Below are 114,103 nucleotides of genomic sequence, written 5' to 3'. Positions count from 1 at the left end.
GACCAAGGTGGTGCTGGTGCCGTGGATCATGCTGCGCACGCTCGCCACGCTGCCGGAGAAGGAAGACCTGCCCGGCGTGCTGAGCCCGGCCGTGCTGATCGTCGTGGCGGCCCTGATCGTCGGGCTGTCGTGCTACGCGGTCTCATCGGTACATCTCGCGGTGGTGGACCCGCTCAAGCCCGCGCTGGGCGTGTCGCTCGGCCACTTCCTGCTCGGCCTGGTGTGCATCGTCAGCCAGCGCAATCTCCTCAAGCAGGTGTTCGGCTTCTGCCTGATGGAAAACGGCTCGCACCTGACGCTTGCGCTGCTGGCCTGGCGGGCGCCCGAACTGGTCGAGATCGGCATTGCGACCGACGCGGTTTTCGCGGTGCTGATCATGGTGGTGCTGGTGCGCCGCATCCAGCGCTCGATGAACACGCTCGACGTGCGACAACTCACGGCCTTGAAGGGCTGACGACATGACTTCGATGGAACTGCTCCCCGCCCTGCTGCTGGTCCCGCTGGTCGCCTCGGCCCTCGCGTTCGCATCGCGCTGGGCCGGCGCCGCCGCGAAGCCGCTGGTGACGCTGATCCACGCTGCGAGCATGACGGTGCTGCTGCTCGGCACGCTCAGGCTCGCCGGCGAGTTGCTGCAGGTCGACCAGATCACCGCGCTGCACGGCTGGATGCAGGTGGATAGCCTCGGCGCTATCTTCCTCGGCCTGATCGGCGTCGTGGGGTTCCTGATCGGCCTCTACGCGATCGGTTACATGAACTACGAGCTGGCGCATGGCGCCATCGACGTCGGGCGCCTGTGCAACTTCTACGGCATCTTCAACCTGTTCGTGTTCACGATGCTGCTGGCGGTGACCGCCAACAACGTGATCATGATGTGGGTGGCGGTCGAGGCGACGACGCTGGGTTCGGCCTTCCTGGTCGGCTTCTACGGCAAACGCTCCTCGCTTGAGGCGGCCTGGAAGTACGTGATCATCTGCACCGTCGGCGTAGCCTTCGGCCTGTACGGCGTAGTGCTGGTGTACTCCAACGGCGTCGCGGTGCTGCCGGTCGTGGGCGATACCTCCAGCTGGACGGCGCTGCTCGCGCAAGCGCAGCTGCTGGACCCGACGCTGGTGAAGCTGGCCTTCGTGTTCGTGCTGATCGGCTTCGGCACCAAGGCCGGCCTGTTCCCGATGCACGCTTGGCTGCCCGATGCGCACTCCGAAGCGCCCAGCCCGATCAGCGCCCTGCTCTCCGCCGTGCTGCTCAACTGCGCAATGCTGATCGTGCTGCGCTTCGGCATGGTCGCCGCAAAAGCCGTCGGCCCCGCATTCCCGCAGACGCTGCTGCTGATCTTCGGCCTGCTGTCGGTGGGCGTCGCCGCGTTCTTCATTGTCGTGCAGCGCGACATCAAGCGTCTGCTGGCCTACTCCAGCGTCGAGAACATGGGCCTGATCGCCTTCGCGTTCGGCCTCGGCGGCCCGCTGGGCATCCTCGCCGGGCTGCTGCACACGATCAACCACAGCCTCGTGAAGGCGCTGATGTTCTGCGGCTCCGGCAACATCCTGATCAAGTACGGCACGCCGTCGATGGATTCGGTGAAGGGTGTGCTGAAGGTGGCGCCGGTCACCGGCGCGCTGTTCATCGCTGGCGCGCTTGCGCTGGGCGGCGTGCCGCCCTTCAACATCTTCATCAGCGAGTTCATGGTCGTGACCGCCGGCCTCGCAGCCGGCCACCCGTGGCTGATCGGCTTGTGCCTGCTGCTGCTGACCATCGTGCTGGCGGGCCTGGTGCGCATGCTCGCCGCCACCGTATTCGGCGCCGCGCCTGACAACGTGCCGCGCGGCGACACCGGCGCGCTGACGCTGCTGCCGATGGGCGTGCTGCTGGTCGCGATGCTGGTAATGGGTATTCGTGCTCCGGCGCCGGTCAGCCAGTTGCTGGCCCGTGCCGCCGCACAGGTTCAGACAGGCAGCCAGCCGCAGATTGCACAGGCGCCGGCACCCGACGCGGCGGCCACGCCGTCGCCCGACGCTGCGCCAGCGGCCCAATAAGAAGCGCCCCGGGAAAGGAGACCCAGAGCATGTCCGTAGCAGAAGAATCCCGCGTGGGCCGCAACTACATCGCCGGGCTGGCGGAGAAGTTCCCCGCCGCGATGCTAGAGGTTGAATGGCAGACCGCCGACCAGGTCACCGTCACGGTGAAGCCTGACGCCCTGCCGGACGTCGTCGCCTGGCTGTACTACGACCAGGGCGGTTGGCTGTCGGTGCTGTTCGGCAACGACGAGCGCACGCTGAACGGCAACTTTGCGGTCTATTACGTGCTGTCGATGGAACAGGGCGTGAAGTGCTGGGTGGTGGTGCGTGTGCTGGTGGACCCGGTGGAGCAGGAGTTCCCCTCGGTGACGCCCAAAGTGCCGGCCGCCGTGTGGGGCGAACGCGAAGTGCGCGACATGTACGGCCTGCGCCCGGTCGGCCTGCCCGACCAGCGCCGCCTGGTGCTGCCGGACGACTGGCCCGAAGACCTGCACCCGCTGCGCAAGGACACGATGGGCTACAACCAGCGTCCGGCGCCGACCTCCGACACCGAGACCTACGAGTTCGTCAATGAGGGTGGCGAGAGCCGCGTGGTACCGCTGGGCCCGCTGCACATCACCTCGGACGAGCCGGGCCACTTCCGCCTCTTCGTCGACGGTGAGGACATCGTCGACGCCGACTACCGCATGTTCTACGTGCATCGCGGCATGGAGAAGGTCGCCGAAACCCGCATGGGCTACGACGAGGTGACCTTCCTCGCCGATCGCGTCTGCGGCATCTGCGGTTTCACGCACAGCGTGGCCTACGCCAGCTCGGTGGAGAACGCGCTGGGCATCGAGGTGCCGGCCCGCGCCAAGGCGATCCGCAGCATCTTCCTCGAAGTCGAACGCCTGCACAGCCACCTGCTGAACGTTGGTCTCGCGAGCCACTTCGTCGGCTTCGACACCGGCTTCATGCAGTTCTTCCGTGTACGCGAGAAGGCCATGACGATGGCCGAGTTGCTCACCGGTGCGCGCAAGACCTACGGCATGAACCTGATCGGCGGCGTGCGGCGCGACATCCACAAGGACGAGCGCAACAAGACGCTGAAGCTGATCGCCGAGCTGCGCAGCGAGATCACGCCGCTGGTCGACATGCTGATGGCCACGCCCAACCTGACCCAGCGTACCCAGGGCGTCGGCCGGCTGGATCCAAAGGTGGCGCGCGACTTCAGCCCGGTCGGCCCGGTGGTGCGCGCCAGCGGCTACGCGCGCGATATCCGCATCGATCACCCCTACGCCGCTTACCCCGACCTGCCCTTCGGCCTGCATGTGCTCGACGGCTGCGACGTGCTCTCGCGCGTGCTGATCCGCGTGAAGGAGTTCTACGACTCACTGGCAATCATCGAACACGCGCTGGCCAACATGCCGGAAGGGCCGATCCTCAACGAAGGGTTCAGCTACCAGCCGCACCGCTTCGCGCTCGGCTACGCCGAGGCGCCGCGCGGCGAGGATATCCACTGGAGCATGATCGGCGACAACCAGAAACTGTTCCGCTGGCGCTGCCGCGCGCCGACCTACGCGAACTGGCCGCCGCTGCGCTACATGCTGCGCGGGAACACCGTGTCCGACGCGCCGCTGATCGTCGCCAGCATCGACCCCTGTTACTCCTGCACCGACCGCGTCACGCTGGTCGATGTGAACAAGGGCAAATCCACGACCGTGCCGTACAAGGAAATCGAGCGCTACGGTCGCGAACGCAAGAACTCGCCGCTCAAGTAAGGGGCTGATGGATGTTCAAGCTGCTCAAAATCATCCGCAAGGCGGGCGAGGCGACTGAAAAGTACCCGTTCGCACCGATGCCGGTCAGTCCGGGCTTTCGCGGAAAGCCCGAGTTCACCGCCGAGCAGTGCATCGCCTGCGCGGCCTGCGTGGTGGCCTGCCCGCCCAATGCGCTGACGATGCACACCAACACCGAGCGCGGCGAGCGCACCTGGCAGCTCAACCTGGGGCGCTGCATCTTCTGCGGCCGCTGCGAGGAAGTCTGCCCGACCCGCGCGATCGCGCTGTCGCCCGACTTCGAGCTGGCGGTGGGCCGCAAGGAAGACCTGATGCAACGGGCAACGTTTTCGCTGACCCGCTGCGTCGCCTGCGACACGCCCTTCGCGCCGAGCAAGGAGATCGAGTTCACGATGGCGCTGATGGTGCACAGCGGGCTCTCCGAGGCCGAAGCCGAAGCGATGCGCCCGCAGTTCGAGACCTGCCCCGACTGCAAGCGCAAACAGGCGCTGTGCAGCGTCGAGCCGGAAACCTTCGTGAAGCGAGGCTGAGATGAACAAGCCCATCGAATTCGCGCCCCGCAACGCCCAGGGCATGCCGACTCCGATCAGCGAGAGCGAGCACATCGCGCAGTTGAAGCAGACGCTGCTCGGCGACATCAAGCGTTCCGCCTACGTCTATCGCGTCGACTGCGGCGGTTGCAACGGCTGCGAGATCGAGATCTTCTCGGCGATCACGCCGGTCTTCGATGCCGAGCGCTTCGGCATCAAGGTCGTCGCCTCGCCGCGCCATGCCGACATCCTGCTGTTCACCGGCGCCGTGACACGCTCAATGCGGATGCCGGCGATCCGCGCCTACCGGGCCGCGCCAGATCCCAAGATCGTCGTCTCCTACGGCGCCTGCGGCTGCAGCGGCGGCATCTTCCACGACCTGTACTGCGTCTGGGGCGGCACTGACCAGATCGTGCCGGTCGACGTCTTCATCCCTGGCTGCCCGCCGACCCCGGCTGCGACGATCTACGGCTTCGCGGTCGCGCTCGGGCTGCTCAACCAGAAGCTCAAGGGCAGCCACCATCAGGAAGCCGAGGGCGAAGTCGCGCAGGTGCGGCACCCGGACGTACCGCTGGATCTGCGGGTGCTGATCGAACGCGAGGCGCGCCGCATGGCGGGCTACCTGCACGGCGGACGCATCGCGGATGACTTCATGGGCCTGATGGTCGCCGCGCCGACGCCGGAAGGTTTCGTCGCCCGTGCGCGTGAACACCTCGCTGCGAAAGACGACCCGCGTCTGTCGGAAATCTTTGCCCACCTGCAAAGCACCTGCCTCGGAATCGGCGGAGCAACCGCGTGAGCGGCAAGGTCATCTTCTACCAGCTCGGCCAGAAGTTCCTCGACCGCAAGGAGGACATGCCGGCCGAGGCGAAGCAGGTGGTCTACTACTCGCTCGCGATCGGCCACCATATCGGCGTGATCGACTGCCTCAAGCCGATCCTCGAATGCCCGGCCGACGACTACGCCGCCTGGCTCGAGAAGCTGCCGGAGGGCGCCGCCCGCAGCAAGCTCGAAGGCTTGCTCAAATGGGGCGAGATCAACATCGACAGCACGGCGACGCACTTGCTCGCTAGGGCGCTGGACGGCGCCCGCCCGGGCTACAGCGAAACCGAGAACCAGTGGGCGACGCGGCTGATCCAGTCGCTTGCCGATATCGAAGCCGAACCTGCGATCTACCTGATCGCCAAGCACCGCGATGCCTGACCTGATCCTCACCGTCGGCAACAGCATGATGGGCGACGACGGCGCCGGCCCACTGCTGGCCGAACTGCTGACGAACGCACCCGCCAGCGGCTGGGCGGTGATCGACGGCGGCTCCGCGCCGGAGAACGTCGCACATCAGGTGCAGGCGCTCGCGCCGCAGACCGTGGTGATCGTGGACGCGGCGGACATGGCGCTCGCCCCCGGCGAAGCGCGCCTGGTCGACGATGCGAACATCGCCGACATGTTCATCATGACCACGCACAACCTGCCGCTCAGCTTCCTGATCGAGCGGCTGCGCGAAACGGTGCCGCAGGTGCTCTTCGTTGGCATCCAGCCCGACATCGTCGCCTTCGGCTTCCCGATGACCGACCCGGTGCGCAACGCCGTCACCACGCTGCACGCGCAGCTTGTCGCCGGCGCAGACCTCACCGCCCTGCCCTGGCTCTGAGCCTCCTCCGGCCCGTCGACTGACCGCCCGCGCGCGCGCCACGCGGCGCGCCAGCGGCCACCTGCCCTCGCGCTTACCGCCAAGCACAGTGGCGGATTGCAGATTTGCGCGCTAAACCTCAACGTGGGCCCAAGCGGAACACAGCGCCGCTTATCGACCCATAGAGCGATTTTTAGATCCGCGCCCTACGCCTGATGGATGTCAAAAACGCTGAACTCAGCGCAAACGCGAGCAAGTCGGACACATAAAGTGCAAGGAAACTGCTTGCGATGACAACGCACGCGGTGTCATTCCCCTGACGACAAAACCAAGGAATCAAGCGAAATGGAACGTCCGATCGTCGAGAAGTCCGCAGCCAGCGGATTGCGCAAGTTCTCGCTGCTGAAGGAAGACCCGGGCCGCTACCTGATGCGCGCGGTGCTGGCAGGCATGTACCTGTCCATCGTCGTACTGGTGTATTGGTCGCTGCTCAACAACCTGCACGACACGCCGTTCGGCAAGGTGCTGGCGAGCCTCTTCTTCGGCGTCGGCCTGTCGGTGATCGTGTTCACCAACTCCGAGCTGTTCACCAGCAACAACATGTACCTCGCGGTGTCGTCAGCCGAAGGGAAGACGAGCTGGCCGCAGACGGTCGCCCTGTGGGTGGTCTGCTACCTGGGCAACCTGATCGGGGCCGTGGTGCTCACGGCGCTGCTCTATTTCGCAGGCGTGCTCGACTCGCTGCCACCGGAACATGCGCTGAACCAGGGCGCGGTGCACAAGGCCGAGCAGGCTGCGCAAGTGATCTTCTTCAAGGGCATCCTCGCGAACTGGGTGGTCTGCCTCGCGGTGTGGGTCGCACTGCAGTTGAAGGAAGACCTCGCGAAGATCGTGGCGATGATCCTCGTCGTGTTCATCTTCCTCTACCTCGGCTTCGAGCACTCGATCGCCAACATGGGCACTTTCTCGATGGCGCTGCTGAGCCACGGCGGGCTGACCTTCGGGCAAGCGGTGTACAACCTGATCTTCAGCACACTCGGCAACGTGGTGGGTGGCGCGGTGTTCGTCGGCCTGGCCTACCGCTACCTCAGCCCTGAAGCGATGGATCAGGCGGAAGCCGCCGAAGCCGCACGCGAACTGCCCCCGCCGCGCAAGGCCCCGAAGGCCGCCGCACACTGAGGCATCAGGCCTGTGGCGTCGCCAGCCGGCGCCGCAGGAGACGCATCAAAGCGCCCAGCACCGGCAGCTGGGCGTACAACTCCTCAGCCGCATCCCAGTAGTCGCGGTGCATCGTGACCAGCCCCTGCGCATCGAAGCACAGGTGGCTCGCACCGCGAATCACGCGTTCCGCGGACTCGCCGCGGAAGCGCAGGCGGAACTCCCAAGTCAGCATCGCCGCGCCCTCCGCCGCGAATCTTCCCGTCACGATGAACCGCGGCACATCCACCTGCTCGAACATGTGCCGGAACACGCGGGCAATTGCCGCGCGTCCGACCACCTCGTTGAACGGATCCTTGAAGCTCGCATCCGTGGCATAGCGCGCGGCGAGCGCGTCCACGCTATCCAGCGTCAGCCGCTCGTAGGCGTCAACCAGCGCGTCGAGCGCTGACTGGGTGCTCATGCGCCAGTTGCGCGCCGCACCGCACGCAGGTAGAGCCATTCAGGAAGCAAGCGCAGGAACTTGAGCAGCAGGGTGAACCTGCGCGGGAAGTGAATCTCGAAGCGGCCGCGGGCGATGCCGCGAAGGATCGCATCGGCCGCCTCGGCCGCGGTGATCAGTGCCGGCATGCGGAACTTATTCTGCGCGGTGAGCGGTGTTTCGACGAATCCCGGGTTCACCAGAAAGACGCTCACGCCGCGCGGCGCGAGGTCCATGTACAGCGACTCGGCGAAGTTGATCACGCCGGCCTTCGATGCCCCGTAGGCCAGCGCCTTGGGCAAGCCGCGGTAGCCGGCGACACTGCCAACAATGACGATGGCGCCTTCGCCCTGTTGCAGCAGTTGCGGCGCGATGGCCGCAACGCCGTTGATGACGCCCATCAGGTTGATCTCGATCGTCGTGCGTGCGCCTTCGACGGTGAGATCCCACGCATGCATCGGCGTGTAGGTGCCGGCATTGAAGACGACCACGTCGATGCCACCCCACAGGTCGAGCAGTTGCAGCACCGCAGGCAGCAAGGTGGCATGTTCGGCCACATCGAGTGGTATCGCGATGCTGCCAGGAAAGCGTGCGGCGAAGACGCGCAAGCGCTCCGCGCGCCGGGCCGACAGCGCAAGATGAGCGCCCTGCTCCGCAAGCGATTCCGCAAGGGCTGCGCCGATTCCCGTCGAAGCACCGACGATCCACACACGCTTGCCGCGCCAGTCACGAATCGGCTGATTCATCGCCATGGGTACCTGCTAACGCTTGCGAAAGCTCAGCGTCACCTGCCCGAGCTCGACACCGAACTTGGTCATGAAGGACCGGTTCAGCATCGTCTTGTCATCCATCAGGAACATCCAGTCGTCGAAGGCGACGTGATAGACGCTGCCATCCACCGGCAAGGCCATCGTATAGCGCCAGCGAAGGGCGTTGCCCTGCGCCTCACCGATCGCCTCACCCACCACATCGTCAGCACGGCCAGTGTATCGGCCGTCCGCCAGCTTTGTCACGGTCCACACGCGGCGTTGCGTGCTGCCATCCGAGTATTCGAAGTGCTCGTCGAGCGTACCGACGTCGCCGCGCCACTGCGCGGCTATCGTCACCTTAAAGCGCTTCACCACCTTGCCGGAGCGGTCCTGGAACACACCCCACGCGTCGACGGTACCGTCGAAGTAGTGCGCCAGATCGAGCTGCGGTTTCTCGTTGCGGTAGTCCGCGATATCGACGCTGGAACAGCCGCCAAGCACCAGCGCCGTCATGGCCGCGATCAGCCAAGTCTTCATCAGGAAACTCCTTCAGGTTCCACATGCTTTCGAAGCCGCCACAACAGCGCAGCGGCAGCGCATTTCAGCGCGATCGGCAACACGGCATACACCGCGGCCAGCGCGAGCAAGGCACCCGCGTCGCGTGCGCCCGGGCGGTAGCCAAGCCAATCGAGCAAGGGCAGCGCGACGCCCGCGGCGAGCGCGAGATTGAGCTTGGTGACGAGGTTCCACCAGCCGAAGTAGATGCCACCTGCGGCGGCGCGCGCCGGGCGTGCCAGCAGATCAGCCAGCAGCGCGGGCGGAAACGTGATGTCCGCACCCAGCGCGATGCCGGACATCACGCAGATCACGAGGAAGGCGATCACATCGCCCTCACCCAGCGTCACCGCCCAGCCGAACGCCAGTACCGCGAGCAACATTGACGCAAACCAGGCTGGCACCTTGCCGATGCGCGCAGCGAGGCGGACCCAGAACGGCAGGATCAGCGCGCCGCTGACAAAGTAGGTGGCGAGGAACAGCCCCGACAAGCGCTCGCGCGCCAGCACATCCGCCACAAAGAACAGGAACAGCGTTGCCGGAATCGCCGCCGCGATACCGTTGAGGGCGAAGATCGCCATCAGAGCGCGCACCGGTCGGTCCCGCAACGGCGCAATCGCCTGCTCAAAGCGGCCGACCGTGCTGGGCGCATGCAGTTGCGCGCGCGGCAAGGGGGCGAAGCGTGCGCTGAGCAACGCGGCCAGGCCAAGCAGCGGAATGAACACCCACAGCAGCCGCACGAGCCCCTGCGCCTGATCTGGCGCAAGCAGTTCGGGCAGCGCCGACGCGAGCACCACGCCCAGCAGCGCACAGCCTTCGCGCGCAGCAGTCAAGCGCGTGCGCTCGCCGGCATCGCCGCCAGCCTCTGCCCCCCAGGCCGCGTAATTCACGCTGGCCAGTGAGTAGCCGGCATACGCCACCACGAGCATCGCGGCGAGCCAGGTCAGCCCTGCCCCTGAAGGCGGTCGCAGCAAGCCGACCATGCCCAGCGCCAGCACCGGCAGCGCCAGCAAGGTGAGCCTGCGCCGCGCCTGCAGGCGATCACTCCAAAGGCCCAGCAGCGGATCTGCCACCGCATCGCCCAGCCGCGCCGCCAGCAGCACCGCCCCGACCGCACCGAGCGACAGGCCAAGCGTGTCCGCGTAGAGCTTCGGCACATGCACATACATCGGCAATGCCGCGAAGGCGAGTGGCACCGCCAGTGCGCCGTACGCCAACAGACGTGCGAGCGACGCCGGCGCGCCTGCCGCAACGCGCGCGATGCCAAGCGTCATGACGCGCTGCCAAGCAAGCGGGCGCGCAACTCCGGCGCGCGGGTGCGCGGGTCAAGCCAGATGCCGAAGAACGCCCGCGCAAAGGCCGGATCGCGCACCTCGCCGGTGAGCTGGCCGCGGTGGTAGAAGGCCGCGCCGCGATCGGGCCAGTGCACGCCCACGATCACATCGCCCTTGCGCACATCGGGAAACACGCGCGCCAGTTCGGCACGCCAGCGCTCCAACGTCGCTTCGTCACGCATGCCCAGTCGGCGCATTTCTTCCACGCTGGTATCAACCAGGCGTTCGGCCGAGAAGTCGCGCGCGTAGGTCAGCGCCAGCGCGTAAGGCGAGGCGCCTCGGAAGCTGGGCCCCGCAGCCCATAGCTGCGCGTCGTACAGGTGCAGGCCGAACCAGGTCATCTCTCCAGCGCCAAGCGGCCGCCACTCGCTCGTCTGGCTGCGCAGCGCGTCAGGCAAGGCGCGCGCGCCTTCGTTGGCCGCGAGCGGCAAGCACACGGTGACAGCCAGCAGGATCAGGAAGCAGCGGATGGCGCGCATGATCCGCTCAGGCCGGTGCGGCGGCGAAGGTGTAGTGGTGCACATCGGTGGAGCCCGCGCGGAAGCCCGCCTCGCAGTAGGCGAGGTAGAACTGCCACAGGCGCATGAAGCGCTCGTCGAAGCCCTGCGCCGCAACCTGTTCGCGCACCGCGTTGAAACGCTCATGCCAGATTGCCAGCGTGCGCGCGTAGTCAAGCCCGAACGCGAAGTCGTCCACCACCTCGAGCCCCGCCTTGGCCGCCTGCTTGCGGATGCGCTCCGGCGACGCGAGCATTCCGCCCGGGAAGATGTAGCGCTGAATGAAGTCCGGGTTCTTGCGGTAGAAGCCGAACAACGAATCCTCGATCGTGATCGCCTGGATCACGACCCGCCCGCCGGGCGCAACCCGGTCGCGCAGTTGCTGGAAGTAAGACGGCCAGAAGCGCTCACCGACCGCCTCATACATCTCGATCGATACGATATGGTCGTAGTGGCCGCGCACGTCGCGGTAGTCGCACAACTCAAACGCAGCGAGTTCGCCAAAGCCGCCGCGTTCGGCCCGTTCGCGCGCGAACTTGAGCTGGGCCGGTGACAGCGTGAGTCCCAATACCTCGCAGCCATATTCGAGCGTCGCGATCTCGGCAAAGCCACCCCAGCCACAGCCCACTTCGAGGATGCGCTGGCCGGGCTTGGCGCCGAGCTGTTCGAGAATCCGGCGGTACTTGGCGCGCTGAGCTTCGGCCAACGGCTGGTGCGGCTCGGCGAATAGCGCGCTGGAGTAGGTCATCGTTTCGTCCAGCCAGAGCTGGTAGAAATCGTTACCCAGATCGTAGTGCGCCTCGATGTTGCGGCGCGCGCCCTTGCGGGTGTTTGCGCGCAGCGAATGCCAGATCTTGTAGCCGAGCAAACGCAGCGCGTTGCCGTGAATCGCACGGCTCATCGCATCGCGGTTCTGCGCCGAGAGCGTGAGCAGCGCGGCGAGGTTGTCGGTGCGCCAGAGGCCGTTGACGAAGTCTTCCGCAAAGCCGATCGAGCCCTTGCTGATCAGCGTCTCGAACACGCCCCAATCACGAATCTCGAGGCTCGCAACGCGGTGGCCTTCGCCCACGTTCACCCGCTCGGAGTTCGGCAGGGTGATGTCCAGGCTGCCGCCACGCATCGCACCGAGCATCTTCAGCACCGCGTTCGCGGCGCCCGGCAACAGGTCGATGCGGGAAGCGAGCGTATTTTCGATCGCGCTCATGATGTCGTCTCCTTGAGAGGCGGAACGGGTTTGCGGTGAAAGGGCACGCGCTTGAGGAACAGCTTCAGCGCCTGCCAATGGATACGGGCGACCACGCCCAGCGTCATGAACGGAAAACGCAGGGCCACGCGCATCAGCCCCGGCGCCGACAACGCCTCGGCGCGGCCTGACATGCGGGTCGTCAGCTGGTGGCGGCCAGCGTCGAAAAGATCGATCGCCACACTCGCGACGCTACCGCGCTCGGCGAAGCGGAATCGATACTCCCCACGCACCGGGAAGAACGGCGACACATGAAAGACCTTGCTCGAGCGGAAGCTGTCGCCACTCACGATCGGGCGCGCGTCCGGATGCGCGACCAGGTAGTTGTGACGCTCGCCGAAGGTGTTGTTCACCTCGCACAGCACCGCGCGCAACACCCCCGCCCGGTCATGGCAGAACCAGAAGCTGACCGGGTTGAAGACAAAGCCCATCAGGCGCGGAAAGGTCTGCAGCACGACTTCGCCGTTACAGGCCTCGGCCAACCCATGCTGAGCCAGCAGCGCGCGAATCCAGGGCAGCAGCGGGCTGCCGTCGCGCGCACCATGATCACGATTACGGAACGAGAACAGGCGAGCACGCTCGACGCCAAATAGCACATTGCCCGCCTCGTGCAGACGCGAAAGCGGCAGGCGCACCCAGGCCAGCGGATAGGCAAAGCGGTGCATGACCGGCCAATGGCGAGCGTGCATCACGCCCCCCAGGCACAGCCGCGGAGCGATGTCCGCTCTCATGCACGCGCCTCGACGCGCACTGGCTCGGCCTTCCACGGCGCGACCGCACCCAGCACGCTGCACACGTCCACCGCCGACTTCAGGCCGTCCTCATGGAAGCCATAACCGGTCCAGGCACCGCAGAACCACGTGTGATTGCGCCCCTGCAGCATCGGCAGATGCGCTTGCGCAGCAACGGCGGCCGCATCGAACACCGGATGCGCATAGTCGATTTCTGCAATCAGATGCGACGGCGACGGCTCGCGGAAGGGGTTCAGCGACACCACCACCGGCGTCTTCCATGGCAAGGGCTGGAGCTGGTTGATCAGGTAGGACACCGCGACCGAACGGTCGGCGGACGCGCCCGCGCTGGCGGCGTAGTTCCACGCGCTCCAGGTTGAACGCCGGCGCGGCAGCAGCGCCGGGTCGGTGTGCAGCAGGGCGCGATTGGGCTGGTAACGCACCGCCCCGAGCACCGCGCGCTCCAGCGGCGTGGCCGCACTGCCAAGGATGGCCAGGGTCTGATCGGAATGACAGGCAAAGATCACCTGATCGAAGACTTCCGCGCCGCCCGCGGTGAGCAGCTCCACCTTGCCGGCCTCGCGCCGCACACCGCCCACCGGGCAGCCCAGGCGGATCTCCGGCAACTGCGCGGCGATGCGGCGTACGTACTCGCGTGCGCCGCCCTTCACCGTCATCCATTGCGGCCGATCGCTCACCTGCAGCAGCCCGTGGTTGTGGCAGAACTGCAGGAAGGTTGCGACCGGGTATTCAAGCATCGTACGCGGCGGGCAGGACCAGATAGCCGCCGCCATCGGCACCAGATACCAGTCGCGAAACTCGACGCCATAGCCGTTGCGATCGAGGTAGTCGCCCAGCGATATCGGCGGCAGTGCGTGCTCGCGCGCCTCGCGGGTCGTTTCGCGATTGAAGCGCACGATGTCCTGCAACATGCGCCAGAAGGCCGGCCGGGCGAGGTTGCGCTTCTGCGCGAAAACCGTGGCGAGGCTGCTGCCCGCCCACTCGATATCGGGCTCGGCAACGCTCACGGCGAAGCTCATGTCGCTGTTGACCACCGGTACATCAAGCGCCGCGAACAGCGCGCAGAGGTTCGGGTAGGTGCGGCGGTTGAATACCAGGAAGCCGGTATCCACCCCATGCGTAACACCCTCCAGCGTGACATCCACCGTGTTGGTGTGCCCGCCCAGCCGCTGGGCCGCCTCAAACACCACCACATCGTGCTGCTCGCGCAGCAGCCACGCCGCACCCAAGCCAGCGATCCCCGAGCCGACAACGGCAATGCGCTGCCGCGGCCCTTGCGCCAATGAGCGCGCGTTGAATTCATGCATGTGCATCGCGAGTCCCTCTCGTCTCAAATGTCGCGCCCACTCAGGGCGCAGCGAGCAGCGATTCGATCTTCGCCACGATCGCCGGGCTTTCCGGCTGCATGCCGCTGTCAAAACTCACAACGCGATTGCCGCTGCGATCAATCAGGTACTTGTGAAAGTTCCAAGAGGGCGCTGCGCCCGTCGACTTGGCGAGCTGGCGGTAAAACGGATGCGCCGCGGCACCGACCACTGAGGTCTTCGCCGCCATCGGGAACTTCACACCGTAGGTCATCTTGCAAAACTCGGCGATCTCCTTCTCGCTGCCCGGCTCCTGCTGGCCGAAGTCGTTCGACGGGAAGCCGACTACGACCAACCCGCGGCCGGAGTACTTCTGGTAGAGCCGCTCGAGGCCTTCGTACTGCGGCGTGTTGCCGCAGAAGCTGGCGGTGTTCACCACCAACACCACTTTGCCAGCGTAGTCGCACATCGAAAACGTCTCGCTACCGGACAAGCGCTTGAAGCGGTGATCGAGCAGCGCGGAACACGTCGCTGCCGCACTCGCGATGCCCGGCAACATCAACAGCAGCGCAAGCACTTGGAAGCGAAAGCGATTCATCAGCAGCCCCATCGCTCAGCGCGCCCCGTCAATCGCCGGCAGACGCGGAACCGCCAGCTCAGCACCATTGTTGTGTAGGACAATAAGCAAGCGGTCATGCTCAATCTCGGCCGCAACCGGACATGCCTCGTCGGCGGCGTGGGCCATTGTCCACCCCAAAGCGCCGAGCAACACCAAGGCCGATGCCATGAACAGCAAGACTTTGCGGTTTGTTGAAGCAATCGCTGCGGGTTTCATGGTGAGCTCCTTTTGTCCTGGACAAATCAGGTTTGTGTTCGTACGATAGACACATGCATTCTCGCAGTCAAGCTTTTGTCCAGGACAAAACACCAATGTCGAAGGACCCAACCAAACTTGCGATCGCCGCCGTCGAGCGCGAAACCGGGCTACCGAAAGACACGCTCCGCATGTGGGAGCGGCGTTACGGCTTTCCGCAGCCCGAGCGCGACGAGCACGACGAGCGTCTGTACCCGGCCGAGCAGGTAGAGAAACTCCGGCTGCTCAAACGTCTGGTGGACCAAGGCATGCGGCCGGGCAAACTGATCGAGGCTTCGATCGAAACCCTCGGCGAGATGCTGCAAGCCAGGCAAGCGCAGACGATTGACTGCCCCAATGCAGCGAGCCGCTGCAACAGCATCGTCGAGTTGCTGCGCCTGCATCGCAGTGAGGAGCTGCGGCGCACCCTGCAGCAGACCCTGCTCAAGCAGGGCTTGCAGGCCTTTGTGGTGGAAACCGTCGCACCGCTCAACACGCTGATCGGCAATGCCTGGCTACGCGGCGAGATCCAGGTGCCGGAGGAGCACCTGTACACCGAGCAGGTGCAGAACCTGCTACGCAGCGCAATCAATGCTCAAGGCGGCGGCCAGCGCCCACGTGTGTTGCTGACCACCTTCCCGGACGAACTCCATGTGCTGGGCCTGCTGATGGCCGAGGCCCTGCTCGTCAGCGAAGGCGCGAGTTGCGTATCGCTCGGGACACAGATGCCGATCGCGAACATCGACAGCGCCGCCCGCGCCGGCGACTTCGACATTGTGGCCTTGTCGTTCTCCGCAGCCTTTCCGGGACGTCAGGCGGTGGAGGGATTGACGCAGCTGCGCGCGGCGCTGCCCGACGGCGTCGCGCTATGGGCCGGCGGCAGGGCGATCGCCGGACGCCGCGACGCAATTCCCGGCGTCAGCATCATCACGGACATTCGCGAAACCCTCAGCGCGCTCGAAGCGTGGCGTACCGCCAACGCTGCGTAGGCACCCGAAACCGGCAAGTCACGAACACGATCTAGAATGAAACCCGCAGATTGACGTTGCGGGAGGTATCCGATGCTCTACCCCGACCTCTACCAGTCGCTTGAAGCGGCCCGCTGGAACATGGCGAAAGACGTGCCGTGGGAGCGCTTCGACAGCAGCCTACTCTCGGACGAACAAGCGCTCACGGTGAAGATGAATGCGATCACCGAATGGTCCGCGCTGCCCGCCACCGAAATGTTCCTGCGTGACAACCGCGACGATTCCGACTTCTCGGCCTTCATGTCGATCTGGTTCTACGAGGAACAGAAGCACGCGCTGGTCTTGATGGAATACCTGCGACGCTTTCGCCCTGAGCTTGCCCCCAGCGAGCCGGAACTGCACGCGGTGCGCTTCGAGTTCGACCCCGCTCCGCCGCTGGAGACGCTGATGCTGCATTTCTGCGGTGAGCTGCGCCTGACGCAGTGGTATCGCCGCGCATCGGAATGGCACACCGAGCCGGTGATCAAGAAGATCTACGACCTGCTCTCGCGCGATGAGGCGCGGCACGGTGGCGCCTACCTGAAGTACATGAAGCAGGCGATCGATCGCGTTGGCGACAGCGCTCGCGCCGCCTTTGCGAAGATCGGCGTGCTGATGGCCAGTTCTGCGCGCAGCGGCAAACCGCTGCATCCGACCAATCTGCATGTGAACGAAGCGCTCTTCCCGCGCGACACGATCCAGTCCCGACTACCGGATCCGGACTGGCTCGAACACTGGCTGTCCGAACAGATCCGCTTCGATAAGGACTGCGAGCAACGCGTCATCGGCGGCATCCTGCGCAACCTCTCGAGCCTGTTTGGCCAGGCCTTCGAGACCGCGCAGGACCTCAACCGCTTCCGCAAGTCACTCAGCCCGGCGCCAGGCTGAGCCAAGGGCGCGATATGCCTTCAGAATCCCGCGGCCGCATCCGATAAAGCAGGATGAAGGGCGCTTTCGGGCGCCTGCGGGAGGGTCTCAATGCGGCGCGCCCTGCTTCGCATCGGATTACTGCTCTGCTGCCTGCAACTGCTCGCGCCCGGGCCATGTCTGGCGGCGCAGGACCTCCACGGGCGCCGGGTTCTGCTGCTCTACTCGTATCACCCAGGCTTCCCCACCACCAGCAAGATCCACGACGGCGTGTTCGCGGTGCTGGCGCCGCAAGGCATCCAGATCGACGAAGAGTTCATGGATGCGCGCCACCTCACCGACGCCGAAAGCGCCGTGCGCTATCGCGAGTGGCTCGCCTACCGCCTTGCCCGCAAACCGCGCTACGACCTGGTCATCGCCGCGGACGACGCCGCCTTCAACCTCGCAACGGATTACGGCGCCGGCCTGTTCGGCAATGCTCCGGTGGTCTTTCTCGGCGTTAACAATGTCGAACGCGCCATCGCGCAGCGTGGTTCGCCGCGGGAAACGGGTGTTGTGGAGCATGTCTCGATCCCGGAGACGTTCGCGCTCGCCCGCCGACTGATGCCCGGATTGCAGCGGGTTGTCGTGATTGCAGACGACAGCCCAGGCGGCCGCGCCGACCTGCAAACCCTGCGCGCCAAACAGAAGTTCGGCTTCCCGGACATCGCGATCGAGGTCGCAGATCTCACGCAGATCAGCTGGGATCAGCTCGCCAGCCGCCTCGAGCGCCTCAACCCGGACGAGGCCGCCCTGCTTCTGGCGGCCTATCACGACGCCAGCGGCCAACCGCGCAGCTTTGAAGACGGGGTCGATTGGATCGTCAAGCATGCGAGCGGGCCAGTGCTCCACCTCTGGGAGCACGGCGTCGGTCGTGGCCTGCTTGGCGGCTACGTCATGAGCCACCGCGAGCATGGCCTGGTGGCGGCTGACATGGCCTTGCGCATCCTGCGCGGCGCTGCACCGAACACCATCCCGATCCGCGAGACCAGCCCGAACCGCCCGATCTTCGACCACCGCGCACTCGTCCGCTGGCGGCTCCCGGAAGACCAGTTGCCGCCTGACACGCTGATCCTCAACCAGCCAGTGCCGGTCTGGCGCGCGCACCCCGCGGCCAGCGCCGCCGCCGCCACGCTGGTGGCTGGCCTCACCCTGCTCGCGGCAGCCCTCGCGCTACGTACTGCGCAGCGCCGCCGCGTGCTCGACCGGACGCTGCGCGAACGGGCACTGCTGCGCACCCTGCTCGACTCGATCGCCGACCCGGTTTTCGCGAAGGACCAGGACGGCCGCTTCATCGCCTGCAACCCCGCCTTCGAGCGGCTTAGCGGCAACGCCGAGGCGCAACTGATCGGCCGCTGCGATCACGACTTCTGGGAGCGCGGCCTGGCAGACTTCTACCGCGCCCACGACCGCGCCGTCATGGCAACCGGCGAGGCCCGACGCAACGAGGAATGGGTCGTTTACCCGGACGGCCACCGTGTCAGGGTCGATACCTTGAAGAGCCCGATCATTGGCAGCGACGGGCAAGCGATCGGAATCGTCGGCATCTGCCACGACATCTCGGCGGCATACGAGGCAGCGCTACGCCTCAGGCAAGCCGACGCGGTATTCCGCAACACGGCCGAGGGGATTCTCGTCACCGACGCCAACCATAAGATCCGTGCGGTGAACCCGGCACTGAGCGAGATCAGCGGCTATCCAGAAGACGAGTTGCTCGGCCAGCACCCGCGCATTCTCGACGCCGAACGTCCCGCAAGTGAAGCACGTCAGGCGATGAGCGAAGTCTTGCAGCGCGATCACCGCTGGATCGGGGAGTTGTGGCTGCGCCGCAAGAGCGGCGAGCCGATTCCGGTCTGGGCGACCGTCATTGCAGTGCAAACCGAGGATAACCAGATCGCTGAATACATCGCCGTGCTGGCGGACATCACGCCCTTGAAGAACCGCCAGCAACAACTGGAACTACTGGCCCACCACGATCCGCTGACGGGCCTGCCGAACCGGGTACTGCTGCAAGACCGCCTTCAGGGCGCGCTGAACCGCGCACGGCGCGACCGGCGGGAATTCGCGCTGCTCTTCATTGACCTCGACCGGTTCAAGGAAATCAACGACCAGTTCGGCCACGCCACGGGGGATGACGTGCTGTGCGAGGCGGCGCGTCGGATCGCCGGCAGCCTGCGCCTCGGCGACACGGTTGCACGGCTCGGCGGCGATGAATTCGTCGTGATCCTCGACGGGCTTGAGCACGAGAACACCATTGAACAGGCAATCGACCGGATCCAGACCGCGCTTCGCGAGCCCCTTCCGGCCATGGGGCGCAGGAGCTTCAACCTGCGCGCCAGCATCGGCGTCGCGCGCTATCCCGACGATGGCGAAGACGCCGACGCCCTGCTCAGCCACGCCGACGCCGCGATGTATCAGATCAAGAGCGCCCACCGCCGCTGAGCAGCGCGCGTGAGCGGCTGCGCCCAGCTAGGCTAGACTCTCGGCTTGTCATCAAATCCGACCACCATGAGCAATCGCTATCCCCGCCCGCGCTTCGAACAGCGCATCTGCCCGCCAGAGCAACTGGCCGCCCGCATCGCGACGCTGCCGCGGCCACTGGTGTTCACGAACGGCTGCTTCGACATCCTGCACCGCGGACACGTTACCTACCTGGCCCAAGCCCGCGAGCTCGGCGCGGCGATGGTGGTCGCGCTGAATACCGATGCGTCGGTCAAGCGCCAAGGCAAAGGCGACGACCGACCGATCAACTGCCTTGAAGACCGGCTCGCCGTGATGGCCGCGCTGGACAGCGTCGACCTGGTGACCTGGTTCGACGAAGACACCCCGATTGCCCGAATTCTGGATTGCCGCCCCGGCATCCTGGTCAAGGGAGGCGACTGGGCGCCGGACCGCATCGTTGGCGCGCCCGAAGTGATCGGCTGGGGCGGCACGGTGCACTCGATCCCGTTTGAGCACGAACGCTCGACCACAGCCCTGCTCGGGCGGATTCGCGGCGCGAGCTGACATGAAAAAGGCCCGCGACAGCGGGCCTTTCTTTCAAACGGCGCCGGCTCAGCTGGCCGCGCGCCCACGCCGCTGGAACTGAGCCAGCCGCGCCTGGATGTAACCCTTGAGCTCTTTGAACGGCACCGGCTTGCCATAGATCGTCACGTCGTCCGGCAATCCGCCACGCTCGGCGATATCCTCCTGCGACAGGCCGGTCACTACGATGATGTCCATGTCTTCAAGCTTGGGGTCCGAGCGCAGCTTGGAAATCATCGCGAACCCGTCGAGGCCAGGCATCACAAGGTCGGAAATCAGCAAGTCGGGCTGCTGACGACCGATTTCCAAGAGACCATCGAAGCCAGACTCGACGAGGCGTACCTCGATCGGCAGGTTCCTGGTCTCAAAGGTGTGGGCATACAAGCGCTGGAGGATACGATCATCCTCCGCCACGAGAATGCGCAACACGCCCACCGGATGGGGTGCCGCGACGCCTGAAGATCGACGCCGCAGATAGTCTTCAACCGAACCGATGCGGATGCGACGGTGACCGCCCGCCGTCTTCCATGCCTCCAGCAGGCCGTTTTCGACCATTTGCTGAACGGTACCCAAGGAGACGCCGAGCATCTGTGCAGCTTCGCTTGTGCTGCAATACTCGCGCTCCGGCTTCGAAGGAAGTGCGTGAAGGTCGCTCATGACCACGGGATGATACCGAAATCATCCCGGCGGCGCAGCGTCGAGCCGCACTGGGCGTGACCGGTGTCGCGTTTCAGAGACTGTTGCGCCCCGAAGCCTGTTGCGTCCAGACCAGTCCGCCCAGAATCGCCGCCAGCCCGACGTAGTGGTAGAGCGCCAGCGCTTCACCAAGAAATGCCGCCGCCATCAAGGTGCCGAACGCGGGAATCAAGTGAAGGAAAGCCGCCGCACGCGAAGCGCCAATCTCGGCCACTGCGCGCATGTACGCAAACAGCGCAAGGACCGACGGGAACACCCCCAGGTAGAGAATGCCGGCAAAGGCCCGCCCGCTCGGGTGCGGCAAGCCCTGCAACCAGAGCTCTCCGGCCCAGGCCGGCAGGAGCATCAGTAGTCCGAGCACCACAGACACCCAGAGCAGGACCAGTTTGTCGATCTGCGGCGCCACGTTACGCAACAGCAGCGTGTAGCCGGCCCAGCAGGCCATCCCCGCGACCACCCACAGATCGCCGGCGCCGGAATCCATCGAGAACACCTGAGTCGGCTGGCCTCGCGTGACAATGAACAACACACCGATCACCGACACGCCCATGCCGAGCCAGGCGCCGGGCTGCAAAGGCTTGCGCCAAACGGCTGCCGCGAGCAGAGCCACCATGATCGGCATCAGCGCGTTGAGCAACACGCCATGTGTTGCCGGTGTAGTTTGTAGCCCAACATAGACGAGCGTGTTCGAACAGGCGATGCCGAGAAAGGCCAAACCGAGCAGGCGCCCACGCATCCTCAACAAAGGCGCGAGTCCGGCTTGCAAGCGAGGCAGGGCCAAAGGTGCGAGCAAGACGGCGGCAACGAACCAGCGGCCCATCGCGAGTGAGATCGGCGGCACTTGTGCGCTGACACCGCGGGCAAGCACGAAGTTACCGGCCCAGCAAAGCGCGGCAAAGATCAGCAAAAGCTGGGGGCGAAGTGGCGCGAGAACACGCGCCGACGCAGCAACAGGGGTGGCGAACATCCGTAAAACCTCGGGTAGAGGTGACCAAACGCCTGGCAGGGGTGGCGCCAGACAACTCGATCGAACGGATTGATTGCCCGCCGACCGCAACTAAGGCTGAAATTCTAGTTGCGATCGAAATTGCAGCAGGAGATTGTTGCCGTACCAGCCAAAAATTCGCAACAAACCAAAAACCGATCCTAATTAAGAAACTGTGTATTGCCGAAAAAACCTGGCCCACACACCAATCATTGCTGCACCACAGCAATGCATTGCTGTCCAAGCAGGTGCATGACGCTATGCCGACTCTGCATGCCGCGTCAGATCCAGCAGAGAAACAACACGAAGCACGGATTCGTGGGTTGCCTCGAGCACGACCGGCGGCGCGACGCCCGCATCCAGCGCCTCCTTCCACCGCAACGCGCAAAGGCACCACCGATCACCCGGTTTGAGCCCCCGAAAGCGCAGCTCGGGGCGTGGCTGCGAAAGGTTATTGCCGCGCTCGGCCGAAAACGCCAGGAATTCAGCGGTGACGCGTGCGCACACCACATGGCGCCCGAGATCGTCGGGCCCGGTTTCACAGCATCCAGTGCGGAAAAATCCGGTCAACGGGTCGTAGCTGCATGCTTGCAGTGGCCCACCCAGCACGTTGCGCTCTATCGTCACGACTCCCCCTGTCCTTCCAGATCGCCGCGCCCCCGCGCGGCGCCCGGCTCAAACCGCAAACACGTGTTTGACTCGCAGCGCTGCAAGCTTCCCTTCGGCGATCGAGATCAGCCGATCGATATTCGGATGCTTGCCCGGATTCGCGCGCGCATCTTCCGTATGTTCAGCGTAGAGCTCGACGCCCTTCTTCGCTGCTTCGATGTTGATCGAGCCGTGCAATTGCGCAAGGTGGTTGTACACCGCCAACGAACCGGCCTGGCCCGGCTTGTTTTCGATCGTCGCAACGACGGCGCCTTCCGCGTCGATCAGCTGAATGGCTTCGAGGTGGGAAACCTTGGGAAGTTGCTTGAGGGTGTCGGCAAAACTCATATCGAAATCCTGGTGCGGAAATGAAAAACCACGCCGCAGCGCGCGGCGCCGGGGCGTGGTCAGAATCAAAGAAACCTCAGATCTTCTTGGCCAGCGCAGCCGCTTCACCGATGTAGCTGCCCGGCGTCATGTCGAGCAGGCGCTGCTTGTCGGCCTCGGGAATCGCCAGCGTCTTGACGAAATCCTGCAGCGCGGCCTTGGTGATGCCGGTGCCACGCGTGAGCGCCTTGAGCTGCTCGTACGGATTCGGCACGGCGTAGCGGCGCATCACGGTCTGGATCGGCTCGGCCAGCACTTCCCAAGCGGCGTCCAGATCGGCGGCGAGCTTGGCCGGGTCGGCTTCGAGCTTGTTCAGCCCGCGCAGGCAGGATTCCAGGCCCAGCACGGTGTGGCCGATGCCGATGCCCATGTTGCGCAGCACGGTCGAGTCGGTGAGGTCGCGCTGCATGCGCGAGATCGGCAGCTTTTCGCTGAAGTGGCGTAGCACCGCGTTGGCGACGCCGAAGTTGCCTTCGGCGTTCTCGAAGTCGATCGGGTTGACCTTGTGCGGCATGGTCGAGCTGCCCACTTCGCCGGCCTTGAGCTTCTGCTTGAAGTAGCCGAGCGAGATGTACATCCAGATGTCGCGGCAGGCGTCGATCAGCATGGTGTTGCCGCGGCCGATGGCGTCGAAGAGCTCGGCCATCGAGTCATGCGGCTCGATCTGGATAGTGTAGGGGTTGAACACCAGGCCCAGCGACTCGATGAAGCGCTGGTTGAAGGCGGCCCAGTCGAAGTCCGGGTAGGCGGAGAGGTGGGCGTTGTAGTTGCCGACCGCGCCGTTGAACTTGGCGGTCATCTCCACCGCCGCGAAGGCCTTGCGCGCGCGACGCAGGCGGTAGGCGATGTTGGCCATCTCCTTGCCCAGCGTGGTCGGGCTGGCGGTCTGGCCGTGCGTGCGCGAGAGCATCGGCAGCTCGGCGTGCTGGTGCGCCAGCGCGACGAAGCGATCCACGACCTTGTCGAAGGCCGGCAACAGCACCGCTTCGCGGGCCTCAGCCAGCATCAGCGCGTGCGAGACGTTGTTGATGTCTTCCGAGGTGCAGCCGAAGTGGATGAACTCGGTGACCTTCATGACTTCCGCGTTGGCGGCGAAGCGCTTCTTCAGCCAGTACTCCATCGCCTTGACGTCGTGGTTCGTCGTCGCCTCGATCTCCTTCACGGCTTCGGCATCTGCGACCGAGAAGTTGGCGATCACTGCGTCGAGCTCGGCGATGGTAGCCGGCGAGAAGGCGGCGGCTTCAGCGATGTGCGGCTCGGCGGCCAGCGCCTTGAGCCACTCGATCTCCACCCGCACGCGGTTACGGATCAGCCCGAATTCGGAGAAGTGCGGGCGCAGCCCGTCGACTTTGGCGGCATAGCGGCCGTCGAGCGGCGAAAGCGCGGTAAGCGGCGTGGTGGTCATGATCGATCAGCCAGAAGTGAGCAAAGCCTTGAATTATAACGAATCGCTTGCCATTCCCGAAGCTGATAATTGTGCAAGGCCTCGCCTAGGTGGAGGCCCGGAGCAGGGCCTCGTATTGCGCGGCCAAACGCTCAGCCACGTTCTCGATCGCGTAGCGCTCGACAATACGGCGGCGGGCGGCATCAGCTGCCGCGGCATACTCGGGGCCGGACATCAGTGCTGAGAAGGCTTCGGCAAAAGCCCCCGCCGTGGCCGCAACGATACGCCCGCCCTCGCCAACGATCTCCACTGCATCGCCGACATCGGTGCTTACCACCGGCACCCCACAGGCCATGGCCTCGGCGAGAACGTTCGGGAAGCCCTCACTTTTCGACGTGAGGGCCAGCAGATCGAATGCGGGGTAGATGCACTCCAGGTCGTGTCGAGCCCCCAGAAGATGCACCGCATCGCGCAGCGCATACTCATCCAGCCATGCCGCAAGTTCGGCATTCTCGGCGTCAAGCCCCTTGCCAACCAGGACAAAGCGCGCGTCGGGGCGCACTTGTCGCCACACGGCAGCCGCTTCAATGAACAACCGGTGGTTCTTTACCGGGCTCCAGCGTGCAACCATGCCGACAACCGGAGCGTTTTCGCCCATATCGAGCTCAAGGCGAAGACGTCGGCGCGCATCGTCGTCAGGACGGAAGCGCCGCACGTCGAGCCCGTTCGGCAGAACCTCGGTACTGGCAGCAGGCCAGCCGAGTCGCTCGCAACAGTATGCAGCGCTGCGCGCGGACACATTGAAGATCTTCGCCACTCGACCGACATACCACCGGGACAGCGCAATGGTCATTCGAGTAAAGCGGCTGTGACCATGCGCCGGGTCTGGTGTGTCACGCACGCTCCAACAAACGGGTAGCCCAAGGCGAGCACCCAAGAAACTTGCCGCGAGATTGCCGTGGTACATCCAACCCTGCAGCAGATGCGGCCTCAGATCACGTACGGTGCGGATGAAACGGCCGATTTCGGTGAACGGCCACCGCCCGGCTTGAAAACCGATGAATATCGGTTCGATACCGATTGCGCGATACTGCGGCGCTAACGTATCCAAGCGACCGAGCACGATCAGGGACACTTCGATACGGCGCCGATCAAGCGCCGTCAGAAGCTTGAGCAGCGCGTGCTCGGCGCCGCCAATGCCCAAACCGGTGATGACGATGCATACGCGAACGGTCGTCATGAGTCAGGCCTCGCGCCGTTCATCAGCGGCTTCGGGCGCGTCCACCTCTTCCCAAACGCGCATCCACAGCATCTTGCCGACGAGAATGCCGATCCACCCGAGCAGCAAGACGCCTTGGGACGCCCCCATCCGCCAGAGCATCAGACCACACAGGGCAATCAGCGCATTTAGGGCCCATAGCAAAGGAACCGACAGCTCTACCGACAAACCCTTCAGGCAAAGAATGTGATGCAGATGGGTGCGGTCCGGCCGCATGGGTGAGGCCCCCTGCAAGACGCGGCGTACAGACACGGTGGCCATGTCTAGGAGGGGAAGCGCCACGGCGTACAACAGCAGAACCGGCGGCATCGCCGGCTTCGCGCCACGCGACAAATGAATCGCGAACCAGCACAGCAAGACGCCCAGCGCCAAAGCACCCGCGTCGCCCAGAAAAACATGAGCACGCGCCAACATCGGATGGCGCGCGTTCACCACGAGAAAGCCCACGACACAGGACATCAGGCCCACGATCAACAGCACTTCGGTCTCGCGCCCGGCCGCCTGCGCAACAAACAGGAAGACCGAAAGCGCAATCAAAACGTGGCCGCCGGCCAGCCCGTCAGCGCCATCAGAGAGGTTGAGCGCGTTCACGACACCCACTATGACGAACACCGTTACCGCGGTATCGAGCGCGCCGAGCGGCAACCCACCCTCCACGCCGGGAACGGGAAGCTCGCCGAGAGAAAAGCCGGTGGCACGCAGCAAAAGCCATGCGGCAACGCATTGCGCGATGAGCTTCGCCCGCGCAGAAACCGGCCTTGCATCATCGACCACGCCAACGGCAAGCACGAGGCCGACCGGCAGCATGGCCTCGTACAGATTGCCACCGATCCCTCGCAACTTCAGCGCGAGGATGTAGGCCGCCATGATCGCCAGACCGCCGACGACCGGCACCGCACGGCCGTGGCGCTTTCGCTCGTCCGGCTTGTCCATCAGGGCAAGCCAAGGAGCGAGTCGCGCCAACACGAGGCAGAAGATCAGCGAGAGCGCGAAGGGATAAAAGACGTAGTTGAAGCTCATGCGCCGCCCGCTCCCGCCCCGCCTGCGAGGGGAAAGTACACATCGAGCGTGCGCGCGATTATTCGGTCGTCAGACAACTCCGCAAGCACTTTGCGCCGCGCCGCGGCACCCATAGCGCATGCCCGCTCGGGGGCTTCCAGCAGCGCGAGAACCGCCTGCGCCAGCGCCTTGGCGTCGCCCGCCGGCACCAGCAGTCCGTTGACGCCATCCTCCACCAGTTCGCGTGATCCCGGTACGTCCGTCGCAACCATTGGGCGCCCACAGGCAGCGGCTTCGAGCAAGGCTCGCGGCATTCCTTCACCCTGCGTGCTCGCCAGCACCGCGATATCGGCCTGCTGCTGCAGTTCCCGCACGTCGCTGCGATGGCCAAGAAACTCGACTACCCCCTCGGCTCGCCATTGCTCAAGCACGGCGTCGGGCACGCTCTCTGGATTGCCGGAATCGGGCGCGCCCGCCAACAAGAATCGCGCATTGGGTCGGGCGGCGCGCACGATACGCGCTGCCTCAACAAAGACACCGACGCCTTTCGACCAGAGCAGACGCCCCATCATCAAGACGTTTGCGCCTGCCACGCGCGGCTGCGGCGGGCAGAACGCTTCAACGTCAACACCATCCCCGGGAATCACATGTACCGACGCATGAGTCAGCGCCCCAAACGCGGCCAGCGTGTCCCGGTTGTCATGGTTCTGGAAGATCACCTGGGTGCCGATCAGCGACCTCCGATAAAAACCGACAACAACCGGGCGGATCAGACGCGCCTTCAAGCTCGTACCCAGCAGCGCAAAACCGAGGCCGGTAATCGAGTTCACCACTCTGGCGACATTCGCCCTGCGCGCCGCCCAGGAGCCGTACAGCACACACTTGATCGTAAAGTGATGAACGAGATCGGGCCGTACCTCGCGATAAAGCGCCAGTAGGCGACGCATCGCACGCGCCTCCTCCAGCGGATGAATGCCTGAGCGCGATAGCGCGAAGGCGCGCCAATCAAAGCCCTCGTTGCGCAAACGCGCCCCGAACTCGCCCGCCGGGCTCAGGAGAATGACCTCGTGGCCCGCTGCCCGCAGCGCACGCGCGAGCGGCAACTTGAAGTTCCAGAGGAACCAATCGGTATTGGCGAACAGCAGCACCCGCATCGTTCAAGACACCTGCGAGCGGTAACGCTGATACCACGCTTGGAACATGAGGATGTCCCACAGATAGTAGTGCCATGCAGCCTGGCCTCGCAGGTGCTCCTCCCACTTGCGGCGAATCGGCGCCGGATCGAACAGCCCGCTCTCCGCCAACGCAGAGGGAGACAGCAGGCACTCCGCCCATTCACGCAACGGCCCCCTCAGCCATGGGCCAAGCGGAATGCCGAAGCCTTGCTTCGGACGCTCGAAGAGCGATCGCGGAACGTGCCGTGCAAGGAGTTCGCGCATCAGCCATTTGCCGTTGCCCTGCCGTACCTTTAGAGACTCCGGCACCGTCCAAGCGAATTCGACAACGCGACGGTCCAGAAAGGGCGCGCGCGTTTCCAGACTCACTGCCATCGCGGCACGATCAACCTTGACCAGGATATCGTTGGGCAAATAGGCAAGCGTGTCGTGCGCCTGCATGAATTCGATGTCGCTGCGTCCGGCGCGCGCAGCCAATTCGGCCGCATCCAGAGCAGGCAAGCGTGCACCCGGCACAAGCAGTGCCGGGTCCTTCCAGTGCGAGATCAACTCGTCATAGAAACCAGCGGGCGACCGTTCACGCAACATTCGCGCGATACGACTGAACTTGTCCCCGGGTGAGTTGCGCAGCAAGCGTGGGCACAGGGGCCCGAGCCCATGCCCGAGGGCGTCCCACGCTTTGCTTGGCACAAGGCCTAACCCCGCCGCCGTCGCCCGCCGCAGCGGATACGGCACGCGCGAAGCAGCACGCCAGAACCCATCGCCGACAAAGTAACGCGTGTATCCCGCAAACAATTCGTCACCCGCATCGCCGGAAAGGGCGACGGTGACGTGCTGCCTGGCAAAATGAGACACGAGCCAAGTCGGCAACTGCGACGAGTCCGAGAACGGCTCGTCGTAAAGATCGGCCACGCGTGGCACGACATCCAGTGCGTCGCTACCGCTGAAGTAGAACTCGCGGTGGTCCGTGCCAAGGTGTGCTGCTACTTCGCGTGCATAGCGGGCCTCATCGAAAGCATCTTCGCGAAAACCGATCGTGAAGGTCTTCACCGGCCGCGCGGTGCGCTTCTGCATCATCGCGACCACGAGCGACGAGTCAATGCCGCCGGACAGGAACGCCCCGAGCGGCACGTCGGAAAGCATCTCCTGCTCAACGACCTCGCCCAGCACCGCTTCCAGCCGATCAACCCAGGGCTCGTCTGCCCCCGGAGGCGCCATGCGACTCGATTCACCGGCCAACATCACATCACGAAGCGACCAGTATGGTTGCGGCGTGCTGGCTCGGCGATCACGCACTTCAAGCCAATGGGCGGGAGGTAACTTGTGAACGTTCTGCCAAATCGACCAGGGCGCCGGGATGCTGTTGTAATGCATCAGCAGCCCCACCGAGTCACGGTCAATCTGCCCACGCCACGACGGATGGACATACAGCGCGCGAAGTTCGGAACCGAACAGAAACGCCCCATCGGGCATGCTGCCGTAGTAGAGCGGCTTCTCGCCAAGGCGGTCGCGGGCGAGAATCAAACGGCCAACCGCGTGGTCCCAAGCGGCGAAAGCGAACATGCCGTCGCATCGAGAGAGCGTTTCTTCAACGCCCCAGTAATCCAGCGCCTCGATCAGAAGTTCCGTATCCGAGTGTCCGCGCCAAGCCCCCCCTCCCCGAGCACGCTCAAGCTCAGCTCGTACGACAAGGTAGTTGTATATCTCGCCGTTGAACACGATGGTCCAGCGGCCAGATGCTGCGTGCATCGGCTGAAACCCGGCCTCGGTCAGATCAATGATCGCGAGACGGCGATGCGAGAGCGCCAGCCCGATGTCCGGCTGAGCCCATTCGCCACGCCCGTCGGGGCCCCGGTGAGCGATCGCCTCCCCCATCGAGCGGGCCATCGCGCCAAGCACCTCAGACGGCGCCGAGACGCTCCAAAAGCCCGCTATGCCGCACATACCGTTCCATCCCGCAATGCAAAGTTCTGGAGATTAAATGCAGCACCCGGTGTCATCAAGCAGAGGCCTCTCGCAAGAAGGCCGCCAACTTGTGACCCAACTTCGCCGTAGCGTATCCGTTTACCACTTGTTCTCGCCCCGCAACACCAGCAGCGGTCCCCACTTCAGGCTCACGCATCAGCATCACCAGCGCATCTGTCCAGTCATCGCTCGTGACTGCGCCCCAAGCGCCACCGCCGTCGATCACCTTGCGATTCATGCCCCACGGCGACGCCACGGCTGGCACGCCGCACGCAAGGTAGGTGAGCATTTTGAAACTGCACTTGCCACGGGTCCAAGGCGTATCCGGCATCGGCATCAACCCGACCCATGCCGACTGCACCGCGGCGACCTCGCGCTGGGGGGACCAAGGAATGAACTCAATCCGATCGGGGTCGAGCGATGCAAACACAGGGGGCGTGTTGCACACCACGCGCAACCGCGCTTGCGGAACGGCAGCCAATGCGCCAGCCAGAGCCTCCTCGATCTCATAGAGATACGGCAACCCGGCCGAACTGCCGGACCACACGATCACCGGCCGCGCATCCCGATCACCAGGCCGCCAGACGTCCGTATCAACGCCCGTCGGCAATATCTCCACGCGGGTCTGTCGCGCGAAATGGTCGGCAATGTACTCGTTGCCGCACAGCACCAGCCGAGCGCGTGCAGCAAGGCAATCGACCAGCCCCGCGCGCTGCGTGAGCCAGATTGCATCGTCCACATCAAGCACAGTTGGCGCGCGACACAAGTATTCCGGCAAAGAGAGTGTCGACACCATCTCGCGCTGGAACATCACCACATCCGCAGCATTCGCGGTCGCAGCGGCGTACGCCCGCTCGGCCAGCGTCATGGCCAGCCAAGGCAGGCGTTGTATACGAGACTCTGGTGGATAGCTACCAAAGCGCGCTGGACGCTCCTGTAACGAAACGCCAGCTTCAGCAAGTTGCGGCAGATACTGACGAACGCGGAATCGCGCAGAGGGAACATTGACCCCCTGCGTGAATGCCACGGCGCGGAGCGGCTGAATCATGGGAGCCGCCTGAAAAGACGCAGGCGACCAGCAATCAAGCGGCGCAGGCCGGCAAGATCCGTCGCAAGCACGACTACGCAATACATGGCTGCACCAAGCAAGACCTTGATACACAACCCCAAAGCACCGCTGATCGGCACCATGAAAACCGCGAGCGCCATCGCTGATGCCGCACCCGCCACCACCAGCAAGTCCCTGGTCGCCCACTGCGGGCTCAGGGTATGCCGACCAACCAAGTAACTTGCTACGCAGCCGCTAGCTTGCGCGAGCACCGCCACAACCGCGGCCGCGCCAATCCCGTAACGTGGGACCAGCAGCAAGTTCAGCGAAACGCCCAACACCGCACAACCGCCCGCAATCAGACTCTGCGTACCCATACGCTGCGCAAGGTGCAGCGGCAAGTCGAACAGATAGGAGCGCATGCCTCCTAGCAACGCGGCCAGCGCAAGCCAAGGCATTACCTTTGATGCATCGGCACGGAACGCCGACCCTAGCAGCACGTCAGCCAAATCGTGCGCAACCAGCGCGAATCCGAGCGCTGCAGGAACCATCACAAGCAATGACAGTTGCGCATAGCGGTTCACCTGCGCCTTCAACTCGTGGCTACCCGCCTCCCACTGGGCGATCAGCCGCGGAAACCACGCGAGATGAAATGCGCTGAAGAGCAGCCCGAACCCTTGTTGAGCAAGATCCCCCCCCGCGCTATACGCGCCCAGTTGCGCCGGCGCGACATTCGCGGCGAGCACGAGTCGGTCACCCCATTGCAGCAGCGCGCCAGTAAGTAGAGCAAACATCACTGGCAAGGCATAAGCGCGCACTTCAGGGAGTGTTGCGGCATCGAAACGCCCTCGCGCCACCTCCAGCCAGGCCAAGCGCCCAAAGAGCGCAGTGGCACACAGGAAACCCAAGCATGTGCCCGCAACCGCGCCTGCAGCCCCCCAACCCAGCAGCAAGGCAATGCCCCCTGCGATCAGCGCGATGATCGCTTTGCAGAGATAAAGGCGCCCGTAGCGACGGGCCTGCAGTGTGCTGGAACAGTGTTGTGCCGAGAAATCAAAGCCGGCCTGAGACAAACCCAGTGCAAGCGCCAGCCCCACCACGCCAGTCGGCAACCAGTGTGGCGAAGCAATCCCGAGCGCAAGCGCGAGCAGGACGACGACGCCCGCCGCGATAAGCAGCAGACGGCCCAAGGTCCCTACAAACGCCGCCCCCCCGGGGCGCGGCAGGAAACGGGCGAGCGCCGAATGAATCGGCTGTACCAACACGCCGGCAATGAATCCACTGACAACGACCGCCAGCGTCCAGCGCGCGTAACCCTCGGGGCCGAGCAAGCGTGCAAATACGGAAACGGTCAGAACCGCGAGCGCACCCGATGCCCCCCGAAAGACGAAGTACGCGAGACTCGAACGCAGCGACATCGCCAGCTCAAATGCGACGCAGTCGATACTCGACTTCGTAGCACGGCAGCAAATAGCAGAGATTTTCCTCGTGGAACTCCTGCAACCACGTGGCCAGATTGAAGAACGGGCCGATCAATCGCTTGAGCAAGCCACGGAACGGGAACGGAGAATCGAAACCAAGCCGCACGGCCTCAAGCTCAAACACTGCGGTGCGGCCGTAATTAGGCACCTTGCGCTTCAGCAAGCTGTCGCGCGCAAAGTAGGACATCGTGTAGAGCCCGAAGTGGCGGCTATGCGTCGGATCAGAATAGAAGTACGGATTGGAGAAGTGCGGCACCTTCACCGTGAGCACCGCTCCGGGCGCAAGCGTCCGCCCCAGCTCGTCAATCAGCCGAGACAAATCGCCGATATGCTCGAAAAAGTGCGCGGAATAGCACGCGGCGACACTATCGCCCGGCAAAGCGGCCAGCACCTCGAACACATCACCGACGACGTCTACACCGTCAAAATCCAGAGCATCGATACCAACCGCAGCCGGATCCGTCTTGCTCGGGCCGCAGCCAAGTTCAATCTTCAGCCGCTCTCCGGCCTGAAAGCGGGGCAACACCCCGCGCTTGTCGTGAAAAGCCATGACCGCAGTACGCTCGTCGTTTCAGGGCAACGCGCCAGTATACCGGCCCCGGCACGCGTCACTGCTTGCGTAGACAATTTTCGGATTGCACCGAAACGATCGGCCGATAACCGTCCGCCACCTCTGCCCACTCGCGCAACATTTGGTGGTGGCGCGGAAAGCCCTCACACAGCACAAGCGACATCCGTTCGACGCCCGGGCGATCGCCTGCCATGGCTTTGGCGAGCAAGCATTGCGTGCCTAACCCCCATGACGGGCGCGCCTTGAAAGCAGCGTCACACTGCTGCGCGACTCCGGCCGCCGTGATCGGTTCTGGCCTCCAGGTCTGCAGTTCGAGCGCGCGCGCGTGGTCTGCCACAATCGACCAGTCAGGAATCCGGGATAGCGCGGCGCGAATGCGCACACGTCCGGCATCTGTGGTTTGGCTGCGCTGGCCCGACCAGTCCGCGTAAGCGTGCTCGACGATAACGTAATCGCGCGCCACCCACACCAGTCCTACGACGAAGAGTGCACTCAGCACTCGCATCGCCCACGCGGGAACTTCGACGGTTCTAGCCGTCGGATCCGTCTTCGATAGAATCCCGCAGAATAGGCCCGCCGGAATGATGAAGTAGGTGTACCAAAGCGGGTACTCCACCATGCTATGCAAGCCGATAACCGACAGCCCGCTCAGCGCAAAGAGCCGATCAGGCGTCATCGGCACACGTAACTGGCGGAATAACCACCACCCCGCCACACCCAAAGACAGCACCGCAAACGGCAACCCCATCGTCGCTGCCAAATGTAGCGGCAGGTTGTGAGCATGCTCCGCAAATTTGGAGAACGGCACATGCGGAGTCAACGGCATCTGCTCGACCGCCCAGCCGTGAAAGCCCCCGACGCCGACGCCAAACCATGGATGCGCCTTGATGGCGGACAGCGCCAGCGACCAGTCATAGAGACGCTGGCCGTTCGAACCACTATCGGCTGCGCGAGCAATCGAAGACGTCACACCCACTTCGTCAAATACGCCGGAATAGTTCAGTGCAAGTTGGACCGCAACCGCCAGCACCGACACAACTATCAGCTCTTTTGCAGCCGACCTCGCTCCAGCAGAGCGCGCACGCACCCCCATCCCACCAACAACAAGAAATGCCACGAAATAGAGCCACGCAGCCCTTGACGCTGAAGACGCGATTGCCGCCGCAAGCCAGACAGTGACACCCCTGCGCCACAGCGGTGTCCGAAATACTGGCAAAGCTGCCACGAGAGCGATACTCAACAACGCTGCATAGTGGTTTGCTTGACCAACGTTTCCGAACGCTTGATTGTATATTTTGGCGAGCACGAAGCCGCCACCCGCCACTCCCGCCAATTGCAGTGCGCCAAGCAAGGACTGAAAGAGGCCGCACATGAGCATGGCGAGACACACGGTGGCGACCAACGGCCCGCCAGAACGCCCAACCAGCCTCGCAGCAAGAAACAAGGCCAAGTAAGCAGAAAACCCCACTCCCGCGGACCGCCCCTCGGCGTTCAACGCCGCTCCTAAAACCAGCAAGGCGACGACAACGAAGAGTTCGTCGCATTGAACCGGCCCACAATCGTGCTCAGCAAGCAGGGTCAACCCGAGAAGCGCTGCGCACAACCATTCAACCCAAAACACTATCTGCGGCTGCGTCCGAATCAACATGAGCGTCGGAAGAGTCAGTGCAGTGATTAACGCCGCACGAGGCAACACCGGAAAGCGTTCCAAAATCCACACCCACCATTCAAAAACGCGAAGCATTCCGGACATCGAACGCTATCTGCACGCAGCATCCGGCCAATACCGCGGACCACAACTACAAGGCATAGAGGCCATACCAGGAGCGTTCAACCGATCGTGCGAAAAGCCTCAAGCATCGCCGGCCACCGAGAAAAGCATGAGCGACTCGCAGCACCGAGAACGAACCCGCCTCAAGCTGCGCGACTGCGAAATGGGATCACACGCGGCGGCCATCTAAAAACCGCCGGATAGCCATCGCAATTAGTCGCCGCGAACGCGAAACGCCATTCGCCGCAATCAATAACACCCGCCTAGCGAGCAACGACGGAGACGATCCAATGTCATCAGAATAGGACGGGCAGCGGCGCCCGCCCATACGCTCGCCCACTCGATCACAACACGCTAGCGCGATATGCTCTCGATGTTTCCTACATCCATTTCGGACTTTGAATACGCAACCAGCGCCGTTACCGGAATGCTGTTGTATTTCATTTTCCCCAACTTCCGGAACCCGGCAGTTACCTCTTCAGCAAACTGGGTCTTTCGCCCCAACTCACGCAGAGCCTTCGCTCTGACCAGTATCAGAAGTTCAATCCGTTCCGGTGATGCAAGTCGACCAGCCCCGTCTGCAGCACTCAACGCATCCGAAAGCGCCAGAACTCGCTCGGATTGGTCTCTCAGTGCCGCATCCAATAACGCCCACCACTGCTGTAAGGCCGGATCTTGTGTAATGCACGCGTTCTTCGCCAAAGTGCGCCAGAATACGGGCCGCTCGCTTGTATTGAGCGAGAAAAATGCCGCCGAAGCCAGATCAACCATGCTCGACTCAAGCGCCACAATATCGTTCGCGCCCAACGGGCAGGAACTGGCGGTCAGCGCAAACCCACGCAAGGCGGGAAACAGGTCGAATCCGGACAGCGCGGGGTCCTGAACAGCGCGTCCATTCATAGCAGACGTCAGCAGGGCGCGCGACGCGTGAAAGCGCTCGGATAATGGCGGACGCGGCAAATCGTCAAGCGACTCCGCTTTCAATAACGATGTCGCGCGAACGCCCAGCACTTCCGCGACCGGCACTTTTGAAAAACGCAGCGAGAGAATCCCGTCAGCATCCTGTTTCATAAAGCGACTTCTAGCCGCCCCCTGATCCAAAACCGGGAAGTAGTCGGAATTCTTGGCCACATTAAACTGATCGAAGAAGGGCTGAAGTTCGAGCTTCGCTCCGACTTTCCGCACCGCCCATTCGTCGACGAATTGCACGCCAGCCGTCTCCGCGACCTCCAGGACTTCCCGTCTAGAGAGGACTGATGCGTTCGGACCAGAAACACGCCCGCTTGAAGTCGCTACCACAATCAGGTCACCCTGCGACGACTGATAAATAACGTAGTCCGAAAACTGAGAGCCAAGAGCTTTCATCACCGAAGCAACGAGCGGCAACTCGAGCTCGTAGGTGTGCAACCACTGAACAAATAGCCCGCCCTCGTTAAGGTGCGTTCGAACGCGCCGATAGAACTCATCGGTAAAGAGACCTGCAACCCCTGAGACCCAAGGATTGGATGGCTCGGAGACAATAAGGTCATATTTTCCAGCTGATCGAGCAAAGTAGGCCTTTGCATCGTCAATCACAATGTGGCTGCGGCTATCCGAATAGACCCGATCATTAAGCGGAGAGAACTTCCGCGCCCCTTCAACGATCGCGGGTTCAATCTCAACGGTATCCACACGCTGCAGCACTGGTGACGCAAGCAGTACTGAGCTTGATATTCCAGAGCCAAAACCGATTACGGCTGCGGTCTTGGCTGAAGGGAAATGCAAAGGCCCAGCCAAACCCATCATTACCATCGTTGGATAGTCCTGAGCCTGTCGCGGTTGCTTCTTTCCCGGAAAAGCCGCTGCGTCTGGCTTACCGTTGGTCATAATCGTCACCAGGCCATCGGGATACTTGGTGACTGCAATCGTCGCAGACTTCCCGTCACGGAAGAACGTAACATCAGCTGTTGAACCGAGAGTCGCCCTGCCGTAGCGAAACACCCCTGAAGCTGCTTTCTTCTGGTCGATTTCGCTGAATCCACCGACCAACGCCACCGCCAACATTCCCGTAGCGCCGACAAGAATCGTGGAAATCCTTCGCTTCCGGTCGGCCGTTCCGCACGCGAAGAAAAGAACCAGACCAAGGACCACATCAAGCGCTGCGGCGAAGACGAGGCTCCCCTTTACACCGATGAGCGGCAAACCGATATGGACAACCAGCCCAACGCCGATGATGGCCCCGATCGTATTTGCGGCATATACGCGCCCAATATATGACTCGCCAGCACCGGAGCGGATCAATACATGAGTAATAAGCGGCAGAGTCATCCCCGCGGCAATTGTCGCGGGCAGCATCACCGCCATCGCTAGCAGGGCACCGCCAAAGTTGAAAAGCGCGTACCCCTGGAGCGTTGGCGTTAGTGCAGCCATCAGAAAGCTCATGGCCCCAAACAGGCGGTCGTAGACAGGCAAGGTCAACGCAGCGCATACACCCATCACGACCTGAACGTATGCCAGGACAAGCAATGGGCGACGAATCGACTCGATCCGATTTCTGATCAAGTATCCACCTACCGCCAAACCAAAGAGAAAACTGGCAAGCATCAACTCAAATGCATGGGTCGACGACCCAAGCACCAGATTGAGCATGCGAATCCAGACTACCTCATAGAAAAAGGACGACAAACCTGTTAGCGCAGCCACTAACAAAAGGAGGCGAATCGGAGTCGAACCACGCTCTTCGCTCGACTGAACAAAGTTGTCCGCCACCGGCACTGACTTCGATATACCGTAAACAGCAATCGCCAAGACAATGTTGCCAATTCCTGCGGTCAGCAAGCTCCCGGGAAGCCCGACAGCGGGCACCAGCAGGAAGGCGCTCAGCAAGACGCCGACAACGCCCCCGAGAGTATTCTGCGCATAAAGCAATGCAAGAGGACGGCCAACGGCACCGTCGGCCAAACGCAGGTATCCCGCTGTCATCAGCGGAAATGTCGCCCCGAGCAAAATGGACTGGGGCAGAATCAGGGCTGCGGATAGCCCCCACTGGGCATAACACAGCGAGTCCGCACTGCAAGTCGCTGGAATCAAGACCGCATAAGCCCAATCGGTCGCGACGACAAACACACCATGAAAGACTAACGCCAGCACGCCAATGGCCAGCTCCACCAAGGCATACCATCGCAGCGGGTTCGATAGCCGCTCAGTAAAGTAGCCTGCCGCCCACGCACCGAGTGCCATGCCGCCTATAAATACGACCAGAACCAGCGTTTGTGCGTATGCGGCGTGCCCAAGAAATAGCTTCAAATAATGCGGCCAAATCGATTCGTAGATCAAGCCGCATACACCCGAGAACAAGAACAGCACTACGAGCACATGGCGTCTAACGGTCGGAATCATGATTCAGTCTTTACAGTTGGAAGCACGGAGCATTGACGAAAAATAAGTGTGGGGCGTTTGGAAAATCCGGCCAAAAGTACATGCAAGCCGGATCGCGACGCTCGATACTACCAAGGCCTGAGATCAACCACGGCGACGACTTTCCCGCTTTCTCGTTGCACCAGCACGGTCATGTGGCGAGATTTAGCCATCATCGGCAGGTAAGCGTTTGCAGCGGGCCAAGAACGAAGGGTGTCACTAACCTCCTTCGCTGCGTTGAATTGCGTAAGCCGCGAAAGCGGCTGCGCTTGGCGGCGGATCTGCTCGGCAGCCCTCTCAAGTGGTTGATAGAGTTCGGGCCTCTGCGGCAGATCAACCCCCCCAACCACCGCGTCGAACAACAAGCGGTCATGTTCCGCATTATCGCTGGGCGCACGCTGTGAAACCCAGCGCGGCCCCAGCCACGATTGGCGTCTGTAATCAGGGTTCGCCTCGGACAGCTTCCGCTCATCGACATTGAAAGACTGAATGAGATCGAAACGCCCTGCGTTGTACACCAGCCACACCGGCCGGCCGCTAGCAAGGCTCGCGATTCCATAGCCAAACGCAGCAACCTGCAATACCACGATCACCAAAAGATCAAGCCACAGAAGACGTTTGCCGGGTTTATAGACAATCAAAGTCAATAACGGCCCCAGCGTCACATCGACGGCGAGCAATATCAAATAGATCGATGTCACGCCGACCGCGGACTGCAGCGGCGACGGATACCAGATTTGAAAAACCACTATCAGCGAACACAAGGCGACAGCAGTCGACCCTGAAAGATGCGCCAGAAAAACGCGTACGCGCGGAACTATCGTCATTCTGAAACTTTAACGCCAAAAAAAAGAGACCGCAAAGCGGTCTCTTTTTTGGGCCCTCTTAAGTCTGAATATCAGAGGCCGCCAAGAACCTTCTGACGGCACGGGGCCGGGAAGAACTTGTAGTCGGTCGTTGCAGCATCCGTACCGCAGGACCAGCCTTGAATCGCGTCGGTCGCTGCTGCCATAGCCTTGGTGCGGGCAGCATCAGTGGTCGGCTGCAGGATGATGACTTTAGTATTCGCGCCCGTAGCCACATTCTGGATTGCGCCGGACGTAATCTTGCCAGTAGTGCTGTCCACAGCCAAACCAGCAGCCATGTACTTGGTAGTAACCTTACTGCTGCAACCGGCGGCATCAGCATCGGCAGGGAACTGCGAGTTTGCTTGAATGAACTCGGACACGCCGTTTTTACATGCATCCAGTTGCAGCATAACTTCGGTCACCTTCGAGCGAGCAGTGTAGTCTTGGTACGCAGGCAGAGCCACCGCCGCCAAAATGCCGATGATCGCAACCACAATCATCAGTTCGATAAGAGTAAAACCGCGCTGCATCGTCTTCATAGCAATCTCCTGTCTCAATGGTTTCGGCGTAGCGATCAACTCTGCTGATCACATCCGCACAAACCCTTTTTAGCACATCCCGTGCCAACCGCCTGACGAAACACAACAACTTGTTTTTATTGGAAAAAATCAGAAAAGAATCAAGATTAGTCAGCGCAAGGTGCCGATTTTCGTCATTCATCGGCTCAATCGCGACACCCCCATGCCATCTGCACATCAAAACAACGCCCAATCTGGACTGGGTCGCTAGCGCTGATTCGTCAAGGTGAGTGGCGCCCGCCGCGCGAACACGACTCACCTGATCTCTACCGACTAGGTTGATATCAGAACGGTATTAGAGCCCGCCAAGGACCTTCTGGCGGCAGGGAGCCGGGAAGAACTTGTAGTCAGTCGTTGCCGCGTCCGTACCGCAGGACCACCCTTGAATCGCATCGGTCGCAGCGGCCATCGCCTTCGTGCGCGCAGCATCAGTGGTCGGCTGAAGAATAAGAACCTTAGTGTCCGCACCTGTCGCGACGCTCTGAATTGCTCCAGAGGTGATCTTGCCGGTGGCGCTGTCTACTGCCAAGCCGGCGGCCATGTACTTGGTGGTCACTTTGCTGCTGCAGCCGGCAGCGTCCGCATCGGCAGGAAATTGCGAGTTCGCCTGGATGAACTCCGACACACCGTTCTTGCAAGCATCAAGCTGCAGCATGACCTCAGTCACTTTCGAGCGCGCAGTGTAATCCTGATACGCGGGTAGAGCGACGGCAGCCAAAATTCCGATGATCGCAACGACGATCATCAGTTCGATCAGTGTAAAACCGCGTTGAAGTGACTTCATGACTTTCTCCAGGGAACTGTTTGAGCGGGCGGAATGCCCACACCACCAGCACAACGCATTTGTCATGCCAGAACCCGGTTTCGTCACAAGTCATTGTTTATAAGAGAGCTATTTGACAACGCGCACCTAGAGAGCACATGCGGATTGTCAAATTTCGTCACATCGCAGCCGCTTTAGGTCAACCCGAACTCCGCTGCAACTGCTAGCCCCCCCTCGGAGCAGACGCACGTCTGAGCGGGGGCAGTCAAGCAACGAAGGCGATCCGATCAACTCCTAACGAATGCACACCTTCCGCACCTGCTTCATGTCCGTCACACCCTGCAGCACCTTCTCGATGCCGTCCTGTCGCAGCGTGCGCATCCCGTCAGCAAGCGCCGCCGTAACCAGCTCCGAAACGGGTGCTCGGACCTGCACGAGGTGTTTGACCTCGGCAGAGCCGACCATCATTTCGTGCAGGCCGACGCGGCCCTTGTAGCCGTCAGAGCAGTGTTCGCAGCCTTTCGCCCGGTAGAGCAGCAGTTGCCCCTCGTGGCCGAACTGCACTCTCCATTCTGCGAGTAGCGCTGCCTCGGCGGCCGCCGGATCTGCCTGGAATTCAGGCGTCTGGCGCATATCTTCGCAATACTCGGCGATCAAGGCCGCTACCTCGTCGTCGTCCGGGTGGTAGGCCTCCTTGCAATGCTTGCAGAGCCGCTTGGCGAGGCGCTGCGCGAGCACGCCGAGCAACGCATCGGCAAAGTTGAACGGGTCCATCCCCATGTCGAGCAGGCGCACCACCGATTCTGGCGCGCTGTTTGTGTGCAGCGTGGAGAGCACAAGGTGGCCCGTCAGCGAGGCTTCGATGCCGATCGTCACGGTTTCCTTGTCGCGCATCTCGCCAACCATGATGACGTCAGGGTCGGCACGCAGGAAGGCACGCATTACAGCGACGAAATCCAGCCCGGCCTTGCGGTTAACCTGAACTTGGCGCAGGCCGCGCTGCGTGATCTCGACCGGGTCCTCGGCGGTCCAGATCTTGGTGTCGGGCGTGTTGAGCTCTTTCAGGATCGAATGCAGCGTGGTGGTCTTGCCGGAGCCGGTTGGGCCGCAACAGAAGAAGATGCCGTAGGGCTTATTGATCGTGTTGCGCAGGCGCTCGAGATTGCGCGGCGACATGCCCAGATCCGACAGCGGCAGCGGCTCGCCGTTCGCCAGCAGACGCATCACCACGTCTTCCATGCCGCCCGCGGTCGGGATGGTCGCGACCCGCAGCTCGATATCCAGGGGCCCGTACTTGCGGAAGCGGATCTTGCCGTCCTGCGGTTTGCGGCGTTCGGAGATATCGAGGTCGCACATGATCTTGATACGCGTGACCAGCGGGTTGCGGTAACTCGCAGGCACCTCGATGTACGGCACCAGTGAGCCGTCCTTGCGGAAACGGATCAGCGTCTTTTCCTTGCCCGGGCGCGGCTCGATGTGGATATCCGAGGCGCCCTGCCGATGCGCCTCGATGATGATCTTGTTGACCAGCTTGACGAGTTCGTTGTCGGCGGCCGCGGAGATTTCGTCCTGCGACGGCGCGTCGCGCTCGTCGTCGCCCAGGCCAGACAGCATGTCGGACACCGAAGCCTCATCCATGCCCTGCTCGAACAACTGCTGCGCCGTCTTCTCGAACTCGCGCCGTGTCGTGACGCGGAACGATAGCTTTGCGCCCGGGAAGACATTGTCGGCCACCCGCGCGCCGCGCACCTGCTCGGGGTCGGTTGTGAGGACAATGATCCCTTCCTGCGTCTCCTCCAGCGGCAGCCAACCCGCCTGCAACACATAGTCCTTCTTGATGTTGCGCAGCAGATGCATCGACTTGACCCGCTCCTGCCGAAACGGCTCGTAGGGCACGCCGTAAAACCGTGCCATCGACTCACCGACCAGCGCTGCGGCTATCCGCACTTCGTCGAGCAGAATTGCTTCGATCGTTGTATTCCGCGCGCGGGTCTGCTTTTCGATCTCCTCGAGTTGCTCGGGAGTCACGGCGCCAGTGCGCGTCAGGTAGTCGTACTTGTTGCGCAGCGGCTTTTCCTGGGAAAGACGCTGCGCAAACGCGACGCCCAGGGTCTGCGCAAGCCCCTGCAGCCCCTCTTCGTCGATGGCGGTAAAGGCCGAGCCATCCCGCGCATTAATCAGTTGCACAACGCCAAGGAGTTCGCTTTCCGCCGCCCCCATGATCGGCGCCACCAGCATCTGCTTGCTGTGGTAGCCGCTGCGCTCATCCACCTCGCGGCGAAACTCAAGATTGGGCGAGATCTGGCTCAGCTCAGCCGCGTCGTAAACATCGTGGATGTTGAGCAGCGTCTTATGCAGGGCAACGTAGCCCGCGACGCTGCGGTCCGAGATCGGCAACCGGATCGCCTTGATCGAATGCAGACCGGTCTTGACCTTGGAGACGATCGCCGCCCCCGACTCGTCCACCGTATATAAAGTGATGCGTTCGGCGCCAAACAGGCTGCAGATATCGGCCGAGAGCTCGAAGATGATCTCGTCGATATTGTTTGTGGCGTGTATGCGCGCCGTCAGCGCCTGCAGGCCCTTGAAAAACGCGAGCCGCCGGCTCAGATCGCCGGCGCTGGTGCGCCCCGGAATGGCACTCATCGATCAACCCCCAGATGGCTTACTGCCAAGGCCCGATGATACTGCCACCAACCCTGGCTTGCGCCGGGATCAGAGCGCGAACACCTGCTCGTTCCGAAGAATCTGTGGCTTCAAACGGCCGCTGTACGCCGCCAGCTCGGCGGTGATCTCGGCAGCCTGCGCCGGCTTGAGGTGTGTCACATAGATCTCGGGCGACACGATCAGCCGATCAAGCACCGAAAACAGCATCTGCGGACACAGATGGCGCGCGGCGAGCGCCAGATCATGCTGCATGTTCGGGAACGCCGTTTCGATGATCAGGGCGCGCAGGTCGTTGATTGCGTTGATTGCCTCGATCTGCGCGTCACACACGGTGGTGTCACCCGAAAAAACGAGGCTTGCCCCGGTCTCGGAACGGATCTGGTAGCCAACCGCGGGCACCGCGTGCAGCGCCGGCAGCGCTGTAACCCGCCGGCCATCAATGTCAGCCCACTCGCCGATGCGCAACTCGTTGAAGCGCATCAGCGGATGCGCGCGATCCGGAATCGCAGAAAAATCGGGCCAGATCAGCCAGTTGAAGATATGTGAGCGAATGATGCGCAGCGTTTCCGGCGCCGCATGAACAGTCAGCGGGCGACTGCGGTAGTCACCGACGGTGTCGATGATGAATGGCAGGTAGGCAATGTGATCGAGATGCGCATGCGTCAGGAACACATGGTCGATTGCCATCAGCGCCGGCACATCCAGTACCCCGGCGCCAGTGCCGCAATCGATCAGGATGTCGTCGTCGACCAGAAGCGAAGTCGTGCGGACATCGAGCCCACCAATGCCGCCGCTACAGCCGAGTACCCTGACCTCCACGGCCCGATCCGCCTGCGAGCGCTCAGCCGGCGCGCAGGTAGAACTCCATCTTGACGCCGGCAAGCTCGATCACGTCGTGATCCTGCAGCGGGTGCGCCTGCGCATCGATCTCACGGCCGTTGACCACCGGGAAAGCAGTGCCCTCGACGTGCGTAATGAAGTAGCCATGCGCACGGCGCGTGATGACAGCCACCTGCAGGCCCGGTTTGCCAAGCGTGGTCAGCGATTTGGTCAGCTCAAGCTCGCGGCCCGCATTGCGTCCAGAGAGAATCTGCACCACGCCGATCTGGTTAGCCTGGTCCGCCTCCGGCTGCGACCAATTGGTGCCGGAGAGCCCCCCAGTCGTCACCCCTTGCGTCGCGCTCTGTGCTTCCGCGAAGCCGGTCACCATGGTGTCGGCGGCTGCGCGCATCGTGGTGTTCTGGGTCTTCGTGAAGTCCTGCGGCACTTCGAAGGCCTTCTCGAAGGTGTTGGCCGACGCCGGTGGTGGCGTGTCCTTGAGGAACTTGAGCCGGTACTTGCCGAGCTCGACGATATCGCCGTCCTTCAACGCATGCTTTTTCACCGGCTGCCCATTCACATAGGTGCCGTTGGTGCTGTTCAAGTCCTCAAGGAACGCATCCTGGAGGATGGTCGCAATCGATGCATGCTCGCCGCTGATCGCCAGGTTGTCGATCTGGATGTCGTTGTGCGGCTTGCGGCCGATCGTGATGCGCTGTTTGTCCAGCGCGATTTCCTTCAGCACGAGGCCGTCCATGCTCAGGACGATTTTGGGCATGCGGAACTCCAAATTGGGGTAAGTGCCACTTGCGGACAAGCTCACCAAGGGTGGAATCATGCCGCGCCCCGCCTCGGGGGGCAACGGGTTCCGGTCAAATCAATAGGGCAAGGCTGTGCCGAGTTTGGCACTACGCGCGCGCGCAAGCACCTCGACGCCGAGCGCGAGGTCCTGCACCGCCAAGCCTTGCGACTCGAACAACGTGATCACGGCCGGATCGGTGCGCCCCGCGCGATGTCCTGCGACGATCTCACCAAGTTCCACCAACCGCCCTTCGGTCAGCCGCCCTTTCTCAAGCGCAGGCAACAAATCGCCCGCTTCCCGCAAGGCCGTCGCTCGGGTATCGACGACGATGAGGCCAGCGCGTCCGACGGTTGTTTCGTCGATCTCGCGCCGAATTAGCGCGTTGGAGCCCGCGGCGTTGATGTGACAGCCGGCCGGTAACCACGCGCCGTCGAACAGCGGCTTGGGCGACGTGGTGATGGTGACCACCACATCGGCCGCGCGCACTTCGGCTTCGACATCCTTGGCGGGCGTCACCGAGCGCCCGACTTGCGCCGTCATCTCGGCGCAGAAGGCATCGCACTTCGCAGCATCGCGCGCGACCACGGAGAACTGTTCAATCGGCAGGCTGAGCGCCAACGCTTCGATCTGCCCGCGCGCCTGCCAACCGGCACCGAAAATTACGGCGCGGCGGGCGTTCGGCCGTGCGAGCCAGCGCGCCGCGACGCCGCCTGCTGCGCCCGTCCGCATCATGCCGAGCCGGTCAGCTTCGATCACCGCCAGTGGATCGCCGTTGTCGGCATCGAACAGGTGAAGCCAGAACCGCACACCGGCGCGCGACGAGGTATAGGTCTTGTAGCCGGTGACGCGTCGCGCGTCGAGCAGACCGCCTTGCAGCAGGTGCTGGATCACGGCGCCGGCCCGCACGCGCTGGCGTGGGTAGTCGACCGCCTCACCGGCAGCAAGCGCGCGATGGGCAGATTCCACCGCGGCAAGCGCCAGCGGCATATCGACCACCTGTGCAACCTCCGTCTCGGACAAATACAGCGCAGCCATGTTAGCCCTCCTCCAACACCCTGTAGCCCGCCTGCCGGCGACGAGCTATCAGCCAGCCGATCAGCACGACCACCAAGGCCCCGACCGCCGAGGCGACGTAATGCAGCCAAGCCGGCTGCCCCGCCACCAACGGCCGCATTGCCGGATCGCTGAAGATCATCGCGCCCGCGACCCAACCGAGCAGCCCGGCACCAAGGGTGACGATGATCGGCATGCGCTCCATCGCCTTCATGATGATCTGGCTCGCGAACACGATGATAGGAATGCTGACAAGGAGCCCGAACACCAGCAGCGGAATGCTGCCGTGCGACGCGCCGGCCACCGCGACGACGTTGTCGAGGCTCATCACGAAATCCGCCACGATGATCGTCTTGACCGCGCCCCAGACGTTGCCGGCACCGTGGATCTCGTGCTCGCCTTCCTGCTCCGGCACCAGCAGCTTCACGCCGATCCACAGCAACAGGATCCCGCCGACGATCTTGAGCCACGGCCAGTCCATCAGTAGTGCCGCAAAGGCCGTCAGCACCACACGCAGCCCCACCGCCCCGAGCACGCCCCACAGGATACCGACCCTGCGTTGCGCGGGCGCCAGGTTGCGACACGCCAGCGCAATCACGACCGCGTTGTCGCCCGACAGCACCAGGTCGATGACGATGATCTGCGCAACGGCGTACCAGAAAACGGGATTGGAAAAATCGGGCATCGGGGCGGGGGCGTTTAAAAGTGAGAGTTTAGCGGAGCATGCCGCGCGGGCGTTCGACGCCTCAAAACGAAAACGCCCGGCTCACGCCGGGCGCTTGATGCAGCGGACCTCGACGGATCAGAGCATCGCCTTGAGCAGGCGCGCCATCTCAGACGGGTTGCGCGTCACCTTGAAGCCGCACTCTTCCATGATGGCGAGCTTGGCGTCGGCCGTATCAGCACCACCGGAAATCAACGCACCGGCGTGGCCCATGCGTTTGCCGGCCGGGGCGGTCACGCCAGCGATGAAGCCAACGATCGGCTTCTTCATGTTGGCCTTGCACCACATTGCCGCTTCGGCTTCGTCCGGACCGCCGATCTCGCCGATCATGATCACCGCGTCGGTGTCCGGATCGTCATTGAACATGCGCATCACGTCGATGTGCTTCAGACCGTTGATCGGGTCACCACCGATGCCGACTGCCGAGGACTGGCCCAGCCCGATTTCAGTCAGTTGCGCCACGGCTTCGTACGTCAGCGTGCCAGAGCGCGACACCACACCGATACGGCCCTTGCGGTGGATGTGACCCGGCATGATGCCGATCTTGATTTCGTCCGGCGTGATCAGCCCCGGGCAGTTCGGCCCCAGGAGCAGGGTCTTCTTGCCGCCGGCCGCTTCCTTGGCCTTCATCTTGTTGCGCACTTCGAGCATGTCGCGCACCGGAATGCCCTCGGTGATGCAGATCGCCAGATCCAGGTCGGCCTCGACGGCTTCCCAGATCGCAGCGGCAGCCCCCGCCGGCGGCACGTAGATCACCGACACGGTGGCGCCGGTTTCCGAAGCGGCCTCCTTCACCGAACCGAAGATCGGGATGTTGAAGATGGACTCGCCCGCCTTCTTCGGGTTCACACCCGCGACGAAGCAGTTCTTGCCGTTGGCGTATTCCTGGCACTTTTCGGTGTGGAACTGGCCGGTCTTGCCCGTGATGCCCTGGGTGATGACCTTGGTGTCTTTGTTGATCAGAATCGACATTTCAGAGTTCTCCGGGCATTACTTGACGGCAGCAACGATCTTTTCGGCCGCTTCGGCCATGGTGTCCGCCGAGATGATCGGCAGACCCGATTCGGCAAGGATCTTCTTGCCGAGGTCTTCGTTGGTGCCCTTCATGCGAACGACCAGCGGCACGGCCAGATGCGTTTCCTTGGCCGCGGTCACCACGCCGGTGGCGATGGTGTCGCACTTCATGATGCCGCCGAAGATGTTGACCAGGATGCCCTTCACCTTGGGGTTCTTGAGCATGATCTTGAAGGCTTCGGTGACCTTCTCGGTCGTCGCGCCGCCGCCCACGTCGAGGAAGTTCGCCGGCTCGGCGCCGAAGAGCTTGATCGTGTCCATGGTCGCCATGGCGAGGCCGGCACCGTTCACCAGGCAGCCGATGTTGCCGTCGAGCGAGATGTAGGCGAGGTCAAACTTCGAGGCCTCGATTTCGTCAGCGTCCTCTTCATCCAGGTCGCGATAGGCAACGATTTCCGGGTGGCGGAACAGCGCGTTCGCGTCGAAGTTGAACTTGGCGTCCAGCGCCTTGATGTTGCCGTTGCCTTCGAGGATCAGCGGGTTGATTTCCGCCAGCGAAGCGTCGGTTTCCATGTAGCAGGTGTACAGGCGCTTGAGCGTATCGACGGCTTGCGGGATCGAGGCTTCCGGTACGCCGATGCCGCTTGCGAGTTCCTTGGCTTGCGCGTCGGTCAGGCCTGCCGCGGGATCAACGAAGACCTTGATGATCTTCTCCGGCGTGTTGTGCGCGACTTCCTCGATGTCCATGCCGCCTTCGGAGGACGCCATCATGGCAACCTTCTGCGTGGCGCGGTCGGTCAGCGCGGCAACGTAGTATTCCTTCTTGATGTCGGCACCTTCCTCGATCAGCAGGCGGCGGACCTTCTGGCCTTCCGGGCCGGTCTGGTGCGTGACCAGTTGCATGCCGAGGATCTCGTTGGCGAGCGTGCGCACTTCGTCGAGCGAACGGGCCAGCTTCACGCCGCCGCCCTTGCCACGGCCACCTGCGTGAATCTGGGCCTTCACCACCCAGATCTTGCCGCCCAGCTCCTCGGCGGCCTTGACGGCCTCATCGACGGAAAAACACGGAATGCCGCGCGGCGTAACGACGCCATATTTGCGCAGGACTTCTTTCGCCTGGTACTCGTGAATCTTCATGGTTGCCCTTCGATCTCTGCCCCCGCCCGGGGTCGCCGGGCTCAGCGGGCTCAATGTTGGTATCGGGTCGGAACACGGGCAGACGAGACGGACTGCGCCCCCTTTGACGCAGCGGATGCCGACTCTCCCCCTCCCTCGGCAAAAGCCAGACCGGGCGCTCGGCAGCCCCGTTGCCGCAGTGCAACACCCGGATTCGGCGGATTGTAACCGAATCGCCCTTGCGGGTTACTTACGTGTTTTCCGAGTCGGCAACGGTACGCGGCCGGTACCACCGCGGGTAGTACTTGCGCGCCGCTGCACCTGATGAATCCAGCGCGTGGCAGCGATCGAGCTGGTAGGGCTTGCGGTCGCCGGAGTCATCTTCGCGCACCAGGGTCGCAAAGGTTTGCAGCGCGACGGTTGGCAAAGTCAGCAGCAGTTCGGTGACATGGGTGCAGCCCTTCACTTCGGCGAACCGCTCCATCATTGCCTTGCGAAAGCCTTGGAACAGATTCAACCCGATCAGCTGGCGATAGGCTGGTGCGATCGTTTCGCAGTAGCCGGTGTACGGCGCCCATGCGGTATCGGCCAGTGCATCAACGATGTTGAAGTGGCGATCGATGGTCAGGCGCACCCGCATCTCGTGCACCGGCGTGCCGGCCGGCCGCACGCCAGAGAGTATTTCGTAGTCTGCGTCCTTCAAATCCACCAGCGTGGCATCGAGGTCGAACAGGCCGTCGTCGCGCACAAAGCCTTCTGCCTCGATGCGGCGCGTGTGGAGTCGCCGGCGCGCAATGGCCGGTTCCGGAAAAGCCATGATTCCCCCTGCTTCAGCCCGCGCCCCCTGCGCGATCGGCCTGCGTAACACCGCCAGATGATAGCAATGCCTGCATCGGCAGCCAGGCCTGAATGGGTGATGGCCGACAATGCCAAGGCACGGCGCGTTGGGCGTACTCGCCCCGCGCGACCGTCGTCACCGCTCAAGCATGGATCACACGCCAGGCATGGCGCGCGATCATCAACTCTTCATTGGTCGGGATCACCCAGGCATTGACCCGGCTCGCACGCGCGCTGATTCTCGCGAAACCACGAACCGCGTTGGCTTCGCGGTCCAGGTCGACGCCGAGCCAGCTGGCCTGTTCCAGAATTTTCGCGCGCACAGTCGGCGAGTTCTCGCCGATCCCGGCGGTGAACACCACCGCATCGAGCCCGCCCATGGCCCCGGCCAGCGACGCCAATTCGCGCGAGGCTCGGTAACAGAAGTGATCCAGCGCCAGCTTGGCGTTGCGATCGTCGGACTCTTCCAGCACCCGGCAGTCGCTCGAAACACCCGACATACCCAGCAAGCCGGAGCGGTGGTAGATCAGCTTCTCGATCGCGCGTGCATCCATGCCGCGCTGATCCATCAAATAGAGCAGCACGCCTGGATCGACGGAGCCACAGCGGGTGCCCATCGGCAGCCCCTCAACCGCGGTAAAGCCCATCGTGGTCGCCACACTGCGGCCATTGAGGATCGCACACATGCTCGCGCCATTGCCCAGGTGAAACACCACAGTGCGGCCCGCTGCAGCGCGCTCGTCATGCTGCGCCAGCACCGACGCAATGTATTCGTACGAGAGCCCATGAAAGCCGTAGCGCCGAATGCCGGCCGCGGTCATCTCATGCGGAAGCGCATACATCTGGGCGATCAAGGGCTGATCGCGGTGGAACGCAGTATCGAAGCAGGCCACCTGGGCCGCCTTGGTGCCGCTTTCGAGCAGCAGGCGAATCGGCAACAGGTTGTTTGGCTGATGCAGCGGCGCAAGCGGTACGAACGCCTCAAGCCGCCGGAGCGTGGCCGGATCCACACGCACCGGCTCGGCAAACTCGACGCCGCCATGCACCACGCGGTGCCCGAAGGCCTTGATCCTGAGGCCGTTCGTATGCGCATCGAGAAAGGCCGTCAGGTACGCCATCGCGCCTTCGTGGCCGAGCTGAAAACCGCTTGGCCAGCTATGTTCGCCAAGCACCACACCCTCGGCATCCTTGCCGACAAACCTTGGCGCAGTGAACAGCCCCTCAAGTTGCCCGCGCAAACGCAGTTGCAGATCGCCATCGACTGCGGCGAAGACGGAGAACTTCAGGCTCGATGAGCCCGCATTCAGTACGGCAATCGCTTCTGTCATAACCCCTCCCCCGAAGGGTGCCGTGAATTCGGCACGACAGCAGGCCAGCCAAGCACGCCTGCCCCGTCCGCCATCGTAGGCAAGGCCGGTTGCAGCACTCTTGCGCTGGGGCAGGAAACGACGATGGCCGGCGCCTTGCGGCAACCGGCCATCGGGAGCGGGCTAAGGGAAGATCAGCCGCGCAGGGTGCGGCGCACGTGGCGCGCGATCATCAGCTCTTCGTTGGTCGGGATCACCCACACGGCAACGGCGCTGTCGTCCATCGAGATGCGCGGACCACGCGTCTGGTTGGCCGCCGAGTTCAGGCGAACACCCAGCCAGTGCGACGCTTCGCAGATGCGCGCACGGATCAGCGCGGCGTTCTCGCCGACGCCGCCGGTGAACACCAGCGCATCGACACCACCCAGCGCAGCAGCGAACGAACCGATTTCGCGCGCAACGCGATAGACGTAGTAATCGACGGCCAGGCGGGCGCGCGACGAATCGCTCGCAAGCAAGGCACGCATGTCGCTCGACACACCCGACAAACCCAGCAGGCCGGATTCGCGATACAGCAGCTTCTCGATATCGCGCGCGTTCATGCCCTTCTGGTCCATCAGATACAGCAGCACGCCCGGGTCGATCGCGCCGCAACGCGTGCCCATCGGCAAACCGTCCAGCGCCGTGAAGCCCATCGTTGTCGCAACACCCAGCCCTGCCGACAGCGCCGCCATGCTGGCGCCGTTGCCCAGGTGCAGCACGATCGTGCGGCCGGAGGCGGCACGCTTGTCATAGTCCCCCAGCACGCTGGAGATGTACTCGTACGAGAGGCCATGGAAGCCATAGCGGCGGATGCCCTCTTCCGCGTATTCGAGCGGCAGCGCAAACAGTTCGGAAACCTGCGGCTGCGTACGGTGGAAGGCCGTGTCAAAGCACGCCACCTGCGGCAGATCCGGGAACTGCTCCATCAGCAGGCGGATCGGCGTGAGGTTGTGCGGCTGATGTAGCGGGCCGAACGGCACGTACTTCTCAAGACGCGTCATCACGCTCGCGTTGAGCTTGGCCGGTGCCGAGAACTCCAGACCGCCGTGCAGAACGCGGTGGCCGACGGCTGCAGGCCGCGGGACGCCGTGGTCTGCAAGGAAGCCGCTGATGCACTTCATCGCGCCTTCATGGCCCAGTTGCGTACCCTCAGCCCAATCCTGGCTGGCAAGCACGGTGTCGCCCGCATCTTTGGCGACGAACTTGGGGGCCGTGAACAGGCCTTCGACCTGACCACGCAGACGCAGGGCGAAATCGTCGCCAATCGATTCGAAGACGGAGAACTTCAGGCTCGATGAGCCCGCATTGATAACGAGGATAGGTTCAATCATTTTGTTTCATGGGGGTTTCGCCGGTCTGGCGATAGTGGGCAATAAGCGCCATGACGGCAGTCGAAGCCATCCGGGTTTCGACTGAATCGGCGCGGCTGGTAAGTACGATCGGCACTTTCGCACCGAGCACAATGCCGGCGCTGTCGGCGCCGGCCAGATACTGGAGTTGCTTGGCAACCATGTTGCCGGCCTCGAGGTCGGGCACGATCAGGATGTCGGCCCGCCCCGCCACCGGCGAGACAATCTTCTTGGTCTTGGCGGCCGCTTCGCTCACCGCGTTGTCGAACGCGAGCGGGCCGTCGATCACGCAGCCGGTGATCTGCTTGCGATCGGCCATCTTGCACAGCATCGCGGCATCAATCGTCGACTGGATCTTCGGGTTCACCGTCTCCACGGCAGAGAGCACGGCCACCTTGGGCATGTGGATACCCAGGATGTGCGCCAGCTCCACCGCGTTCTGCACGATGTCGACCTTCTCCTCCACCGTCGGGAAGATGTTGATCGCCGCATCCGTCACCAGAAGCATGCGCGGATAGGCCGGCACATCCATCACGAATACATGCGTCACGCGGCGCGAGGTACGCAGGCCGTTGCTGGCCTTCACCACGGCGCCCATCAACTCGTCGGTATGCAGGCTGCCTTTCATCAGCGCCTGCACTTTGCCGTGGCGTGCCATGCCGGCGGCGTGGTCCGCGGCAGCGTGGCTGTGCTCACAGTCGATCAGCTGGTAGCCGCTCAGGTCAATGTTCTCGGCCTGCGCAACGGCATGGATCTTCGCCGCCGGTCCGATCAACACCGGGATGATCAGGCCCTTGCGCGCCGCCTCGATCGGCCCGAGCAAGGAATCGCGGTCGCAAGGGTGTACCACCGCCGTCAGCACCGGCGGAATGCCCTCGCAGGCGACGTACATCTTCTCGAACGCGTCATTGCGCGGCATGTAGAACGCGGCCTTGCGCGTGTCTGCAAAACTGCCCTTGGTGCCCGGCGGCAACACCGTCAGCGACCCCCAAAGCAAGTCATCGCCGTGCTGATTGACGACGCGAATATCGAGCTGCACCGACCGGTCGGACGCATGCTTGTGACGCACCCGGACGGATGCGGTGAGCTCATCGCCATCGGTGATGAACCCGTCCGCGTGCAGTTCCTGACCGACGATGCGCGAGCCAGGGCCGGGAAGTCGCCGCGTCACCACGTTGGACATCAGCGCAACGGCGCACACGCCCTGCACCGACAGCTTCTCGTCGGTCTTGTCGGTCTCGGGGTGGAAGATTTCGGCGTCACCGGACAACTGCGACAACATCGCCACGTTGGACGCTGTCACGGTGTGGGTGATTTCCATCGACGCGCCGACGTGCAGATCGTCGTAGGTGAGGTTCTTCAACTCATCCATAGCGTCGTGTCCGCGGAAGGGGTGCTGCTGATTCTGCCCGCCATACTGCAGTGCAATATTGACAGCGATCAGCCGCGTCCCCGTCCTCGTTCATTTTGCTTAGTACACCTTCAGCCCGCGGGCGCGGAACTGCTCCTTGACCCGCTCGGTCAGCTCATTGGTCGGCGGCACGGCATCCGCCAGCGGGTACTTCAGATTCAGCGCATCCCACTTGGAACGGCCCATCTGGTGGAAGCGCAGCACATCAACGCGCTCGACGCTGCGAATGCTCGCAGTGATGTCGGCAACGCGTTCGACGTTGTCGTAATCGTCGGTCAAGCCCGGCACGAGCACGAAGCGCACCCAGGTCGGCCGGTTCAAGTCCGACAGCCGCTTGGCGTAGTCGAGCGTCGGTTGCAGCGGCTGATGCGTCACGCGGTAGTAGGTATCCGGATCGCCGGACTTGATGTCGAGCAGGTTCAGGTCGACATCCATCAGCTCTTCGTCCGATAGCTTCTCGCCCAGGCGGCCACAGGTATCGAGCGCGGTATGCAAACCGAGCTCCTTGCAGCGGCGCAGGATGCGCTTGGCAAAGCGGTGCTGCACCAGGGGCTCACCGCCACTGATCGTCACGCCGCCCTTGGAGAGTGTCAGCGGGCGCACGTACTTCTTCAGCTCCGCCATCAGGTCGCCCGCGGTCGTGGGCGTCCCGTGCATCTTGTGCCAGGTATCGGGGTTGTGGCAGTACTGACAACGCATGAGGCAGCCCGACAGAAAGACCACGGCGCGAATGCCGGGGCCATCTACCGCGCTGCCCATTTCGTACGAGTGGATGTAGCCGACGAGCTGCTGGTCCTCGTTTTCGGCGATGTCCTCGAGGTCGGCCTCGTGGATCGCAAAATGATCCGGGCCACCCGACTGGGTGGCCCCGGATTGGACCTTCAGCTCGTAGCGACTGCCGGAAAGGCGTGTCGCCACGAGGGGATCTCCTTACATGGAACCGTGGAAGGTACGGTTGATCACGTCCATCTGCTGCTCACGCGTCAGCTTGACGAAGTTCACCGCATAGCCAGAAACACGGATGGTCAGCTGCGGATACTTTTCCGGGTGCTCCATCGCATCGACCAGCATATCGCGGTTGAGCACGTTCACGTTGACGTGGAAGCCTTCGCTGCCGAAGTAGCCATCAAGGCTGCCCTTGAGCTTCTCGGTGCGCTCTTCCGACGAACCGAGCGCGCTCGGCGAGTAGGACAGCGTCAGCGAGATGCCGTCAGCGGCGTCTTCGTACGGGATCTTGGCAACCGACATCATCGCGGCCAGCGCACCGTGCGTGTCCTTCTGGTTCGACGGGTTGGCACCCGGCGCGAAGGCTTCGCCCTTCTTGCGGCCGTCCGGCGTCGAGCCGGTCTTCTTGCCGTACACCACGTTGGAGGTGATCGTCAGCACCGACTGGGTGTGCATCGCGTTGCGATACGTCGGGTACTTGCGGATCTTGTCCATCATGGTCGTCACGAGGCCGGTGGCGATTTCATCCACACGGTCGTCGTTGTTGCCGTAGCACGGGAAGTCGCCTTCGGTGACGTAGTCGACGATCAGGCCGCGCTCGTCGCGCACCACCTTGACCTTGCCGAACTTGATCGCCGAGAGGCTGTCCGCCGCGTGCGACAGACCAGCGATACCGCAGGCCATCGTGCGCAGGATGTCGCGATCATGCAGCGCCATCTCGATCGCTTCGTACGCGTACTTGTCGTGCATGTAGTGAATGATGTTCAGCGCATTCACGTAGGTCTTCGCGAGCCAGTCCATCATCGTGTCGAGACGGGCCATCACGGTGTCGTAGTCGAGGTAATCGCCTTCGAGCGGGGGCAGCACCGGGCCGACCTGCTCGCCGGAGATTTCATCGCGGCCGCCGTTGATCGCGTAAAGCATGGTCTTGGCGAGGTTCACACGGGCACCGAAGAACTGCATCTGCTTGCCGACGCGCATTGCGGACACGCAGCAGGCGATCGCGCAGTCATCGCCCCAACGCGGGCGCATCAGTTCGTCCGACTCGTACTGGATCGACGACGTGTCGATCGACACCTTCGCGCAGAAGCGCTTGAAGCCTTCCGGCAGCGCCGGCGTCCAGAACACGGTGAGGTTCGGCTCCGGCGCCGGTCCCAGCGTGTAGAGGGTGTTCAGCATGCGGAAGCTGGTCTTGGTGACCAGGGTGCGGCCGTCTTCGGCCATGCCGCCGATCGATTCGGTCGCCCACACCGGGTCGCCCGAGAACAGCTCGTTGTATTCCGGCGTGCGCAGGAAGCGGACCAGACGCAGCTTCATCACGAAGTCGTCCATGACTTCCTGGGCGAACTGCTCGGTGATGCGGCCTTCCTTCAGGTCACGCTCGAAGTACACATCGAGGAAGGTCGACACGCGGCCCACCGACATCGCGGCGCCGTTCTGCTGCTTGATCGCAGCGAGGTAGCCGAAGTAGGTCCACTGCACCGCTTGCTGCGCGGTCGCGGCCGGCTTGGAGATGTCGCAGCCGTAGTTGGCGGCCATTTCCTTGAGTTCGGCGAGCGAGCGGATTTGCTCCGAGAGCTCCTCGCGGGCACGGATCACGTCTTCGGTCGAATGGACGTCGTTCAGTTCAGCCTTTTCGCGCTTCTTCGCAGCGATCAGGAAGTCCACGCCGTACAGCGCAACACGGCGGTAGTCGCCGATGATGCGGCCGCGGCCGTAAGCGTCGGGCAAACCGGTGACGATGCCGGACTTGCGGCACGCCAGGATGCTCGGGGTGTAGGCATCGAACACGCCGGCGTTGTGGGTCTTGCGGTACTTGGTGAAGATCTCGGCAACGCGCGGATCGGCCTTGTAGCCGTAGGCCTCAAGCGAGGTCTCGACCATCCGCCAGCCGCCGTACGGCATGATCGCGCGCTTCAGCGGCGCTTCGGTCTGCAGGCCGACGACCAGTTCCAGATCCTTGTCGATATAGCCGGGGGCGTGCGCGGTGATGCCGGACGGAATCTGCGAGACATCCAGGATGCCCTTCTCGCGCTCTTCAGCCAGCAGCGGCTGGAGCTTTGCCCAGAGGGTCTTGATGCGGTCGGTCGCGCCGCAAACGAAACTGTCATCACCTTCGTACGGGGTGTAGTTACGCTGGATGAAGTCGCGCACGTCGACTTCCTTCTGCCAGCGCCCTTCGACGAAGCCGCGCCAGGGTTCGCCTACGACCTGAGTGTCATTCTTGACCGCTACATCCATGATTGCCCTCCTGTGGCATTTCTGATTTGTCGCCGTGTCCAAGGGACACGCTGTCAGCCGGGTTGCCAGACGAAGCACGTTCGCGGCGGCGATTGATGCACCGGACATCGCACGCACGGCTGACGCGATCACACGCTGGAACCGTCAATTCACCTGTGCAGCGTATGCCTCCTAAGTGGCAACAACAAGAAAGTCAGGTCAACGATTTTGCGCTTTGCGTTTGCTATAATGCGAAACATCATTGCGCATGGCGAAATCTATAAATTTCGTACATGACGCCATTAGTCGGCCTAGCGGCTTTTCCGCGCCGCACAATCGAGCCTTCAGGCGCCTTTGTTGTTACTCAATAGCTGGCCAAAGCGCCCATTTGCTCGCTTTGAAGACGGTATCGCCTTAAAGTTCACCTGAATTCGGCCGAAACAAAGGTGAAGGTGCACTCCCGCACAACAACAATGCAGCCGCATGTGACCGAACGCATGTACCTGAAGCCCGGACGGCACACTCTCTTTGCCACATCCCTTGTTTGCGCGAGCGTCGCCGCGCAAGCTGCCGGGCTTGGCGAAGCATCGCTGCGCAGCGGCCTCTCGCAGCCCCTTCGTGTCGAGATTGCGCTGGTCGGCGATGATGTCGGCGCACTTGGAAACGAGTGTTTCCGTGTGCTCACGCCAAGCGGCGCGAGCGACGATCTGCCCTGGGTTCGCAGCGCTCAGATGCGGCTGGAGCAGACCGGCAACCGCCACACGCTGGTCGTGACCACCCGTCAGGCGATCCAGGACCCCGCCTTGATGCTGGGCGTCCAGATGGACTGCGGCGTGCAGGTGCGCCGCGAGTACGCATTGCTGCTGGGCCCCACATCGGTTGACGCACCACGGACTGTGCCGGCGGAGGGCGTTTCGGCACTGCCACCCGCCCGCCCGGCCGCTTCCCGCGGGCGCGTTGAGACCTGGACCGCCGCGGAAGGCGAGAGCGCCGCTTCGATCGCCGCAGCCTTGGTACCCGGCGATCGCGCAGCGCAGCGCCGGACCGCGCGCGAAATAGTTCGTGCGAATCCCGAATTGTTTGCCGGCAATCCAAATGCCGCCCAGACGGCGCTGCCGGCCGGTACGCAACTTCAGGTGCCGATGCCGGGCGCCAAGCCCGCTCCGCGTGCAGCACCGACCGAGGCTAAAGCCCCGAAGTCGGCCCCTGAACGTCGCGTCACCCCCGAGCGCCCGGCAGAACCGTCTCCCGTGCCGCGCCCGCGGCGGGATGCGGCGAAGTCGGCTGATCGCTTGACCGTCACAACCGAGGATGGAGACGGCGCGCTGCGCCAGTCGCTTGAACTCGACGAGTCGCGTCGGCAATCCGTGCCAGACGAATCGACCCGGTCGCGCCTGCGCCGCGAGCAGCAATTGATCCTCGCGATCGACGACCGGATTGCAACCACGCTCGAGCTCAATGAGCGCATCAGGCAACTGGAAGCAGCACAGCAGCGCCTGCAGGCGGAAAACCAGCGCCTCGCAGGACTGATCGCCCAGCAGAGCGGGGCCGGCGGCACGCCCTCGCGCCTGAGCTCGTCAGCAACCCCAATCGACTGGCGCCTGATTGCCGGCGGCACGGTGCTCGTGCTGGCTGCGATTGCCGCCAGTCTCGCGTGGCGGCGCCGGCGGATCCGCATCCTTCCGGTTGAGCCCCTACCCGCCGCCGGCAGCCCGGAGCCAACGCCGGAAGAAGAGGATGCCGAGTTCGAAGGCGAGGAGCCGCTGACCCCGGCCGATATCTGGCCGGAGCGCGAAGGCGCGCCTCCGATGGGGGGCGCCGCGCACGAGAGCATCGACTGGACGCCGCCGACCCTGTCGCCGGGCGCGCTCGGACCGAGCAGCCTGCTGCACATCGACGACGAAGTCGAAGAGCACGATTCTGCGGTTGAACTCGCCGAGATCATGATGTCTTTCGGGCGCGTCCAAGGTGCCGCTGAAACGCTGGCCGATTTCATCCGCGCCAATCCGAAGCAGGCCGTACGCCCGTGGATCAAGTTGCTTGAGGTCTACAAGGCTGCATCGATGCGGGTCGAATTCGACGCACTCGCCGGCCAGTTGAACAAGACCTTCAACGTCAAGGCGGTTACCTGGGAAGAGTTCGATCAGGTCAAGGAGGCCAACGAGTCGGTCGAACAGATGGGCCACATCATCGGTCGCATCCTGAACACCTGGCGCACGCGCGAGTGTCAGGTCTATCTGCACACGCTGCTGCGCGACAACCGCAAGGGCACGCGCCAAGGATTCCCGCTCGGCATCGTTGACGACATCCTCTGCCTCAACGGCGTACTGGAAATTGAGCTCGGCGCGTTCAAGCCAACACCGGAAGAACTTGCGGCGATGGAGACACCCCCACCGCCTCCGAGCGAGACGGCCGCCGGTCCGAGCACGGTGGCCACCGAGGTCAACAGCGCCGCGTTGCCAGACGAAATCACTTTCGATGAGCACGCCCTGCCGCCTTCGCGCCCGCGTGCCCCCGCACCCGCATTCGAGCCGGAACGCACCGAGTCGATGATCGAGTTCAACCTCGACGAAGAACTCCCGCCGCTCAAACCGCGCGACCAGTAGGTCGCAGTGACGACTCAGACCGGGTTGTCGATATCCACGAAGACGCAGTGAATGCCCAGTTGCGCTTGCAGATGGGCGCCCAGTGCATGCACGCCGTAACGTTCCGTCGCATGATGGCCAGCGGCAATGTAGGGGACACCGCTTTCGCGCGCGAGATGCACGGTCGGTTCCGAAACTTCACCCGACACAAAGAGTTCGGCGCCCGCCGCAATGGCGGCCTCGAACATGCCTTGCGCCGCTCCAGTGCACCAGGCGATGCGCTCGATCTCGCCAGCCGCATCGCCCACCACCAGCGGCTCGCGGCCGAGCCGCGCGGCGAGCGAACGGGCCACCTGATCCAGTGAGGTTGGCCCCGGCAATCGACCGATCACCCCGACATCCTGATCGCCAAAGTGGGCCACCGCCTCCCAGCCCATCACGCGGGCAAGCTGAGCGTTGTTGCCCAACTCCGGGTGCACATCGAGCGGCAAGTGATAGGCGTACAGGTTCAGATCGTGGCCAAGCAGGCGCGCCAGGCGACGGCGGCGCGTTGCAATGACTCGCGGATCTTCGCCGCGCCAGAAATAGCCGTGATGCACCAGCAGGCCGTCCGCATCGTGCGCAATTGCAGCGTCGATCAACGCAAGGCTCGCGGTCACCCCGCAAACCAGGCGGCGGACCTCGGCGCGACCTTCCACCTGCAAACCGTTTGGGCAATAATCCTTGATCCGCGGGGCTCCCAGCAGTTCGTCCAGATAGCGTTGCAGTTCATCGCGATGCATTGTTTTGTCTCCCTCCCCACGGTGGGCATTCGACCACAAGGCGCCGCAGCACCCGGGAGGCCGCGCTACCCGACTCGGAATTTTGGATTATGCGCCGCTTGTGGCTGATCTTCTGCCAGGCCGTCACCGCCTCGCTGGCGGTGGTTTTCGTGCTCACCACGCTGAAGCCGGGCTGGTTTTCGGACCGCCGTACGCTTGCGCAATTCGTGCCGGTACAGGAAGCCCCACCCGCGGCCAGCGGAAGTCAGGCGGGCGCCGGCAATACCGCAGTCTCGTATGCGCCGGCGGCGGCGAAAGCCCTGCCGTCGGTGGTGCACGTATTTACCAGCAAGGAAGTGCGCCAGCCACGCAACCCTTTCGCCGACGATCCTCTGTTCCGGCACTTCTTTGGTGACCGCAACGATCCATCTGCGTCGCGAAGGGCGTCCGGGCTTGGCTCGGGGGTCATCGCCAGCCCCTCCGGTTATATCCTGACCAACAACCATGTCGTCGAACAGGCGGACGAAATCGAAGTCGCGCTCTACGACGGTCGCAAGCTCGCCGCGACCGTGGTCGGTCGCGACCCCGATACCGATCTCGCTGTGCTGCACATTGCCGCGGACAAGCTCCCGGCGGTCACCTTCGGGGCGCCCGAGGCCCTCAGGGTTGGCGACGTGGTGCTGGCCATCGGCAACCCCTTTGGCGTCGGCCAGACCGTCACAATGGGCATCGTCAGTGCGCTGGGGCGGTCGCAATTGGGGATCAGCACGTTCGAACACTTCATCCAGACCGATGCCGCCATCAACCCCGGCAATTCGGGTGGCGCGCTTGTGGACGGAAGCGGCAACCTCGTCGGCATCAACTCTGCAATCTACTCACGATCGGGTGGCTCACTGGGTATCGGCTTCGCGATCCCGGCATCGCTGGCGCGCAACGTGATGGAGCAGATCATCAAGAATGGCGAAGTCACGCGCGGCTGGATCGGCGTCGAGGTCCGCGAGGTCTCTGCAGAACAAGCCGTCAGCCTCGGGCTGCCGGCTCAGGACGGCACGCTGGTAACCGGCATCGTCAACGGCGGCCCGGCCGACAAAGGCGGGGTTGAGCCCGGCGATTTGCTGGTATCGATCAACGGCAAGGCGGTGGGCGGGCCGCAACGCATGCTCGAAACGATCGCCGCTTTGCCACCCGGCGCCGACGCTACGCTGTCGCTACGCCGCGGCGCGAAAACGGTGGAATCGCGCGTGAAGATCGGAAAACGCCCGCCGCCCGACGCAGGTAGCTAAGGCGCTGAGGCTGCAAGCCGCTCGCGCCCGGGGGCTTCGCTCAATCGCGCCCTTGAACCGCCGGGGCGTCAGGCCTTGGCGACATGAAGCGCGCCACCAGGATGCCCGCCTCGTAGAGCAGACACATCGGCACGGCCAGCATGATCTGAGAAGTGACGTCTGGCGGGGTGATGACAGCTGCGACGACAAAAGCGCCGACGATGACGTAGGAGCGGATTTCCTTCAGTTTCTCGACGGTCACCAGGCCCGCCTTGACCAGCAGGATCACCACCACCGGCACTTCAAACGTCATGCCGAAAGCGAGGAACATGGTCATCACGAAAGCCAGGTACTGCTCGATGTCCGGCGCCGGTGTGATGCTCTTCGGCGCAAATTGCGTGATGAAGGTAAACACCGTGCGAAACACGAAGAAGTAGCAGAACGCCATGCCGAGCAGGAAGAGCAGCGTGCTGGCGATCACCAGCGGCGCAGCCAGGCGCTTCTCGTGCGCATAGAGCCCGGGCGCGATGAAGGCCCAGGCCTGCCAGAGAATGAACGGTAAGGCGACAACGAAGGCCGCCATCATCGTGACCTTGATCGGCACGAAAAAGGGTGTCACGACACCCGTCGCAATCATGCGTGTGCCTTGCGGCAAGGTCTGCATCATCGGCGCAGCGAGCAGATCGTAGATGTGCGACGCAAAAGGCATCAGGCACAGGAATACGATCAGGAACGCCGCAGCGGCCCGCACCAGGCGAGTACGCAACTCGATCAGGTGCGAGATGAAACTCTCTTCTTGAAGATCTGACATGGCCGGGCTTAGCGTCGGGTTAAGTCACCCGCAGCGGGCTGTCCGAACAGATCGAGCTGCGAATCGTTGTGGGTCGGCTCTTCCGCCGTGCTTTCGACAAGCGGCGCTTCAGTAGCCGCCTCAGCTTTCGCGACCTGCACCGGCGCGAGCTCGCTGAGCTGCTCGACTTGTGGCGCGGTCACCTCGCTGACACCGGTGGCCACTGCGGATTCGACCTCGGCGGCGACGGGACGCATGCTCTCTTCGAATTCGCGCGCCTGCTCGCGGATCGAGCTTTCGACTTCACGCGCCGACTCAACCACTTGAGATTGCAGGCGACGCATTTCGTCGAGCTGGATCTCACGGCTGATGTCGGCTTTCACCTCCGCAACATGGCGTTGCATGCGACCGAGCAGATGCCCGATCGTGCGCGCAACGCGCGGCAGCTTTTCCGGGCCGATGACAACCAGTGCCACCAACCCGATCACCATCAGCTCGGAGAATCCAACGTCAAACATGCAAGGGCTCGCTCAGAAACGGAAAGGGCGCCGCCAGCGGCGCCCTGCAGTCGATCACGCAGAGGGCGATCAGCTCTTTTCCTTCTCGCGCGCAGGGGCGTCGATGGTCTGCTTGGCGATCTGAGCCGTGTCGGCCGAACCCGCGGCCGCATCGCTGCCTTCACGCATGCCCTGCTTGAAGCCCTTCACCGCGCCGCCTAGATCCTCGCCGATGTTGCGAAGCTTCTTGGTGCCGAACACGAGAAGAACGATGACCAGCACGATCAGCCAGTGCCAGATGCTGAATGAACCCATTTGAAGCGCTCCTCAATACTTGATCATGGCTGGCAACGGTGCACCGCCGCCAATGATGTGGGCGTGGAGATGATACACCTCCTGTCCACCCACCTTGCCCGAGTTGATGATCGTGCGGAATCCATCGGTCGCGCCTTGCTCGGCAGCAATTTTTCCCACGACGGAGAAAAGGCGTCCAAGCACTTCGGCGTCGTCAACCGTCGCAGTAGCGAGCGACTCGATGTGTTGTTTCGGGATTACAAGCACGTGCACCGGGGCGATCGGACGGATGTCCTTGAACGCCAGCACGAGTTCGTCTTCGTAGACTTTTGCCGCCGGGATCTCTCCGCGTGCGATGCGGCAGAAAATACAGTCGCTCATGGCTGCACCCGGGCGGCCTTTTCGTCGATGCCCGAGATGCCCTCGCGACGACGGAATTCGACCAGCACATCGTCAACCGACAGGCCGAACTGGGACAGCAACACCATGCTGTGGAACCAGAGATCCGTCACTTCGTAAACGATATGGCGCAAGTCACCATCCTTGGCGGCCATGATGGTCTCGGCCGCCTCTTCGGCGACTTTCTTGCAGATCGCGTCGGTCCCCTTGGCATACAGGCTCGCGACATAAGAACTGTCCGCCGATGCACCCTTGCGTTCGGCGAGCGTGCGCCCGAGGCGCTGCAGCACTTCCGGGTCGATCATTTGTAGATGTCCTTCGGGTCTTTGAGAACCGGATCGACCGCCTGCCACTGCGCACCATCGTGCAGGCGGGTGAAGAAGCAGGAACGCCGACCAGTATGGCAAGCGATGCCGCCCTCCTGCTCGATCTTCAACAGCACGACATCGCCGTCGCAATCGAGGCGGATTTCGCGCACGCGCTGCACATGGCCCGACTCCTCACCCTTGTGCCAGATCTTGCGGCGCGAGCGGCTCCAGTACACCGCCTCGCCGGTCTCGACGGTGCGAGCCAGTGCGTCGCGGTTCATCCATGCGAACATCAGCACGTCACCGGTATCGGCATCCTGCGCGATCACCGGCACGAGGCCCTGGTCGTCCCAAGTGACTTCGTTGAGCCAGCGGGTTTCCGTCACGGCCGCGTTCACAGTCGCACCTCAATGCCTTGGCTACGCATGAACTCCTTGGCTTCGCGCACCGTGTGCTGGCCGAAGTGAAAGATGCTCGCCGCGAGCACCGCGTCGGCACGGCCTTCGGTGACACCGTCGGCCAGATGCTGCAGATTGCCGACACCGCCGCTCGCGATGACGGGAATCGACACCGCATCTGACACTGCGCGCGTCAGGCCAAGGTCGAAACCGTTCTTCGTGCCATCGCGATCCATGCTGGTCAGCAGGATCTCGCCCGCGCCGAGTGCCGCAACCCGCTGCGCCCACTCGATGGCGTCGAGCCCGGTGTTTTTGCGGCCGCCATGCGTAAAGACCTGCCACTTGCCCGGCGCGACCTGCTTGGCGTCGATCGCAACGACGATACATTGCGAGCCGACCTTGCCTGAGGCATCCGCCACCAGTTGCGGGTTGTTCACCGCGGCAGTGTTCATCGAAACCTTGTCGGCACCCGCGTTGAGCAGGCGCCGCACATCGGCGACTTCACGCACGCCACCGCCGACCGTCAGCGGGATGAAGACCTGCTCCGCGACTTGCTCAACCACATGCAGGATGATGTCGCGGTCGTCGGAACTGGCCGTGATGTCGAGAAAGGTGATCTCGTCCGCGCCCTGGTCGTCGTAGCGACGCGCGATCTCGACCGGGTCACCCGCATCACGCAGCTCGACGAAGTTCACGCCCTTGACCACGCGCCCGGCGTTGACATCGAGACAGGGGATGATGCGTTTGGCCAGCATGAATCAGCCTTCCGTCACGCCGTTGAGCTCATCGGCGCGCGCCTGCGCGACCTTGAAGTCGAACTTGCCTTCGTAGATCGCACGGCCGGTAATTGCCCCGATCACGCCCTCTTCTTCGACCGCGCACAAGGCGTCGATATCGGCAAGGCTGCCGATGCCGCCGCTGGCGATCACAGGAATGCGCAGCGCCTGGGCGAGCTTCACGGTGGCCTCGATATTCACGCCGCCGAGCATGCCGTCACGGCCGATGTCGGTGTAGATGACCGATTCGACACCGTAATCCTCGAACTTCTTGGCGAGGTCGATCACGTCATGGCCGGTGAGCTTCGACCAGCCATCCACCGCCACCTTGCCATCCTTCGCGTCGATGCCGACGATGATATGGCCCGGGAAGGCGCTGCACGCATCGTGCAGGAAACCGGGGTTCTTCACCGCAGCGGTGCCAATGATGACGTAGCTGATGCCATCGTCGAGGTAACGCTCGATCGTATCCAGGTCACGAATGCCGCCACCGAGCTGCACCGGGATGTCATCGCCCACGGCAGCGACGATCTGCTTGATGACGCCTTCGTTCTTCGGCTTGCCTGCAACAGCCCCGTTGAGATCGACGAGGTGGAGCCGACGCGCGCCCTGGGCGAGCCAGTGGCGAGCCATTTCAGCCGGATCTTCAGAAAATACGGTCACATCTTCCATGTCGCCCTGTTTGAGGCGCACGCAGTGTCCGTCCTTGAGGTCGATCGCGGGAATCAGGAGCATAGTCAGGTCAACGCAGCTAGGTTGGTAGTTGGCGCGCCCGAAGCAACACGGCTTCGATCCATTCGCACCTGTTGGAAGTTGGAACCGGCCTCAGGGCTTCCAGCGCACGAAGTTCGCGAGCAGCTGCAGCCCTGCAGCAGCGCTCTTCTCCGGGTGGAACTGGGTCGCAAAAATATTATCCCGCGCCACCGCACTGGTAAAGGCAATGCCGTAGTGCGTGCGAGCCACCGCATCGGCCGCGTCGCGCGGCGCGCAGTAGAAGCTATGCACGAAGTAGAACCGGGCGTTCGGCGCGATGCCGTCGAACAGGGGATGCGCGCGCAGCGCCTCGACCTCGTTCCAGCCCATATGTGGCACCTTGAGATGACTTCCGTCTCCGGCCGTCATGGCCGAAGAGAACTTCGGCACCTCACCACCGATCAAGCCGAGGCCGGCGGTGTCGCCCTCCTCGCCATGATCGAACAGCATCTGCATCCCGACGCAGACGCCCAGAAACGGCTTGCTGCGCGAAGCACGTTCCACCGCATCGCGCAGGCCACGCGCGAGGAACTCGCGCATGCAATCGTGCAGCGCGCCCTGCCCCGGCACGACCACGCGATCGGCGGCGTCAAGCTGAGCCGGCTCGGCAGTAACAATCACCTGCGCCTCAGGCGCAACATGCTCGAGCGCCTTGGCCACCGAGCGCAGGTTGCCCATCCCGTAATCAACAACGGCAATCTTCATCGCGACCTCAGAGCGAACCTTTGGTCGACGGCATCATGCCCGCAGCGCGGGGGTCTTCCGTCGTTGCCATGCGCAGCGCACGGGCAAAAGCCTTGAAGATGGTTTCGCACTGGTGGTGCGCATTGCGACCACGCAGGTTATCGATATGCAGCGTGACACCCGCGTGGTTCACAAAGCCCTGGAAGAACTCGTGCACAAGCTGGGTATCCAGCCCGCCGATCATGCCCGCCGTGAAGTCGCAGTGCAGTTCGAGCCCTGGACGACCGGAAAGGTCGACCACGACGCGCGACAGCGCCTCGTCGAGCGGCACATAGGCGTGACCGTAACGGGTGAGACCTTTCTTGTCGCCGACCGCTTTGGCAAAGGCCTGGCCGATCGCGATACCGACGTCTTCCACCGTGTGGTGGCCATCGATATGCAGGTCGCCTTCACATTGAACGTCCAGGTCGATCAGGCCGTGGCGGGCGATTTGATCGAGCATGTGATCAAAGAACCCGATTCCGGTGGCGAGCTTGGACTGACCGGTGCCGTCCAGGTTGAGCCGCACGGTGATACGGGTCTCGAGCGTGTTACGGGTGACTTCGACTTGCCGCATGGCGCACTATCGGGCGGGAACGCCCATCGGGGGTTGGGATCGAAGGGCCATGATAGCATTGCCTCGTTGCGCCGCAGCAGTGTTGCAGGCTCGCCACGACCCCCGAATTTTCCACTCGCCAAGATCACCATGAGCCGTTTCTGGAGTGACGTCGTCCGAGGCCTGACGCCGTACGTACCGGGCGAACAGCCCAAGCTGGCCAACCTGGTCAAGCTCAATACCAACGAGAACCCCTACGGCCCGAGCCCCCGTGCGCTGGAAGCCATCGCCGCCGAGGCCGGGGACTCGCTACGCCTTTACCCGGATCCAAACGCCGATCGGCTCAAGGCCGCGATCGCCGCCCACCATGGCATTACCCCGGCGCAGGTCTTCGTCGGCAATGGTTCGGACGAGGTGCTGGCGCACGCATTCATGGCGCTGCTCAAGCACGACGCGCCGTTGCTGTTCCCGGACATTTCCTACAGCTTCTATCCGGTCTATTGCGGCCTTTACGGCATCGAGCCGGGCATCGTGCCGCTCGATGACCATTTCGGCATCCGCATCGACGATTACATCGGCCGCACCAATGGCGGGATCATTTTCCCGAACCCGAACGCCCCGACCGGCTGCCTGCTGCCGCTGAGCGAAATCGAACGCCTGCTGGAACACAACACCAATTCAGTCGTAGTCGTTGACGAAGCCTATGTCGATTTCGGCGGCGAGAGCGCAATCAGCCTGATCGATCGCTTCCCCAATCTGTTGGTGGTGCAAACGCTATCGAAGTCGCGCTCGCTCGCAGGCCTGCGTGTTGGCTTCGCGGCGGGCCATCCTGATCTGATCGAGGCCCTTGAGCGGGTGAAGAACAGCTTCAACTCCTATCCGCTTGACCGGCTGGCGATCGCCGGCGCGGTCGCGGCGTTTGAAGACGACGCGTATTTCCGTGCGTGCTGCGACAAGGTCGTCGCGAGCCGGACGCGGCTCGTGGATGCACTCGCAGGCCTCGGCTTCGAGGTGCTGCCGTCCGCCGCCAACTTCATCTTTGCACGACATCCTCAACGCGATGCCGCTCAGCTCGCGGCGCAACTCCGCGAACGCAGCATTATCGTGCGGCACTTCCGTCAGCCGCGAATCGAGCAGTTCCTGCGCATCACGATCGGCACCGACGCGCAGTGCGACACGCTGCTGCAAGCACTGGCCGAGATTCTCGCCGGCTGAGCTGGCGCACCGGCACAAGTAAAACGGCCGCCCGAGGGCGGCCGTTTTGTTTCAGTCCGCTTCGACCCGCAACTCGGCGGATCTCGCGTGTGCCTGTAACCCTTCTCCGTGCGCGAGGATTGACGCTGTTTTGCCCAGGCGCTGCGCGCCAGCCTTCGACATCCGGATCACCGAGCTGCGCTTCTGGAAGTCGTACACGCCGAGCGGCGACGAGAAGCGCGCACTGCGAGAAGTCGGCAGCACATGGTTCGGGCCAGCGCAGTAGTCCCCCAGCGCCTCAACCGACCAGTGGCCAACGAAAATCGCGCCGGCATGACGGATCTTTGCGACCAGCGGGTCGGCGTCCTCGACCGACAGCTCCAGGTGCTCGGGCGCAATCTGGTTCGCGATCTCGCAGGCCTCATCGAGATCGCGCACGCGAATCAACGCGCCGCGGTTATCGAGCGAGGTGCGGATCGTTGCGGCACGCGGCATCGTCGGCAGCAGCTTGTCGATCGACGCCGCCACTGCATCAAGGAAGGCCGCGTCGGGACACAACAAAATCGACTGCGCCATCTCATCGTGCTCGGCCTGCGCGAACAGATCCATCGCCACCCAATCGGGGTTGCCACTGCCATCAGAGATGATCAGCACTTCGGACGGGCCGGCCACCATGTCGATGCCCACCGTGCCAAATACGCGACGCTTGGCTGCCGCCACATAGGCGTTGCCCGGGCCGACGATCTTGTCCACCTGGGGGATCGTCTGCGTGCCGTAAGCCAGCGCAGCAACCGCCTGAGCGCCGCCGATCGTAAACACGCGATCGACGCCCGCCACCGCAGCAGCGGCCAGCACCAGCGCATTGCGCTCGCCGCGCGGCGTCGGCACCACCATGATCAATTCGCGCACACCCGCGACTTTGGCCGGGATCGCGTTCATCAGCACCGAGCTTGGATACGCCGCCTTGCCACCGGGAACGTAGAGTCCGGCGCGGTCAAGCGGGGTGACCTGCTGACCAAGACGCGTGCCGTCGGCCTCTTCATAGTCCCAGCTCGTTAGCGGCTGGCGCTCGTGGTAGGCGCGGACCCGTGCAGCAGCCTCTTCGAGTGCGGTGCGCTGCGCCGCCGGCAAACCCGCCAGGGCCGCATCGAGATCGGCGCGAGAGAGTTCGAGTTCGGCAAGCGACGCGCCCTCCACGCCGTCGAAACGACGGGTGTAGGCAAGCACCGCCGCATCGCCCTCCAGGCGCACAGCGGCCAGGATTTCGCTGACCGCGCGCTCGACCGCTTCATCCGTCGAGGCCTCGAACGCGAGCAACTTCGAAAGCCGCGCGTCGAAACCGGCTTCGGCCGACGAAAGACGCAGGATTCCGGTCATTTGACCACCCCGGCAAACGCATCAATCACAGGTTGCAGCAGCGCATGCTTCATCTTCAGCGAAGCCTGGTTCACCACCAGCCGCGAGCTGATCGCCATGATTTCCTCAACCTCGACCAGATTGTTCGCGCGCAGCGTGCCGCCGCTGGAAACCAGATCGACGATCGCGTCAGCCAGCCCGACCAAGGGCGCGAGTTCCATCGAGCCATACAGCTTGATCAGGTCGACATGCACACCCTTGCTCGCGAAGTGGTCGCGCGCAGTCTGCATGTACTTCGTCGCGACGCGGATACGCGCACCACGCTGCACCGCCGCGGCGTAGTCAAAGCCTTTCGGCACCGCAACGCACATGCGGCAGCGCGCGATCTTCAGATCGAGCGGCTGGTAGAGCCCTGCGCCACCGTGTTCGATCAGCACGTCCTTGCCGGCAATGCCGAGATCGGCCGCGCCGTACTGCACATAGGTCGGCGTGTCGCTCGCACGAACGATGACCAAGCGGACGTCCGGCCGGTTGGTGTCGATGATCAGTTTGCGCGACTTCTCCGGGTCATCGATCGGCGTGATTCCGGCGGCAGCCAGGAGCGGCAGCGTGTCTTCAAAGATGCGCCCTTTCGAGAGCGCAAGCGTGATGCCATCAAAGGCCATATCAGCTCACCCGTTTGACCGTGGCACCCAGCGCGCCGAGCTTTTCTTCCAGCCGCTCGTAACCGCGATCGAGGTGGTAGATGCGGTCGACCAGGGTTTCACCCTCGGCCACGAGGCCGGCGATGATCAGGCTTGCCGATGCACGCAGATCGGTCGCCATCACTGTGGCGCCCTGCAGTTTGTCGACGCCGGTCACGACGGCGGTGTTGCCGTCGATACGGATGTTGGCGCCGAGGCGGATCAGCTCGACCGCGTGCATGAAACGGTTCTCGAAGATCGTCTCGCGGATGATCGCGGTGCCGTCAGCCACCACGTTGAGCGCCATGAACTGCGCCTGCATGTCGGTGGGGAAGGCCGGGTACGGTGCCGTGCGCAGACTGACCGCCTTGAGCCGTGCGGGGGCCTTGAGCGTGATCGCGTCGCGCTCCGAACCGATCTCGCAGCCGGCATCCATCAGCTTGTCGACAACCGAATCACTGTAGTTCGTACTGGTGCCGGTGAGGCGCACCTGGCCGCCGGTGACCGCCGCGGCGCACAGGTAGGTGCCGGTCTCGATGCGGTCCGGCATGATGCGGTGCGTCGCGCCATGCAGCTTGGCGACGCCACGGATACGGATCACGTCGGTACCGGCGCCGGAAATCTGGGCGCCCATCGACACGAGACAGTTGGCCAGATCCACCACTTCCGGCTCGCGTGCGGCGTTCTCGATCACCGTTTCGCCGTCGGCCAGGCAGGCCGCCATCATCAGGTTCTCGGTGCCGGTCACCGTGACCATGTCGGTGAAGAGCCGCGCGCCGCGCAGCTTGCCGACCTTGGCGTCGATGTAGCCGTGCTCGACCTGCACTTCGGCGCCCATCGCCTGCAAGCCCTTGATGTGCTGATCTACCGGCCGCGCACCAATCGCGCAGCCACCCGGCAGCGACACCTTGGCATGACCGACGCGCGCCATCAGCGGGCCGAGCACCAGCACCGCAGCACGCATGGTCTTCACCAGCTCGTACGGCGCGAGCGGGTTGTCGAGGCCCTTGGCATCCAGCGTCACAGTGTCGCCATCGCGCTCGACCTTCACGCCCATCTGCGCGAGCAGCTTGAGCATGGTGCCGATGTCGTTGAGACGCGGCACATTGGTCAGCACCAGCGGTTCATCCGACAGCAGCGCGGCACACAGGATCGGCAGTGCGGCGTTCTTGGCGCCGGAGATGGCGACTTCGCCGGCGAGCGGGCGGCCGCCGGTAATCAGCAATTTGTCCATCTTATTCGCCGAGCTCCTTGCGGAACGCGGCCCATTGTTCGGGGGTGTAGGTAGTCAGCTGCAGCGCGTGAATCTCGTTGCCCATCAGCGGGCCCAGCGTGGCATAAACCGCCTGATGCTGGCGCACCCTCGGTTTGCCTGCGAACTCGGCGCTGACAACGATGCCGGTGAAATGCACACCGTCGTCGCCCTGGATCTGGATGAAATCGCAGGGCAAGCCTTGCGACACGAGACGTTCGATTTCTTCAGCCTGGAACATGATCTTCTTGGTTGGTGGCGACGCGAACGTTCGCCGTCAGCCGCGCAGCTTGTACCCGGACGCCAGCATGCGCAGCGTCAGGGCCGCAAGGACGGCCAGAAACACGGAAACGATCGAAAGACTCAGCCACGGCGAGACATCGGAAACACCGAAGAAGCCGTAGCGGAAACCATCGATCATGTAGAAAAACGGATTGAAATGCGAGACCCGGTGCCAGAAAACCGGCAGCGAATGCACCGAGTAGAACACGCCGGCCAGCATCGTGAGCGGCATGATCAGGAAATTCTGGAAGCCGGCCAGCTGATCGAACTTCTCGGCCCAGATGCCCGCGATCATGCCGAGCGACCCCAGGATCGCGCCGCCGGCCAGCGTGAAGGTCAGCACCCACAGCGGCGCCTTCGGTGCGACGAACACAAAGATCAGCGACGCAAGCCACACGCCAAAACCGACCAGCACGCCACGCAGCACCGAAGCCAGCACATACGCGGCGTAGAACTCGCGATACGAAATCGGCGGCAGCAGCACGAATACGATGTTGCCGGTGATCTTGCTCTGGATCAGTGATGAGCTGCTGTTGGCGAAGGCGTTCTGCAGCACCCCCATCATCACCAGCCCGGGGACGAGAAAGGCGGTGTACTCGATGGCGCCATACACGGTGACATGCGGATCGAGCACATGCGAGAAGATCATCAGGTACAGCACGGTCGACAGCACCGGCGCACCGATGGTCTGGAAACTGACTTTCCAGAAGCGCAGCAACTCCTTGTAGAGCAGCGTTTTGAAGCCCGAGAGGTTGGCGCCGCTCATCCGGCCCTCCGCATCACATCGACAAAGACCTTTTCGAGGTCCGGCTGACCCACTTCAAATTCGGTAATCGCGGCGCCGGCGTCACGCAGCGCCACGAGGCGGTCGAGCAGGACCGTGTAATCGTCCGAGGCGAACACCCAGTGCTCACCGTCGCGCTCGGGCGCCGCGCCGGTCAAACCGGCCGGCAGGTCGCCGGCGATCCTGACGCGCAGCGTGTGGCCATCGACCGCGCGCAGAAGATTCGCGGTGTTGTCGAGGGCAACGATACGACCTGCTTTCAACATCGCGATGCGGTTACAGAGCGTCTGCGCCTCTTCGAGGTAGTGCGTCGTCAGCACGATCGTGTGACCTTGCTCGTTGAGTTTGCGCACAAAGGCCCACAAGCCCTGCCGCAGCTCCACATCCACGCCGGCCGTCGGTTCATCCAGCACGATCACTGGCGGGCGATGCACCAGCGCCTGCGCGACCAGCACGCGGCGCTTCATGCCACCGGACAGTTGGCGCATGTTGGCGTCGGCCTTTTTCGTCAGATCGAGGCTGGCGAGCAGTTCATCGATCCAGTCGTCGTTGCGCTTGAGGCCGAAGTAGCCCGACTGCAGGCGCAGCACTTCGCGCACCGAGAAGAAGGGATCGAACACCAGTTCCTGCGGCACGACGCCCACCATGCGGCGCGCTTTGCGGTAGTCGTCGACGACGTCATGCCCCATCACGCGGATGGAACCTGCGCTAAGGCGGATCAAGCCCGCCAGGGCCGAGATCAACGTGGTCTTGCCAGCACCGTTGGGGCCCAGCAGCGCGAAGAACTCACCCTGCGCCACATCGAGATCAACCCCGCCAAGCGCCTGCAGGGCGCCGTAGTGCTTGACCGCCCCGCGAACCGAGATCGCGGCGGTCACTGTGCTGCCTCGCCGAGCGGCAACACGTCTGCCAGGTCATAAAGTGCTGCGAGCGAGCGCAGCTGTGGAGGCACGCCCTCAATACGAAGCGTGCGCCCGCTTCCGGCTGCGCGCATCCACGCCAGCACAACGGCCAGCGCCGCCGAGTCCACCGAGGTCACGCCTGACAGATCGATCACGCGGCCCGCACTGCATTCGACCTGCCCGCACAGGCGCCGGCCGGAGTCCAGCAAGCTGGCGGCCGTCTCCATCGTAATCGGCCCTTCGATGATCAGGCGCTCGCCTTCCTCGCGGATCATTTCTTCGCCGCGCCCTCGCCGCCAGCGGCGTTCTGTGCGTTCTTGCTGCGCAGCGACTTGATCAGTCCGTCGATGCCACCGGCCTTGATCTCTTCACCGAACGCATCGCGGTAATTCGTGATCAGGCTGACGCCAGCGACGGCCACGTCATAGACCTTCCACTCCTCACCCTTCTTGTACAGCGTGTAGTCCACCGAATCCGGCGGTGAGCCCGCCTTGCGGACCTCGGAGCGCACGGTGACTTCGGTGTCTTCCGGTTTCAGCTTGAGCGGCTTCACGGTGATCTGGTGATCCTTGAATCGCACGATCGCGTTGGCGTAGCTGCGCACCAGCAGGGTCCGGAACTCGGCGGTGAGATCCGTCTTCTGCGCCGGCGTAGCGCTGCGCCAGTCGCGGCCGACCGCGAGCGACGTCATGCGTGCGAAGTCGAAGTTCGGCAGCACCTTGGCATCGATCAGCTCGAGCGTCTTGCGCATGTCGCCGGACTGGATGGCCTTGTCCTGTCGCACGATCGTCTGCACATCGGTGGCCACCGAGCGGATCAGTTCATCCGGGGCGGTAGCCGCCAGGGCGAGCTGCGCGGCACCAACACCCGCCACGATCAGCGCGCTGGTGAAGATCCTGTTGAAGAACCTGCGGTTCATGCTTACTCCTTCTTCGTGACACCCGCGTCAGGCGCGGCGTCGGTTTCATCCCACACGTCGTCGTCCCCTTTGGGGCGCGGCGGATTGCCGTCGTACACAAGGTTCTGCCTGCGTTGCAGGTAGAAGTTGCGGATGAAGACGTACTTGTCGAGGGCGGCCTCATCGAGAGCCTTCTCGGCATCAAGCAGATTGGCGCGGTCGTTCACAACTTCAAGCCCTGCGAGCGAATTCCGCACCGCAACGCTTTCGATCACGAGATGGCGCCCGCCGGTGTAGTAGTCGACCGGCAAGGCCGCCGTGTCACGCAGCGTGCTCGGGCCCAGCAGCGGTAGCACCACATAAGGCCCGCTCGACACGCCCCAGCGACCGAGTGTCTGGCCGAAGTCCTCGTTGTGACGCTCCAGCCCGAATTCCGAGGCCACATCAATCACGCCGAGGATGCCGAACGTGGAGTTGAGCGCGATCCGGCCGACATCCGACGCGGCCTCGCCCAGCTTGCCCTGCAGCAAATTGTTGATGACGTTCGGAATATCGCGGAAGTTGTTGATGAAGTTGCCGAAGCCCACCCTCGCAGGTAGCGGCACGGCCGCGGCATAGCCCTGCGCGAGCGGCTTGAGCGCGACGCGATCAAGCCCGTCGTTGAAGCTGTACATCGCCCGATTGAAGGGCTCGATCGGGTCGGCCGTCTGCGCCACCGCGGGCACGGCTTGCATCAACAGCCAGAGCCCTGCGGCGAAAATCGAAGCGCGCATTACTTGCCTCCTTGGGCTCCCTCGGACGCCTTGTCGAACAGGAAGCGTCCAATCATGTCCTCAAGCACCATTGCCGATTGGGTTTTCGTGATGGTGTCACCGGACTTCAGGTTCTGTTCGTCGCCACCCGGCTTAAGTGCAACATATTGTTCGCCAAGCAGGCCGGCGGTGTTGATGGTCGCAAAGGTGTCGCGCGAGAAGGCGTAGCGCCCATCTACCGAGAACGTCACGGTGGCCTGGAAATGCTCGGTGTCGTAGCGGATATCCGTCACACGGCCAACCAGCACGCCCGAGGCCTTCACCGGCGCACGCACCTTGAGCCCGCCGATATTGTCGAAGCGCGCATGCACCTGATAGGGCTGCTGGATCTTCTCGCCACCGAGGTTGCCCACCTTGAGCGACAGGAACAGCAACGCAATGATGCCGATCACGACAAAAACGCCGACCCCGAGGTCGATCGTGGAACGATTCATGAAAGCTCCCGAAACATGAACGAGGTCAGCACAAAATCGAGCGCCAGAATCGCCAGCGCCGAACTGACCACGGTGCGGGTAATCGCGCGCGAAATGCCTTCGGCCGTGGGCACGCAGTCCCAGCCTTCGAACACCGCAATCAGCGACACCGCCACACCAAAAACGAAACTCTTGATGACCCCGTTGACGATGTCGTAGCGGAAATCCACGGCCGCCTGCATTTGCGACCAGAACGAACCGCCATCCACACCGATCAGCACGACGCCGATCAGCCAGCCACCGAAGATACCCATCGCCGAGAACAGCGCCGCGAGCAAAGGCATTGCGAACACGCCCCCCCAGAAGCGCGGCGCAACGACGCGGGAGATCGGATTCACCGCCATCATGTCCATCGCCTTGAGCTGCTCGGTCGTCTTCATCAGGCCGATTTCGGCTGTCACCGCAGTGCCAGCGCGGCTCGCAAACAGCAGGCCGGCCACGACGGGGCCGAGCTCGCGCGTCAAAGACAGGGCCACGAGCGTGCCGAGCGCGTCACTGGAACCAAAGCGCTGCAAGGTTTCAAAGCCCTGCAGGCCGAGCACCAAACCGACAAACAGGCCCGATACCGTGATGATGAGCAGCGACAGCACGCCGCTCATGTAGATCTCGCGCATCGTCAGGCTGCGGAAGCGCCGGAAGCTTTGCCCCGAGTACGCCAACAAGCCAAAGAAGAAGCGCGCGGCAAAACCGAGCCGCCAAACCGCGTTGATTGCCCAAGCGCCGAGCCGGGATACCGTTTTACGCATCGCGCTCAGACCCCTTCTGCTCGCAGCAGGCTCGCCGCGTAGCCCGGAGCCGGATAGTGGAAGCGCACCGGGCCATCCGCCTCCGAATAGATGAACTGGTGGACATAGGGATCGGACGACGCGCGGATTTCGTCCGGCGTACCCTGCGCAACCACCTTGCCCTCGCCAATGAAATACACGTAGTCGACGATCGCAAGCGACTCGACAACATCGTGGGTCACGAGGATCGACGCCGCGCCCAGCGCATCGTTGAGGCGGCGGATCAATTGCCCGATAACGCCCAGCGAGATCGGATCAAGCCCGGCAAAAGGCTCGTCGTACATCATCAGCATCGGATCGAGCGCCGTTGCCCGCGCCAGCGCCACGCGCCGCGCCATGCCACCGGAAAGTTCGCTCGGCCGCAGCTTCGCCGCGCCGCGCAACCCCACCGCGTGCAGTTTCATCAGCACGAGATCGCGGATCAGTTCTTCCGGCAGTTCGGTGTGCTCACGTAGCGGAAACGCAACGTTGTCAAAGACAGACAAGTCGGTAAACAAGGCGCCGAACTGGAACAGCATGCCCATCCGGCGCCGCATCGCGTACAGCGCATCCCGCGGCAGCGCGGCGACGTCCTGGCCGTCCACACGCACTTCACCGGCCTGAGCGCGCAGTTGCCCGCCGATCAGCGACAGCAGCGTCGTCTTGCCCGAGCCGGAGCCGCCCATGATCGCAACCACCTTGCCGCGCGGCACGACGAGGTCGACACCACGCAGGACCTGGCGGCCCTGGTAGGCAAACGAAACATTGCGGACTTCGACAAGCGCGTCGGACACGGCGTGAAGGGGGAAGGCGGAAGGGGCGCGATTTTATCAGAGCCTGCGCCCGAACCCTCGGCAGATGTGGCGTTGCAACATCATTTACTCACGGCAACAGGTATTCACGCGAGGCGCGGCAAGCCGCTACACTGTAAGTGTCCAAATTTCGACACCTGCCGATGCCCGCTCCACCCGACGACCGCCCCCTGCTATTGCTCGTCGACGACGACACCTCGATCGTCGAGACCTTGGCATGGGCGTTCGGGCCGGATTTTGAAACGCTGACCGCCGGCTCGCGCCCGGAAGCGCTGAACTTGCTGCGTGGCTGCAAGCGGCCGATCGACGCTGCCCTGATCGACCTTGGTCTGCCGCCGGTGCCGCATCGCCCGGACGAGGGCCTTGCGCTCGTCAACGAGCTGATCGCTGCGGCGCCCGACCTGCATATTGTTGTGCTCTCCGGCCAGGACGCGATGGCAAGCGCCCGCCACGCCCGCGCGATCGGCGCCTTCGAGTTCCACCCCAAGCCCTCGGCGCCGCCCGTGCTGCGGGAAGCCTTGCTGCGTGCCGTAGCGCGCACACGCCAGGCGCGTGCCCGCAAGCCTGACGCGGTAAAGCTTGTCGGGGAGTCGCCGGCGATCGTCGCGCTACGCCAGCAATTGCGACGCCTGGCAGACGCCCCCTTCCCCCTGCTGCTGGAAGGTGAATCCGGCACCGGCAAGGAACTCGCCGCCCAAGCCCTGCACCAGACCGGCTCGCGGGCCGGAAAACCCTTCGTGGCTGTGAACTGTGCCGCCATCGCGCCCGGCCTGATCGAGGCTGCGCTGTTCGGCCATGCGCGCGGTGCCTTCACCGGCGCCACCGCGGCGCGGACCGGCTTTTTCGAGGAGGCGGGCGACGGCACGCTTTTCCTCGACGAAGTTGGCGAACTACCGCTGGAACTGCAACCCAAGCTGCTGCGCGCGCTGGAGAACGGCGAGTACCTGCGCGTCGGCGAGACCGCCGCGCGGCACGCAAGCGCTCGCGTTGTCACGGCAACCAACCGGAATCTGCGCGACGAGGTGAAAGCCGGTCGCTTCCGCGCCGACCTCTACCACCGCCTCAGCGTCCTCACCCTCACGCTGCCGCCGCTGCGCACGCTGGGCGACGACCGTTTCGTGCTGCTGGAGCACTACCTGCCGCAGCTCGCTGCCGAGTCCGCGCTGCCGCCCTTCGCGCTGGACCGCGACGCGCGCGCACTGTGGGGCGATTACGCTTTTCCCGGCAATGTGCGCGAACTGCGTAACATCGTGCTGCGCCTGCTGGCCCGCCACGCCGGCGAGACCGTAGGCCGCGCGCAACTCGCCGCCGAACTGGATCTCGACACCGGCCCACGCGCCAGCGCCGATGAAATCGACGCGCTGCAGGAGGGGTTCTCACTGGACGAGGCACTACGCCGTACCGAGCGGCGTTATATCGAATCGGCCCTCGCACTTGCACGTGGCAGCATGTCGCAAGCCGCGCGTCTGCTGGGCATCAACCGCACCACGCTGTACGGACGTATCGGCGTGCTGGGCCTGCGCATGCCCGCCGGCGAAACCCGCGAGGACTGACGCGTGAGCGCGGCGATGTACCTCGAACATTACGGCCTCAGCGAGGCGCCGTTTCGAATTACCGCCGACCCCGGCTATTTCTTTTCGGGTGCCGAACGAGGGGCGACACTCGACGCCCTGCTCTTCACGTTGCGCTTCGAGGAAGGCATCGTGAAGGTCACCGGCGAGGTCGGCGCAGGCAAGACGATGCTGTTGCGGATGCTGCTGGAACGCCTGCCAGCCGAAGCGCTGCCGGTTTGGCTCGCAAACCCGTCGCTGACGCCAGAGCAATTGCTGCAAGCGATCGCCCGACAAATCGGTGTGCCGCCCGATGCCCAGTCCGAGAATCGCTTGCTCGACGCGATCGAGCAGCGCCTGATCACACTCTATGGCGAAGGCCGCCGCGTCATCGTGCTGGTCGATGAAGCGCACGCCATGCCGAGCGCTTCGCTCGAGCAAGTGCGGCTGCTCTCCAACCTGGAAACGCCGCGGCACAAACTCCTGCAGATCGTGCTGTTCGGTCAGCCGGAACTCGACGCGCTCCTCGCCGGGCCGACGCAACGCCCCTTGCGCGACCGCATCACGCATCACTTCCGGCTCGCCCCCCTGAGCGCCGCCGAGACCCGCGCCTATCTGCTCCACCGACTGCAAGCCGCGGGCCACCGCGGACGCCCGCCCCTCTCAGTTCGTGCGATGAATGCCATCAGCCGCAGCGCCGCCGGGCTGACGCGGCGTATCAACATCCTCGCCGACAAGACGCTGCTTGCCGGATTCGCCGCCGGGAAACACGACATTGGCCTGCGCGAAGTACGCCTCGCCGCGCGCGATGCGGGCCTGCCTGATCCGTTGCCGATACGCAGCGCGGCAGCGCTGGTCGCGCTCACAGTTACCGGAGTAGCCGCCTTGCTCTACGCAATGCCTGGCCGTATTGCCAGCGGAACCAGTGCAACTGCAGCGCCCACCGCCGCGCCGGAAGTACCGGCCGCCAGGGCCGCGGTCAGCCCGGCCGCCAGCGCAGCAACGATGAAGACTGCGCCACCACATGCCGACCTGCTGGGCAGTTTTGTGGCGGAACGCTTGATGCAGTCCCGCGACTGGGTCGCACAGAGCAAGGGGGAGCGATGGACGGTGCAAGTGGGCGCGGCGGCTCCGGAGCAGGCTCGCGAGCTTGAAGCGCTGATTCACCGTATCGAAGCGCTCGGCGACGGCACCCCGGTCAACTTGTATGCGGCGCCCGGCACCCCCGTCGGCCGCATCGGCGTCGTGTGGGGCGACTTTGCCAGCGCCGCCGAGGCACGCAGCGCGGTGGCCGCCGCGCCCGACTGGCTGCGCATCGCGCGTCCTTACGTGAGGCCGATTGCGAGCATACGGCCAGCACCCCGCAAGGCAAAAACTGCCAAGGCCGCGCCGGCCGCGGCCGAATCGAATTCGGTTAAGATGGGATTCGATCCCACCGCCCCAGAGGAAGCCGGACCCCGTCCATGATGCGACGCGCTGTTTCCGCCCTTTCCGCCGCCACCCTGCTGGGCCTGGCCGGCTGTGCGCAAAACCCCGTTCAGCCGGATTCGGCCAAACATATCGCCGCTGCGCCGGCCACCGCGCCCACCGCAGCCGGCACACCAGCCCCGATCCCCGACCCGGTCGCGCAGAGTTTTGCGCTGCCACGGCCCAAGGCCAGCGCCCATACCGATACGCATTCGGTGGTCGTACACAACGTGAAGGTGCAGGATCTCCTGTTTGCCCTCGCGCGCGACGCCCGGATCAACGTGGATGTGCACCCGGGCCTGGAAGGCACGGTCACGCTGAACGCGCTGGACCAGACCCTGCCGCAACTGCTCGCTCGGATCGCCAAGCAGGTCGATATGCGCTGGGAAATGCAGGGCAATACCTTGCTGGTGATGCCGGACTCGCCCTTCCTGCGCAACTACAAGATTGACTACGTGAACATGAACCGGGATACCACCGGGGCCGTGTCCATCCTGAGCGAGATCGCCGCCACGAGTAGCGGCGCAGAGCGGAATGGCGGTGCAGGCCGAACCGGGGGCATCGGCGGCTCGAACAACGGCTCGTTCAGCCGGGTGGAGAACCAGTCGCAGAACCGCTTCTGGGACACGCTGATCCAGAACGTCAAGGATCTGCTGCGGGAAACCGACCGGGTGATCACCGAGCCAGCCAACACGGTGGTGATCGACGAATCCCGCCCAGGCGCAGCGCAGGCCAGCCGCCAGATGGCGCGCGGCAACGCAGCGGTGCAACAAGACAAATACCAGCTCGACCGCTGCAAGAAACTCTACCCCGACGACGCTGACGCGATGCGCAATTGCTATGCGACAGCAACGCGGCGGGGCGCGCCGGATGGTGACAACGACGAGTCCTTGGGCCAATGGCCGACGCAGGTTGTGCGCTTCCGCGAATCGGCGTCGGTCATTGCGAACAAGGAGGCCGGCATTCTGGCCGTCCGTGCGACCGCCCGGCAGCACGAGAAGATCCAGGAATTCATCGACAAGGTGGTCAACAGCGCGCGGCGCCAGGTACTGATCGAGGCGACGATTGCCGAGGTCGAGCTTTCCGACAACTACCAGCAGGGCATCGACTGGAGCAAGCTGAACCTCTCTGGCACCGGACTGACGATCGTGCAGAAGGCGGCCGGCGCGATCACTGGCCCGACTTCCAGTCTGATCGAGATCGGATTTACCTCGTCGGGCGGCAGTTTCATGGGCACGGTGAAGCTGCTCGATTCGTTCGGCACGACCAAGGTCCTGTCGAGCCCCAAGATCTCCGCACTGAACAACCAGACGGCGGTGCTCAAGGTCGTCGACAACACCGTCTATTTCACGATCAACACCACGTCGAGCCAGAACCAGACGCAAACGCAGATCACCTACGACACTGAATTGCACTCGGTGCCGGTCGGCCTGGTACTGAACGTGACACCGCAAATCGCCGACAACGACACCGTCACCCTCAACGTGAGGCCGAGCCTGACGCGGATCTCGGGCTACGCGAACGATCCCAACCCGGTGCTCAAGCCGCTCGGCATCACGAACCAGGTGCCGATCATCCGCTCGCGCGAGATCGATTCGGTGATCCGCGTGGAGAACGGCAACGTCGCCGTGATGGGCGGGCTGATGGAAGACGCGATCGACCTCAACAAGGACACGGTACCGGTGGTCGCCGGCCTGCCCTTTGTCGGCGCCTTGTTCCAGAACCGCAACGACACCCGCCGCAAGAGTGAGCTGGTGATCCTGCTGCGACCGACGATCGTGCGCCAGGCGAGCCTCGACGGCGACTATCGCAACCAGCGGGGCAACCTTCCCGCAACCGACTTCTTCAAAGGCGAAAGCGGGCCCAGCCTGCTCAACCTCGAACAACTCCCGTCGCCGGCGAGTGCCCAGTGAGCCTGCTGATCGACGCGCTCCGCAAAGCCGAGGCAAACCGCCAGCAGGCGGGCAACGGCAATGCCACCACCGCGGCAGAAGTGGCCGAGGCGCTGACGCTGGAGCCGATCGATCTTGACAGCGCGGACCTGCCCAAGGCGACCCCTGCCGGTGCACCACGTACCGCGAGCGGGCCGACGCGCCCGCCACTGCCAAGCGCCACCGCGACCGCCACCGCAGCCGCGGACGAAGCGGCGCGACGCAATGCACGCCAGTTGTTCGGTGCAAAACCGGTGCGGCGCACCTCCCCCGCCTGGTGGGCCGCGGGCATTGGCGCGGCGATAGCCGCTGCCGGCGTCGGCTATGTGTGGTGGCAAACGCAACCACGCAGCCTGGGCGTCGTCACGCCAATCAGTGGCGTCGCGCCTGCCCGTGTGACGGGCAACCCCGAACCGATCGCCGAACAAACCGAACCGGCGCCAACCGTAGGTGCTTCGCAGCCTGACGTACCAGTGCGCAGCGCGCCCAAACCGTCGCCGGACGCACCCAAATCGCCGCCGCGTACAGTGCGCCAGCCGGTCAGCGACCTGGTTGATGGCTCCGCCGGCGCGGTGTCAGTCCGTGCTGGCGCAACGGCTGCACGCTCGCCTGCAGCGGTCGCGATCGATACCGCCTACGCGGCTTACGAACGCGGTGATCTGGTTGTTGCGCGTGCGCTGTATCAGGAGGCGCTGCGAAGCGACCCACGCGCGGCCGACGCGCTGAATGGCCTCGCCGCCACTGCGCTTCGCCAGGGCCAGGCCAAGGAAGCCGAGCATTACTTCGCACGAGCACTGCTGAATAACCCGCAAGACCCGGTTGCGACCGCCGGCATGCTGGCGCTGGGACGGGAGGCCGATCCGATCACAGCAGAAAGCCGGCTGAAGACGGCGATTGCGGAACAGCCGGACAGCGCCGCCAACCACTTCGCACTTGGCAACCTGCAAGCCGCCGCGGGGCGCTGGCACGATGCGCAGCAAGCCTACTTTCGCGCGCACACGCTGGAGCCGGACAACCCGGACTACCTCTTCAACCTTGCGGTTGCGCTCGACCGCGTGAATCAGCCGCGGCTGGCGCGGCAGTACTACGAACGCGCGGTGCTGGCGGCAGACAAGCGACCAGCAGCCTTCGACCGTGGCGCCGCGATGCGCCGTGCGCAATCGCTCGCCAGCCAATAGCCGGATGACCGACCCGTTCTCGCTTAATCGCCAGCCCTTGGGGCAACTGCTGATCACGCAGGGCCTGATCGGCGAAGACCAGCTCCGCATCGCGCTGATGGAGCAGGCGCGCACCAACCAGGCACTCGGCAAGCTGCTCATCGAGCTGGGCTTTGTCTCGGAAAGCACGCTGCGCGATGCCTTGTCGGAAACGCTCGGCAAGCAGGCGGTCGATCTGTCGCGCGCGATTGTCGACCCGATCGCGCTGAGCCTGGTGCCACAAGAGCTGGCAAAACGGCACCGCCTGCTGCCGCTGTCGTTCGACCCGCAAGGGCGCGCGCTGACCGTGGCCATTTCCGATCTCGACGACATCGTCGCGCTCGACAAGCTGCGCAGTTCGCTGCCCGACGACATCTCGATCGAAACGCTGCTCGCCGGCGATTCCGAGATCGTCCGCGCGATCGACCAGCATTACGGCTACGAACTCTCGATTGACGGCATCCTCAACGAGATCGAGACCGGCGAGGTCGACTTCCGCAGCCTCGCGTACTCGGGTGATGAATACAGCCAGCCCGTCGTGCGCCTGGTGGACGCCCTGCTTGCCGATGCGGTGAAGCGCGAATCCTCCGACATCCACTTCGAGCCGGAAGCCAACTTCCTGCGCATCCGCTACCGCATCGACGGCATGCTGCGTCAGATCAGGGCCTTGCACCGCTCGTACTGGGCGGCGATGGCGGTGCGCCTGAAGGTGATGTCCAACCTCAACATCGCCGAAACGCGCGCGCCGCAGGATGGCCGCATCTCGATCAACATCAGCGGCCGGCCGGTGGACTTCCGCGTATCCGCACAGCCGACGATCCACGGCGAGAACATCGTGCTACGCGTGCTCGATCGCCAGAAGGGCATCGTGCCGCTCGATGATCTGGGGCTGGCCGAAACCCAGCTCGACATGCTCAAGCTGATGATCGCGCGGCCCGAGGGCATCATCCTCGTCACCGGCCCGACCGGCAGCGGCAAAACCACCACGCTTTACTCAATCCTTCGCCACATCAACGACGAAGGCATCAACATCATGACGCTGGAGGATCCGGTTGAATACCCGATGCCGATGATCCGCCAGACCTCGATTTCGGAAGCCACGAAGCTCGACTTTGCGAACGGGGTGCGCGCGATGATGCGGCAGGACCCGGACGTGATCCTGGTCGGCGAAATCCGCGATGCAGACACCGCCGAGATGGCCTTCCGCGCCGCGATGACCGGCCATCAGGTGTATTCCACCCTGCACACGAATTCCGCACTCGGCGTGATCCCACGGCTGCTCGATATCGGCATCCAGCCGGACATCATGTCGGGCCACATCATCGGCGTGGTCGGCCAGCGCTTGGTGCGCAAACTGTGCCCACACTGCAAGCGCGCCCGCGCGCCCGAGGCCTTCGAGCTGCGATTGATGGGCATCGCGCCGGAGCGCGCACCCGCTGCGATCCATGAACCGGGCGGCTGTACGCGCTGCGAATTCCAGGGCTTCAAAGGCCGCAGCGCGATCATGGAAGTCGTACGCATGGATGGCGACCTCGATGAGTTGGTCGCACGCCGCGCCACCTTGCGCGAGATCCGCAACGCCGCGCGCGCCAAGGGCTTCCGTACGCTCGCCGAAGACGGCGTGCGGCGCGTTCTGGACGGCACGACCTCGCTGGCGGAGCTCGCCCGCGTCGTCGACCTGACCGACCGCATGTCCTGAGGCCAGCGCAAGTCATGGCCGTGTTCGCCTACCGCGCAATGAACCGCACTGGCCGCGTGATCCGCGGCGAGATGGAAGCGATCAACCTGGTCGACCTCGAGCTGCGGCTGCGCCGCATGGACCTCGACTTCATCAACGGCGAAGCCGCCCGGACCGGCATCGCATGGCGTCGCGGCAAGATCCCGCGGCGCGAGCTGATGCACTTCTGCTTTCACCTCGAACAACTGACACGCGCCGGCGTGCCCATCCTCGAATCGCTGTGCGACCTGCGCGACTCCACGGTACATCCACGCTTCCGCGAGATCGTGGCGGGCCTCGTCGAGAGCATCGAAGGCGGTCGCAGCCTCTCGCAAGCGATGCAGGAACAACCCAGCGCGTTCGATTCGGTGTTCTGCGCGCTGATCCGCGCCGGGGAAGCCACCGGCAACCTGCCCGAAGTGCTCGGCGCGCTCAACGAATCGCTCAAGCGCGAGGATGAACTGGCGAGCTATACACGGCGACTGGTGATCTATCCGAGCATTGTCGTGACGGTGATCTTCGCTGCCATCGGGGTGTCGATGATCTACGTGGTCCCCGAGCTATCGCGGCTGTTTCTATCTACCGGCCAGCAACTGCCGCTGCACACCCGCGTCCTGATCTGGGTTTCGCAGATCGTGAGCAGCTACGGCGGCTGGCTGCTCGCCCTGCTAACTGCAAGCGTGATCGGGGTTCGCCTGCTTGCGCTCAATCACCCGGGCATGCAGGTACGAATCGACCGCGCGAAACTCTCGGCGCCGCTGTTCGGCGATGTGTATCGCAAGATCGTGCTGGCGCGCTTCGCATCGCTGTTCTCGATGATGTATGGCTCCGGCATCGCGATCATCGACGCTGTGCGCATCGCGCAGGATGTCGCCGGCAACAAGCTGGTGCAACGTGCGCTCGGGCAGGTAGAGCAGCACATCGCCGAGGGGCAGAACGTCACCGCCGCATTCGGCAAGGTCGGCCTGTTTCCACCGCTGGTCACGCGCATGTTGCGCATCGGCGAGAACACCGGCGCGCTCGACAAGGCGCTCGAGAACGTCAGCTACTTCTACGAACGCGATGTGCGCGAATCCATCGCGCGCGTGCAGGCCATGCTGGAACCCTTGCTCACGCTGCTGCTCGGCGCCCTGTTGCTGTGGGTGATGATGTCGGTGCTGGGCCCGATCTACGACATCATTACGCGCATGAAGGTCTGACGTGTCCCTGCGCCATCTGCTCTATCTCGATTCGGGCGGGCTCGCCAGTTGGTTCTGGCAGTCAGGCGAACTCAGCCCCGGCCCTCGCTTTGAAGGCGATGACGCGGGACTGGCCAGCTTCAGCACCTGGCTTGAGCAATGCCGCGGCGCGCACTTCACGCTGCTGGCGGACTGTGTGGAAGAGGGTTTCCAGGTCGATACCACCCCGCATGTGGTCGGTCCGGATCGCCGCGCGCTGATTGCACGAAAGCAGAACCAGCATTTCTACGGCTCGCCCTACGCGACCGCGATCTCGCTCGGGCGCGAACGCGCCGGGCGCCGTGACGAGCGCATCCTGTTTGCCGCGCTGACCCGCCCCGCACTGCTTGACCCCTGGATGGAGCGGCTGCGCACCGCCGACGTGGTGCTGACAGGCATCACATCACCCGCACTCTTGCTACAGCACGTATTGCGGCAGCACGTGCGCAGCCACGCGCGCCTGCTTGTCGTGACCCTCACGCCAGCGGGCCTGCGGCAAACACTGTTTGAAGACGGCAACCTGCGTTTCTCCCGCTTGGCCACGAGCGCCGAGTCGCATACGGCGGCCTGGGGCGCGGCGATTCCGTTCGAAGTCCAGAAAACTTACCAATATCTGGTGACTCAGCGCGTCATCGCGCGCGGCACCCCGATCGTCACGGCCGTGCTGGCGCACGAGGGTGACATGGCCGCGGTTCGCAACGCCTGCGTGGATTCCGATGTGCTGCGTTACGTCTTGGTCGATCCGGTCGAGCGCGCGCAATCGCTCGGGCTGCGTCGCCCTCCGGCAGACTCGGACTCAAGTACCTTGCTGCTGCATGTGGCCGCGCGCGAGAACAGCGCCGCACAGTTCGCCCCTGCGCGCGATCGGCTTGCCTGGCGCTGGTGGGTCGCACGGCGCATCGCCGTCGCATGCGGCCTCGTCGGCATGAGCGCCGCCCTGCTCTTCGCCAGCAAGACAGTATTTGACACACGGGCGCTGCGACAGTCGATTGAGGAAATTGGACTCGACACCCAAGCACGGCATCTGCGCTACGAGCGGCTGCTCGCAACCCTGCCGAAACTGCCGGTATCACTCGACGCACTTCAGGCCGGCATCGGCGGCTTCGAACGCTTCGACCACCTGGCCCTTGGGCCTGCGGATTCACTGGTACGCCTCAGCCGCGCGATCGATCGTCACCCGGGTATCGAACTCAAGCGCCTTGAATGGTCACTCGCGGCCGAGGCGCTGGACCGCGCCAACGGCGCACGCCCGGCGAATACCACGACCGCACCAAACGCCCCATCGCAGACACCGGTGCGCGACATGCTGACGCTCGAAGCCACCCTGCCCTCATCGGCCGGCCTGAGCCAACGCGAAGCAGTCATGGCAATCAACGCCCTGCTCGACGATATCCGGCGGGAAGGGGCCATCGAGGCCAGCATTGTTCGTTTGCCGTTCGAGTACACGTCGGACCGTACGTTGCGCAGCAGCACCGGGCCGCGCGAACCAGAATCGCGCTTCGTGCTCAAGGCGAGCTATCCGGAAGGGAGGCCGCTGTGATCAACGCCCCGGCCATGCGCCGCTTCGTCATCGCCCTACTGCTGGCGGCAAGCATGATCGGCATCGGCTTTGCCGCGCTGTCGGTCGCTCTGCACGGCAAGGAGCAAGCCGAAATCGACTATCGCCGCGCCAACGACGAACGCACCGCGATTGCGTCGCGCCTCAGCCGCGCCCAGCAGGACGAGCCAGAGATCCGACGCGCATTGGCGCAATACGAAAACCTCCGCAAGCAGGGTGTAATCGGCCCGGAACGTCGGCTTGAATGGGCCGAAGCGCTTACGCGGGAACGCGCGCAGCGCAAGCTCTCTCAACTGGAGTTCGAGCTCGCGCCGCAACGTGTGCTCTCAACCGCCACGCCGGAACTGCCGCTGCAGGCCAGCACGATGACGCTGCGCGCCCAACTCTGGCATGAGGGTGACCTCTTGCGCCTGCTTGCCGACCTTCGCGGGATCCGCAGTGCAACGGTGCTACCCCGACGCTGCACACTCGACCGCGGCACCGATGCCGCGGCGGATGGCGCTCCCGTGTCGGCGGTTTGTGAGCTAGACTGGATTACGCTTGGTACTCCAGGCCCGCACACGCCATGAAACTCACCCCCCTGATCCTTCTGCTCGCTGCCGGTACGGCATTCGCGCAAAACGCGACGCCGGACCCTTCCGCGCCGCTAGGCCGCCTGTTCAACAGTGCCGAACGACGTGCCAAACTCGACGCCATGCGCGAACGCAACGTCGAGCCAGGCGTCGCCGCGCCGGCGGAGACCGAATTGCGGCTGGACGGCATCGTGCGCACCAGCGACGGCCGCAGTACGGTGTGGGTGAACGGCGTTGCACGCAATGACCGCGCCTCGGTACTCAAGATCGGCGAGCGCAGTGCGCGCGTCGCCACCGGAAACGGACAATCCATCGAATTGCCGGTCGGCGCTTCGGTCCGCATGGTTTCCGACGACGGCACACGGTGAAGTCAAAGGGCTCTGGCGGCTTCGCGCTGCCGATCCTGCTGATCCTCTTGAGCGCCATTGCCGCCTTTGTCGCGGTCAAGACCTTGCATACCTTCGGCAGCTTTGAACTGCGCGCGAGTATGCGTACCGACAAGGCACTCGCGCAGACAAGGGACGCATTGCTTGCATATGCCGCATGGGAGGATGAGTCACCCGGCGCACTCCCGTGTCCCGACCTCGACGGCGACGGTGACTCCGATTCGTGCGGGGGCGGCGGGACGGTCAGCTTCGGACGCATCCCTTGGAAGACCCTGGGCATCCCCCCGCCAAGGGACGCCGCAGGTGAGTGCATCTGGTATGCGCTCTCCGCTGGCGCACGCAGCAGCGCAATCCAGACGACCTCCCGCGGACGCACGCAACCGGCCATCAATCCGGACTATCTGGGCGATCTTCAATTGCGCGACGCCGCAACCGGAATTTCGTCGCCCGCAATCGCAATCCTCATTGCGCCAGGAAGGGCCCTCACTGGTCAGGCTCGCGCAGCCTCAAGCACTGGCTGCAATGGCGGCGTGGCGACGGACTTATTTGAAGCCCGTGACGGCATCAACAACAGCGCTGGCGGCACGACCTACATTACAGGCGCGGCAGACGACACTTTCAACGACCGCGCGGTCGCAATCGACAACGCGCGTTTATTCGCCGCTGTTGCGCCCCGCATTCTGATCGCGTGGGCGGGCACCGGCGCTGCGCCCGACAACGGTTTGCGAAGGCTCGTCAACGCCGGGCAGCCTCCCACGAGCTTCATTGCTGGCGAGACACTGCTTTTTCCGTTCGTCGATGGTTATTCGGTCAACGCGAATGCCGCCGACGCATTTGGGAGGGGGCTGACGCTAACGGTTGAAGACGGATCATCGCCCTCTTGCGTTAAGGCAGTTGAAACTGGCAACTACACCATCGAATGGCTGTGCTACAACAATTGGCAAACGTACACCCACGCCAGCCTGGACGAAGCTGGAAACTTGGCGCTGTCGCTGCGGGGATGGCACCTTGCCGTCGACCCGGCAACTTCGCCAAGACCCATGCGGGACACCCACTGATGACGCCCCAAGCGAGACCAAATGGCTTCACGCTCATTGAATTGGCCGTCGCGATGACCGTGATTGCAATTCTTGGCGCCAGCGTGCTTTTAGCCGTACGAGTACAGCTAACGCAGAGGCAGATATCGGAAACGCGCGCCGCACTTGAAGACGCCCGGGAAGCGGTGTTGGCGTTTGCTGCGGCCACGGGCCGACTTCCCTGCCCCGCAGTAGGTGGCGCACCTGGCCAGGGAGGTGAAAGCGCGCTCACGCCGCAGGGATGCAGTAAGGCCCGCGGACTGCTGCCGTGGGAGGCCTTGGGCCTCACGGCCGTTGATGGTTGGAACCACCGACTCGCCTATCAGGTCACCCAGGGATTCGGCGTTCCCGGCTTCAAAACGGGGGCGAAGATCGGCCTTGAAGCCGAGGGGGACATCGTCCTCCAGAACATTGCTGGCGCTTCATTGGCAAGTGCCGACGCGGTGGTCATGGCAATCTGGTCAGTTGGTGCGAACGGCCGCTTTGGCACTAACCCCGACGGCTCGAGCGTTGCCGGCATCGCCGGCGGCGCTGCCGAGGTTGCCAATGATCCGAACGCCAGCACCACCACCAAACTGATCTCTGATACGCCCGTTGAAATCGCCGGGCAAGAATTCGACGACGAGGTGATCTGGATCTCGCGCTATGTGCTGTTCAACCGCATGATTACCGCCGGCAAGCTGCCTTGACCCGCGTCGCGTTACGGCGACACACTGTCTGGCATCATGCACAGCACGATGAGCTTCATTGAACGCCTGCGCAACGCGGGCATCACCCCCAACGACAGCGAGGAGCTGCGGCTGCAGAAGGCGCTGCTTGTGCTGGCGAGCGGCCTCGTGTCGGTCGCGGCAATCGGCTGGCTGCTGATCTACTGGGCGCTTGGCCCGAAGCTATCGACCACCCTGCCCTTCGTACTGCAGGTGCTGGTTGCCGCGAACCTGTTGATCTACGCCGCAAGCGGGAACTTCGCGGTGTTCCGTTTCAGCCAGCTGGCGATCTTCTTGTTCTTCCCGTTCATTGCACAGTGGGCGCTGGGCAATTTCGTCACCGCGTCCGGCGTCATCCTGTGGGGCTTGCTCGCGCCCGTCGGGGCACTGCTGTGTGCCGGGCCACGCGAATCGGTGCCGTGGTTTGCCGCCTACGTTTTCCTGACCCTGCTGACCGGTACCTTCGACTTCCTGCTTGCCGATTACCTCGTCGCTGCACCGTCGCCCGTGCCGTTGAAGGCCTCGATGGCCTTCTTCACGCTCAACTTCGCCACCATTTCCACGATCGTGTGGCTGCTGATGCGTTTCGCTATCGTTGAGCGGCAAAAGGCGCGCGGCGAGCTGGAAGACGCCCACCGCCAGCTGCATGTCGAGCAGGAGCGCTCCGAGCGCCTGCTGCTCAACATCCTGCCTCACCCGGTTGCACAACGGCTCAAGGACGATGACTGCACGATCGCGGATGGCTTCGCCGAAGTCACCGTCATGTTCGCCGACATTGTGAACTTCACCGAACTGGCTTCGGACATGACGCCGCAGCAGGTCTTCGGCATGTTGAACCGGGTCTTCTCGCAGTTCGACGAAATGGCCGAACGCCTCGGGCTCGAGAAGATCAAGACGATCGGCGACGCCTACATGGTCGCGGGTGGTCTCAATACCGATCTGCGCGACCCCTGCGAGGCGGTGGCACAACTGGCGCTCGACATGCGCGACTGGCTCGCCGGTGCGGGCGCGCGTGGCGCCAATCCGCTGCGGGTGCGGATCGGCATTGGTACCGGGCCGGTGGTCGCCGGCGTCGTCGGCAAGAAGAAGTTCATCTATGACCTTTGGGGCGACACGGTGAACCTCGCGAGCCGGATTACCGGCGAGGGCGCCCCCGGGTCGATCCAGTGTGATGCCGCCACCTACGACCGGCTCCGCAATCGGTTCGTGTTCGACCCTCCGCACATTGTCCCGATCAAGGGCAAGGGAACGGTCGTAGTGCACCGCCTGTCAGCCCGTCGCGACCTGGTGGAGATCGCGCCAGATCTGCCTCAGCGCGTCGTATCGCCGGCCTGAGGGCGATCCAGGCGGAAGCAAACTCCGCCATCCCGGTTTTCAGCCAGCCGCACACGCCACCCCAACAAGGCGGCCTCGCGCGAGAGTTGCATCAGCCCGACACCGAGCCCCGCGTCCGATGCCACCGGCTCGCGCATCAGGCGCGTGGCACGCTCCGATGGCACCGCCATGCCGTCATCGCGAACCTCAAGCGCAAAACCACGCCCCTCCCCGCACAGATGTACCGCAATCGTTGGCCGGCCGCGGGAATCAGCTTTGTCGCGTGCGTTCTGGACACAGTTGTCGACGAATCGATCGAATAGGCCCGCCGGCACGCTCAACATCGGATCAGGGCTACCGACGCACGCCACATCGTGCAATCGCGCCTGCAGTCGCGCCCACCAGTCAGGCAGCATGATCGACTCGCTTGCATCGGGGCCGGGCTGGCGCAGCTTGTCCAATGTCAGCCGCAGACGCGCGGCCAAAGTGGGCAGCTGGCGCTGGATCAGCGCTTGCGTTCCCTCAGGGTCGCGAGCAAAACCGCTCTCCGCCGCGTAGAGAATCGCCTCAAAGGACTGCAGCAGATTCTTTACATCGTGGGTCAGCCGCGCGCCAGTCTCATGGATCGCTCGCAAATAGCCGATCTCAGCAAGGTCGGCAGCCTGCCGCCGGGACACCAGGAATTCGGCAAGGATGTTGACCATCAAATCCCAGCGCCAGAGCGTGACCGCATCCGCCGTGCCGCGTGTGCCAATGGTCACCACCAGGTCACCGTGTGCAATCCGGTTCGTATGGCGACCGAGGCGCCCGACACTCCCATCAAGCCCCGGCTCTGCTTGCCAGGCGACACCCGTCACACCGGGCAACTCCAGCATCCGACTCGCCGCGGCGGCAAGAAAGGCCGTCGCCGAGGGCGCATTGCGCGCTTCTTCCGATACCTCGCCCAGCCATTCCTCAAGCGGCAATGACCCAGCCAATGCGCGGCGCGACAACAGCAGCGCCACGCCGGAATAGCCCCCCCTCGGATTCCAGAGCCAGCCCAACATGAGCAGCACAACGGCGACCGAGCCCACCGACTGAAGCAGCGCTCGCTCGTAAGAAGCGCCCGTCAGAAACATGAAGGCCAGCGCAGTCAGCACGATCACGCCCACCGCCAGCATCGCAGTGGCCGCGGCGGCGAAGTCCGGCAGGGCGCCCGCACGCTGCCGCCGCTTCGTCAGCGCAGCCAGGGCAACCAGGACGACGACCACGTAGCCGCTGTCACGGGCGAGCCGCGCGAGCAGACGTCGCACGTCCGGATCCAGCGGCACGCCGAGCGGCACCACCCAGGCCAGCAGAACGAGTACGAGATAGCCGAAACCGAGCAGATCGGGCAACCGGTCCCGCCGAGCGCTACGGCTGGCCGCCTGCGCAACGACGAGGCCAGCCAACATGCAGAGCCATACCGAGAGACTCACCCAGCCCAGGGCCCACTGGAAAGCGACAAGCCCCGCGAGCAGCAGCACCAGCGGCATCACATCGAGCCGGCGATTGGCCGACACCATGGGCTGCCAAAGCAGAAACGCACCCAAGTGCGCCGTCAGCAACATGCGGCCGGCCCAGCCGTCGAACCCCGCCACCAGCGCAAGTTGCAGACACGCCAACATCGCGGCCAGCGCGTGGCCTGGCTTGCGCACCGTGTCGCGCCAATGGTCGCCGGCGCTCACTGCCATTTCGACGATGCGTCCAGATTACGTCGCAATAGCGTCGAATTTTCGACACCACACCCCAAACAGCGACGCCTCCCTCGCGACGAACCCACGGTATCACTGGACTGCCGCGCCGCCCGCGTTCGGGCACGGATCCTGCTGATCATCTCGGGCACACAGCCTCCAACGGAATTCCATCATGAAACGGCAAGCCGGCTTCACCTTGGTCGAGATCGCAATTGTATTGGTCATCATCGGTCTGCTGCTTGGCGGCGTCCTGAAAGGCCAGGAGTTGATCGAGAGCGCCAAGGTCAAGAACATCGCCCAGGACATGCGGGCCATATCGGTCGCGGTGCTGACCTACCAAGACAAGTATCGGGCACTCCCTGGCGACGATAGAAACGCACCGACACGATGGGCGGGGGCCTGCATTCCGCCTGCGGCTACTGCCGGCAATGGGCTTATCGATGGAGCGGACTGGAACGCGGTTGGCGCAACGGAACCGGCATGCGTGTGGGATCACCTGCGGCGAGCCAACCTCCTGACCGGAGATCCGAGGGCGGGAAACCCAACCCATGCCGATGCAGGCACGTTCGGCGTCGTTAGTTCAAACGCGAATGCTGCAGTAAACGACACGCCAGGCACACTGATCGTTTGCGCCGACAACATCCGGGGCCGACACGTTGTGCCTCTGGATGCCATGCTGGACGACGGGCAGGTTGGAACCGGCTCAATGCGTTCGCGTCTGGGTCCTAGCGGCACGCCGGCGGCTGCACAGAGCGCGCCAATCAATGAAGGCGCCTCCTACGAAGTCTGTATGGGGTTCTAATCCCCGACTGTGCGAACGGGCCGCATAGCGGCCCGTTCTAGTTCACACCCCCTGCAACAACCTTGCCTCCGCCGTCGCCAGAGACTCTGGCGTCCCCAGCAGCACCACCACGTCTCCGATCTCGAATACCAGATCCGATTCGGGGTTGATCGCACGCACCCCGCGCCGGCGCACCGCGGACACTTTCGCCCCCGCCTCCGGCAAAGCCAACTCGGCGATCGATCGCCCGATACAGCCGGCACCGTCGGGCAGTGCCACTGAATGCAGGCGCTCAAGCGTAGCGTCCGGGTCGTCCGCGGCATCGGAGCGCCCGTGGAAGTAGCCACGCATCAGCGCGTAGCGCTGCGAGCGGATATCACGCACACGGCGGATCACACGCGACAGCGGCACGCCGGTCAGCGCCATGGTGTGGCTGGCGAGCGTGATGCTGGTCTCAAAGATGTCGGTGACGACCTCGGCGGCCCCCGCAGCCGTCAGCTTCTCAAGCTGTGCTTCTTCAAGCGCACGAACAACCACCGGGATGTCCGGCCGCAACTCACGCACCAGATCCGTAACCCGACACGCAGAGCCAACGTCCGCGTAGGACACCACGATCGCAGCGGCGCGCGCCACGCCCGCCGCAATAAGGGTTTCGCGACGCGCGGCGTCACCATACACAACGGTCTCGCCGGCCGCCGCGGCTTCGCGTACGCGATCGGGGTCCAGATCGAGGGCGACGTAGCCAACGCCTTCCTGCTCGACGAAGCGCGCCAACAGCTGACCCGTGCGGCCATAGCCACAGATGATCACATGCCGTTCGGTCGTCATCGATTGCGCAGCCACGCGTGTGAGCTCCATCGATCGCAGCAGCCACTCCGACGCGACGAAACGCATCACCAGTTTATTGCTAGCTTGCACGATGAAGGGCGCAGCCAACAACGACAGCACCACGGCGGCAACCGCGGCCTGAATCAGCGCATCGCTGCCGAGTTTGTTGGCGGACATCTGCGACAGCAGCACAAAGCCAAATTCGCCGCCAGCGCACAGCCACAAGCCGCTACGTACCGCGTTGCCCGGCGTGGCGCCGAAAAGGCGCGCTGCCGCAAACACCACCGCGAATTTCGTCGCCAGAATGCCAACCAGCATGCCCAGCACCAACAGCAGATGCCCGAAGATCACCCTCGCATCGAGGAAGGTGCCGACCGTGACGAGGAAGAGCCCGAGCAGCACATCGCGGAACGGCTTGATGTCCTCTTCCACGCGATAGCGATACTCGGTCTCAGAGATCAACATGCCGGCCACAAACGCGCCCAGCGCCAGCGACAGGCCAAAGTGCTCGGTTAGCCAGGCCAGCCCCAGCGTCACCAGCAACACATTGAGCATGAACAGTTGCGACGAACGCCGCCGGGCCACCAGCAAGAACCAGCGCCCGAGCAGGCGCTGCCCGAAATACAGCACGATCGCCAACAAAACCGTGGCCTTGAGACCCGCAAGCAAGAGCAACTGCAGTTGCGCCTCGGGCGGCTGAGAAAGCGCCGGGATCAGCACGAGCAAGGGCACCACAGCAAGATCCTGGAACAGGAGCACCCCCATCACCATGCGGCCATGGGGCGCATCGAGCTCCATCCGATCAATCAACAGTTTCGACAGCAACGCGGTGGAGGACATCGCGAGCGCCCCCCCAAGAACCAGCGCAGCCCCCGGCTGCACACCCAGCAGCGTGCCGAATCCAAGTGTCAGCAGCGTCGTCGCCCCGACCTGCGCCGCACCGAGGCCGAACACCAGCCGCTTCATGCTCATCAGATGGGGCAGCGAGAACTCAAGCCCGATCGTGAACATCAGGAACACCACGCCGAACTCCGCCAGGGCACGAGCGCTCGACTCATCCGGTATCAGGTTCAGTCCCGCCCGGCCGATCAACGCACCGACGGCGAGGTAGGCCAGTTCGCCCGGCAGGCGCATGCGGTGAAACAGCATCACACCGACCACGGAGGCGGCGAGCAGCAACAGGACGAAATCGAGCGTATGCAACGGCGACATGGGCGTGGTGGCAGCGGGCCTCACCTCGAAAGGGCGGCAGGACCCGTCTGTTATAATGAGGATCGAGTTTAACCGTTGCGCGACCATGCAAGAAACCAAGCCCCAAGCCGTTTCCCGGGCGACCGACGACGAATTGCTGTCACTCGGTCGCGACGTGCTGTCGATCGAAGCCGAGGCGGTTCTGACCCTGGCGCGCAGACTGGACGCCAGTTTCGTTGCTGCGACCCGGATGATTCTGGGTGCCAGCGGTCGCGTCATCGTTACCGGCGTCGGCAAATCCGGCCACATTGGCCGCAAGCTCGCCGCCACCTTTGCCTCCACCGGTACGCCAGCCTATTTCGTGCACGCGGCCGAAGCGGCGCATGGCGATCTGGGCATGATCACAGCGTCGGATGTCGTGATTGCGCTGTCGAACTCCGGCACCACCGGGGAGGTCCTGACGATTGCCCCGCTGATCAAACGCCATGGCGCGCACCTGATTGCGATTACCGGTAATCCGTCATCAGCACTGGCCAAGCTTGCGGACGTGCATCTCGACGCGACGATCGAGCGCGAGGCCTGCCCGCTGAACCTTGCACCTACTGCCAGCACCACCGCAGCCCTTGCGTTGGGCGACGCGCTTGCGGTTGCACTGCTCGATGCGCGCGGCTTTGGCCCGGACGATTTCGCCCGTTCGCATCCCGGTGGCGCACTGGGCCGCAGGCTGCTGACCCGCGTGTCCGACGTGATGCGAACTGGGGAGCGCATTCCACGCGTACCGGAAACGGCGACGTTTGCCGAAGCGCTGCTTGAGGTCACCCGCGGCGGCATGGGCATGACCGCAATCGTGAACGATCAAAACCACGCTATCGGCATCTTCACCGATGGCGACCTTCGCCGCCTGCTTGGTGCCGAAACCGACATGCGCGGCCTGAAGGTCGCCGACGTGATGCACAACAACCCACGCAGCATCGCGCCCGATGCGCTGGCTGCGGAAGCTGCCGCAACGATGGAGCGCGCACGCATCAACCAGATTCTGGTGATCGACGATGCACGGCAACTGGTCGGCGCCCTGAACACGCACGACTTGATGGACGCAAAGGTAATCTGATGGATCGCGCACACGAACGCGCAGCACGCCTCAAACTGATGGCCTTCGACGTCGACGGCGTACTGACCGACGGAACCATCTGGTTCACCGCAGAGGGCGACGTCATGAAGGGGTTTTCGACCCTTGATGGCCATGGCCTGCGCATGCTGCAGATGGCCGGCATCGAACTCGCGATCATCACCGGCCGCCGCTCCAAGGCACTGGAGCAGCGTTGCGCGAATCTTCAGATCGAGCGCCTCTATCAAGGCGTGGAAGACAAGCGCGCAGTGCTTCACAGCCTGCTTGGCGATCTCAAGCTCGAACCGGCTCAGGCTGGCTACATGGGTGACGATGTCGTGGACCTGCCGATCCTGCGTGCATGCGGGTTCTCGGCAACGACGTCGGATGGCCACGCGCTGGTGCGCAATCACGTGGATTGGGTTGCGGGCAGACCCGGCGGGCGCGGTGCGGTGCGCGAAGTCTGCGACTTCATCCTCGCAGCGCAAGGCAAGCTCGACGCCTTCCACGCCCGTTACCTGGCCGACTGATGAAGCGCACCTGGTCCGGTCTGTTTCCGCTGCTTCTTGCGGCTTTGCTGGCTGGCACGGCGTTCTGGCTTGAACGCTACGTCAGCGGCCAAGCCACGCGAGCCGATGGCCGCTTCCGGCACGACCCGGACATGGTTGCGACCCGCTCGGTGCAAGAGCGATTCGACGCCACCGGCAAGCGACTGTACGTGCTGGAAGCCGCCGTCGCGCGCCACTATCCCGATGACGACAGCACGCACGTCGAGGACGCGAACCTGCAGCACTTCGGCAAACCGCAGACGCTGCATGTCACCGCGCGGCAAGCCCGCATTTCCGGGCCGGGCGACGAAGTATTCCTGAGCGGTGAAGTGCGCGGCCGTCGCGACGCCGCGGAAGGCCTGCCAGAAATGACCTTCGAAACCAGTGAAATCACCGTGCGCCCGGACGAAGAGAAAGCCGTCACCGACAAGCCGGTGCACATGACGCGCGGCCAATCGGTGATCGACGGTGTCGGCTTGGAAATTGACCAGATCAACGGCGTTGCGACCATCGGCCAGGCCCGCGCAACGCTCTATCGCAATACGAAGGGAAGCGGGCAATGACTCTCGCACGCATCGCAAGTTCACTACTGCTCGCAGGCGTTCTGTTGGCGTCAGCAACAGCGGCCCACGCCGAACGCGCTGACCGAGACAAGCCGGTCAACATCGAAGCGGACCGCGTCACCGTCGACGACAAGAACAAGGTCCAGATCTTCGAGGGCCGCGTAAAGCTTACGCAAGGCACGCTGACGATCCTGTCCGACAAGGTGGTCGTGACCCAGGACATCGAAGGCTTCCAGAAGGGCGTCGCCACCGGAGGCCAAGGCGGGCTTGCGCGCTTCCGTCAGAAACGCGAGCAGAAGGACGAGTGGGTGGACGGCGAAGCCGAGCGGATCGAATACGACGCGAAGACTGATCTGGTCCAGCTTTTCAACCGCGCCAAGGTGGTGAGCGGCAAGGATGATGTGAGCGGCCAGTACATCAACTACGACGGCTATAACGAGACCTACCTCGTCACCAACGGCCCCAACGCCACCGTCGTCCAGAACACTGAGGCACGCGTCAAAGTCACGATTCAGCCGAAGAAGCAGGACGCCGCCGGCAAACCCGCCGGTACCGGCCAGCGCTAGGCATCTCGCCCACGGCCGCTCCGGGGGGGTGCGGCCTTCAGGCACATCCATCGGAGGGGGAATGGACTACCAGACGATTCTGGTCGAACGCCGTGCGCGTGTCGGCCTCATTACGTTGAACCGGCCCAAGGCGCTCAATGCCTTGAACGATGCGCTGATCGACGAGTTGGGCGCCGCGTTGAACGGTTTTGAGCACGACGACGATATCGGCGCGATCGTCATCACCGGGTCGGAAAAAGCCTTCGCTGCCGGCGCCGACATCAGCGCAATGGCCGACTGGGACTACATCGACGTCTACAAGTCCGACTTCATCACCCGCAACTGGGAGCGCATCAAGAGCTGTCGCAAGCCGATCATCGCTGCGGTAGCGGGATTCGCTTTGGGTGGCGGCTGCGAACTCGCGATGATGTGCGACATCATCATCGCGGCCGACACGGCGCGCTTTGGGCAGCCCGAAGTCAAACTTGGGATTCTGCCCGGCGCCGGCGGCACCCAACGCCTGCCACGCGCAATCGGCAAAGCCAAAGCCATGGATCTGTGCCTCACCGCCCGGATGATGGACGCGCTCGAAGCAGAGCGCGCCGGCTTGGTGTCCCGCGTCGTGCCGGCCGAGCGCCTGCTCGACGAAGCCCTTGCCGCGGCGGATACGATCGCAAGCTACTCCCTACCTGTCGTCATGATGATCAAGGAGTCGGTCAACCGCGCGTATGAGAGCAGTCTTGCCGAAGGGCTTCTGTTTGAGCGGCGGGTATTCCATGCAGCCTTCTCGCTTGCGGACAAGCGCGAAGGCATGAGCGCGTTTCTCGAAAAACGTGCAGCCCGGTTCACACATCGCTGAAGCCAGTCGCCACGCCGTCATTCCCCTGTCATGCGGCATAGCGCAAACTGCGCGTCGAGAGACGCGCAAAGCGCATTGGGTCACAACAGAAAATTGCAATCAGATCAGTGAATTAGATCGCCATCGGCTTGACTGCCCGGTCAGATATTGCACCGCAACAAAAAATACTTGACGCGACCAAAGTCGCCTCTATAATCGGAATTGTTGCGGTGCAAAATCTTTTGCCCCTGAGTCAATCAAAGGAGATCAACCATGTTCGCTACCCCTGAACAATTCGCCGCTGTGAGCAAGGCCCAAGTCGAATCACTGCTGAGCATCGCCAACACCGCGTTTGCCAGCGCCGAGCGTCTGGCCAACCTCAACCTGACCGCCGCCCGCGCGCTGCTGGAAGACAGCATTGCCAACGCCAAGACCGTACTCGGCGCCAAGGACGTGCAAGAGCTGCTGACGCTGCAAACCTCGCTGGCCCAGCCGATCGTCGAGAAGAGCGTTGCGTACTCCCGCAGCGTCTATGAAATCGGCGCCCAAGCTCAGGAAGAAATCTCCAAGTTGGTCGAAGGCCAACTGGCTGAAGTCAACAAGTCGGTGTCCGCCACCCTGGACAAGGCTGCCAAGTCTGCTCCGGCTGGTTCTGATGTCGCCATCGCCGCCGTCAAGTCGGCCATCGCTGCCGCCAATTCGGCCTACGACAGCCTGACCAAGGCGACCAAGCAAGTTGCCGAAATCGCAGAAGCCAACGTGACCGCCGCGACCGACGCAACCGTCAAGGCCGTCAGCGGCTCCGCGCCGGCCAAGGCATCGAAGAAGGCCGCCTGATCGCCTCCTTCTGAGGGCAGCTTCGGCTGCCCTGCAACAGCCCTCCATCGGGCGTCGCGTGCAGGCGCGATTCGTGACGTCCGACTTAAGGCCGCAGCGCAACCCTGCGGTCTTTTCTTTTGTGCCGTCGAATCACGTGCTCGCCAGCGATTCGGTCGGAAACCCCATCGCGGCCAACGACGTGCGCAATGCATCCATCGCCGCCACCACGGCAGCCGGCTCGCCCTTGGCACCCAGCTCGATCTGGCGGCGACCGCCCGGGGCATGTGCATTCGGAAGGCTGAAAACCGTGACGCCGAACTGCTCCTGCACCGAAAGCATCAGCGCGCTGATCTGACTCTCCTGCGCGTCGAAGACCCACATCGATGACTCCACATACGGCTCGGCGTGATGCAGTGCAGACAGTTCGCCGTCCAACACCCATTCGAGCATCGGCCACGCCATGACCGGGAAGCCCGGCACAAAGTAGCCGTTTTGAATCGCAAACCCGGGAATGCGGTTGTAGGAGTTGGGAATGATGCGCGCGCCTGTCGGATAGGTGCCCATCTCGAGCCGATTGGCCGTCGTCTCGGCTCCGAACCGGCCGCGAATCTCGGCCTCGGCCTCTGGATGCAGCGCTAGCGGCACTCCAAGTGCCGCGGCGGCGGACTGCCGCGTATGGTCATCCGGCGTCGCGCCGATTCCGCCGAATGAGAAGAAAACGTCGCCACTCGAAAAACAGTCGCGCAAGGTGGCGATCAACCGGTCACGCTCGTCGCCGCAGTAGCGCGCCCAGGCGAGCCGCATGCCCCGCGCCTTGAGCAACGCAATCGCTTTGGGTAGATGCTTGTCCTCCCGCCTGCCGGAAAGGATTTCATCGCCAATGATCAGAACACCTATCGCCATGCCGCCAGCTCCGCTTCGTCAGGCGAATGATGATACGCCCCACCCTGGCGAAGGCGGCAGGCAGTCAGGCGCTCACGGCGAAATCAAACACCCGTCGCAGCGCCGCACCCGCAAGGAAAACACGTACCGGCGCAGCGCAGTCAAAGAAACACCCGAAGCCGGTATTGCCCGCCTGCTCAACACGCATGAATGGGTCGACCCGCAGCAACACGTCATGGTCGGTCACCAAGGTCGCCTCGAACACCAGGCCTTGTTCGGGCGCACGTGAGAACAGCGCGTTGCGCAGGGTCGGATCGCTATGCACACGATGGCGCTCACCGCGCGGCGTCGCAAACCGGGTGAGCGCGGCAGCGCCGTCGCCATGCACGGCGCCTGCGCCGCTGCGCACACCTTGCAGCATCACCGAAAGGTAGGCCGACAGCGCGTCGCCCACCACCTCGTCCTGGGATGGCGCGCCCAGGCGCGCAAGCGCGCCTGGGGTCAGCACCCCAAGATACCCTCGGCCGTTCCCCAGCACCGCCCTGCCATCACGGAAGGTTACGCCAGGCAGCGCAGTCGGGCCGGCATCCAGGTATTGCGCATACGGCAGATCGAACAGCACGCTCACGTTGCGCCCTCAACTCACCTTGTAACTGAAGCCACCCTTCTTGCTCACGCCCACCTTGATCCGCGCAATCGCAGCGCCTTCCGCCATGCGCGCAAGCACGCTTTCCGAGATCTCGGGCAACAATGTGCCACTGAGGATGTTGTCGACGTTGCGGGCGCCGGAATCCGCCTCCACGCAACGTGCCAGCACGGCCTCTACCAGCGCATCGTCATGGCTGAAGACTGCCTTGTGGTTCTCCGCCACACGCCGCGCAATCTTGGCGAGCTTAAGCCGGATGATCTGAGCCAGCACATCGTCAGCGATCGGGTAGAAGGGCACGACGCTGAGGCGCCCGAGGAAGGCCGGCTTGAAGGCTTTGTAGAGTTGCGGACGTATCGCATCGAGCAAGGCGTCAGGCGTTGGCAGTTCCTCCGGCCCCTTGTTCAGGCACGCCGACATCAGCGTCGACGACGCCACGTTCGAGGTCAGGATGATGATGGTGTTGCGGAAGTCGATCTCGCGCCCCTCTGCGTCTTCCATGACACCCTTGTCGAAGACCTGGAAGAACAGTTCGAGCACATCGGGGTGCGCCTTTTCGACTTCATCAAGCAGCACGATGCTGTAGGGCTGGCGACGCACCGCCTCGGTCAACACGCCGCCCTCGCCATAGCCCACATAGCCCGGGGGCGAGCCCTTGAGGCCGGACACCGAGTGAGCTTCCTGGTATTCGCTCATGTTGATCGTAACGAGACTGCGCGCACCGCCATAAAGGATTTCGGCCAGGGCATGCGCAGTTTCCGTCTTCCCGACCCCCGAGGGGCCGACAAACAGGAACACGCCTTTGGGTTTGTTCGGATCCTCAAGATTGGCGCGTGCAGTCCGCACCCGCTGCGCAATCGCCTCCAACGCGTGATCCTGCCCGATGACCCGTTCGGCCATCGCGTCGCGCAGGCCGAGCACGGCGCGGATCTCATCTTTCACCATGCGCCCGAGCGGAATACCGGTCCACGCAGCAACGATCTCGGCGGCCGTGCGGCCATCAACCTGCAGCGGTACCAGAGGCGCTTCGCCCTGCACACCCGCCAATTGCACCGTGAGCGCTGCCAGCTCGCCATGGCGCGGATCATCCGTAGGAGCACCTTCGGCCAGGGCTGCGCGCAGCGCCAGTATCTGTGCAACCAATGCGCGCTCCTGTTGCCATTGCGCATCAAGCCGAGCAAGTTCGGCGGCGTGGGCTTCGCGCCGGGCGCCAAGATCCTTGCGACGCGCGTCATGTGCCATGCCCAGCGCCCCTTCTCGAGCAAGGCTTGCCAGCTCTACATCGAGGCGATCGATCTGTTTGCGCAGATCGTCAATCGGCCCCGGTGTCGCGCTCTGGGCCAGCGCAACGCGCGCGCAAGCAGTATCGAGTACCCCGATGGCCTTGTCGGGCAGCTGTCGGCCCGTGATGTAGCGGGCCGACAGCATTACCGCCTCGGTGATCGCCTCATCCAGCACGCGAACGCCGAAGTGCCGCTCCATCAACGGCGCCATGCCACGCAGCATTGCGCAGGCAAGCTCAGGCGTCGGCTCCTCGACCTTGACGACCTGGAAACGCCTCGCCAAAGCGGCGTCCTTCTCGAAGTACTTCTTGTACTCGCCCCAGGTCGTGGCGGCGATCGTACGCAGCTCTCCGCGCGCCAACGCGGGCTTGAGCAGGTTCGCCGCGTCGTTCTGACCGGCCGCGCCGCCAGCACCGATCATCGTGTGCGCTTCATCGATGAACAGGATGATCGGATGCGGACTCTTCTTCACCTCGTCGATCACGCACTTCAAGCGATTCTCGAACTCCCCCTTCACGCTCGCGCCGGCCTGCAACAAGCCCATGTCGAGCACGTGCACCGATACGCCTTGCAACGGCGGCGGCACGTCGCCCTGCGCAATACGCAGCGCCAGGCCCTCGACGACAGCGGTCTTGCCGACACCAGCCTCGCCCGTGAGGATCGGGTTGTTCTGTCGGCGCCGAAGGAGGATGTCCATCGCCTGACGGATTTCAGTATCGCGCCCGATGACCGGGTCAATCTTGCCTTCCGCAGCGCGCGCCGTGAGGTTGGTCGTGTATTGATCAAGCGCTGGCGTGCGCGAGCGCGCGGGGGCGGCATCCGCGGGGCCAGCCTCGGGGCTGACTCCCTCCTGGCGCGTTGCCGTTGCGAGTTCCGCCTCGGCCGACCCCGCCGTCAACGCGGCGAGATCATGCTTCAACGCGTCGACGGGAAACTTGGCGAAGAGCTTGGATGCGCGATACGCCATCTGGGCCAGTTTGCGGTCCGACAGCAGGCCATGCAGCAAGTGAGCGCTTCGGATACGCGCCTGCGCGTCATCGATCGATGCAATCAGCCAGGCCGCTTCGAGCAACTGCGGAATGCGCTCGGCGAACACCGGCGTGCGGGTATTACCGGTCGGGAGGCGTGACAACTCCGCCTCCAGGTCCTGTTGCAGGCCTTGCACACTGACGCCGGCACGATGCGCGACCACGGCAAAGTCGCTGCCAGCTTGTTCCGCGAGGGCCGAGAAAAGATGTTCAATGTCGACCTCATAGTGCCCTCGCCCCATGCAAATCGCCGCGGCGCGTTCAGCCGCTTGGCGGCAAGTGTCGTTGAGTTTCCCGATCAGGACTTTGAGATGCGTACTCATGTTGGGCTCATTGAAGGTTGCGTTTGCCCGCGCATGAAGCCGGGCATGAATCGGTAGGTGGCATCGTCCGGGTCATCGGCCAGAGGCTCGCTCGCAAGCCAGCTGTCCCAACCGAGGCGCCCGCCACCTGCGAGGCCAACCTTCAAGGGTTGAACCTCACGGCGATCGAGCAGCACACGGAGCTCGACCTCGATGGTCGGTCCGAGCGCGATGCCGAGAAGCCGGTCGAGCGCCCGCGCCGCAGAGCCCCCCGGCATGAACGATAGGAATGCACTGCGCGTAAGCGGCCCGACCTCGATGCGGATGCGCGAATCGCGCTGGTAGATCCGCGCGCCGCAGACGGCATCGACGCCCAGCGTGGCGTTTGCCATGCCGAGTTGGGCAAGGCTCTCGTCGGGCAAGCGGAACCATTGGCCAACAAACGGAACCAGCTTGATCGGCGCGTCAAAGTACTCGGCCAGCACCGCCGCAATCGCCGACACCGAGCGGGGCGCGGTGCGAAAAATGCCTGCGTAGTAAGCCAGCGTCTCGTCGTGTAGCGATGCGTCAGAGCCATCGTCGAGACGCTCGCGCAGGGCCGTCGCGCCAAACCCTGCGAACGACAATACCGTGGGCAGATAGCGCGAGCGGCCTTCTGCCTCGAACTGGAAATGCGGCCGGTATTTCTCCCAGGCGCCAAAGAATTGCACGGCGCTCCGGTTGGCGAAAATATCCAGAAAGGCGCGCGCAGCGCGGTCACGGTGCAGCACCTCGCGGTCAAGCAGGCGCTCGGTGTAGTGCTGCGGCAGCACACCTTGGTTGCCGGTGAATCCGAGAAAGGCCGGCGTCAGTTTGACCCGTTGCGGCGAGCCGTCCTCAGCGCGGGACTCAATCTCCAGCTGCTCGATTTCGCTGGCCGGAAACGACAGCGCAAGCGAGTTACCGAACCGGACATGCTCGCCCACGGCCTCGTGCGCGCGCTCATGGCGCCGCCGAAGATGCCGCCGCAGCAAGCGGACGGCCTGGAAGAACTCGGTGCGCTGCGGGGCCGCAAACAACCGCCCGACTGCACTTGAGAACGGACGCCTCACACGAGCACCATGTCACCGCTGCGCGGTTTGCACACGGTCAGGATCTCGCCACTGCGCGTGGAGCGGACGCGCAAGCGCGTGAAGCTGTTGAGATGCACGTACAGTGCGAAGAAGTGGTCAAGCACGGCGACAAAGAGTGACAGGCCGACGCCTACGAAAGCCTGCTCGTCGACGCTGATCTCGATGTCAATGCCACGTACGAAAGCCGGAAAGGGATCGCCCGGCAGCATGGCACTCGATGGTCGATGCTCGATCGACGTCAGCCCATCGATGATCCGCTGATTGCTCGCCGTACGGCTGGCGTTATAAAGCCCGAAGGTTTCCTTCAGCGCGTCTACGCCATTCTCCGCAAGCGACAGTCGGTTCAATGAGAGATGCGAGATCAGACGCCACAGCCCCTCATCCTCCGAACGAAAGCGGTGGCTAGGCGTAGGCCGACGCAGGAACGAAATGCGCCGAGCGACCGACCCCCCCTCAATGAACAGATCGCCTTCTGGCAGGCCGTAAGGCAGCTGAGACGGCAGGTTGCGATTGGTCGCCGTGACCTCGATGCTGAGCGTTTCGGTCCGCTCGTCGGCGCCATCGTCCGCCACATCGACCAAGGCGATTTCGTACTCGTAGCCGGGCGACATTTCCGCGACCCGGGCATCACGACGCAGATGCCAGTAGCGCGCCTCGTGCGCCGGCGTCTCGGCATGCCGCAACCCGTAGAAGGGGCGGAACTCGGAAATGCATTCGCCACGGCTGCTCTTTTCAACACGCGACACGCGATTGATCGAATAGAGCTCGAAGGCCGCCGCGCGACGCGCGTCAACGACCAGCGGATAGTGCGCACGCGCATGGTCCAGACGAATCGGCTCTGCGTTGCGCTCAAACAGGTTAACCACCGGGGTGCAGCCCGTAACGAAGTTCGCCGCCGAGACTCGCTCGAGAAGAGCCGGCTCGAGCTCCGTGGCACCCTTGCCAAGGAAGAACTTCAACTGGATTTGCCGCGTGTTCGGCGGCAACGCTGCGCGAATCGCCGCGAAGTCGAGATCGAAGAAGTCGAACTTGCTGGGGAACAGGAAGAACTCCGTCAGCAGGCGATACGCCAGCTGCGAACGCGCGTCATAGTCAAGCAGCCCTTCATCGATACCGAAACCCACTGGCCGGATCGCTGCGCTGCCAATTACCTGCCACGCGCTTTGTTCCGGCGTCCCCACCGCAAGCCCGCGCAGCGACGAGAACAACGCCTCGCGCAAGTGACAGACGAGAGAGGGCTCGCCATCGAGAAATAGGCGCAAATGCGGGATGTCGATCGCGTTAAGCGGCAACGCGCTCCCGGTTGCCTCCAGCGTCAGAGTCAGCGCACAGGTCGTTTCTGCAGGTACGCGCAAGCTGCGCCCCGATACCACAGGCTGCTCAAACCCAGCAGCAGCAATGCGCAAGGGCGCCAGCGTAACGTCGTAGGCGGTGCGGAAGCGGCACGCAACGCCACCCGAGGGGCGAGTCGCCAGGGAAGTGCCGCGCGGCAATACCACCGGGGCGGACAACTGCGCATCGGCCCCGCCAGTATCGAAGCGCGCAATCGAACACGACGGCAGCGGCCGCAAGTAGTGCGGTGCGAGCACGCCGAGCAGGCTCTCGGTCAACTCGGGGAAATCATCGTCGAGCTTCTTGTGCACCCGCGCCGACAGCAGCGCGAATGACTCCAACATGCGCTCGACGTGTGGGTCTTCGCACGCCTCACCAGACAACAACAGCCGCGAGGCGATCTTTGGAAACTGTTCGGCGAATTCGCGCGAATGCCGACGCAGGAAGGTCAACTCCCGCTCGTAGTAGGGCAGCAGATCATTCATGCGACCGCCTGAAGCGCACGTCGGCTGCTCGCGACGGAGTACTGTTGCGTGCAAGGCTGCAACACCGCATCGAAGCCAACTGGCTCCGCCGTCGGCGGCACATACAGCACGGCCTGGATCGCGAAATTCAAACGGCCAACGCTACGTTCGTCGCCACGCAGTGCGACGTGCACCCGTTTGAGCCGTGGCTCATGTTGCAAAATCGTCCGCTCGAGCGTTGCGCAAATTCGCGCTCTGTCGGCCGGATTGGCGAGGCTCAGGCCGACGAAATCCATCATGCCAAAACTGGCCAGCGAGCGCGCCGCCTCCGGGTAGCTTTCCAACAAGGCTTCACGCAAGCCGCAACGGCTATTGAGCAGGGACTCAAGGTCCCGCGCGACACTGTCCTTGAGCTCTTCAATCGACCAGCGCCGCAGCGGCGCCGGATCGTCCCCACTGTGCGGCGCATCGTCGAACAGTCGCTCAAACAAGGTTGGGGAAAAACCCTTCATGACATCTCTTCTGCGTTGAAACACGGCGCCGCTGGATGCATTGCCGTGTTCCGGTTCGGCGAATTAGATCTCGTAGGTCGAGTTGTTCTTCGCCAGGCTCCACTTGGCAACCTTGTTGCCCTTGACACCGCCAGCGATGTCCTGTGCGGTGTAGGTCCATTGCACAGCGGCGTACTTCAGCGTGAAAGTCTCCGTCGGGATGCCTTCGCCGGCCACCGACGGCGTCACCGACGCCAGCAGTACATGCTTGAGCTTGATCTCGAGGTACTTCACGCGCTTATCGCCATCCGCACGCATGAAGTCGATGGTCACTTCGTCGAAGGTGTGACCGGCCGAGCAGCCTTCCCAGATGCGCGGCGAGGTCAGATCCAGGTCCTTCACGAAGATCATTTCGCCGTGCTCGCAACGCTCGGCGGTGTGGCCGCCGGCGGTCGACGCGGTCGCCGAACGCGGCTGGCGAATCAGGTGGCTCCAGGAGCTGACCTCGATCCATTCCTTGTGCTCAGCATCGCGGGACTCGCCCTTGATGTCGTACTTGCCTTTGAACTGAACGTAAATGTCCTTCACGTTGTGGCTCCTAAGTTACTTGGGGTAGAAAGTTACGCGCCTGAGGATTGAGGCAGCTCGGCCACCAGGCGCAGTGAAACCGTGAGCTCGTCCAGCTGGAAGTGCGGGCGCAGGAACGCGACTGCACGGTAGACACCCGGTTTGCCCGGGACCTCGGATACCTGAACCGATGCTTCACGCAGCGGGAACTCCGCCTTCGCCTCTTGCGAGGCCCCGTCATCAAGCAGCACGTACTGCGAGACCCAGCCGTTCAGATAGGTCTCGACGTTGCCAGCAGATGCGAAACTGCCGATCTTGTCGCGCATCATCGCCTTGAGGTAATGCGAGATGCGGCACACCGCGAAGATGTACTGCAGCTGGGCGGAGAGTACCGCGTTGGCATTCGCGGCATCGGTGTTGTACTTCTTCGCCTTCTGCACCGACTGCGCGCCAAAGAAGGCTGCGTAGTCAGTGCCCTTGCAATGCACCAGCGGGATGAACCCGAGATCGGAGAGTTCCTTCTCACGACGATCGGTAATCGCAACTTCCGTGGGGCACTTCAGCGCGACTTCACCCTCGTCCGTCTTGAAGGTGTGGGTAGGCAGATCTTCCACCAAGCCACCGCCTTCGACCCCGCGGATCGCAGCGCACCAGCCATACTTGTCGAAGGCGTCGGTGATGCGGGACGTAAAGGCATAGGCGGCGTTCACCCACAGGTACTTGCTGTGGTCCGTGCCGTCCACATCCTCGACGAAATTGAAGCCCTCAACCGTCGTGCCATCCTTGGGGTTGTACGGCAGACGACCGAGGAAATGTGGCAGGGTCAGGCCAACGTAACGCGCGTCTTCGGACTCTCGGAACGACTTCCATTTCGCATACTCGACGGTGTCGAACACTTTCGACAGGTCGCGCGGCTTGCCGAGGTCGGTGAAGCCTTCGAGGCCAAAGAGCTCTGGCGACGCGGCGGAGATGAAGGGGGCGTGCGCCGCAGCAGCCACATGCGACATCTGCTCGATGAAGTACATGTCCTCGGGTTGACGCGTGATGTCGAAGTCACCGAGCAAGGTGCCGAACGGCGCGCCACCGAAGGTGCCAAACTCTTCTTCGTAGACCTTCTTGAACAGCGCGCTCTGGTCAAATTCGACCGCACCGCGAAAGTCCTTGATGAGCTCGCGCTTCGTGACGTTGAGCACCTTGATCTTGAGCATCTGACCCGTCGCGCTCTGCTTGCAAAGGTACTCAAGGCCGCGCCAGGACGACTCCAGTTTCTGGAACTCAGGCGCATGCATCACTGCCGAGAGCTGATCGGACAGCATCGCGTCGAGCTCAGCAATACGCGCGTCAAGCGTCGCGGCAAGGTTCTCTGATACGACCACCGTGCCACTCATGACCTGCTGCACCAACTCGCTGATCAGGTCACGCGCACGGCTGTGCTCTACCGGCGAGCGCGCAACGCGGCTCTCCGAGACGATTTCATCGAGCAGGCTGTAGCCCGCTTCATTGGCTTGCTGAGCAAGCGCCAGGGCGGATGCACTCATTGCTTACTCCTCCACCTTGGCTTCTGCACTCAATGCTGCGAGCTTCTCGGTGCTGTTGAGCACGTCTTGCAGCAGGTCTTCAAGCTTGTCGTTTCCAGCGAGCTTGTTTCGCAGGTCGGCCAACTTGCTGCGCGCCTCCAGCAGCTTACGAAGCGGGTCGACTTGCTGAACAACCGACTCCGGACGGAAGTCCTCTAGCGAGCGGAACTTGAGGTCGACTGCGAACTCGCCCCCCTCACCCGTCAGCTTGTTCTCGACACGGTAGGCGGCACGTGGCTCCAACCCCTGCATCACATCGTCAAAGTTGTCGCCATCGATATTCACGAAGCGACGGTCCCGCAGACGCGGTTGCTCGACTTCGGACTGGCCAGCAAAGTCACCAACAACCCCGACTACAAACGGGAGCTCCTTCTGCTCGATCGCGTCACCGCGTTCAACTTCATAGGTCAGCTGCACGCGCGGCGGGCGCACACGGGTCAGCTTCTGCTGAACACTTTCCTTCTTGGCCATGATTGGTTTCCTGTTCGTATCGGGGTCGGTTACTTAAGAGCGCCGAAGGGGTCGGCAGAGGCTTTGGCTGCAGGAGCGGGGGACTTCGATGCAGTCGGCGTTGCGGGGGCAGGTTTGACGGCTGGGGTCGCCGCAGCCGCGGTTGTCGCGGGAGCAGCGGCAGAGGAGGTTGTTGGCTTCGCAGAGCGGCTCGCAGTCCGCGCCTTCTTCGGATCGTTCGCCGGAGCGACCGGAACCAGTACATCCTCCTTGATCGTCTCGCGCAGGGTGCGCGCCAGTCGCTCGGCTTCGCCGCGCGTATCGCCGCCGAGCGCGACACCACCACGCAACTCCTGAATATTCCGCACGGCGATCCGAAGGCTGGCGACGAGCGCCAGCCCCTTCGCCTGAACGTTCGCCGGGTCCCGCTGCACAGCCTCATCCGCAGCAGCAATAGTTCCCGAGTAGTTACCGCGATCAAATTGCAACTGGGCCATGCGCACCCACGGCGCCGGATCGGTGGGATTGGCCTTGGCGGTGCTTTCGAGCATCGCCTGCGCCTTCTGGACATCCCCCGACGCCACCAGTTCATCGACGCGCTGCTGTACTGCCGCGACATCCTTGAATTGGTCCAGCTCGGAGAGCTGAGAGGTGGTTGCGCAGGCACTCAAGAGCAGCGCTACGCAGACGGAAACCGCCGATGTAGCAGTGTTAAAACGACGTCCGGAATTCTTCATTGTTTGGCTCCCATTCTCGATTCAGGGTGGCAAAGCACCGAGCTATGTCGCACTTCACACCCGCTTCGCATATCCCGTTGGCGTATGCAACATGGGTGGTACTCTACGAACAAGAAAACGCCGTTTCAATGACGATGCCATACGCACTGTGCAGTTCTTCCGCATCGGGAGTCCGTCAGAAAATCGCACGAGGGGCGCTGCTGACGCTCGCCCTTAGCTTGTTGGGATGCGCCTCGAACGAGGCAACCAACCTGATCAGCTCGGCGGCGGATAGCGCCCTCGGGTCCGTCGGACTCAAACGGGCAAACGCCGATTCGACCAGCGGCTTTGATGAAGTGGCATTGCGGATTCACGCATCCAAAGTGCTTAACGCGGGGCCGGACGGCAAAGGCACGGCGCTCGTTGTTCGCGTGTACAAGTTGCGCAGTGCGGAGGCGTTTCTGGCGATGCCGCCCGACGCAATCCTGACGCCGAATCGCGAGAAAGAAGCCCTCGGTGCAGATCTGGTGGAAGTCAGAGAACTGGTTTTGACACCGCTTCAGTTGCTCGATCTCAAGGAGAAAGTGACACGTGAAGCGTCCGTGCTTGCGGTTGCGGGCGCGTTTCGCACGCCCTTGCCACAGCGGTGGCGTGCGGTGTTCGAGAGAACCGCAGCTGCGAAGACCGGGCTTGTGCTCGGTGCCCACGCATGTGCATTCAGCGTAAGCGTCGGAAGTCCCGCAGGTTGGGGATATGACGCGCCAGCAAGGCTCGGCTCAGCGCGATGCGGTCAGACCGAGACGCAAGGGCAGTCGATGCAATCAGGAGAATTGATGTGAAGGCAGCAGCAAAGGTCTTGTGGGGAGAGGGGCTCTTTTTGCGGCCCCAGCATTTTCAACGGCAGGATCTCTACCACGAAAGCCGACTGACGGAGCTTGGACGCACCATTCACCCCTATGCATGGGGCTTCAGGCAGTTACGGTGGGACAAAGACGCGCTCAGTTCTGGCGTACTTCGGCTCGAAGAAGTAAGAGCCGTGTTTCCGGATGGCGAGTTCTACGCTGCGCCCGACGCCGACGAGCTACCTGAGCCCGTCAACCTTGCACAGCTATCGTTTCCGCGGGACGCCATCACCTTTCACTTGGCTTTGCCCCACCTGCGCACGGCGGGCGGCAATCAAACACAGGCGGGAGATACTCGCGGCAACGCGCGCTTTCGCCCAGCGAGCGAACTCGCGGCCGATCTATTCACCCGCGCCGCCGAGGCCGATGTCATGCTCCTACGCAAGCAACCTCGCCTGCTGTCGGACCAGGATGCGATCGAGCAATTCATCACCCTTCCGGCAGTGCGTATCCGCAAAACGTCAACCGGCGGCTACGAAATCGATCCGGCTTTCATGCCACCCGCGGTTGCCATCGAGGCGCTGCCAACGCTCTACGCGCTGCTGCGGCGCACGCTGGATATTCTGCAGGCCAAGTGCGCCGCGCTTTACGGCTTCCATCGCGAGCCCAGCAAGAACATCGTAGAAATCCGTTCCGGCGACATTGCATCCTTCTGGCTGCTGCACACGGCGAGCAGCGCATTCGCACGTCTCAGTCATCTGTTCAAACACCCGCGTCTGCATCCCGAGCGCCTCTTTGAGTCGCTGCTGGAGGTCGCGGGAGCCCTGATGACCTTCGCCAAGAGCCACACGCTCGAGGAACTCCCGGTCTATGACCACAGCGATCCAGCCGAGGGCTTCTTTCGCCTCGACAGAATCATCCGGGAGTTGCTGGAGACTGTCATATCAACCCGATGCGTAACGATCACCCTTACGGAGACCAAACCATCGTTCTTCGTGGGTCGTATGGACTCTGACAAGCTCGGTGCCGATACCGCCTTCTACCTCTCCGTCAGCGCAGATATGCCGCCGCCGGAGTTGGTCGAGGCTGTGCCGCTGCGTTTCAAGCTGGGCGCCCCTGACGACGTGGACAAGCTGCTGTTGTCCGCGATGCCCGGCGTGAAGCTCACAGCAGCCCCACAAGTCCCGGCGGCAGTGCCTGTACGACCCGGCAACTACTACTTCTCGCTGGAACCGAACGGGCCGCTATTTGAACGGATGCGCCAAGCGCAATCTGTTGCCCTCTATGTGCCCACAGGCTTCCGCGATTTGCGACTTGAACTCTTCGCTCTGGTGCAGTGATGAATCCCTCCCTTCCACCGTCCCTGTTCGCCGATAGCGAACTCCGTCGCCGTCCGAGCGAATCCTCGCGCCAGCCGAAAACGCTCGTCGACATGATGTACGACGGCTTCTATCTGATGTTCCTGATTCGCAACCGCAACGCGCCAATCGACGCGGATCAGTTTCGAGAGCGCCTGCGCGAATTCCTTGATGAGTTCGAACGTTCGGCAAAACGCGCAAATATCGCGACCGACGACATATTCGCTGCGAAGTACGCCTTCTGCGCCGCGATGGACGAGCACATCCTCGCATCGCGCTTCTCCATCCGCGATGCATGGGAACGGCAACCCCTGCAGCTGGCATTCTTCGGCGATCAGCTCGCAGGCGAGCGATTCTTTGAACGCTTAGAGGCCCTGCGTGCCGAGGGCGCCACACGACTCCAATCGCTCGAGGTCTACCACCTTTGCCTTCTGCTCGGCTTCCGTGGTCGATACCTGCTCGAGTCGCCGGAGAAGCTCGGCTACCTGGTGGGTCGGCTCGGCGATGAGATTGCCCACTACAAAGGAAAGCGCGCCGCGTTCGCCCCTGACTGGGCAGCACCGGATTCGATACGACATGCCCTGCGCGGAAACCTGCCGTTATGGGGAGTGATTTCCGGCTACGCCCTGATCACGTTGGCGGTGTTTGTTGGTCTGAGTTCATGGCTCGACAAATCCACCGCCCAATCAGTTTCGAATTTTCACGAGGTCGTGAAAGTCGCACCACGACAGGCGCACGTCACGATCAGCCTGCCATAAGAGGAGAGAGCGTTCGCGCAACCCTTTTTACCGCTGCGTTGGGCGCTGTGGTCTGAATCAAACGTAGAGAGATTTCCGCCAGAGAAGATGAATGGCGATCACTCGACCTGGCGCCGTCCGGCTTCCGGCAGGCCCGACCGCCTCTTCTGGATCTTCGATTAGGTTCAGTGCTGCAAGGCGCAAGCGCCTACGTCGGGCGTCGCGAGGTGCTTGCGTTTCAGCTCAATTGCGGTTGGCGGGTATGACGTGGTTGAGTGGCCC

General features: G+C 63.5%; 112 protein-coding genes (1 of these 112 cut by a window edge). 37 read left to right on the top strand and 75 right to left on the bottom strand.

The features are described from left to right. From hyfE to HH302_RS17705, 8 genes are all read left to right on the top strand, one after another. On the top strand, positions 1-454 hold the 3' portion of the coding sequence (gene hyfE, locus HH302_RS17740) for a hydrogenase 4 membrane subunit (RefSeq protein WP_172203596.1). Its footprint begins 197 nt before the window's first position; 454 of the gene's 651 nt are visible here — the last part of the coding sequence; the start codon falls outside the window, past its left edge; it ends in the stop codon at positions 452-454. Between the two features lie 4 nt (positions 455-458). Next, positions 459-2,030 (top strand): hydrogenase 4 subunit F, encoded by a 1,572-nt coding sequence (locus HH302_RS17735; protein ID WP_172203595.1) that lies wholly within the window; start codon positions 459-461, stop codon positions 2,028-2,030. 29 nt (positions 2,031-2,059) lie between these two features. Further along, positions 2,060-3,772 (top strand): NADH-quinone oxidoreductase subunit C, encoded by a 1,713-nt coding sequence (locus HH302_RS17730; protein WP_172203594.1) that lies wholly within the window; start codon positions 2,060-2,062, stop codon positions 3,770-3,772. Positions 3,773-3,783: 11 nt separating this feature from the next. Further along, on the top strand, positions 3,784-4,320 hold the full coding sequence (gene hyfH, locus HH302_RS17725) for a hydrogenase 4 subunit H (protein WP_172203593.1): 537 nt from the start codon (positions 3,784-3,786) through the stop codon (positions 4,318-4,320). Between the two features lies 1 nt (position 4,321). Continuing rightward, positions 4,322-5,119, top strand: coding sequence for an NADH-quinone oxidoreductase subunit B family protein (locus HH302_RS17720; protein WP_172203592.1), 798 nt, complete (start codon positions 4,322-4,324; stop codon positions 5,117-5,119). Then, positions 5,116-5,523, top strand: coding sequence for a formate hydrogenlyase maturation HycH family protein (locus HH302_RS17715; protein ID WP_172203591.1), 408 nt, complete (start codon positions 5,116-5,118; stop codon positions 5,521-5,523). The genes HH302_RS17720 and HH302_RS17715 overlap by 4 nt, the downstream gene beginning before the upstream one ends. Further along, positions 5,516-5,971, top strand: a complete 456-nt coding sequence (hycI, locus tag HH302_RS17710) for a hydrogenase maturation peptidase HycI (RefSeq protein ID WP_172203590.1) — start codon at positions 5,516-5,518, stop codon at positions 5,969-5,971. Before HH302_RS17715 ends, hycI begins: the two co-directional genes overlap by 8 nt. Positions 5,972-6,295: 324 nt before the next feature. After that, on the top strand, positions 6,296-7,129 hold the full coding sequence (locus tag HH302_RS17705; protein ID WP_172203589.1) for a formate/nitrite transporter family protein: 834 nt from the start codon (positions 6,296-6,298) through the stop codon (positions 7,127-7,129). Positions 7,130-7,133: 4 nt separating this feature from the next. Here HH302_RS17705 and HH302_RS17700 read toward each other — a convergent pair whose 3' ends face one another. The 10 genes from HH302_RS17700 to HH302_RS17655 are packed head-to-tail and all read right to left on the bottom strand — an operon-like array spanning position 7,134 to position 14,858. Continuing rightward, positions 7,134-7,571, bottom strand: coding sequence for a nuclear transport factor 2 family protein (locus HH302_RS17700; protein ID WP_172203588.1), 438 nt, complete (start codon positions 7,569-7,571; stop codon positions 7,134-7,136). Then, positions 7,568-8,341, bottom strand: coding sequence for an SDR family NAD(P)-dependent oxidoreductase (locus HH302_RS17695; protein WP_246479791.1), 774 nt, complete (start codon positions 8,339-8,341; stop codon positions 7,568-7,570). Before HH302_RS17695 ends, HH302_RS17700 begins: the two co-directional genes overlap by 4 nt. Positions 8,342-8,350: 9 nt before the next feature. Then, a complete protein-coding gene (locus HH302_RS17690; RefSeq protein ID WP_172203587.1) occupies positions 8,351-8,875 on the bottom strand; it encodes a DUF3833 domain-containing protein in 525 nt (174 codons plus the stop codon). Continuing rightward, entirely contained in the window at positions 8,875-10,167 is a 1,293-nt protein-coding gene (locus HH302_RS17685; protein WP_172203586.1) for an MFS transporter, read from the bottom strand. Before HH302_RS17685 ends, HH302_RS17690 begins: the two co-directional genes overlap by 1 nt. Beyond that, complete coding sequence (locus HH302_RS17680; RefSeq protein ID WP_172203585.1) at positions 10,164-10,706, bottom strand: chalcone isomerase family protein; 543 nt, start codon at positions 10,704-10,706, stop codon at positions 10,164-10,166. Before HH302_RS17680 ends, HH302_RS17685 begins: the two co-directional genes overlap by 4 nt. Before the next feature lie 7 nt (positions 10,707-10,713). Further along, the gene (locus HH302_RS17675) at positions 10,714-11,928 is read right to left on the bottom strand and encodes a cyclopropane-fatty-acyl-phospholipid synthase family protein (RefSeq protein WP_172203584.1); all 1,215 of its coding nucleotides are present in this window, start codon (positions 11,926-11,928) and stop codon (positions 10,714-10,716) included. Next, positions 11,925-12,698, bottom strand: coding sequence for a DUF1365 domain-containing protein (locus HH302_RS17670; RefSeq protein ID WP_172203583.1), 774 nt, complete (start codon positions 12,696-12,698; stop codon positions 11,925-11,927). The genes HH302_RS17675 and HH302_RS17670 overlap by 4 nt, the downstream gene beginning before the upstream one ends. Beyond that, a complete protein-coding gene (locus HH302_RS17665; RefSeq protein WP_172203582.1) occupies positions 12,695-14,026 on the bottom strand; it encodes an NAD(P)/FAD-dependent oxidoreductase in 1,332 nt (443 codons plus the stop codon). The genes HH302_RS17670 and HH302_RS17665 overlap by 4 nt, the downstream gene beginning before the upstream one ends. Positions 14,027-14,066: 40 nt before the next feature. Next, positions 14,067-14,621, bottom strand: coding sequence for a glutathione peroxidase (locus HH302_RS17660; RefSeq protein ID WP_216661966.1), 555 nt, complete (start codon positions 14,619-14,621; stop codon positions 14,067-14,069). A gap of 15 nt (positions 14,622-14,636) precedes the next feature. Further along, positions 14,637-14,858 (bottom strand): hypothetical protein, encoded by a 222-nt coding sequence (locus HH302_RS17655; RefSeq protein WP_172203581.1) that lies wholly within the window; start codon positions 14,856-14,858, stop codon positions 14,637-14,639. Between the two features lie 95 nt (positions 14,859-14,953). Between HH302_RS17655 and HH302_RS17650 the strand changes: the two genes are divergently transcribed. From HH302_RS17650 to HH302_RS17635, 4 genes are all read left to right on the top strand, one after another. Next, positions 14,954-15,865, top strand: a complete 912-nt coding sequence (locus HH302_RS17650; protein WP_172203580.1) for a MerR family transcriptional regulator — start codon at positions 14,954-14,956, stop codon at positions 15,863-15,865. A 72-nt stretch (positions 15,866-15,937) separates the two neighbouring features. Further along, the gene (locus tag HH302_RS17645) at positions 15,938-16,771 is read left to right on the top strand and encodes a ferritin-like domain-containing protein (protein WP_172203579.1); all 834 of its coding nucleotides are present in this window, start codon (positions 15,938-15,940) and stop codon (positions 16,769-16,771) included. A gap of 90 nt (positions 16,772-16,861) precedes the next feature. Further along, positions 16,862-19,231 carry a diguanylate cyclase domain-containing protein gene (locus tag HH302_RS17640; RefSeq protein WP_172203578.1) on the top strand — a complete coding sequence of 790 codons (2,370 nt, stop codon included), beginning with the start codon at positions 16,862-16,864 and terminating at the stop codon, positions 19,229-19,231. Positions 19,232-19,297: 66 nt separating this feature from the next. Next, positions 19,298-19,795 carry an adenylyltransferase/cytidyltransferase family protein gene (locus tag HH302_RS17635; protein ID WP_172203577.1) on the top strand — a complete coding sequence of 166 codons (498 nt, stop codon included), beginning with the start codon at positions 19,298-19,300 and terminating at the stop codon, positions 19,793-19,795. Between the two features lie 48 nt (positions 19,796-19,843). Here the strand turns inward: HH302_RS17635 and HH302_RS17630 are convergent, their stop codons facing one another. The 30 genes from HH302_RS17630 to pflB form a co-directional block, all read right to left on the bottom strand. After that, positions 19,844-20,470 (bottom strand): response regulator, encoded by a 627-nt coding sequence (locus HH302_RS17630; RefSeq protein WP_172203576.1) that lies wholly within the window; start codon positions 20,468-20,470, stop codon positions 19,844-19,846. 73 nt (positions 20,471-20,543) lie between these two features. Further along, positions 20,544-21,476, bottom strand: a complete 933-nt coding sequence (locus HH302_RS17625; RefSeq protein ID WP_172203575.1) for a DMT family transporter — start codon at positions 21,474-21,476, stop codon at positions 20,544-20,546. Between the two features lie 276 nt (positions 21,477-21,752). Next, the gene (locus HH302_RS17620) at positions 21,753-22,121 is read right to left on the bottom strand and encodes a DUF2237 family protein (RefSeq protein ID WP_172203574.1); all 369 of its coding nucleotides are present in this window, start codon (positions 22,119-22,121) and stop codon (positions 21,753-21,755) included. Positions 22,122-22,169: 48 nt separating this feature from the next. After that, on the bottom strand, positions 22,170-22,490 hold the full coding sequence (locus HH302_RS17615) for a DUF2322 family protein (protein WP_172203758.1): 321 nt from the start codon (positions 22,488-22,490) through the stop codon (positions 22,170-22,172). 76 nt (positions 22,491-22,566) lie between these two features. Beyond that, positions 22,567-23,934 (bottom strand): adenylosuccinate lyase, encoded by a 1,368-nt coding sequence (purB, locus tag HH302_RS17610; protein WP_172203573.1) that lies wholly within the window; start codon positions 23,932-23,934, stop codon positions 22,567-22,569. An 85-nt stretch (positions 23,935-24,019) separates the two neighbouring features. After that, the gene (locus HH302_RS17605; protein ID WP_172203572.1) at positions 24,020-25,153 is read right to left on the bottom strand and encodes a glycosyltransferase; all 1,134 of its coding nucleotides are present in this window, start codon (positions 25,151-25,153) and stop codon (positions 24,020-24,022) included. 3 nt (positions 25,154-25,156) lie between these two features. Continuing rightward, positions 25,157-26,125 carry an MraY family glycosyltransferase gene (locus HH302_RS17600; protein WP_172203571.1) on the bottom strand — a complete coding sequence of 323 codons (969 nt, stop codon included), beginning with the start codon at positions 26,123-26,125 and terminating at the stop codon, positions 25,157-25,159. 83 nt (positions 26,126-26,208) lie between these two features. Further along, entirely contained in the window at positions 26,209-27,345 is a 1,137-nt protein-coding gene (locus HH302_RS17595) for a glycosyltransferase family 4 protein (RefSeq protein ID WP_172203570.1), read from the bottom strand. Positions 27,346-27,348: 3 nt separating this feature from the next. After that, the gene (asnB, locus tag HH302_RS17590) at positions 27,349-29,310 is read right to left on the bottom strand and encodes an asparagine synthase (glutamine-hydrolyzing) (protein WP_172203569.1); all 1,962 of its coding nucleotides are present in this window, start codon (positions 29,308-29,310) and stop codon (positions 27,349-27,351) included. Between the two features lie 55 nt (positions 29,311-29,365). Beyond that, entirely contained in the window at positions 29,366-30,379 is a 1,014-nt protein-coding gene (locus HH302_RS17585) for a glycosyltransferase (RefSeq protein ID WP_172203568.1), read from the bottom strand. Further along, the gene (locus HH302_RS17580) at positions 30,376-31,797 is read right to left on the bottom strand and encodes a lipopolysaccharide biosynthesis protein (protein ID WP_172203567.1); all 1,422 of its coding nucleotides are present in this window, start codon (positions 31,795-31,797) and stop codon (positions 30,376-30,378) included. The genes HH302_RS17585 and HH302_RS17580 overlap by 4 nt, the downstream gene beginning before the upstream one ends. 7 nt (positions 31,798-31,804) lie before the next feature. After that, the gene (locus HH302_RS17575) at positions 31,805-32,410 is read right to left on the bottom strand and encodes a methyltransferase type 11 (protein WP_172203566.1); all 606 of its coding nucleotides are present in this window, start codon (positions 32,408-32,410) and stop codon (positions 31,805-31,807) included. Positions 32,411-32,468: 58 nt separating this feature from the next. Beyond that, positions 32,469-34,184: a PglL family O-oligosaccharyltransferase gene (locus tag HH302_RS17570; RefSeq protein ID WP_172203565.1), complete on the bottom strand. Its 1,716-nt coding sequence runs from the start codon at positions 34,182-34,184 to the stop codon at positions 32,469-32,471. 372 nt (positions 34,185-34,556) lie between these two features. Continuing rightward, entirely contained in the window at positions 34,557-37,580 is a 3,024-nt protein-coding gene (locus HH302_RS17565) for a spermidine synthase (RefSeq protein WP_172203564.1), read from the bottom strand. Positions 37,581-37,687: 107 nt separating this feature from the next. Next, positions 37,688-38,425, bottom strand: coding sequence for a TfpX/TfpZ family type IV pilin accessory protein (gene tfpZ, locus HH302_RS17560; protein WP_216661965.1), 738 nt, complete (start codon positions 38,423-38,425; stop codon positions 37,688-37,690). A 71-nt stretch (positions 38,426-38,496) separates the two neighbouring features. After that, the gene (locus tag HH302_RS17555; RefSeq protein WP_172203563.1) at positions 38,497-38,985 is read right to left on the bottom strand and encodes a pilin; all 489 of its coding nucleotides are present in this window, start codon (positions 38,983-38,985) and stop codon (positions 38,497-38,499) included. 334 nt (positions 38,986-39,319) lie between these two features. After that, positions 39,320-39,808 carry a pilin gene (locus HH302_RS17550; RefSeq protein ID WP_172203562.1) on the bottom strand — a complete coding sequence of 163 codons (489 nt, stop codon included), beginning with the start codon at positions 39,806-39,808 and terminating at the stop codon, positions 39,320-39,322. Between the two features lie 273 nt (positions 39,809-40,081). After that, positions 40,082-42,433 (bottom strand): GspE/PulE family protein, encoded by a 2,352-nt coding sequence (locus tag HH302_RS17545; protein WP_172203561.1) that lies wholly within the window; start codon positions 42,431-42,433, stop codon positions 40,082-40,084. A 69-nt stretch (positions 42,434-42,502) separates the two neighbouring features. Next, on the bottom strand, positions 42,503-43,273 hold the full coding sequence (locus HH302_RS17540; protein WP_172203560.1) for a 3',5'-cyclic-nucleotide phosphodiesterase: 771 nt from the start codon (positions 43,271-43,273) through the stop codon (positions 42,503-42,505). A gap of 22 nt (positions 43,274-43,295) precedes the next feature. Beyond that, entirely contained in the window at positions 43,296-44,051 is a 756-nt protein-coding gene (locus HH302_RS17535; RefSeq protein WP_172203559.1) for an FHA domain-containing protein, read from the bottom strand. A 99-nt stretch (positions 44,052-44,150) separates the two neighbouring features. Then, positions 44,151-45,110, bottom strand: a complete 960-nt coding sequence (locus tag HH302_RS17530; protein ID WP_172203558.1) for an ornithine cyclodeaminase family protein — start codon at positions 45,108-45,110, stop codon at positions 44,151-44,153. A 1-nt stretch (position 45,111) separates the two neighbouring features. Then, positions 45,112-45,813 (bottom strand): TerC family protein, encoded by a 702-nt coding sequence (locus tag HH302_RS17525; RefSeq protein WP_172203557.1) that lies wholly within the window; start codon positions 45,811-45,813, stop codon positions 45,112-45,114. 117 nt (positions 45,814-45,930) lie between these two features. Further along, the gene (gene sucD, locus HH302_RS17520) at positions 45,931-46,824 is read right to left on the bottom strand and encodes a succinate--CoA ligase subunit alpha (protein ID WP_172203556.1); all 894 of its coding nucleotides are present in this window, start codon (positions 46,822-46,824) and stop codon (positions 45,931-45,933) included. An 18-nt stretch (positions 46,825-46,842) separates the two neighbouring features. Further along, positions 46,843-48,003 carry an ADP-forming succinate--CoA ligase subunit beta gene (gene sucC, locus HH302_RS17515; RefSeq protein ID WP_172203555.1) on the bottom strand — a complete coding sequence of 387 codons (1,161 nt, stop codon included), beginning with the start codon at positions 48,001-48,003 and terminating at the stop codon, positions 46,843-46,845. 229 nt (positions 48,004-48,232) lie between these two features. After that, positions 48,233-48,799 carry a DUF2889 domain-containing protein gene (locus HH302_RS17510; RefSeq protein WP_172203554.1) on the bottom strand — a complete coding sequence of 189 codons (567 nt, stop codon included), beginning with the start codon at positions 48,797-48,799 and terminating at the stop codon, positions 48,233-48,235. A 163-nt stretch (positions 48,800-48,962) separates the two neighbouring features. After that, positions 48,963-50,147 (bottom strand): acetate/propionate family kinase, encoded by a 1,185-nt coding sequence (locus HH302_RS17505; protein ID WP_172203553.1) that lies wholly within the window; start codon positions 50,145-50,147, stop codon positions 48,963-48,965. A gap of 173 nt (positions 50,148-50,320) precedes the next feature. Beyond that, complete coding sequence (locus HH302_RS17500; RefSeq protein WP_172203552.1) at positions 50,321-51,499, bottom strand: acetate/propionate family kinase; 1,179 nt, start codon at positions 51,497-51,499, stop codon at positions 50,321-50,323. Beyond that, positions 51,492-52,889: a bifunctional enoyl-CoA hydratase/phosphate acetyltransferase gene (locus HH302_RS17495; protein WP_172203551.1), complete on the bottom strand. Its 1,398-nt coding sequence runs from the start codon at positions 52,887-52,889 to the stop codon at positions 51,492-51,494. The genes HH302_RS17500 and HH302_RS17495 overlap by 8 nt, the downstream gene beginning before the upstream one ends. A 99-nt stretch (positions 52,890-52,988) precedes the next feature. Further along, the gene (gene pflA, locus HH302_RS17490) at positions 52,989-53,846 is read right to left on the bottom strand and encodes a pyruvate formate-lyase-activating protein (protein WP_172203550.1); all 858 of its coding nucleotides are present in this window, start codon (positions 53,844-53,846) and stop codon (positions 52,989-52,991) included. A gap of 12 nt (positions 53,847-53,858) precedes the next feature. Beyond that, the gene (gene pflB / locus HH302_RS17485) at positions 53,859-56,114 is read right to left on the bottom strand and encodes a formate C-acetyltransferase (RefSeq protein WP_172203549.1); all 2,256 of its coding nucleotides are present in this window, start codon (positions 56,112-56,114) and stop codon (positions 53,859-53,861) included. Between the two features lie 464 nt (positions 56,115-56,578). Here pflB and HH302_RS17480 point away from each other — a divergent pair, with 464 nt between their 5' ends. Further along, on the top strand, positions 56,579-58,699 hold the full coding sequence (locus HH302_RS17480) for a FimV family protein (RefSeq protein ID WP_172203548.1): 2,121 nt from the start codon (positions 56,579-56,581) through the stop codon (positions 58,697-58,699). 14 nt (positions 58,700-58,713) lie between these two features. On the opposite strand, the gene HH302_RS17475 is transcribed toward HH302_RS17480, so the two are convergent. Next, on the bottom strand, positions 58,714-59,460 hold the full coding sequence (locus HH302_RS17475; RefSeq protein WP_172203547.1) for a Nif3-like dinuclear metal center hexameric protein: 747 nt from the start codon (positions 59,458-59,460) through the stop codon (positions 58,714-58,716). An 89-nt stretch (positions 59,461-59,549) separates the two neighbouring features. Here HH302_RS17475 and HH302_RS17470 point away from each other — a divergent pair, with 89 nt between their 5' ends. Further along, positions 59,550-60,722, top strand: coding sequence for a trypsin-like peptidase domain-containing protein (locus tag HH302_RS17470; RefSeq protein ID WP_172203546.1), 1,173 nt, complete (start codon positions 59,550-59,552; stop codon positions 60,720-60,722). A gap of 40 nt (positions 60,723-60,762) precedes the next feature. Here HH302_RS17470 and tatC read toward each other — a convergent pair whose 3' ends face one another. From tatC to hisB, 10 genes are all read right to left on the bottom strand, one after another. After that, positions 60,763-61,512, bottom strand: a complete 750-nt coding sequence (tatC, locus tag HH302_RS17465) for a twin-arginine translocase subunit TatC (protein ID WP_172203545.1) — start codon at positions 61,510-61,512, stop codon at positions 60,763-60,765. Positions 61,513-61,520: 8 nt separating this feature from the next. Further along, positions 61,521-62,009 (bottom strand): Sec-independent protein translocase protein TatB, encoded by a 489-nt coding sequence (gene tatB / locus HH302_RS17460; protein ID WP_172203544.1) that lies wholly within the window; start codon positions 62,007-62,009, stop codon positions 61,521-61,523. 69 nt (positions 62,010-62,078) lie between these two features. Then, positions 62,079-62,303 (bottom strand): Sec-independent protein translocase subunit TatA, encoded by a 225-nt coding sequence (gene tatA, locus HH302_RS17455; RefSeq protein WP_172203543.1) that lies wholly within the window; start codon positions 62,301-62,303, stop codon positions 62,079-62,081. Between the two features lie 12 nt (positions 62,304-62,315). Next, positions 62,316-62,663, bottom strand: coding sequence for a histidine triad nucleotide-binding protein (locus tag HH302_RS17450; protein WP_172203542.1), 348 nt, complete (start codon positions 62,661-62,663; stop codon positions 62,316-62,318). After that, positions 62,660-62,986 carry a phosphoribosyl-ATP diphosphatase gene (locus HH302_RS17445; RefSeq protein WP_172203541.1) on the bottom strand — a complete coding sequence of 109 codons (327 nt, stop codon included), beginning with the start codon at positions 62,984-62,986 and terminating at the stop codon, positions 62,660-62,662. Before HH302_RS17445 ends, HH302_RS17450 begins: the two co-directional genes overlap by 4 nt. Next, positions 62,983-63,375 (bottom strand): phosphoribosyl-AMP cyclohydrolase, encoded by a 393-nt coding sequence (gene hisI / locus HH302_RS17440; protein ID WP_172203540.1) that lies wholly within the window; start codon positions 63,373-63,375, stop codon positions 62,983-62,985. Before hisI ends, HH302_RS17445 begins: the two co-directional genes overlap by 4 nt. 8 nt (positions 63,376-63,383) lie before the next feature. After that, positions 63,384-64,142 (bottom strand): imidazole glycerol phosphate synthase subunit HisF, encoded by a 759-nt coding sequence (hisF, locus tag HH302_RS17435; RefSeq protein WP_172203539.1) that lies wholly within the window; start codon positions 64,140-64,142, stop codon positions 63,384-63,386. A gap of 3 nt (positions 64,143-64,145) precedes the next feature. Then, positions 64,146-64,898: a 1-(5-phosphoribosyl)-5-[(5-phosphoribosylamino)methylideneamino]imidazole-4-carboxamide isomerase gene (gene hisA, locus HH302_RS17430; RefSeq protein WP_172203538.1), complete on the bottom strand. Its 753-nt coding sequence runs from the start codon at positions 64,896-64,898 to the stop codon at positions 64,146-64,148. A gap of 90 nt (positions 64,899-64,988) precedes the next feature. Next, a complete protein-coding gene (gene hisH / locus HH302_RS17425) occupies positions 64,989-65,621 on the bottom strand; it encodes an imidazole glycerol phosphate synthase subunit HisH (protein ID WP_172203537.1) in 633 nt (210 codons plus the stop codon). A gap of 7 nt (positions 65,622-65,628) precedes the next feature. Then, positions 65,629-66,216, bottom strand: coding sequence for an imidazoleglycerol-phosphate dehydratase HisB (hisB, locus tag HH302_RS17420; RefSeq protein ID WP_172203536.1), 588 nt, complete (start codon positions 66,214-66,216; stop codon positions 65,629-65,631). 129 nt (positions 66,217-66,345) lie between these two features. On the opposite strand from hisB, the gene hisC reads away from it, so the two are divergent. Continuing rightward, positions 66,346-67,410 (top strand): histidinol-phosphate transaminase, encoded by a 1,065-nt coding sequence (gene hisC / locus HH302_RS17415; RefSeq protein WP_172203535.1) that lies wholly within the window; start codon positions 66,346-66,348, stop codon positions 67,408-67,410. 51 nt (positions 67,411-67,461) lie between these two features. Here the strand turns inward: hisC and hisD are convergent, their stop codons facing one another. The 12 genes from hisD to HH302_RS17355 are packed head-to-tail and all read right to left on the bottom strand — an operon-like array spanning position 67,462 to position 76,389. Next, positions 67,462-68,766, bottom strand: a complete 1,305-nt coding sequence (hisD, locus tag HH302_RS17410; RefSeq protein WP_172203534.1) for a histidinol dehydrogenase — start codon at positions 68,764-68,766, stop codon at positions 67,462-67,464. Further along, positions 68,763-69,410, bottom strand: coding sequence for an ATP phosphoribosyltransferase (gene hisG, locus HH302_RS17405; RefSeq protein WP_172203533.1), 648 nt, complete (start codon positions 69,408-69,410; stop codon positions 68,763-68,765). The genes hisD and hisG overlap by 4 nt, the downstream gene beginning before the upstream one ends. 1 nt (position 69,411) lies before the next feature. Further along, complete coding sequence (gene murA / locus HH302_RS17400) at positions 69,412-70,662, bottom strand: UDP-N-acetylglucosamine 1-carboxyvinyltransferase (protein WP_172203532.1); 1,251 nt, start codon at positions 70,660-70,662, stop codon at positions 69,412-69,414. Between the two features lies 1 nt (position 70,663). Next, the gene (locus tag HH302_RS17395; protein WP_172203531.1) at positions 70,664-70,921 is read right to left on the bottom strand and encodes a BolA family protein; all 258 of its coding nucleotides are present in this window, start codon (positions 70,919-70,921) and stop codon (positions 70,664-70,666) included. Positions 70,922-70,957: 36 nt separating this feature from the next. Next, positions 70,958-71,728: an ABC transporter permease gene (locus HH302_RS17390; RefSeq protein ID WP_172203530.1), complete on the bottom strand. Its 771-nt coding sequence runs from the start codon at positions 71,726-71,728 to the stop codon at positions 70,958-70,960. Further along, the gene (locus HH302_RS17385; RefSeq protein ID WP_172203529.1) at positions 71,725-72,624 is read right to left on the bottom strand and encodes an ABC transporter ATP-binding protein; all 900 of its coding nucleotides are present in this window, start codon (positions 72,622-72,624) and stop codon (positions 71,725-71,727) included. The genes HH302_RS17390 and HH302_RS17385 overlap by 4 nt, the downstream gene beginning before the upstream one ends. Then, the gene (locus tag HH302_RS17380; protein ID WP_172203528.1) at positions 72,621-72,923 is read right to left on the bottom strand and encodes a lipid asymmetry maintenance protein MlaB; all 303 of its coding nucleotides are present in this window, start codon (positions 72,921-72,923) and stop codon (positions 72,621-72,623) included. Before HH302_RS17380 ends, HH302_RS17385 begins: the two co-directional genes overlap by 4 nt. Next, complete coding sequence (locus HH302_RS17375; RefSeq protein WP_172203527.1) at positions 72,920-73,567, bottom strand: phospholipid-binding protein MlaC; 648 nt, start codon at positions 73,565-73,567, stop codon at positions 72,920-72,922. The genes HH302_RS17380 and HH302_RS17375 overlap by 4 nt, the downstream gene beginning before the upstream one ends. Positions 73,568-73,569: 2 nt before the next feature. Continuing rightward, complete coding sequence (locus tag HH302_RS17370; protein WP_172203526.1) at positions 73,570-74,319, bottom strand: VacJ family lipoprotein; 750 nt, start codon at positions 74,317-74,319, stop codon at positions 73,570-73,572. Next, positions 74,319-74,792, bottom strand: a complete 474-nt coding sequence (mlaD, locus tag HH302_RS17365; RefSeq protein ID WP_172203525.1) for an outer membrane lipid asymmetry maintenance protein MlaD — start codon at positions 74,790-74,792, stop codon at positions 74,319-74,321. The genes HH302_RS17370 and mlaD overlap by 1 nt, the downstream gene beginning before the upstream one ends. Continuing rightward, positions 74,789-75,577: a lipid asymmetry maintenance ABC transporter permease subunit MlaE gene (mlaE, locus tag HH302_RS17360; RefSeq protein WP_172203524.1), complete on the bottom strand. Its 789-nt coding sequence runs from the start codon at positions 75,575-75,577 to the stop codon at positions 74,789-74,791. Before mlaE ends, mlaD begins: the two co-directional genes overlap by 4 nt. Before the next feature lie 5 nt (positions 75,578-75,582). Then, positions 75,583-76,389, bottom strand: coding sequence for an ABC transporter ATP-binding protein (locus tag HH302_RS17355; RefSeq protein ID WP_172203523.1), 807 nt, complete (start codon positions 76,387-76,389; stop codon positions 75,583-75,585). Positions 76,390-76,550: 161 nt separating this feature from the next. On the opposite strand from HH302_RS17355, the gene HH302_RS17350 reads away from it, so the two are divergent. Genes HH302_RS17350 through HH302_RS17295 form a run of 12 tightly spaced genes read left to right on the top strand, consistent with a single transcriptional unit; the run spans position 76,551 to position 91,119 of the window. Further along, positions 76,551-77,960: a sigma-54 dependent transcriptional regulator gene (locus tag HH302_RS17350; protein ID WP_172203522.1), complete on the top strand. Its 1,410-nt coding sequence runs from the start codon at positions 76,551-76,553 to the stop codon at positions 77,958-77,960. A gap of 3 nt (positions 77,961-77,963) precedes the next feature. After that, a complete protein-coding gene (locus tag HH302_RS17345) occupies positions 77,964-79,424 on the top strand; it encodes an AAA family ATPase (protein WP_172203521.1) in 1,461 nt (486 codons plus the stop codon). Next, complete coding sequence (gene mshL, locus HH302_RS17340; protein ID WP_172203520.1) at positions 79,421-81,337, top strand: pilus (MSHA type) biogenesis protein MshL; 1,917 nt, start codon at positions 79,421-79,423, stop codon at positions 81,335-81,337. Before HH302_RS17345 ends, mshL begins: the two co-directional genes overlap by 4 nt. Beyond that, entirely contained in the window at positions 81,334-82,533 is a 1,200-nt protein-coding gene (locus HH302_RS17335; protein WP_172203519.1) for a tetratricopeptide repeat protein, read from the top strand. Before mshL ends, HH302_RS17335 begins: the two co-directional genes overlap by 4 nt. A gap of 4 nt (positions 82,534-82,537) precedes the next feature. Beyond that, a complete protein-coding gene (locus HH302_RS17330) occupies positions 82,538-84,250 on the top strand; it encodes a GspE/PulE family protein (protein ID WP_172203518.1) in 1,713 nt (570 codons plus the stop codon). 14 nt (positions 84,251-84,264) lie between these two features. Then, a complete protein-coding gene (locus HH302_RS17325) occupies positions 84,265-85,467 on the top strand; it encodes a type II secretion system F family protein (protein WP_172203517.1) in 1,203 nt (400 codons plus the stop codon). A gap of 1 nt (position 85,468) precedes the next feature. Further along, positions 85,469-87,025, top strand: coding sequence for a hypothetical protein (locus HH302_RS17320; RefSeq protein ID WP_172203516.1), 1,557 nt, complete (start codon positions 85,469-85,471; stop codon positions 87,023-87,025). Then, positions 87,022-87,612 carry a hypothetical protein gene (locus tag HH302_RS17315; RefSeq protein WP_172203515.1) on the top strand — a complete coding sequence of 197 codons (591 nt, stop codon included), beginning with the start codon at positions 87,022-87,024 and terminating at the stop codon, positions 87,610-87,612. The genes HH302_RS17320 and HH302_RS17315 overlap by 4 nt, the downstream gene beginning before the upstream one ends. Then, a complete protein-coding gene (locus HH302_RS17310) occupies positions 87,609-87,983 on the top strand; it encodes a hypothetical protein (RefSeq protein ID WP_172203514.1) in 375 nt (124 codons plus the stop codon). Before HH302_RS17315 ends, HH302_RS17310 begins: the two co-directional genes overlap by 4 nt. Continuing rightward, positions 87,980-89,059, top strand: a complete 1,080-nt coding sequence (locus HH302_RS17305) for a hypothetical protein (RefSeq protein ID WP_172203513.1) — start codon at positions 87,980-87,982, stop codon at positions 89,057-89,059. Before HH302_RS17310 ends, HH302_RS17305 begins: the two co-directional genes overlap by 4 nt. Continuing rightward, positions 89,059-89,766, top strand: a complete 708-nt coding sequence (locus HH302_RS17300) for a type II secretion system protein (protein ID WP_172203512.1) — start codon at positions 89,059-89,061, stop codon at positions 89,764-89,766. Before HH302_RS17305 ends, HH302_RS17300 begins: the two co-directional genes overlap by 1 nt. 48 nt (positions 89,767-89,814) lie before the next feature. Then, a complete protein-coding gene (locus tag HH302_RS17295; protein WP_206255190.1) occupies positions 89,815-91,119 on the top strand; it encodes an adenylate/guanylate cyclase domain-containing protein in 1,305 nt (434 codons plus the stop codon). Here the strand turns inward: HH302_RS17295 and HH302_RS17290 are convergent. Further along, a complete protein-coding gene (locus tag HH302_RS17290; protein ID WP_172203510.1) occupies positions 91,095-92,810 on the bottom strand; it encodes an ATP-binding protein in 1,716 nt (571 codons plus the stop codon). The two genes, HH302_RS17295 and HH302_RS17290, sit on opposite strands and share 25 nt — an antisense overlap. Before the next feature lie 175 nt (positions 92,811-92,985). On the opposite strand from HH302_RS17290, the gene HH302_RS17285 reads away from it, so the two are divergent. Beyond that, on the top strand, positions 92,986-93,615 hold the full coding sequence (locus tag HH302_RS17285) for a prepilin-type N-terminal cleavage/methylation domain-containing protein (protein WP_172203509.1): 630 nt from the start codon (positions 92,986-92,988) through the stop codon (positions 93,613-93,615). A 42-nt stretch (positions 93,616-93,657) separates the two neighbouring features. Here HH302_RS17285 and HH302_RS17280 read toward each other — a convergent pair whose 3' ends face one another. Next, complete coding sequence (locus tag HH302_RS17280; protein ID WP_172203508.1) at positions 93,658-95,634, bottom strand: monovalent cation:proton antiporter family protein; 1,977 nt, start codon at positions 95,632-95,634, stop codon at positions 93,658-93,660. A gap of 85 nt (positions 95,635-95,719) precedes the next feature. Here HH302_RS17280 and HH302_RS17275 point away from each other — a divergent pair, with 85 nt between their 5' ends. The 6 genes from HH302_RS17275 to HH302_RS17250 all read left to right on the top strand — a co-directional run bounded on the left by HH302_RS17275 (position 95,720) and on the right by HH302_RS17250 (position 100,052). Continuing rightward, complete coding sequence (locus HH302_RS17275; RefSeq protein ID WP_172203507.1) at positions 95,720-96,724, top strand: SIS domain-containing protein; 1,005 nt, start codon at positions 95,720-95,722, stop codon at positions 96,722-96,724. Next, entirely contained in the window at positions 96,724-97,251 is a 528-nt protein-coding gene (locus HH302_RS17270) for an HAD family hydrolase (RefSeq protein ID WP_172203506.1), read from the top strand. The genes HH302_RS17275 and HH302_RS17270 overlap by 1 nt, the downstream gene beginning before the upstream one ends. Continuing rightward, positions 97,251-97,832, top strand: a complete 582-nt coding sequence (lptC, locus tag HH302_RS17265; protein ID WP_172203505.1) for an LPS export ABC transporter periplasmic protein LptC — start codon at positions 97,251-97,253, stop codon at positions 97,830-97,832. The genes HH302_RS17270 and lptC overlap by 1 nt, the downstream gene beginning before the upstream one ends. Next, a complete protein-coding gene (gene lptA, locus HH302_RS17260) occupies positions 97,829-98,398 on the top strand; it encodes a lipopolysaccharide transport periplasmic protein LptA (RefSeq protein WP_172203504.1) in 570 nt (189 codons plus the stop codon). Before lptC ends, lptA begins: the two co-directional genes overlap by 4 nt. 61 nt (positions 98,399-98,459) lie before the next feature. Then, the gene (locus tag HH302_RS17255; protein ID WP_172203503.1) at positions 98,460-99,236 is read left to right on the top strand and encodes an enoyl-CoA hydratase; all 777 of its coding nucleotides are present in this window, start codon (positions 98,460-98,462) and stop codon (positions 99,234-99,236) included. 252 nt (positions 99,237-99,488) lie between these two features. After that, positions 99,489-100,052: a phasin family protein gene (locus HH302_RS17250; protein ID WP_172203502.1), complete on the top strand. Its 564-nt coding sequence runs from the start codon at positions 99,489-99,491 to the stop codon at positions 100,050-100,052. Between the two features lie 132 nt (positions 100,053-100,184). Here the strand turns inward: HH302_RS17250 and HH302_RS17245 are convergent, their stop codons facing one another. The 10 genes from HH302_RS17245 to HH302_RS17200 form a co-directional block, all read right to left on the bottom strand. Continuing rightward, a complete protein-coding gene (locus tag HH302_RS17245; protein ID WP_172203501.1) occupies positions 100,185-100,937 on the bottom strand; it encodes a molybdopterin-binding protein in 753 nt (250 codons plus the stop codon). 64 nt (positions 100,938-101,001) lie between these two features. Then, a complete protein-coding gene (locus HH302_RS17240) occupies positions 101,002-101,544 on the bottom strand; it encodes a hypothetical protein (protein WP_172203500.1) in 543 nt (180 codons plus the stop codon). A gap of 9 nt (positions 101,545-101,553) precedes the next feature. Continuing rightward, positions 101,554-104,196, bottom strand: a complete 2,643-nt coding sequence (gene tssH / locus HH302_RS17235) for a type VI secretion system ATPase TssH (RefSeq protein WP_172203499.1) — start codon at positions 104,194-104,196, stop codon at positions 101,554-101,556. Continuing rightward, entirely contained in the window at positions 104,193-105,233 is a 1,041-nt protein-coding gene (gene tssG / locus HH302_RS17230; protein ID WP_172203498.1) for a type VI secretion system baseplate subunit TssG, read from the bottom strand. The genes tssH and tssG overlap by 4 nt, the downstream gene beginning before the upstream one ends. A gap of 29 nt (positions 105,234-105,262) precedes the next feature. Next, complete coding sequence (gene tssF, locus HH302_RS17225; RefSeq protein ID WP_172203497.1) at positions 105,263-107,104, bottom strand: type VI secretion system baseplate subunit TssF; 1,842 nt, start codon at positions 107,102-107,104, stop codon at positions 105,263-105,265. Next, the gene (gene tssE / locus HH302_RS17220) at positions 107,101-107,595 is read right to left on the bottom strand and encodes a type VI secretion system baseplate subunit TssE (protein WP_172203496.1); all 495 of its coding nucleotides are present in this window, start codon (positions 107,593-107,595) and stop codon (positions 107,101-107,103) included. Before tssE ends, tssF begins: the two co-directional genes overlap by 4 nt. A gap of 63 nt (positions 107,596-107,658) precedes the next feature. Continuing rightward, on the bottom strand, positions 107,659-108,162 hold the full coding sequence (locus HH302_RS17215; RefSeq protein ID WP_172203495.1) for a type VI secretion system tube protein Hcp: 504 nt from the start codon (positions 108,160-108,162) through the stop codon (positions 107,659-107,661). 32 nt (positions 108,163-108,194) lie between these two features. Beyond that, a complete protein-coding gene (tssC, locus tag HH302_RS17210) occupies positions 108,195-109,679 on the bottom strand; it encodes a type VI secretion system contractile sheath large subunit (RefSeq protein ID WP_172203494.1) in 1,485 nt (494 codons plus the stop codon). Between the two features lie 3 nt (positions 109,680-109,682). Further along, positions 109,683-110,189 carry a type VI secretion system contractile sheath small subunit gene (tssB, locus tag HH302_RS17205; RefSeq protein ID WP_172203493.1) on the bottom strand — a complete coding sequence of 169 codons (507 nt, stop codon included), beginning with the start codon at positions 110,187-110,189 and terminating at the stop codon, positions 109,683-109,685. Between the two features lie 29 nt (positions 110,190-110,218). Then, positions 110,219-110,905: a M48 family metallopeptidase gene (locus HH302_RS17200; protein ID WP_172203492.1), complete on the bottom strand. Its 687-nt coding sequence runs from the start codon at positions 110,903-110,905 to the stop codon at positions 110,219-110,221. 44 nt (positions 110,906-110,949) lie between these two features. On the opposite strand from HH302_RS17200, the gene tssJ reads away from it, so the two are divergent. Genes tssJ through icmH form a run of 3 tightly spaced genes read left to right on the top strand, consistent with a single transcriptional unit; the run spans position 110,950 to position 113,842 of the window. After that, the gene (tssJ, locus tag HH302_RS17195; protein ID WP_172203491.1) at positions 110,950-111,723 is read left to right on the top strand and encodes a type VI secretion system lipoprotein TssJ; all 774 of its coding nucleotides are present in this window, start codon (positions 110,950-110,952) and stop codon (positions 111,721-111,723) included. Beyond that, positions 111,720-113,066: a type VI secretion system baseplate subunit TssK gene (tssK, locus tag HH302_RS17190; RefSeq protein WP_172203490.1), complete on the top strand. Its 1,347-nt coding sequence runs from the start codon at positions 111,720-111,722 to the stop codon at positions 113,064-113,066. The genes tssJ and tssK overlap by 4 nt, the downstream gene beginning before the upstream one ends. Next, positions 113,066-113,842, top strand: coding sequence for a type IVB secretion system protein IcmH/DotU (gene icmH, locus HH302_RS17185; protein ID WP_172203489.1), 777 nt, complete (start codon positions 113,066-113,068; stop codon positions 113,840-113,842). Before tssK ends, icmH begins: the two co-directional genes overlap by 1 nt. Positions 113,843-114,103: the final 261 nt, after the last annotated feature.

The organism is Niveibacterium sp. COAC-50 (genome assembly GCF_013184235.1).
Classification (GTDB): Bacteria; Pseudomonadota; Gammaproteobacteria; order Burkholderiales; family Rhodocyclaceae; genus Niveibacterium; species Niveibacterium microcysteis.
The sequence above is the reverse complement of the archived record's forward strand: the minus strand, read 5'-3'. Positions and strand labels throughout refer to the sequence as shown.

What these genes read in the sequence shown, in the direction of transcription:
- HH302_RS17735 (WP_172203595.1), top strand. Translation starts at nt 459, where the DNA reads ATGACTTCGATGGAACTGCTCCCCGCCCTGCTGCTGGTCCCGCTGGTC.
- HH302_RS17730 (WP_172203594.1), top strand. Translation starts at nt 2,060, where the DNA reads ATGTCCGTAGCAGAAGAATCCCGCGTGGGCCGCAACTACATCGCCGGG.
- hyfH (WP_172203593.1), top strand. Translation starts at nt 3,784, where the DNA reads ATGTTCAAGCTGCTCAAAATCATCCGCAAGGCGGGCGAGGCGACTGAA.
- HH302_RS17720 (WP_172203592.1), top strand. Translation starts at nt 4,322, where the DNA reads ATGAACAAGCCCATCGAATTCGCGCCCCGCAACGCCCAGGGCATGCCG.
- hycI (WP_172203590.1), top strand. Translation starts at nt 5,516, where the DNA reads ATGCCTGACCTGATCCTCACCGTCGGCAACAGCATGATGGGCGACGAC.
- HH302_RS17705 (WP_172203589.1), top strand. Translation starts at nt 6,296, where the DNA reads ATGGAACGTCCGATCGTCGAGAAGTCCGCAGCCAGCGGATTGCGCAAG.
- HH302_RS17700 (WP_172203588.1), bottom strand. Translation starts at nt 7,571, where the DNA reads ATGAGCACCCAGTCAGCGCTCGACGCGCTGGTTGACGCCTACGAGCGG.
- HH302_RS17695 (WP_246479791.1), bottom strand. Translation starts at nt 8,341, where the DNA reads ATGGCGATGAATCAGCCGATTCGTGACTGGCGCGGCAAGCGTGTGTGG.
- HH302_RS17690 (WP_172203587.1), bottom strand. Translation starts at nt 8,875, where the DNA reads ATGAAGACTTGGCTGATCGCGGCCATGACGGCGCTGGTGCTTGGCGGC.
- HH302_RS17685 (WP_172203586.1), bottom strand. Translation starts at nt 10,167, where the DNA reads ATGACGCTTGGCATCGCGCGCGTTGCGGCAGGCGCGCCGGCGTCGCTC.
- HH302_RS17680 (WP_172203585.1), bottom strand. Translation starts at nt 10,706, where the DNA reads ATGCGCGCCATCCGCTGCTTCCTGATCCTGCTGGCTGTCACCGTGTGC.
- HH302_RS17675 (WP_172203584.1), bottom strand. Translation starts at nt 11,928, where the DNA reads ATGAGCGCGATCGAAAATACGCTCGCTTCCCGCATCGACCTGTTGCCG.
- HH302_RS17670 (WP_172203583.1), bottom strand. Translation starts at nt 12,698, where the DNA reads ATGAGAGCGGACATCGCTCCGCGGCTGTGCCTGGGGGGCGTGATGCAC.
- HH302_RS17665 (WP_172203582.1), bottom strand. Translation starts at nt 14,026, where the DNA reads ATGCATGAATTCAACGCGCGCTCATTGGCGCAAGGGCCGCGGCAGCGC.
- HH302_RS17660 (WP_216661966.1), bottom strand. Translation starts at nt 14,621, where the DNA reads ATGAATCGCTTTCGCTTCCAAGTGCTTGCGCTGCTGTTGATGTTGCCG.
- HH302_RS17655 (WP_172203581.1), bottom strand. Translation starts at nt 14,858, where the DNA reads ATGAAACCCGCAGCGATTGCTTCAACAAACCGCAAAGTCTTGCTGTTC.
- HH302_RS17650 (WP_172203580.1), top strand. Translation starts at nt 14,954, where the DNA reads ATGTCGAAGGACCCAACCAAACTTGCGATCGCCGCCGTCGAGCGCGAA.
- HH302_RS17645 (WP_172203579.1), top strand. Translation starts at nt 15,938, where the DNA reads ATGCTCTACCCCGACCTCTACCAGTCGCTTGAAGCGGCCCGCTGGAAC.
- HH302_RS17640 (WP_172203578.1), top strand. Translation starts at nt 16,862, where the DNA reads ATGCGGCGCGCCCTGCTTCGCATCGGATTACTGCTCTGCTGCCTGCAA.
- HH302_RS17635 (WP_172203577.1), top strand. Translation starts at nt 19,298, where the DNA reads ATGAGCAATCGCTATCCCCGCCCGCGCTTCGAACAGCGCATCTGCCCG.
- HH302_RS17630 (WP_172203576.1), bottom strand. Translation starts at nt 20,470, where the DNA reads ATGAGCGACCTTCACGCACTTCCTTCGAAGCCGGAGCGCGAGTATTGC.
- HH302_RS17625 (WP_172203575.1), bottom strand. Translation starts at nt 21,476, where the DNA reads ATGTTCGCCACCCCTGTTGCTGCGTCGGCGCGTGTTCTCGCGCCACTT.
- HH302_RS17615 (WP_172203758.1), bottom strand. Translation starts at nt 22,490, where the DNA reads ATGAGTTTTGCCGACACCCTCAAGCAACTTCCCAAGGTTTCCCACCTC.
- purB (WP_172203573.1), bottom strand. Translation starts at nt 23,934, where the DNA reads ATGACCACCACGCCGCTTACCGCGCTTTCGCCGCTCGACGGCCGCTAT.
- HH302_RS17605 (WP_172203572.1), bottom strand. Translation starts at nt 25,153, where the DNA reads ATGACGACCGTTCGCGTATGCATCGTCATCACCGGTTTGGGCATTGGC.
- HH302_RS17600 (WP_172203571.1), bottom strand. Translation starts at nt 26,125, where the DNA reads ATGGACAAGCCGGACGAGCGAAAGCGCCACGGCCGTGCGGTGCCGGTC.
- HH302_RS17595 (WP_172203570.1), bottom strand. Translation starts at nt 27,345, where the DNA reads ATGCGGGTGCTGCTGTTCGCCAATACCGATTGGTTCCTCTGGAACTTC.
- asnB (WP_172203569.1), bottom strand. Translation starts at nt 29,310, where the DNA reads ATGTGCGGCATAGCGGGCTTTTGGAGCGTCTCGGCGCCGTCTGAGGTG.
- HH302_RS17585 (WP_172203568.1), bottom strand. Translation starts at nt 30,379, where the DNA reads ATGATTCAGCCGCTCCGCGCCGTGGCATTCACGCAGGGGGTCAATGTT.
- HH302_RS17580 (WP_172203567.1), bottom strand. Translation starts at nt 31,797, where the DNA reads ATGTCGCTGCGTTCGAGTCTCGCGTACTTCGTCTTTCGGGGGGCATCG.
- HH302_RS17575 (WP_172203566.1), bottom strand. Translation starts at nt 32,410, where the DNA reads ATGGCTTTTCACGACAAGCGCGGGGTGTTGCCCCGCTTTCAGGCCGGA.
- HH302_RS17570 (WP_172203565.1), bottom strand. Translation starts at nt 34,184, where the DNA reads ATGTCCGGAATGCTTCGCGTTTTTGAATGGTGGGTGTGGATTTTGGAA.
- HH302_RS17565 (WP_172203564.1), bottom strand. Translation starts at nt 37,580, where the DNA reads ATGATTCCGACCGTTAGACGCCATGTGCTCGTAGTGCTGTTCTTGTTC.
- tfpZ (WP_216661965.1), bottom strand. Translation starts at nt 38,425, where the DNA reads ATGACGATAGTTCCGCGCGTACGCGTTTTTCTGGCGCATCTTTCAGGG.
- HH302_RS17555 (WP_172203563.1), bottom strand. Translation starts at nt 38,985, where the DNA reads ATGAAGACGATGCAGCGCGGTTTTACTCTTATCGAACTGATGATTGTG.
- HH302_RS17550 (WP_172203562.1), bottom strand. Translation starts at nt 39,808, where the DNA reads ATGAAGTCACTTCAACGCGGTTTTACACTGATCGAACTGATGATCGTC.
- HH302_RS17545 (WP_172203561.1), bottom strand. Translation starts at nt 42,433, where the DNA reads ATGAGTGCCATTCCGGGGCGCACCAGCGCCGGCGATCTGAGCCGGCGG.
- HH302_RS17535 (WP_172203559.1), bottom strand. Translation starts at nt 44,051, where the DNA reads ATGCCCAAAATCGTCCTGAGCATGGACGGCCTCGTGCTGAAGGAAATC.
- HH302_RS17530 (WP_172203558.1), bottom strand. Translation starts at nt 45,110, where the DNA reads ATGGCTGCGCTGTATTTGTCCGAGACGGAGGTTGCACAGGTGGTCGAT.
- HH302_RS17525 (WP_172203557.1), bottom strand. Translation starts at nt 45,813, where the DNA reads ATGCCCGATTTTTCCAATCCCGTTTTCTGGTACGCCGTTGCGCAGATC.
- sucD (WP_172203556.1), bottom strand. Translation starts at nt 46,824, where the DNA reads ATGTCGATTCTGATCAACAAAGACACCAAGGTCATCACCCAGGGCATC.
- sucC (WP_172203555.1), bottom strand. Translation starts at nt 48,003, where the DNA reads ATGAAGATTCACGAGTACCAGGCGAAAGAAGTCCTGCGCAAATATGGC.
- HH302_RS17510 (WP_172203554.1), bottom strand. Translation starts at nt 48,799, where the DNA reads ATGGCTTTTCCGGAACCGGCCATTGCGCGCCGGCGACTCCACACGCGC.
- HH302_RS17505 (WP_172203553.1), bottom strand. Translation starts at nt 50,147, where the DNA reads ATGACAGAAGCGATTGCCGTACTGAATGCGGGCTCATCGAGCCTGAAG.
- HH302_RS17500 (WP_172203552.1), bottom strand. Translation starts at nt 51,499, where the DNA reads ATGATTGAACCTATCCTCGTTATCAATGCGGGCTCATCGAGCCTGAAG.
- HH302_RS17495 (WP_172203551.1), bottom strand. Translation starts at nt 52,889, where the DNA reads ATGGATGAGTTGAAGAACCTCACCTACGACGATCTGCACGTCGGCGCG.
- pflB (WP_172203549.1), bottom strand. Translation starts at nt 56,114, where the DNA reads ATGGATGTAGCGGTCAAGAATGACACTCAGGTCGTAGGCGAACCCTGG.
- HH302_RS17475 (WP_172203547.1), bottom strand. Translation starts at nt 59,460, where the DNA reads ATGCATCGCGATGAACTGCAACGCTATCTGGACGAACTGCTGGGAGCC.
- HH302_RS17470 (WP_172203546.1), top strand. Translation starts at nt 59,550, where the DNA reads ATGCGCCGCTTGTGGCTGATCTTCTGCCAGGCCGTCACCGCCTCGCTG.
- tatC (WP_172203545.1), bottom strand. Translation starts at nt 61,512, where the DNA reads ATGTCAGATCTTCAAGAAGAGAGTTTCATCTCGCACCTGATCGAGTTG.
- tatB (WP_172203544.1), bottom strand. Translation starts at nt 62,009, where the DNA reads ATGTTTGACGTTGGATTCTCCGAGCTGATGGTGATCGGGTTGGTGGCA.
- tatA (WP_172203543.1), bottom strand. Translation starts at nt 62,303, where the DNA reads ATGGGTTCATTCAGCATCTGGCACTGGCTGATCGTGCTGGTCATCGTT.
- HH302_RS17450 (WP_172203542.1), bottom strand. Translation starts at nt 62,663, where the DNA reads ATGAGCGACTGTATTTTCTGCCGCATCGCACGCGGAGAGATCCCGGCG.
- HH302_RS17445 (WP_172203541.1), bottom strand. Translation starts at nt 62,986, where the DNA reads ATGATCGACCCGGAAGTGCTGCAGCGCCTCGGGCGCACGCTCGCCGAA.
- hisF (WP_172203539.1), bottom strand. Translation starts at nt 64,142, where the DNA reads ATGCTGGCCAAACGCATCATCCCCTGTCTCGATGTCAACGCCGGGCGC.
- hisA (WP_172203538.1), bottom strand. Translation starts at nt 64,898, where the DNA reads ATGCTCCTGATTCCCGCGATCGACCTCAAGGACGGACACTGCGTGCGC.
- hisH (WP_172203537.1), bottom strand. Translation starts at nt 65,621, where the DNA reads ATGAAGATTGCCGTTGTTGATTACGGGATGGGCAACCTGCGCTCGGTG.
- hisB (WP_172203536.1), bottom strand. Translation starts at nt 66,216, where the DNA reads ATGCGGCAAGTCGAAGTCACCCGTAACACGCTCGAGACCCGTATCACC.
- hisC (WP_172203535.1), top strand. Translation starts at nt 66,346, where the DNA reads ATGAGCCGTTTCTGGAGTGACGTCGTCCGAGGCCTGACGCCGTACGTA.
- hisD (WP_172203534.1), bottom strand. Translation starts at nt 68,766, where the DNA reads ATGACCGGAATCCTGCGTCTTTCGTCGGCCGAAGCCGGTTTCGACGCG.
- hisG (WP_172203533.1), bottom strand. Translation starts at nt 69,410, where the DNA reads ATGGCCTTTGATGGCATCACGCTTGCGCTCTCGAAAGGGCGCATCTTT.
- murA (WP_172203532.1), bottom strand. Translation starts at nt 70,662, where the DNA reads ATGGACAAATTGCTGATTACCGGCGGCCGCCCGCTCGCCGGCGAAGTC.
- HH302_RS17395 (WP_172203531.1), bottom strand. Translation starts at nt 70,921, where the DNA reads ATGTTCCAGGCTGAAGAAATCGAACGTCTCGTGTCGCAAGGCTTGCCC.
- HH302_RS17390 (WP_172203530.1), bottom strand. Translation starts at nt 71,728, where the DNA reads ATGAGCGGCGCCAACCTCTCGGGCTTCAAAACGCTGCTCTACAAGGAG.
- HH302_RS17380 (WP_172203528.1), bottom strand. Translation starts at nt 72,923, where the DNA reads ATGATCCGCGAGGAAGGCGAGCGCCTGATCATCGAAGGGCCGATTACG.
- HH302_RS17375 (WP_172203527.1), bottom strand. Translation starts at nt 73,567, where the DNA reads ATGAACCGCAGGTTCTTCAACAGGATCTTCACCAGCGCGCTGATCGTG.
- HH302_RS17370 (WP_172203526.1), bottom strand. Translation starts at nt 74,319, where the DNA reads ATGCGCGCTTCGATTTTCGCCGCAGGGCTCTGGCTGTTGATGCAAGCC.
- mlaD (WP_172203525.1), bottom strand. Translation starts at nt 74,792, where the DNA reads ATGAATCGTTCCACGATCGACCTCGGGGTCGGCGTTTTTGTCGTGATC.
- mlaE (WP_172203524.1), bottom strand. Translation starts at nt 75,577, where the DNA reads ATGCGTAAAACGGTATCCCGGCTCGGCGCTTGGGCAATCAACGCGGTT.
- HH302_RS17350 (WP_172203522.1), top strand. Translation starts at nt 76,551, where the DNA reads ATGCCCGCTCCACCCGACGACCGCCCCCTGCTATTGCTCGTCGACGAC.
- mshL (WP_172203520.1), top strand. Translation starts at nt 79,421, where the DNA reads ATGATGCGACGCGCTGTTTCCGCCCTTTCCGCCGCCACCCTGCTGGGC.
- HH302_RS17330 (WP_172203518.1), top strand. Translation starts at nt 82,538, where the DNA reads ATGACCGACCCGTTCTCGCTTAATCGCCAGCCCTTGGGGCAACTGCTG.
- HH302_RS17325 (WP_172203517.1), top strand. Translation starts at nt 84,265, where the DNA reads ATGGCCGTGTTCGCCTACCGCGCAATGAACCGCACTGGCCGCGTGATC.
- HH302_RS17310 (WP_172203514.1), top strand. Translation starts at nt 87,609, where the DNA reads ATGAAACTCACCCCCCTGATCCTTCTGCTCGCTGCCGGTACGGCATTC.
- HH302_RS17300 (WP_172203512.1), top strand. Translation starts at nt 89,059, where the DNA reads ATGACGCCCCAAGCGAGACCAAATGGCTTCACGCTCATTGAATTGGCC.
- HH302_RS17295 (WP_206255190.1), top strand. Translation starts at nt 89,815, where the DNA reads ATGAGCTTCATTGAACGCCTGCGCAACGCGGGCATCACCCCCAACGAC.
- HH302_RS17290 (WP_172203510.1), bottom strand. Translation starts at nt 92,810, where the DNA reads ATGGCAGTGAGCGCCGGCGACCATTGGCGCGACACGGTGCGCAAGCCA.
- HH302_RS17285 (WP_172203509.1), top strand. Translation starts at nt 92,986, where the DNA reads ATGAAACGGCAAGCCGGCTTCACCTTGGTCGAGATCGCAATTGTATTG.
- HH302_RS17280 (WP_172203508.1), bottom strand. Translation starts at nt 95,634, where the DNA reads ATGTCGCCGTTGCATACGCTCGATTTCGTCCTGTTGCTGCTCGCCGCC.
- HH302_RS17275 (WP_172203507.1), top strand. Translation starts at nt 95,720, where the DNA reads ATGCAAGAAACCAAGCCCCAAGCCGTTTCCCGGGCGACCGACGACGAA.
- HH302_RS17270 (WP_172203506.1), top strand. Translation starts at nt 96,724, where the DNA reads ATGGATCGCGCACACGAACGCGCAGCACGCCTCAAACTGATGGCCTTC.
- lptC (WP_172203505.1), top strand. Translation starts at nt 97,251, where the DNA reads ATGAAGCGCACCTGGTCCGGTCTGTTTCCGCTGCTTCTTGCGGCTTTG.
- lptA (WP_172203504.1), top strand. Translation starts at nt 97,829, where the DNA reads ATGACTCTCGCACGCATCGCAAGTTCACTACTGCTCGCAGGCGTTCTG.
- HH302_RS17255 (WP_172203503.1), top strand. Translation starts at nt 98,460, where the DNA reads ATGGACTACCAGACGATTCTGGTCGAACGCCGTGCGCGTGTCGGCCTC.
- HH302_RS17250 (WP_172203502.1), top strand. Translation starts at nt 99,489, where the DNA reads ATGTTCGCTACCCCTGAACAATTCGCCGCTGTGAGCAAGGCCCAAGTC.
- HH302_RS17245 (WP_172203501.1), bottom strand. Translation starts at nt 100,937, where the DNA reads ATGGCGATAGGTGTTCTGATCATTGGCGATGAAATCCTTTCCGGCAGG.
- tssH (WP_172203499.1), bottom strand. Translation starts at nt 104,196, where the DNA reads ATGAGTACGCATCTCAAAGTCCTGATCGGGAAACTCAACGACACTTGC.
- tssF (WP_172203497.1), bottom strand. Translation starts at nt 107,104, where the DNA reads ATGAATGATCTGCTGCCCTACTACGAGCGGGAGTTGACCTTCCTGCGT.
- tssE (WP_172203496.1), bottom strand. Translation starts at nt 107,595, where the DNA reads ATGAAGGGTTTTTCCCCAACCTTGTTTGAGCGACTGTTCGACGATGCG.
- tssC (WP_172203494.1), bottom strand. Translation starts at nt 109,679, where the DNA reads ATGAGTGCATCCGCCCTGGCGCTTGCTCAGCAAGCCAATGAAGCGGGC.
- tssB (WP_172203493.1), bottom strand. Translation starts at nt 110,189, where the DNA reads ATGGCCAAGAAGGAAAGTGTTCAGCAGAAGCTGACCCGTGTGCGCCCG.
- HH302_RS17200 (WP_172203492.1), bottom strand. Translation starts at nt 110,905, where the DNA reads ATGAAGAATTCCGGACGTCGTTTTAACACTGCTACATCGGCGGTTTCC.
- tssJ (WP_172203491.1), top strand. Translation starts at nt 110,950, where the DNA reads ATGTCGCACTTCACACCCGCTTCGCATATCCCGTTGGCGTATGCAACA.
- icmH (WP_172203489.1), top strand. Translation starts at nt 113,066, where the DNA reads ATGAATCCCTCCCTTCCACCGTCCCTGTTCGCCGATAGCGAACTCCGT.